95 protein-coding genes and 1 tRNA gene are annotated in these 105,791 nt (G+C 61.2%); 53 read left to right on the forward strand and 43 right to left on the reverse strand.

Translation table 11 applies throughout. The features are described 5' to 3' along the window. Positions 1-413: 413 nt before the first annotated feature. A complete protein-coding gene (gene tyrS, locus AC3WP7_RS09370) occupies positions 414-1,613 on the reverse strand; it encodes a tyrosine--tRNA ligase (protein ID WP_010206932.1) in 1,200 nt (399 codons plus the stop codon). 209 nt (positions 1,614-1,822) lie between these two features. On the opposite strand from tyrS, the gene AC3WP7_RS09375 reads away from it, so the two are divergent. Then, positions 1,823-3,241 (forward strand): peptidoglycan DD-metalloendopeptidase family protein, encoded by a 1,419-nt coding sequence (locus tag AC3WP7_RS09375; protein ID WP_102591862.1) that lies wholly within the window; start codon positions 1,823-1,825, stop codon positions 3,239-3,241. A 2-nt stretch (positions 3,242-3,243) separates the two neighbouring features. Further along, complete coding sequence (locus AC3WP7_RS09380) at positions 3,244-4,335, forward strand: anhydro-N-acetylmuramic acid kinase (protein ID WP_102591861.1); 1,092 nt, start codon at positions 3,244-3,246, stop codon at positions 4,333-4,335. Positions 4,336-4,402: 67 nt separating this feature from the next. Here AC3WP7_RS09380 and erpA read toward each other — a convergent pair whose 3' ends face one another. Both erpA and argC read right to left on the reverse strand, forming a co-directional pair. Beyond that, positions 4,403-4,753 (reverse strand): iron-sulfur cluster insertion protein ErpA, encoded by a 351-nt coding sequence (gene erpA, locus AC3WP7_RS09385; RefSeq protein WP_003176443.1) that lies wholly within the window; start codon positions 4,751-4,753, stop codon positions 4,403-4,405. Between the two features lie 165 nt (positions 4,754-4,918). After that, complete coding sequence (gene argC / locus AC3WP7_RS09390; protein ID WP_003210935.1) at positions 4,919-5,953, reverse strand: N-acetyl-gamma-glutamyl-phosphate reductase; 1,035 nt, start codon at positions 5,951-5,953, stop codon at positions 4,919-4,921. Positions 5,954-6,089: 136 nt separating this feature from the next. Between argC and hemJ the strand changes: the two genes are divergently transcribed. The 6 genes from hemJ (at position 6,090) to coq7 (ending at position 10,538) form a co-directional block, all read left to right on the forward strand. Further along, positions 6,090-6,518, forward strand: a complete 429-nt coding sequence (gene hemJ, locus AC3WP7_RS09395) for a protoporphyrinogen oxidase HemJ (RefSeq protein WP_071490210.1) — start codon at positions 6,090-6,092, stop codon at positions 6,516-6,518. A 24-nt stretch (positions 6,519-6,542) separates the two neighbouring features. Further along, positions 6,543-7,505: an NAD(P)H-dependent flavin oxidoreductase gene (locus AC3WP7_RS09400; protein ID WP_093527348.1), complete on the forward strand. Its 963-nt coding sequence runs from the start codon at positions 6,543-6,545 to the stop codon at positions 7,503-7,505. 69 nt (positions 7,506-7,574) lie between these two features. Continuing rightward, positions 7,575-8,537, forward strand: coding sequence for a DUF805 domain-containing protein (locus AC3WP7_RS09405; protein ID WP_092242347.1), 963 nt, complete (start codon positions 7,575-7,577; stop codon positions 8,535-8,537). A gap of 63 nt (positions 8,538-8,600) precedes the next feature. Next, entirely contained in the window at positions 8,601-9,389 is a 789-nt protein-coding gene (locus AC3WP7_RS09410) for an SDR family NAD(P)-dependent oxidoreductase (RefSeq protein ID WP_102591860.1), read from the forward strand. 46 nt (positions 9,390-9,435) lie between these two features. Further along, complete coding sequence (locus tag AC3WP7_RS09415; protein ID WP_010206940.1) at positions 9,436-9,774, forward strand: histidine triad nucleotide-binding protein; 339 nt, start codon at positions 9,436-9,438, stop codon at positions 9,772-9,774. A 116-nt stretch (positions 9,775-9,890) separates the two neighbouring features. Next, positions 9,891-10,538, forward strand: coding sequence for a 2-polyprenyl-3-methyl-6-methoxy-1,4-benzoquinone monooxygenase (gene coq7, locus AC3WP7_RS09420; protein WP_015886151.1), 648 nt, complete (start codon positions 9,891-9,893; stop codon positions 10,536-10,538). 55 nt (positions 10,539-10,593) lie between these two features. On the opposite strand, the gene AC3WP7_RS09425 is transcribed toward coq7, so the two are convergent. Next, complete coding sequence (locus tag AC3WP7_RS09425; RefSeq protein ID WP_005792019.1) at positions 10,594-11,016, reverse strand: OsmC family protein; 423 nt, start codon at positions 11,014-11,016, stop codon at positions 10,594-10,596. A 247-nt stretch (positions 11,017-11,263) separates the two neighbouring features. On the opposite strand from AC3WP7_RS09425, the gene crp reads away from it, so the two are divergent. Then, positions 11,264-11,908, forward strand: a complete 645-nt coding sequence (crp, locus tag AC3WP7_RS09430) for a cAMP-activated global transcriptional regulator CRP (RefSeq protein WP_071490216.1) — start codon at positions 11,264-11,266, stop codon at positions 11,906-11,908. Here crp and AC3WP7_RS09435 read toward each other — a convergent pair. The 14 genes from AC3WP7_RS09435 to AC3WP7_RS09500 form a co-directional block, all read right to left on the reverse strand. Continuing rightward, positions 11,905-12,603 (reverse strand): lipoate--protein ligase family protein, encoded by a 699-nt coding sequence (locus tag AC3WP7_RS09435; protein WP_170856046.1) that lies wholly within the window; start codon positions 12,601-12,603, stop codon positions 11,905-11,907. The two genes, crp and AC3WP7_RS09435, sit on opposite strands and share 4 nt — an antisense overlap. Beyond that, positions 12,603-13,439 (reverse strand): indole-3-glycerol phosphate synthase TrpC, encoded by an 837-nt coding sequence (trpC, locus tag AC3WP7_RS09440; RefSeq protein ID WP_071490218.1) that lies wholly within the window; start codon positions 13,437-13,439, stop codon positions 12,603-12,605. Before trpC ends, AC3WP7_RS09435 begins: the two co-directional genes overlap by 1 nt. After that, complete coding sequence (trpD, locus tag AC3WP7_RS09445) at positions 13,436-14,485, reverse strand: anthranilate phosphoribosyltransferase (protein ID WP_071490219.1); 1,050 nt, start codon at positions 14,483-14,485, stop codon at positions 13,436-13,438. The genes trpC and trpD overlap by 4 nt, the downstream gene beginning before the upstream one ends. Before the next feature lie 9 nt (positions 14,486-14,494). Further along, on the reverse strand, positions 14,495-15,088 hold the full coding sequence (locus tag AC3WP7_RS09450) for an aminodeoxychorismate/anthranilate synthase component II (RefSeq protein WP_071490220.1): 594 nt from the start codon (positions 15,086-15,088) through the stop codon (positions 14,495-14,497). Positions 15,089-15,097: 9 nt separating this feature from the next. After that, a complete protein-coding gene (trpE, locus tag AC3WP7_RS09455; RefSeq protein ID WP_093514178.1) occupies positions 15,098-16,579 on the reverse strand; it encodes an anthranilate synthase component I in 1,482 nt (493 codons plus the stop codon). 70 nt (positions 16,580-16,649) lie between these two features. Then, positions 16,650-17,468, reverse strand: a complete 819-nt coding sequence (locus tag AC3WP7_RS09460) for a phosphoglycolate phosphatase (RefSeq protein WP_102591859.1) — start codon at positions 17,466-17,468, stop codon at positions 16,650-16,652. Then, complete coding sequence (rpe, locus tag AC3WP7_RS09465; RefSeq protein ID WP_071490223.1) at positions 17,465-18,139, reverse strand: ribulose-phosphate 3-epimerase; 675 nt, start codon at positions 18,137-18,139, stop codon at positions 17,465-17,467. The genes AC3WP7_RS09460 and rpe overlap by 4 nt, the downstream gene beginning before the upstream one ends. An 84-nt stretch (positions 18,140-18,223) precedes the next feature. Beyond that, positions 18,224-19,372, reverse strand: coding sequence for an iron-containing alcohol dehydrogenase (locus AC3WP7_RS09470; protein ID WP_071490224.1), 1,149 nt, complete (start codon positions 19,370-19,372; stop codon positions 18,224-18,226). 155 nt (positions 19,373-19,527) lie between these two features. Then, positions 19,528-20,352, reverse strand: a complete 825-nt coding sequence (locus AC3WP7_RS09475) for an ABC transporter permease (RefSeq protein WP_015886162.1) — start codon at positions 20,350-20,352, stop codon at positions 19,528-19,530. 12 nt (positions 20,353-20,364) lie between these two features. Next, complete coding sequence (locus tag AC3WP7_RS09480) at positions 20,365-21,612, reverse strand: ABC transporter permease (RefSeq protein ID WP_071490225.1); 1,248 nt, start codon at positions 21,610-21,612, stop codon at positions 20,365-20,367. Positions 21,613-21,832: 220 nt separating this feature from the next. Further along, positions 21,833-22,873: an ABC transporter substrate-binding protein gene (locus tag AC3WP7_RS09485; RefSeq protein ID WP_071490226.1), complete on the reverse strand. Its 1,041-nt coding sequence runs from the start codon at positions 22,871-22,873 to the stop codon at positions 21,833-21,835. Between the two features lie 43 nt (positions 22,874-22,916). Beyond that, on the reverse strand, positions 22,917-24,029 hold the full coding sequence (locus tag AC3WP7_RS09490; RefSeq protein ID WP_058424775.1) for an ABC transporter ATP-binding protein: 1,113 nt from the start codon (positions 24,027-24,029) through the stop codon (positions 22,917-22,919). Positions 24,030-24,254: 225 nt separating this feature from the next. Further along, entirely contained in the window at positions 24,255-24,884 is a 630-nt protein-coding gene (locus AC3WP7_RS09495) for a response regulator (protein ID WP_071490227.1), read from the reverse strand. Between the two features lie 18 nt (positions 24,885-24,902). Beyond that, positions 24,903-26,897, reverse strand: a complete 1,995-nt coding sequence (locus AC3WP7_RS09500; RefSeq protein ID WP_102591858.1) for a PAS domain-containing sensor histidine kinase — start codon at positions 26,895-26,897, stop codon at positions 24,903-24,905. A gap of 77 nt (positions 26,898-26,974) precedes the next feature. On the opposite strand from AC3WP7_RS09500, the gene AC3WP7_RS09505 reads away from it, so the two are divergent. Continuing rightward, positions 26,975-27,949: an alpha/beta hydrolase family protein gene (locus AC3WP7_RS09505; RefSeq protein WP_102591857.1), complete on the forward strand. Its 975-nt coding sequence runs from the start codon at positions 26,975-26,977 to the stop codon at positions 27,947-27,949. Positions 27,950-27,952: 3 nt separating this feature from the next. Here AC3WP7_RS09505 and AC3WP7_RS09510 read toward each other — a convergent pair whose 3' ends face one another. Genes AC3WP7_RS09510 through AC3WP7_RS09520 form a run of 3 tightly spaced genes read right to left on the reverse strand, consistent with a single transcriptional unit; the run spans position 27,953 to position 30,418 of the window. After that, the gene (locus AC3WP7_RS09510) at positions 27,953-28,720 is read right to left on the reverse strand and encodes a TerB family tellurite resistance protein (RefSeq protein ID WP_102591856.1); all 768 of its coding nucleotides are present in this window, start codon (positions 28,718-28,720) and stop codon (positions 27,953-27,955) included. 1 nt (position 28,721) lies between these two features. Continuing rightward, the gene (gene murU / locus AC3WP7_RS09515) at positions 28,722-29,396 is read right to left on the reverse strand and encodes an N-acetylmuramate alpha-1-phosphate uridylyltransferase MurU (RefSeq protein ID WP_102591855.1); all 675 of its coding nucleotides are present in this window, start codon (positions 29,394-29,396) and stop codon (positions 28,722-28,724) included. Next, on the reverse strand, positions 29,393-30,418 hold the full coding sequence (locus tag AC3WP7_RS09520; protein WP_092242318.1) for an aminoglycoside phosphotransferase family protein: 1,026 nt from the start codon (positions 30,416-30,418) through the stop codon (positions 29,393-29,395). The genes murU and AC3WP7_RS09520 overlap by 4 nt, the downstream gene beginning before the upstream one ends. Before the next feature lie 130 nt (positions 30,419-30,548). On the opposite strand from AC3WP7_RS09520, the gene AC3WP7_RS09525 reads away from it, so the two are divergent. The 11 genes from AC3WP7_RS09525 to AC3WP7_RS09575 all read left to right on the forward strand — a co-directional run bounded on the left by AC3WP7_RS09525 (position 30,549) and on the right by AC3WP7_RS09575 (position 44,591). Next, positions 30,549-33,362 carry an LPS-assembly protein LptD gene (locus tag AC3WP7_RS09525; protein ID WP_093514174.1) on the forward strand — a complete coding sequence of 938 codons (2,814 nt, stop codon included), beginning with the start codon at positions 30,549-30,551 and terminating at the stop codon, positions 33,360-33,362. Further along, a complete protein-coding gene (locus AC3WP7_RS09530; RefSeq protein ID WP_092242312.1) occupies positions 33,337-34,674 on the forward strand; it encodes a peptidylprolyl isomerase in 1,338 nt (445 codons plus the stop codon). The genes AC3WP7_RS09525 and AC3WP7_RS09530 overlap by 26 nt, the downstream gene beginning before the upstream one ends. Next, a complete protein-coding gene (pdxA, locus tag AC3WP7_RS09535) occupies positions 34,671-35,660 on the forward strand; it encodes a 4-hydroxythreonine-4-phosphate dehydrogenase PdxA (RefSeq protein WP_093514173.1) in 990 nt (329 codons plus the stop codon). Before AC3WP7_RS09530 ends, pdxA begins: the two co-directional genes overlap by 4 nt. Continuing rightward, a complete protein-coding gene (gene rsmA, locus AC3WP7_RS09540) occupies positions 35,657-36,469 on the forward strand; it encodes a 16S rRNA (adenine(1518)-N(6)/adenine(1519)-N(6))-dimethyltransferase RsmA (RefSeq protein WP_071490236.1) in 813 nt (270 codons plus the stop codon). Before pdxA ends, rsmA begins: the two co-directional genes overlap by 4 nt. Positions 36,470-36,569: 100 nt before the next feature. Continuing rightward, a complete protein-coding gene (gene apaG, locus AC3WP7_RS09545) occupies positions 36,570-36,950 on the forward strand; it encodes a Co2+/Mg2+ efflux protein ApaG (RefSeq protein ID WP_010206973.1) in 381 nt (126 codons plus the stop codon). After that, complete coding sequence (locus AC3WP7_RS09550; RefSeq protein WP_092242306.1) at positions 36,950-37,801, forward strand: symmetrical bis(5'-nucleosyl)-tetraphosphatase; 852 nt, start codon at positions 36,950-36,952, stop codon at positions 37,799-37,801. Before apaG ends, AC3WP7_RS09550 begins: the two co-directional genes overlap by 1 nt. Before the next feature lie 9 nt (positions 37,802-37,810). Next, a complete protein-coding gene (glpE, locus tag AC3WP7_RS09555) occupies positions 37,811-38,140 on the forward strand; it encodes a thiosulfate sulfurtransferase GlpE (RefSeq protein ID WP_092242303.1) in 330 nt (109 codons plus the stop codon). A gap of 285 nt (positions 38,141-38,425) precedes the next feature. Next, on the forward strand, positions 38,426-40,348 hold the full coding sequence (locus AC3WP7_RS09560) for a PrkA family serine protein kinase (protein WP_071490239.1): 1,923 nt from the start codon (positions 38,426-38,428) through the stop codon (positions 40,346-40,348). 113 nt (positions 40,349-40,461) lie between these two features. Further along, on the forward strand, positions 40,462-41,733 hold the full coding sequence (locus tag AC3WP7_RS09565; protein ID WP_017138057.1) for a YeaH/YhbH family protein: 1,272 nt from the start codon (positions 40,462-40,464) through the stop codon (positions 41,731-41,733). Then, positions 41,730-43,295, forward strand: a complete 1,566-nt coding sequence (locus tag AC3WP7_RS09570; RefSeq protein WP_092242300.1) for a SpoVR family protein — start codon at positions 41,730-41,732, stop codon at positions 43,293-43,295. Before AC3WP7_RS09565 ends, AC3WP7_RS09570 begins: the two co-directional genes overlap by 4 nt. A 63-nt stretch (positions 43,296-43,358) precedes the next feature. Continuing rightward, positions 43,359-44,591, forward strand: a complete 1,233-nt coding sequence (locus AC3WP7_RS09575) for a multifunctional CCA addition/repair protein (protein WP_102591854.1) — start codon at positions 43,359-43,361, stop codon at positions 44,589-44,591. A 72-nt stretch (positions 44,592-44,663) separates the two neighbouring features. Here the strand turns inward: AC3WP7_RS09575 and folK are convergent, their stop codons facing one another. Together folK and folB are read right to left on the reverse strand one after the other, a co-directional pair. After that, entirely contained in the window at positions 44,664-45,182 is a 519-nt protein-coding gene (folK, locus tag AC3WP7_RS09580) for a 2-amino-4-hydroxy-6-hydroxymethyldihydropteridine diphosphokinase (protein WP_071490242.1), read from the reverse strand. Then, the gene (folB, locus tag AC3WP7_RS09585) at positions 45,173-45,526 is read right to left on the reverse strand and encodes a dihydroneopterin aldolase (protein ID WP_071490243.1); all 354 of its coding nucleotides are present in this window, start codon (positions 45,524-45,526) and stop codon (positions 45,173-45,175) included. The genes folK and folB overlap by 10 nt, the downstream gene beginning before the upstream one ends. A gap of 74 nt (positions 45,527-45,600) precedes the next feature. Here folB and plsY point away from each other — a divergent pair, with 74 nt between their 5' ends. Next, positions 45,601-46,170 carry a glycerol-3-phosphate 1-O-acyltransferase PlsY gene (plsY, locus tag AC3WP7_RS09590; protein WP_038843023.1) on the forward strand — a complete coding sequence of 190 codons (570 nt, stop codon included), beginning with the start codon at positions 45,601-45,603 and terminating at the stop codon, positions 46,168-46,170. Between the two features lie 24 nt (positions 46,171-46,194). On the opposite strand, the gene tsaD is transcribed toward plsY, so the two are convergent. Beyond that, positions 46,195-47,220: a tRNA (adenosine(37)-N6)-threonylcarbamoyltransferase complex transferase subunit TsaD gene (gene tsaD, locus AC3WP7_RS09595; protein ID WP_092242291.1), complete on the reverse strand. Its 1,026-nt coding sequence runs from the start codon at positions 47,218-47,220 to the stop codon at positions 46,195-46,197. A gap of 202 nt (positions 47,221-47,422) precedes the next feature. Between tsaD and rpsU the strand changes: the two genes are divergently transcribed. The 5 genes from rpsU (at position 47,423) to AC3WP7_RS09620 (ending at position 55,933) form a co-directional block, all read left to right on the forward strand. Beyond that, a complete protein-coding gene (gene rpsU / locus AC3WP7_RS09600; RefSeq protein ID WP_002551877.1) occupies positions 47,423-47,638 on the forward strand; it encodes a 30S ribosomal protein S21 in 216 nt (71 codons plus the stop codon). Positions 47,639-48,083: 445 nt separating this feature from the next. Beyond that, complete coding sequence (gene dnaG, locus AC3WP7_RS09605) at positions 48,084-50,057, forward strand: DNA primase (protein ID WP_071490245.1); 1,974 nt, start codon at positions 48,084-48,086, stop codon at positions 50,055-50,057. Positions 50,058-50,124: 67 nt separating this feature from the next. Next, on the forward strand, positions 50,125-51,975 hold the full coding sequence (gene rpoD, locus AC3WP7_RS09610; protein ID WP_071490246.1) for an RNA polymerase sigma factor RpoD: 1,851 nt from the start codon (positions 50,125-50,127) through the stop codon (positions 51,973-51,975). Positions 51,976-52,096: 121 nt separating this feature from the next. Continuing rightward, positions 52,097-55,840, forward strand: a complete 3,744-nt coding sequence (locus AC3WP7_RS09615) for an EAL domain-containing protein (RefSeq protein WP_093514170.1) — start codon at positions 52,097-52,099, stop codon at positions 55,838-55,840. Between the two features lie 16 nt (positions 55,841-55,856). Beyond that, positions 55,857-55,933: transfer RNA gene (locus AC3WP7_RS09620), tRNA-Ile, on the forward strand. A 45-nt stretch (positions 55,934-55,978) separates the two neighbouring features. Here AC3WP7_RS09620 and AC3WP7_RS09625 read toward each other — a convergent pair. Beyond that, the gene (locus AC3WP7_RS09625) at positions 55,979-56,404 is read right to left on the reverse strand and encodes a VOC family protein (RefSeq protein ID WP_102591853.1); all 426 of its coding nucleotides are present in this window, start codon (positions 56,402-56,404) and stop codon (positions 55,979-55,981) included. 112 nt (positions 56,405-56,516) lie between these two features. Between AC3WP7_RS09625 and AC3WP7_RS09630 the strand changes: the two genes are divergently transcribed. From AC3WP7_RS09630 to pqqE, 10 genes are all read left to right on the forward strand, one after another. Continuing rightward, a complete protein-coding gene (locus AC3WP7_RS09630) occupies positions 56,517-57,386 on the forward strand; it encodes a LysR family transcriptional regulator (RefSeq protein WP_102591852.1) in 870 nt (289 codons plus the stop codon). Positions 57,387-57,423: 37 nt separating this feature from the next. After that, a complete protein-coding gene (locus AC3WP7_RS09635; protein WP_010206997.1) occupies positions 57,424-57,870 on the forward strand; it encodes an Lrp/AsnC family transcriptional regulator in 447 nt (148 codons plus the stop codon). 167 nt (positions 57,871-58,037) lie between these two features. After that, positions 58,038-59,720: a flavin monoamine oxidase family protein gene (locus AC3WP7_RS09640; protein ID WP_071490480.1), complete on the forward strand. Its 1,683-nt coding sequence runs from the start codon at positions 58,038-58,040 to the stop codon at positions 59,718-59,720. A 10-nt stretch (positions 59,721-59,730) separates the two neighbouring features. Further along, entirely contained in the window at positions 59,731-60,525 is a 795-nt protein-coding gene (locus AC3WP7_RS09645; protein ID WP_102591851.1) for a carbon-nitrogen hydrolase family protein, read from the forward strand. A 48-nt stretch (positions 60,526-60,573) separates the two neighbouring features. Continuing rightward, positions 60,574-62,922: a pyrroloquinoline quinone biosynthesis protein PqqF gene (pqqF, locus tag AC3WP7_RS09650; protein WP_102591850.1), complete on the forward strand. Its 2,349-nt coding sequence runs from the start codon at positions 60,574-60,576 to the stop codon at positions 62,920-62,922. Between the two features lie 159 nt (positions 62,923-63,081). Next, positions 63,082-63,156, forward strand: coding sequence for a pyrroloquinoline quinone precursor peptide PqqA (pqqA, locus tag AC3WP7_RS09655; protein ID WP_003194766.1), 75 nt, complete (start codon positions 63,082-63,084; stop codon positions 63,154-63,156). Positions 63,157-63,222: 66 nt separating this feature from the next. Next, complete coding sequence (gene pqqB / locus AC3WP7_RS09660; RefSeq protein WP_058424746.1) at positions 63,223-64,134, forward strand: pyrroloquinoline quinone biosynthesis protein PqqB; 912 nt, start codon at positions 63,223-63,225, stop codon at positions 64,132-64,134. Positions 64,135-64,145: 11 nt separating this feature from the next. Further along, positions 64,146-64,898, forward strand: coding sequence for a pyrroloquinoline-quinone synthase PqqC (gene pqqC / locus AC3WP7_RS09665; RefSeq protein WP_102591849.1), 753 nt, complete (start codon positions 64,146-64,148; stop codon positions 64,896-64,898). Then, entirely contained in the window at positions 64,895-65,170 is a 276-nt protein-coding gene (gene pqqD / locus AC3WP7_RS09670) for a pyrroloquinoline quinone biosynthesis peptide chaperone PqqD (protein WP_092242265.1), read from the forward strand. The genes pqqC and pqqD overlap by 4 nt, the downstream gene beginning before the upstream one ends. Continuing rightward, entirely contained in the window at positions 65,163-66,293 is a 1,131-nt protein-coding gene (pqqE, locus tag AC3WP7_RS09675) for a pyrroloquinoline quinone biosynthesis protein PqqE (protein WP_102591848.1), read from the forward strand. Before pqqD ends, pqqE begins: the two co-directional genes overlap by 8 nt. 5 nt (positions 66,294-66,298) lie before the next feature. On the opposite strand, the gene AC3WP7_RS09680 is transcribed toward pqqE, so the two are convergent. Together AC3WP7_RS09680 and AC3WP7_RS09685 are read right to left on the reverse strand one after the other, a co-directional pair. Further along, positions 66,299-66,457 carry a YqaE/Pmp3 family membrane protein gene (locus AC3WP7_RS09680; protein ID WP_003228885.1) on the reverse strand — a complete coding sequence of 53 codons (159 nt, stop codon included), beginning with the start codon at positions 66,455-66,457 and terminating at the stop codon, positions 66,299-66,301. A 172-nt stretch (positions 66,458-66,629) separates the two neighbouring features. Beyond that, positions 66,630-67,892, reverse strand: a complete 1,263-nt coding sequence (locus AC3WP7_RS09685; RefSeq protein WP_092242256.1) for an aspartate aminotransferase family protein — start codon at positions 67,890-67,892, stop codon at positions 66,630-66,632. Between the two features lie 209 nt (positions 67,893-68,101). On the opposite strand from AC3WP7_RS09685, the gene AC3WP7_RS09690 reads away from it, so the two are divergent. Then, positions 68,102-69,001 carry a LysR family transcriptional regulator gene (locus AC3WP7_RS09690; RefSeq protein WP_071490257.1) on the forward strand — a complete coding sequence of 300 codons (900 nt, stop codon included), beginning with the start codon at positions 68,102-68,104 and terminating at the stop codon, positions 68,999-69,001. A 226-nt stretch (positions 69,002-69,227) separates the two neighbouring features. On the opposite strand, the gene AC3WP7_RS09695 is transcribed toward AC3WP7_RS09690, so the two are convergent. From AC3WP7_RS09695 to bioB, 10 genes are all read right to left on the reverse strand, one after another. Continuing rightward, positions 69,228-71,006, reverse strand: a complete 1,779-nt coding sequence (locus tag AC3WP7_RS09695) for an acyl-CoA dehydrogenase C-terminal domain-containing protein (RefSeq protein WP_092242250.1) — start codon at positions 71,004-71,006, stop codon at positions 69,228-69,230. A 123-nt stretch (positions 71,007-71,129) separates the two neighbouring features. Next, positions 71,130-72,899, reverse strand: coding sequence for an acyl-CoA dehydrogenase C-terminal domain-containing protein (locus AC3WP7_RS09700; protein ID WP_093514163.1), 1,770 nt, complete (start codon positions 72,897-72,899; stop codon positions 71,130-71,132). A gap of 90 nt (positions 72,900-72,989) precedes the next feature. Next, the gene (locus AC3WP7_RS09705; RefSeq protein WP_071490260.1) at positions 72,990-74,279 is read right to left on the reverse strand and encodes a GGDEF domain-containing protein; all 1,290 of its coding nucleotides are present in this window, start codon (positions 74,277-74,279) and stop codon (positions 72,990-72,992) included. 208 nt (positions 74,280-74,487) lie between these two features. After that, a complete protein-coding gene (locus AC3WP7_RS09710; RefSeq protein WP_071490261.1) occupies positions 74,488-76,293 on the reverse strand; it encodes a phenylacyl-CoA dehydrogenase in 1,806 nt (601 codons plus the stop codon). A gap of 328 nt (positions 76,294-76,621) precedes the next feature. After that, positions 76,622-76,903 carry a hypothetical protein gene (locus tag AC3WP7_RS09715; protein WP_058426691.1) on the reverse strand — a complete coding sequence of 94 codons (282 nt, stop codon included), beginning with the start codon at positions 76,901-76,903 and terminating at the stop codon, positions 76,622-76,624. 106 nt (positions 76,904-77,009) lie between these two features. Beyond that, on the reverse strand, positions 77,010-77,690 hold the full coding sequence (bioD, locus tag AC3WP7_RS09720) for a dethiobiotin synthase (RefSeq protein ID WP_102591847.1): 681 nt from the start codon (positions 77,688-77,690) through the stop codon (positions 77,010-77,012). Beyond that, positions 77,687-78,499, reverse strand: coding sequence for a malonyl-ACP O-methyltransferase BioC (gene bioC, locus AC3WP7_RS09725; protein ID WP_102591846.1), 813 nt, complete (start codon positions 78,497-78,499; stop codon positions 77,687-77,689). The genes bioD and bioC overlap by 4 nt, the downstream gene beginning before the upstream one ends. Beyond that, positions 78,492-79,223 carry an alpha/beta fold hydrolase gene (locus tag AC3WP7_RS09730; protein ID WP_058426688.1) on the reverse strand — a complete coding sequence of 244 codons (732 nt, stop codon included), beginning with the start codon at positions 79,221-79,223 and terminating at the stop codon, positions 78,492-78,494. The genes bioC and AC3WP7_RS09730 overlap by 8 nt, the downstream gene beginning before the upstream one ends. Continuing rightward, positions 79,216-80,397 carry an 8-amino-7-oxononanoate synthase gene (bioF, locus tag AC3WP7_RS09735; protein WP_102591845.1) on the reverse strand — a complete coding sequence of 394 codons (1,182 nt, stop codon included), beginning with the start codon at positions 80,395-80,397 and terminating at the stop codon, positions 79,216-79,218. The genes AC3WP7_RS09730 and bioF overlap by 8 nt, the downstream gene beginning before the upstream one ends. Before the next feature lie 164 nt (positions 80,398-80,561). Then, on the reverse strand, positions 80,562-81,617 hold the full coding sequence (bioB, locus tag AC3WP7_RS09740) for a biotin synthase BioB (protein WP_058426686.1): 1,056 nt from the start codon (positions 81,615-81,617) through the stop codon (positions 80,562-80,564). 92 nt (positions 81,618-81,709) lie between these two features. Here bioB and AC3WP7_RS09745 point away from each other — a divergent pair, with 92 nt between their 5' ends. From AC3WP7_RS09745 to rarD, 5 genes are all read left to right on the forward strand, one after another. Further along, a complete protein-coding gene (locus AC3WP7_RS09745; protein ID WP_093120804.1) occupies positions 81,710-82,447 on the forward strand; it encodes a ComFC family protein in 738 nt (245 codons plus the stop codon). A 58-nt stretch (positions 82,448-82,505) separates the two neighbouring features. Next, positions 82,506-83,270 (forward strand): TOBE domain-containing protein, encoded by a 765-nt coding sequence (locus tag AC3WP7_RS09750; protein WP_092242237.1) that lies wholly within the window; start codon positions 82,506-82,508, stop codon positions 83,268-83,270. Positions 83,271-83,349: 79 nt separating this feature from the next. Further along, the gene (locus AC3WP7_RS09755) at positions 83,350-85,248 is read left to right on the forward strand and encodes a PhoX family protein (RefSeq protein WP_102591844.1); all 1,899 of its coding nucleotides are present in this window, start codon (positions 83,350-83,352) and stop codon (positions 85,246-85,248) included. 184 nt (positions 85,249-85,432) lie between these two features. Continuing rightward, positions 85,433-86,407 (forward strand): serine/threonine protein kinase, encoded by a 975-nt coding sequence (locus AC3WP7_RS09760; protein WP_093514159.1) that lies wholly within the window; start codon positions 85,433-85,435, stop codon positions 86,405-86,407. Positions 86,408-86,589: 182 nt separating this feature from the next. Continuing rightward, positions 86,590-87,474, forward strand: a complete 885-nt coding sequence (gene rarD, locus AC3WP7_RS09765) for an EamA family transporter RarD (RefSeq protein ID WP_092242230.1) — start codon at positions 86,590-86,592, stop codon at positions 87,472-87,474. A gap of 223 nt (positions 87,475-87,697) precedes the next feature. Here the strand turns inward: rarD and AC3WP7_RS09770 are convergent, their stop codons facing one another. Further along, positions 87,698-88,210 carry a glycine cleavage system transcriptional repressor gene (locus tag AC3WP7_RS09770; RefSeq protein WP_092242227.1) on the reverse strand — a complete coding sequence of 171 codons (513 nt, stop codon included), beginning with the start codon at positions 88,208-88,210 and terminating at the stop codon, positions 87,698-87,700. Between the two features lie 266 nt (positions 88,211-88,476). Between AC3WP7_RS09770 and AC3WP7_RS09775 the strand changes: the two genes are divergently transcribed. After that, entirely contained in the window at positions 88,477-90,654 is a 2,178-nt protein-coding gene (locus AC3WP7_RS09775; RefSeq protein ID WP_093120794.1) for a malate synthase G, read from the forward strand. Between the two features lie 149 nt (positions 90,655-90,803). Here the strand turns inward: AC3WP7_RS09775 and AC3WP7_RS09780 are convergent, their stop codons facing one another. Next, positions 90,804-91,250 (reverse strand): response regulator, encoded by a 447-nt coding sequence (locus AC3WP7_RS09780; protein ID WP_058426679.1) that lies wholly within the window; start codon positions 91,248-91,250, stop codon positions 90,804-90,806. Positions 91,251-91,496: 246 nt separating this feature from the next. Between AC3WP7_RS09780 and AC3WP7_RS09785 the strand changes: the two genes are divergently transcribed. The 8 genes from AC3WP7_RS09785 to AC3WP7_RS09820 all read left to right on the forward strand — a co-directional run bounded on the left by AC3WP7_RS09785 (position 91,497) and on the right by AC3WP7_RS09820 (position 100,263). Further along, a complete protein-coding gene (locus AC3WP7_RS09785; RefSeq protein WP_170856044.1) occupies positions 91,497-93,419 on the forward strand; it encodes a putative nucleotidyltransferase substrate binding domain-containing protein in 1,923 nt (640 codons plus the stop codon). Continuing rightward, on the forward strand, positions 93,416-94,123 hold the full coding sequence (locus tag AC3WP7_RS09790) for a 3'-5' exonuclease (protein ID WP_092242222.1): 708 nt from the start codon (positions 93,416-93,418) through the stop codon (positions 94,121-94,123). The genes AC3WP7_RS09785 and AC3WP7_RS09790 overlap by 4 nt, the downstream gene beginning before the upstream one ends. A 133-nt stretch (positions 94,124-94,256) precedes the next feature. Then, a complete protein-coding gene (locus AC3WP7_RS09795; RefSeq protein ID WP_102591843.1) occupies positions 94,257-94,775 on the forward strand; it encodes an RNA polymerase sigma factor in 519 nt (172 codons plus the stop codon). Beyond that, the gene (locus AC3WP7_RS09800; protein WP_092242217.1) at positions 94,772-95,752 is read left to right on the forward strand and encodes a FecR domain-containing protein; all 981 of its coding nucleotides are present in this window, start codon (positions 94,772-94,774) and stop codon (positions 95,750-95,752) included. Before AC3WP7_RS09795 ends, AC3WP7_RS09800 begins: the two co-directional genes overlap by 4 nt. A gap of 86 nt (positions 95,753-95,838) precedes the next feature. Continuing rightward, a complete protein-coding gene (locus AC3WP7_RS09805) occupies positions 95,839-98,268 on the forward strand; it encodes a TonB-dependent siderophore receptor (RefSeq protein WP_093120786.1) in 2,430 nt (809 codons plus the stop codon). A 63-nt stretch (positions 98,269-98,331) separates the two neighbouring features. Next, a complete protein-coding gene (locus tag AC3WP7_RS09810) occupies positions 98,332-99,426 on the forward strand; it encodes a PepSY-associated TM helix domain-containing protein (RefSeq protein WP_102591842.1) in 1,095 nt (364 codons plus the stop codon). Beyond that, complete coding sequence (locus AC3WP7_RS09815) at positions 99,423-99,599, forward strand: hypothetical protein (protein WP_092242210.1); 177 nt, start codon at positions 99,423-99,425, stop codon at positions 99,597-99,599. The genes AC3WP7_RS09810 and AC3WP7_RS09815 overlap by 4 nt, the downstream gene beginning before the upstream one ends. A 34-nt stretch (positions 99,600-99,633) precedes the next feature. Then, positions 99,634-100,263: a glutathione S-transferase family protein gene (locus tag AC3WP7_RS09820; RefSeq protein WP_102591841.1), complete on the forward strand. Its 630-nt coding sequence runs from the start codon at positions 99,634-99,636 to the stop codon at positions 100,261-100,263. A gap of 186 nt (positions 100,264-100,449) precedes the next feature. Here AC3WP7_RS09820 and creD read toward each other — a convergent pair whose 3' ends face one another. From creD to rloA2, 4 genes are read right to left on the reverse strand one after another with little or no spacing between them, the layout of a single operon-like run. Continuing rightward, positions 100,450-101,823, reverse strand: a complete 1,374-nt coding sequence (gene creD, locus AC3WP7_RS09825) for a cell envelope integrity protein CreD (protein WP_093514152.1) — start codon at positions 101,821-101,823, stop codon at positions 100,450-100,452. 52 nt (positions 101,824-101,875) lie between these two features. Continuing rightward, positions 101,876-103,315: a two-component system sensor histidine kinase CreC gene (gene creC / locus AC3WP7_RS09830; RefSeq protein WP_092242201.1), complete on the reverse strand. Its 1,440-nt coding sequence runs from the start codon at positions 103,313-103,315 to the stop codon at positions 101,876-101,878. Beyond that, complete coding sequence (gene creB / locus AC3WP7_RS09835; RefSeq protein ID WP_102591840.1) at positions 103,315-103,983, reverse strand: two-component system response regulator CreB; 669 nt, start codon at positions 103,981-103,983, stop codon at positions 103,315-103,317. The genes creC and creB overlap by 1 nt, the downstream gene beginning before the upstream one ends. Positions 103,984-103,992: 9 nt before the next feature. After that, the gene (rloA2, locus tag AC3WP7_RS09840; protein WP_071494368.1) at positions 103,993-104,493 is read right to left on the reverse strand and encodes a retropepsin-like aspartic peptidase RloA2; all 501 of its coding nucleotides are present in this window, start codon (positions 104,491-104,493) and stop codon (positions 103,993-103,995) included. A gap of 173 nt (positions 104,494-104,666) precedes the next feature. On the opposite strand from rloA2, the gene yihG reads away from it, so the two are divergent. Next, complete coding sequence (gene yihG, locus AC3WP7_RS09845; protein WP_092242195.1) at positions 104,667-105,545, forward strand: 1-acylglycerol-3-phosphate O-acyltransferase, YihG family; 879 nt, start codon at positions 104,667-104,669, stop codon at positions 105,543-105,545. Positions 105,546-105,791: the final 246 nt, after the last annotated feature.

Raw genomic sequence — 105,791 nt, forward strand, 5'->3', positions numbered from 1 at the left:
TTGATTCAGTTGTTAAAGAGCGGTTGGTTAAGATCTTTCGTCTCAACCGAGGCGCGCATTCTACAGCAGCCTCATTTGCTGTCAAGTGATTATTTTCAGAAGTTTTCGAAGATTTCTTCAACAACTTCAACCACTTGCGCTTCCGATCTCTCGTTAGCGGGAGGCGAATTCTACAGCGTTACACGCTGCTGTCAACACCTCTTTTTCTCCGCTTTCGACCGAGAGGATCGAAACGTTAATAGAGCCAGACAACACTGCCCTATCAACTGCTTCTGGGCTTCGATGAACTGAAGCAAGTCGCTGTCGAATTCTGCGTAACTCTTTGTTTACCAAGGAGTTTTCCGTTTCGACTGCGCCGGAAGTGGGGCGAATTATAGACAGATAAAATTCGCCGTCAACACTTAATTTCAGGTTTATTCGGATTTTAGCGTAATGCGCGCAAATGCCTTCTTCCCTGCCTGGCAAACGTGGGTAGCGCCCAGCTCGTATATAAAGGTGCGATCCACAACCTCACCATCTATACGCACCCCACCCGAGCCCAGAAGGTCGCGCGCAACCGCCGAGTTCTTAACCAGGCCAGCCTTATTAAGCACGGCAGCAATCGGCATCGCCTCGGCAGCAGACAGCTCGATCTCCGGCAAATCATCAGGCAACTCGCCATCCTTCATGCGATTACCCGCAGCACGGTGAGCACTGGCCGCAGCCTCCTCACCATGGAAACGCGCAACAATCTCTTCCGCCAGCTTAATCTTCACGTCACGTGGATTAGCGCCTGCCTCTACATCAGCACGCAGCGCATTGATTTCGTCCATCGACCGGAAGCTCAGCAACTCGAAGTAACGCCACATCAAAGCATCAGGAATCGAAACCAGCTTACCGTACATAACGCCCGGCGCCTCCTGGATACCGACATAGTTCCCCAGGGACTTGGACATCTTCTTGACGCCATCCAACCCTTCCAACAACGGCATGGTCAGGATGCACTGGGCTTCCTGCCCATACGCACGCTGGAGCTCACGCCCCATCAACAGGTTGAACTTCTGATCAGTGCCGCCCAGCTCAACGTCCGCACGCAACGCTACCGAGTCATAGCCCTGAACCAACGGGTAGAGGAACTCGTGAATGGCGATCGGCTGATTGGTGGAGTAGCGCTTGTCGAAATCATCACGCTCAAGCATGCGCGCGACAGTGTACTGAGAGGTCAAGCGAATGAAGTCCGCCGGCCCCATCTGATCCATCCAAGTAGAGTTGAACGCCACTTCGGTCTTGGCTGGATCGAGTATCTTGAATACCTGAGTCTTGTAGGTCTCGGCATTATCGAGCACCTGCTCACGGGTCAGCGGCGGACGTGTGGCGCTCTTGCCGCTCGGATCACCGATCATTCCGGTGAAGTCACCTATAAGGAAGATGACCTGGTGCCCCAACTCCTGGAACTGGCGCAGCTTATTAATAAGCACCGTATGCCCCAGGTGCAGATCCGGCGCAGTCGGATCAAAGCCAGCCTTAATACGCAGGGGCTGACCACGCTTGAGCTTTTCGATCAGCTCAGCTTCGACCAACAGTTCTTCCGCACCACGTTTTATCAGCGCTAGCTGCTCTTCAACCGACTTCATAACAGACCCGCAAGGCTCAGATTCAAAAGGGAACCAACCATACAAGATCAGGGACTAATTACAAGTTTTGCCCTGCGAACGGACACCGTTCAGCAAGCCCAGCGTTCGCGAGCTTGCGCCACAGATGATTTGGTTATATTTTATACAGTTATTTCATCTTCATCATGTCATTCATCTTTTCCATTTCATCTTCAAAGTCAAAATTACCTATGACCACTGAACCGTCTAAAGCGCCGCCGCTTTACCCGAAGACCCACCTGCTCGCCGCAAGTGGTATCGCCGCCCTTCTCAGCCTGGCACTCCTGGTATTCCCTTCCAGTGACGTAGAAGCCAAACGAACATCCCTGAGCCTTGACCTGGAAAGTCCAGTTGAACAACTGACACAAGATGAAGACGCTTCCGACGCGCAACAAGCCACAAATACGACCACCGAATCACCGTTCGCCCAGATAGAAAACAGCCCCGAAGACACCCAACAAGCAGCCCAGAGTACAGCTGCGCCTGCTGCCGACACGGCCAAAAACCCTCATCACCGCGAAGTGATCGTGGCCAAGGGCGACACCCTGTCGACTCTATTCGAGAAGGTCGGCCTCCCCGCCGCTACCGTTAATGAAGTGCTGGCGAGCGACAAACAAGCCAAGCAGTTCACCCAGCTCAAGCACGGCCAGAAGCTCGAATTCGAGTTCGCCCCCGATGGCCAACTGAACAACCTGCACAGCAATGTCAGCGACCTCGAAAGCATTACCCTGACAAAGGGCGCCAAAGGCTTTGCCTTCAATCGGATCACTACCAAGCCGGTCATGCGCTCTGCCTATGTACACGGGGTGATCAACAGCTCCTTGTCACAGTCGGCGGCCCGGGCAGGCCTGTCCCACAGCATGACCATGGACATGGCCAGCGTGTTCGGCTACGACATCGACTTCGCCCAGGACATTCGCCAGGGCGACGAATTCGACGTGATCTACGAGCAGAAAGTCGCCAACGGCAAAGTCGTGGGCACCGGCAACATTCTCTCCGCACGCTTCACCAACCGCGGCAAGACCTACACCGCCGTGCGCTACACCAACAAACAAGGTAACAGCAGCTACTACACTGCCGATGGCAATAGCATGCGCAAGGCCTTCATCCGCACCCCAGTGGACTTCGCTCGTATTAGCTCGCGTTTCTCCATGGGTCGCAAGCATCCAATTCTGAACAAAATCCGCGCCCATAAAGGCGTCGACTACGCCGCCCCGCGTGGCACGCCGATCAAGGCAGCCGGCGACGGTAAAGTCCTGCTGGCAGGACGTCGTGGCGGCTATGGCAATACCGTGATCATCCAGCACGGCAATACCTACCGCACCCTGTATGGCCACATGCAAGGCTTTGCCAAGGGCGTGCAAACCGGCGGCACAGTGAAACAAGGCCAGGTGATCGGCTATATCGGTACTACCGGCCTGTCCACCGGCCCACACTTGCACTATGAGTTCCAGGTCAATGGCGTTCACGTCGACCCACTGGGCCAGAAGCTGCCCATGGCCGACCCGATCGCCAAGGCCGAGCGTGCCCGTTTCATGCAACAGAGCCAGCCGTTGATGGCGCGCATGGACCAAGAACGCTCCACCCTGCTGGCTTCGGCGAAGCGTTAAGTATGGCGCTCTATATTGGTGTGATGTCCGGGACCAGCCTTGATGGCCTGGACATCGCCTTGATCGAGCAGTCCCCGGCGATCAAGCTGATCGCTACACACTACATTCCCATGCCCGACACCCTGCGCACTGAGCTGCTCGCTCTTTGCGCCAGCGGGGCAGATGAGATCGCTCGCTCAGCCATCGCCCAGCAGAACTGGGTGAAGCTTGCCGCTCAAGGTATTCACGCTTTACTCGACCAACAAAACCTCAAACCTCAGGACATTCGCGCAATTGGCAGCCATGGCCAGACCATCCGCCATGAACCCGCACGGGGCTTTACCGTACAGATCGGCAACCCGGCCTTGCTCACCGAGCTTACAGGCATCACCGTGGTCAGCGATTTCCGTAGCCGCGACGTCGCCGCCGGCGGTCAGGGCGCCCCGCTGGTCCCTGCGTTCCATGAAGCGCTATTTGGCGAGCACAGCGGTAACCGTGCCGTATTGAATGTGGGAGGTTTCAGCAACCTCAGCCTGATTGAGACCGGCAAACCTGTAGCCGGCTTCGACTGCGGCCCAGGCAATGTCCTGCTGGATGCATGGATTCACCAGCAACGCGGTGAACACTTTGATCGTGATGGCCAGTGGGCGGCCAGCGGCAAGGTCAAGCCAGCTCTACTCAACGCCCTGCTCAGCGACCCTTTCTTCGTGACCACGGGCCCCAAGAGCACCGGCCGCGAAGTATTCAATCTGGAATGGCTGCACCAACACCTGGGTCGCTTACCAACATTCGAGCCTCAGGATGTTCAGGCCACGCTACTTGAGCTGACCGCCCTGACCATCATCGAATCCCTGCAGGCCGCCCAGCCCCAGACCGAAACACTGCTGGTGTGTGGCGGAGGCGCCCGCAATACCGCGCTGATGAAGCGCCTGGCCGCCCTGCTACCATCAACTCAAGTCAGCAGCACCGCCACCTACGGAGTAGACCCCGACTGGGTCGAGGCCATGGCCTTCGCATGGCTGGCCCATTGCTGTCTCGAAGGCATCGCCGCCAACCGCCCAAGCGTCACCGGGGCACGAGGACTTCGGGTACTGGGCGCCATCTACCCGACCTAAAATCTCCGCACAGCAAAACGCCGCTTGGCCTATAACAGCCAAGCGGCGTTTTTGCATCCGTTGCCGATCAGATCGAGAACGAAGACCCGCAACCACAGGTGGTGGTAGCGTTAGGGTTCTTGATCACAAAGCGTGAACCCTCCAGACCTTCCTGGTAATCCACCTCGGCACCGGCCAGGTATTGGAAGCTCATCGGGTCCACAACCAGGCTTACGCCTTCGCGTTCAACGATGGTGTCATCATCGGCTACATCCTCATCGAAGGTAAAACCGTACTGAAACCCTGAACAACCGCCGCCCGTAACGAATACGCGCAGCTTCAAGCGATCATTACCCTCTTCATCGACCAGGCTCTTCACCTTGTGCGCAGCACCGTGGGTGAATTGCAAAGCCGTGGGGGTGAAGGATTCAACGCTCATGCTGATAATCTCCCGGCGTAGCGCCGCCATATGCGTAATGGTCGGCATTATCCGCTTCTCCTAGAAAAGCGGTCAACTATTGTTACGGTATATCAATCTGCGCTGTCGCCATTAAAAACACAAAAGGCCCGATCAACGGGCCTTTTGCTTAGCGACTCAACCGTCTCAAGGCAGCATGCCCGCGTGGGACAGCCCCAACTTCTCATCCAGGCCAAACAGGATGTTCATGTTCTGCACCGCCTGGCCGGACGCGCCCTTGACCAGGTTATCGATCACCGACAACACCACGACCAGGTCACCGTCCTGCGGGCGATGCACAGCAATCCGGCACACATTGGCACCGCGCACGCTGCGGGTTTCCGGGTGGCTGCCGGCCGGCATCACATCGACGAACGGTTCGTTGGCATAACGCTTTTCGAACAGCGCCTGCAGGTCGACCGAGCGATCGACCACGGTGGCGTACAACGTGGAGTGAATACCGCGGATCATTGGGGTCAAGTGCGGGACGAAGGTCAGGCCCACGTCCTTCCCAGCCGCGCGACGCAGCCCCTGGCGAATTTCTGGCAAGTGACGGTGACCTTTCACCGCATAGGCCTTCATGCTTTCCGACGTCTCGGAGTACAGCGAACCAACCGCCGCACCACGACCGGCACCGCTGACGCCCGATTTGCAGTCCGCGATCAAGCGCGAAGCGTCTGCCAGCCCCGCTTCCAGCAAAGGCAGGAAGCCCAACTGTGTAGCCGTCGGATAGCAGCCCGGTACAGCAATCAGGCGCGCTTGCTTGATCTGTTCACGATTCACTTCCGGCAGGCCGTACACCGCCTCTTCCAACAACTGCGGCGCGCCGTGCGGCTGGCCATACCACTTGGCCCACTCATCAGCGTCCTGCAGACGGAAGTCCGCCGACAAGTCGATCACTTTGGTGCCGGCGGCCAACAACTCGCCTGCCAGGGCGTGGGCAACACCGTGCGGGGTGGCGAAGAACACCACGTCGCAGGCGCCCAGGGTCTTGATGTCCGGAACACTGAACGCCAGGCCGTCGTAATGACCGCGCAGGTTCGGGTACATATCGGCCACGGCCAGCCCGGCCTCGGATCGGGAAGTGATGACCACCACCTCAGCTTGCGGATGCTGAGCCAACAGACGCAGCAATTCGACACCGGTGTAACCCGTGCCGCCGACGATACCGACCTTGACCATAAACCTGCCCTCAACGAACCCACTGGAAAGCCGTCGATAATAGGGGTCGTATCGTCCTGCGACAACCGCCAACGTGACGTATGGGCGCATGAGCCACTACTATCCTCAGTTACCGTGAACCTGGGAATAACTAGAAATGCTCTATCTATGGATCAAAGCCTTCCACATCGTCAGCGTCGTCTGCTGGTTTGCCGGGCTGTTCTACCTGCCACGCCTGTTTGTCTACCACGCCCAAAGCGAGGACACCGTCAGCAAAGAGCGTTTCAGCGTCATGGAGCGCAAGTTGTATCGCGGCATCATGGGGCCGGCGATGATCGCCACGTTGATTTTCGGCGGCTGGCTGATCTATCTGAACCCAGGCATCTTTCATTCGGGCGGGTGGATTCACGCCAAGCTGACCCTCGTCGTACTGCTCATTGGCTACCACCATATGTGCGGCGCGCAGGTAAAACGCTTTGCCCGTGGCGAAAACACCCGCAGCCATGTCTTTTATCGCTGGTTCAATGAAGTGCCCGTTCTGATATTGCTGGCTATCGTAATTTTGGTCGTGGTCAAACCGTTCTAACTTCAATTACTTGGGGTACCTCCAATGTCGCTGCCCGCTCTGCTTGAACAGCGTCTGCGCCTGCCCGTCGTGGCGGCGCCGATGTTCCTGATTTCCAACCCGCAACTGGTCCTGGCGTGCTGCCGCAATGGGGTAGTCGGGAGTTTCCCGGCGCTTAACCAACGCGAAAGCAGCGGGTTCAAGGCCTGGCTGGAGGAAATCGAAGCGGGCCTGGCGCTGCTGGACAACCCCGCGCCCTATGCCGTCAACCTGATCGTGCACAACAGCAATCCCCGCCTGGAGGCAGACCTGGCGATCTGCGTTGAGCATAAAGTGCCCATCGTCATTACCAGCCTGGGTGCCGTCAAAGAGCTGGTGGACGCGGTACACAGCTACGGTGGCCTGGTGTTCCACGACGTCACCACCCGCCGCCATGCCGAGAAGGCTGCCGAGGCCGGTGTGGACGGCCTGATCGCCGTAGCCGCCGGCGCCGGTGGCCATGCCGGCACCTGGAGCCCATTCTCGCTGATTGCCGAGATCCGCCAGTTCTTCGACAAAACCCTGCTGCTGGCCGGCTGCCTCAATCACGGGCACGAGATTCTCGCCGCCCAACTGCTCGGTGCAGACCTGGCCTATTTCGGCACGCGCTTTATCGGCACTACCGAAAGCCAGGCACCGGATGCGTATAAAGAGATGCTGCTCACATCGCGCGCCGCCGACATCGTGCACACTCCCGCTGTCTCCGGCGTGCCCGCCAGCTTTATGCGCCAGAGCCTGGAAAACGCCGGTTTCGACCTCGCCGCCCTGCAAGGCAAAGGCGAGGTCAACTTCGGCTCCAAGCTCAAGCCGTTGAGCGACGAGGCCAAAGCCTGGAAGACTGTATGGTCTGCTGGCCAAGGCGTCGGTGAGATTGATGATTTGCCCAGCGTCGATGAACTCGTTGCGCGCCTGGATGCCGAATACCGCAAGGCACGCGAACAGGCGGCACAACTGCGCTGGCCACGTTGACCCAACTGCCAGGCCTGCTGATTAGACGGGCCTGCACTACCTCCCTGAACAAGTGACAAGGAAGCCCGCATGAGCGACAACCGTTTCAAGATTGTGTTTGATGGAGCCTTGCTCCCGGGTGTCGAAAGCACCACGGCCAAACTGAACCTGGCCGAGCTGTTCAAGAGCGAAGTCGAAGCCATCGAAAAGCTCTTTACCGGCCGCCCGGTTGCGCTCAAGCGCGACCTGTCTCGCCCGGATGCGGAAACCTACCTCACCGCGCTGAAAAACGCCGGTGTCGACGCGCGCATTGAGCCCGAACAGCCTGTGGCCTTCAGCCTCGCTGAAACTCACGAGACGGATTCCGGCCCTTCTGGTTTCGCGCGTCCGGATGCCTCGCCTTATGCGCCTCCCCGCGCGGCGGTGGGTGATGACTTGCCCGAGTACGCCACCCTCAAAGTCTTCACTATCCATGGGCGGATCGGCCGCCTGCGCTACCTGGCATGGACCCTGGTGTTGACCCTGGCGATGCTGGTTGCGGGTGGCATCATCAGCACCGTCAGCTTTGCCGTGGCTACCGCCTCGCCGATTGCGGGCACCATCATCGGAGTACTGCTGGGTCTCGCGCTGTTTGTGGCGCTGGTATGGGTCAGTGTGCAAATCGGCGTGCAGCGCCTGCATGACCTGGGCTGGTCGGGCTGGTTGTACCTACTCAACCTGGTGCCATTGGTGAACAGTGTCTTCCCGATCCTGTTGCTGGTACTGCCGGGCAATGCAGGCGCCAACCAGTATGGTGCGCCACCGCCACGTAACTCCACCGCGGTAAAAGTCCTGGCCACGCTGTGGTTGGCGTTTATTCCAGTCATGCTTGCCATCGTGGTGACCTTGGGCATGAACGGTTACCTGGACCAGCTCGAAGCCAACGTGGACAGCAGCTACGAAAGCAGCTCCATCACCTCCGACGAAGACGCCGACCAGGCGGCAACCGTCGAAGAAGACGAAGCGCAGAGTGCTGACGAAGCGGGCGAACCTGTAGACTCTCCAGAACAGTAAAGAAACGCCCCCGGCCTGTGATGCCTCTGTCACAGGCGCGGCGGCGTTGCGATGGAGAAAGGCATGACCCGTTACGCTCTGATCACCGGCGCCTCCAGCGGCATCGGCCTGGCCCTGGCCGAAGCACTCGCCCGTCGCGGCCGCAGCTTGATTCTGGTGGCCCGCCAGCGTGATCAGTTGGAAAGCATTGCAATCGAATTGACCCAACGCTTTGGCGTCGAAGTGCTGTTCCGGGCCTGCGACCTTGGCGAGCCACTGCGCTTGTCCGGGTTCCTGCTGGAGCTTGAAGAAGGCGAGCGGCAGATCGACCTGCTGGTGAACTGCGCCGGCATCGGCACCAGCGGGCCGTTCCTGGCCCAGGACTGGATGACCGAACAGGACCTGATGGAGGTCAACATCCTGGCCCTGACCCGAATGTGCCACGCACTCGGCAATGCCATGGCGCTGCACGGCGGCGGGCAGATTCTCAATGTGGCGTCCATCGCGGCATTCCAGCCCGGCCCGTGGATGAGCAGTTATTACGCCAGCAAGGCCTATGTGCTGCATTTCTCCGAAGGCTTGCGCGAAGAACTGAAAACCTGCGGCATTAAGGTCTCGGTGCTCTGCCCCGGCCCGACACGCACCGCGTTCTTCGGCACAGCGCAGATGGACACCGCCAGGCTCGACCGCAGTCAACAGCTGATGAGCCCCGAAGAAGTGGCGCTCTACACCGTGCGCGCACTGGAAAAGAACAAAGCCATCATCATCCCCGGCCGTCGCAACCGCTGGATCGCCTTCAGCCCGCGTTTCAGCCCACGCTGGCTGACCCGCAAGATCGCCGGCGCTATCAACAAGGCCTATTGCCCACGCTGACGGGCTGGGTACACTCACCTTGCACATTCATAATGGAGAAACAGCTGTGGATACTCTGTTCACCAAGATCATCAACAGAGAAATACCCGCGGACATCATCTACGAAGATGACCAAGTCCTGGCGTTCAAGGACATCCACCCGGCGGCGCCCGTGCATTTCCTGGTCATTCCCAAGAAACACATCCCCACGCTCAATGACCTGACTGAAGAAGATAAAGCCCTGGCCGGTCATATCCTGTTCACCGCCCAGCGCCTGGCTGTAGAACAAGGGTGTGAAGAAGGTTTCCGGGTGGTGATGAACTGCAACCCGAAAGGCGGGCAGACCGTTTATCACATCCATATGCACGTGCTGGGCCAGCGCCAGATGAACTGGCCGCCGGGCTGATCAGCCTTTCAGCAAAGGTCGCAGCCCAGGCTGCGACCCCATGCCCTTGACGCAACGCAAACGCTTGCCCCTCTCTTGCGGTAAACTGGCCGCCGAGATTCTTCCCGGAGGTCAGCATGACTACCCAACGTCACTACTCGCCGATTGACCGTCTGTTGCTGCAAGCCGACATGGCCATGCGTACGCTGCTGCCCTTCAGCGGCCAGCCGTATCGCCCCTCACCCGCCATCGTGCAGCCCGACGCGCAGATGAGCGAGACCGAGACCCGCCACGTCGCCGGCTTGATGCGCATCAACCATACCGGCGAAGTCTGCGCCCAGGCGCTGTACCAGGGCCAGGCGCTGACCGCCAAGCTGCCGCAGGTGCGCGCAGCCATGGAGCATGCCGCCGAGGAAGAAATCGATCACCTGGCCTGGTGCGAGCAACGCATCCGCCAACTGGGCAGTCACCCGAGCGTGTTGAACCCGCTGTTCTACGGTTTATCGTTTGGGATCGGCGCCGCGGCCGGCCTGATCAGCGACAAGGTCAGCCTGGGTTTTGTCGCAGCGACTGAACATCAGGTGTGCAAACACCTGGATGAACATCTGGAACAACTGCCGGCCGAAGACGAAAAGTCCCGTGCCATTCTTGAGCAGATGCGCATTGATGAAGAACATCACGCAGAAAGCGCGCTGGATGCCGGTGGTTTTCGCTTCCCGGCGCCAGTGCGGTTTGGCATGAGCCTATTGGCCAAGGTCATGACTAAAAGCACGTACCGAATCTGAGCCAAAAGAAGGGCGCTATCACAGCGCCCTTTCTTTTTGTCCGCCGATTGAGCGATCAACCCAACTCAATTATCTCGTAATCATGGGTAATGGCCACCCCGGCCGCGCCCAGCATGATCGACGCCGAGCAATACTTCTCCGCCGACAGTTCGATAGCGCGCTTCACCTGCGCCTCTTTCAGCGCCCTGCCCTTTACCACGAAATGCATGTGGATTTTGGTGAATACCTTGGGGTCTTCGGTGGCACGCTCGGCCTCCAGGAAGGCTTCGCAGCTTTCCACGGCCTGGCGGGATTTCTTCAGGATGCTGACCACGTCGAAATTGCTGCAACCGCCTACGCCCAGCAGGAGCATTTCCATCGGGCGTACGCCCAGGTTACGGCCACCGGCTTCCGGCGGGCCATCCATGACCACCACATGGCCACTGCCCGACTCACCGAGGAACATGGCTTCGCCCGCCCATTGGATGCGTGCCTTCATCGCCCAGACTCCACTGCTAAAAAAGGGTCGCCAGCTTAGCACAGGGCCCACCTGCGTCAGCGTTTGCAACAAAAGCGATCAAAAGCAGGCTTTGCGCGGAAAATTGGCTAATCGAGTCAGAATGTGTCTGTTAAGCTGACGCCAAATCGATGGCGTAATGCCACCCTTTATGCAGCGCGTATCAATGCCGATACCCGATGAATACAACAACTCCAACTATTTAGCGCAGTCTTTTCGGGATACAACCATGGTTGCCCTTACTCCCATACCCAAAATCAAGAATCTCGACAAACTGTTGATGCATTGCCAGCGCCGCCGCTACCCGGCCAAGCACAACATCATCTGCGCCGGCGAACGCTCCGAAACCCTGTTCTTCATTATCAAAGGCTCGGTCACCATCCTGATCGAGGATGAAGACGGCCGCGAAATGATCATCGCCTACCTGAACACCGGGGATTTTTTTGGGGAGTTGGGGTTGTTCGAACAAGCCGGCAAGGAACAGGAACGCAGCGCCTGGGTGCGTGCCAAGGTCGAGTGCGAAGTGGCCGAGATCAGCTACGCGAAATTCCGCGAACTGGCCCAACAAGATCCCGACATCCTTTATGTCCTCAGCGGCCAGATTGCGCAACGCCTGCGGGACACCACGCGCAAAGTCGGCGACCTGGCATTCTTCGACGTCACTGGCCGTGTAGCGCGTTGCCTGCTTGACCTGTGCAAGCAACCGGACGCCATGACCCACCCCGATGGCATGCAGATCAAGGTCACGCGCCAGGAAATCGGGCGCATTGTCGGCTGTTCACGGGAGATGGTCGGACGCGTGCTCAAAGACCTGGAAGAACGCAACCTGGTGCACGTCAAAGGCAAGACGATGGTGGTGTTCGGTACCCGTTAAACCGGCAGGAAGCTGGCCAACATCTGGCGGTACAAGGTGTCCAGCCGGCTGATCGCATCGGGCGCCGGGAAGGCTTCGTGCAGGGCGATATGACTGTCGGCACGCACCCGCTGTTCAAGACCGCAGGCTTCATTGAAGCGATTGACCGCCGCGATCAGGTCTTCGCGATCGTTTTCCAGCAACAGCGCACCGTGCACCAGGCCCACCGGGCGCCCCCCGCTTTGGCGCCAGCGCTGGGCAGTGCCAACCATTTTCCGGCCATTGAGATTGACGTTGTAGCGACCGTCGCAAAATGCGCCGTCGATCTCGCCGACAGACGCATCGCCGCCCAACTCGATCAGCAAGTCGCAGATCGGCTGACATAAACGCAGGTAACCGGTTTCGATACGATTCTGGTCGCCCTCACTGCGCGGCGGGGCGTAGACCAGGGCGATGTTGACTGTGGCACTCGACTGCGGCACCGGCTCACCGCCGGTTTCACGCAGCAGCACCGGCCAACCCGCATCGGCTGAAACCTGGCTGGCGGTTTCAAAGGCCGGCAAGCGGCTCAACCGACGCGGCATGACCAAAGCCTGATCGCTGGGTTGCCAGAACAACAACCCATACTCCCGCTCACCTGCGCAAACAGCCGCCAGCAGGTCTTGCTCGGCGGCAAGTCCTGCTTCGACGGTCATCGCCACCGGCTGCGTCATCATCAATCCAGCGTCGAACCGCTGACCGCCATGCCCCGCTCCGGGAAGAACAGGCGCTGCAATTCAGCCCCCGGGTTCTCGGCACGCATGAAGGTCTCGCCCACCAGGAACGAGTACACGCCACTGATCTCCATCAACTCCACGTCGGCACGGTTGACGATGCCACTCTCGGTGATCACCAGACGGTCGCGCGGAATCCGCGGCAACAGGTCGAGAGTGTTTTCCAGGCTGACTTCGAAGGTGTGCAGATTACGGTTGTTGACCCCCACCAGCGGTGTGTCGAGGGTTTTCAAGGCGCGTTCCAGCTCATCGCCGTCATGCACTTCCACCAGCACGTCGAGGCCGACGCTTTTGGCGACGGCAGCCAACTCGGCCATCTTCACGTCATCCAGCGCGGAAACGATCAGCAGCACGCAGTCGGCGCCCAGGGCACGGGCTTCGACGATCTGATACGGGTCGACCATGAAGTCCTTGCGGATCACCGGCAACTTGCACGCGGCGCGGGCCTGCTGCAGGAACAGGTCGGAACCCTGGAAGTAGTCGATATCGGTCAGCACGGACAGGCAAGTCGCCCCTCCCTTCTCATAGCTGACGGCGATTTCCGATGGCACAAAGTGTTCGCGGATCACGCCTTTGCTCGGCGAGGCTTTCTTGACCTCGGCGATCACGGCCGGTTGCTTCTGCTTGGCCTGGGCGATCAGTGCATTGGCGAAACCGCGCGGTGCATCGGCGATCTTTGCCTGGGCTTCCAGCTCGGCCAGGCTCACGCGGGCGCGCCGCTCGGCAACTTCTTCAGCCTTGCGGGCCAGGATTTTTTCCAGAACGGTCGGCACACTCATCCTTCATTCTCCATCTTGAATACTGCGGTGAATGCTCCCAGCTCTTCGAGCTTCTCACGAGCCAGACCGGTGTGCAGCGCATCGTGGGCCAAGGCAACACCCTCCTTAAGACTATAGGCGTGGTCGGCTGCATAAAGTGCCGCGCCAGCATTCAAAACAATCATCTCGGCGGCTTTCTGACCGTTCTCGGTCTTGCGACGGCCCAAGGCATCACGAATCAGTTCCAGGGAGGCCGCCGGGCTTTCCACCGCCAGGCCGTGCAGGCTCTGGCTCTTCATGCCCAGGTCTTCCGGCTCGACCCAATACTCAGTGACCTGGTCATTTTTCAGCTCCGCCACGAAGGTCGGTGCCGCCAGGCTGAATTCGTCCAGGCCGTCCTTGGAATGCACCACCAGCACATGCTTGCTGCCCAGGCGTTGCAGTACTTCGGCCAATGGCCGGCACAGCGCCTGGCTGAACACACCCACCACCTGGTGTTTCACACCGGCCGGATTCGTAAGCGGGCCGAGCATGTTGAACAGGGTACGAAGGCCGAGATCCTTGCGCGGGCCGGCAGCATGCTTCATCGCACCGTGGTGGGATTGGGCAAACATGAACCCAATACCGACGTTGTCGATACAGCGCGCCACTTGGATCGGGGTCAGGTTCAGGTAGATCCCCGCCGCTTCCAGCAAGTCGGCGCTGCCACTCTTGCCGGAGACCGCGCGGTTACCGTGCTTGGCCACAGTGCAACCCGCCGCCGCCACCACAAACGAAGAAGCCGTCGACACGTTGAAGATGTTCGCACCGTCACCGCCGGTGCCGACCACGTCGACCACACCATCGAGGGTCTTGAGCTCGACCTTGTCCGCCAGCTCGCGCATGACCGACACGGCGCCGACGATTTCGTCGATGCTTTCGCTCTTCATGCGCATGGCCATCATGAACGCGCCGATCTGCGCGTCGGTGCATTGACCGGTCATGATCTCGCGCATCACATCGCTCATTTCAGCGGTGCTCAGGTCCAGGTGGCCGACGATACGGCTCAGGGCAGTCTTGATATCCATGGAAAGTCCTTAGCGCGTGCCGCCGCTCTGCTTGAGAAAATTGGCGAACAGCTCGTAGCCCTGCTCGGTCAGGATCGATTCGGGGTGGAATTGCACCCCTTCGATATTCAGTGTCTTGTGGCGCAGGCCCATGATCTCGTCGACCGAGCCGTCCTCCAGTTGGGTCCAGGCGGTCAGTTCCAGGCAATCCGGAAGGGTTTCGCGCTTGACCACCAACGAATGGTAGCGGGTCACGGTCACCGGCAAGTTAAGCCCATGGAACACGCCCTGATCATGATGGAATACCGGACTGGTCTTGCCGTGCATCACCTGGCGTGCACGCACCACGTCACCGCCAAAGGCCTGGCCGATGGACTGGTGGCCCAGGCATACGCCCAGGATCGGCAGCTTGCCGGCGAAATACTGGATCGCCTCCAGGGAAATACCCGCCTCGGTCGGCGTGCACGGGCCTGGCGAAACCACGATGCGCTCCGGGTTCAGGGCGGCGATCTCGGCGACGGTCAGTTCGTCATTGCGCACTACCTTGACCTCGGCACCCAACTCGCCCAGGTACTGCACAACGTTGTAGGTAAAGGAATCGTAGTTATCAATCATCAGCAACATGGGGGAACCTCAGGAATTGGGAGTCTGTTCAGCCAGCGCAACGGCGCGGAACATCGCGCGGCGCTTGTTCAGGGTTTCTTCCCATTCGAGGGCCGGCACCGAGTCGGCGACGATCCCGCCACCGGCCTGCACGTGCAGCTCCCCGTCCTTGATCACGGCGGTGCGGATCGCAATGGCCGTGTCCATGTTGCCGTTCCAGGCGAAATAACCCACGGCACCGCCGTAGACCCCACGCTTGACCGGCTCCAGCTCGTCGATGATTTCCATCGCGCGGATCTTCGGCGCACCCGACAAGGTGCCCGCCGGCAGAATCGCGCGCAACGCATCCATCGCCGTCAGGCCAGCCTTCAGCTCGCCGGTAACGTTGGACACGATATGCATCACGTTGGAATAACGCTCGATCACCATCTTCTCGGTGAGCTTCACCGAACCGATTTCCGACACACGCCCGGTGTCATTACGACCCAGGTCGATGAGCATCAAATGCTCGGCGATTTCCTTGTCGTCGCTCAGCAGGTCTTCTTCCAGCGCCAGGTCAGCTTCTTCGGTTGCACCCCGTGGGCGCGTGCCGGCGATCGGGCGCACGGTGATCAGGTTGTCTTCGACGCGCACCAGCACTTCCGGCGAACTGCCCACCACGTGGAAGTCACCAAAGTTGAAGAAGTACATGTACGGCGTCGGGTTGAAGCAACGCAGCGCCCGGTACAGATCGATCGGCGCGGCCTTGAAGTCGATGGACATACGCTGCGACGGCACCACCTGCATGCAGTCGCCGGCGAGGATGTATTCCTTGATGGTATCGACGGCCCGCTCGTAGTCATCCTGGGTAAAGCTTGAACGAAAGATCGGGTCGGCCGCCGGCGGACGGCTGAGGTCCAGGCCGCGACGCGGGGTGATCGGCTGGCGCAGTTTTTCCAGCAGGGCTTCGAGGCTGGCCCGGCCTTGCTCGAACGCATCGGCCTGGGACGGGTCGGCCAGCACGATCGCGTGCATCTTGCCGGCGAGGTTGTCGAACACCACGACCGCGTCGGAGACCATCAGCAGGATGTCCGGCACGCCCAACGGGTCCGGGTTCGGGCATTGGCCCAGACGTTTTTCCACATAACGCACGCAGTCATAACCGAAGTAACCCACCAGGCCGCCGTTGAAGCGCGGCAGGCCGGCAATGGTCGGCACGTTGTAGCGCGCCTTGAAGGCTTCGACGAACGCCAACGGGTCTTCGACATCATGGTGTTCGATCTCGACGCCATCATGGGTAATGCTCACATGATGGTCATGTACCCGCAGCACCGTGCGGCACGGCAGGCCGATGATCGAGTAACGCCCCCACTTCTCGCCGCCCTGTACGGACTCGAGCAGGTAGGAGTTAGGCTCATCGGCCAGTTTCAGGTAGATCGACAGCGGCGTGTCGAAGTCGGCCAGGGTTTCGCAGGCCAGGGGAATGCGGTTGTAGCCGGCAGCGGCCAAACGCAGGAATTCTTCGCGGGTCATGATATGCCTCGTGGCTTGAGGGTCTAACAGTCAGGTATGCAAACGTGCCGCAGGGCGCGGCCAGGAACAGTCAGGCGCGCCAACGCCAGCGGGCCAGGGCCTTGATGACTTTCATCCAGAGTTTGCGAGTGACCACCACGATGGAATTTCCAGAAGGGGACGGATCGGTGTCGGGCAACGTTATCTCAGCGCCCGCTCCCAAGCAACCGGGGATTAACAGGCGCAGGTCATCAATCACCATCGCCGGCGACTCTTCGGCGATCGGCCGACCATGGTTATAGCCGTAGCTGAGGGCCACGCACTGCACGCCCGCGGCCTTCGCCGCCTGCACATCACTGCGTGAATCGCCGACAAACAACGACTGGGAGGCCGGGATATTGGCCATTTTCATCACGAAAAACAGCGCCGCCGGGTCGGGTTTTTTCTGCGGCAGGGTGTCGCCACCGATGATCCAGCGGAAATACCGACCGATTTTCATCTGGTCCAGCAGCGGCGCGACGAAGCGTTCCGGCTTGTTGGTGATCAGGGCCATTTCCACGCCCTTCTTGCTCAGCCATTTGAGGGTGTCACGTACGCCGGGGTAGACCACGGTCAGTTCATGGCCGTCTTCATAGGCGGCGTTGAACAGCTCCAAGGCGTGTTCAGCCTCGACGTCATCCACGCCTTCGGCATCGATATTATTAGCCAGGGCGCGGCGCACCAGCATCTGCGCACCGTTGCCGACCCACTCACGCACCGACTCGATCCCGGCCGGCTTGCGCCCCAGCTTGAGCAGCATCTCGTCCACCGCCGCTGCCAGGTCGGGTACCGAGTCGATCAAGGTACCGTCCAGATCGAACATCACCAGCCGTGGCAGTTTGCCGGGGAACAGCTGCTCAAAGCCGCTCATGGACGTGCCAGCGCCAGTTCGGCACGCATCTTGTCGATGACTTCCTGATAGTCCGGCGCGTTGAAGATCGCCGAGCCGGCCACGAAGGTGTCGGCGCCCGCGGCGGCGATTTCGCGGATGTTGTTGACGTTGACCCCGCCGTCGATCTCCAGGCGGATGTCGCGACCGGAAGCATCGATCAGCGCGCGAGCTTCACGCAGCTTGTTCAGGGTGCCCGGGATGAACTTCTGGCCGCCAAAGCCTGGGTTGACGCTCATCAGCAGGACCATGTCGACCTTGTCCATCACGTACTCAAGCACACTCAACGGCGTGGCCGGGTTGAACACCAGGCCCGCCTTGCAGCCGCCTTCGCGGATCAGTTGCAGGGTGCGGTCGACGTGCAGCGAGGCTTCCGGGTGGAAGGTGATGTAGGTCGCGCCGGCTTCCACGAAGTCGCCGATGATGCGATCCACCGGGCTGACCATCAGGTGCGCATCGATCGGCGCGGTGATGCCGTACTTGCGCAGCGCCGCACACACCATCGGGCCGATGGTCAGGTTGGGCACGTAGTGGTTGTCCATGACGTCGAAGTGCACGAAATCGGCACCGGCGGCCAACACCTTGTCCACTTCCTCACCCAGGCGGGCGAAATCGGCGGAGAGAATCGATGGAGCAATAACGAAGGGCTGCATGACGCACCTTTTTTGAGCTAAATCACGATGGCGCGCATTGTATACCTCATGCTTTGCCGCGCGCACCGTGACCTGGCTCAACGGCTAGTAAGCCGCCCGGTAGATTTTCTCGATATCGGCGGCGCTGAGCTTGCGCGGATTGTTACGCATCAGCCGCTCAATGCCTGCCGCCTCAACCGCCATCGCCGGGATCGCGTCCTCGGGCACGCCGAAACTGCGCAGGCCTGCCGGAATCTCGACGGCGGCACACAGTCGCGTCATCGCGTCCACTGCCTGATCGGCCGCATCGTTGACGCTCAAGCCGGTGACATTCACGCCCATGGCCTGTGCAATCTCCTGCATGCGCTCCACACAGGCCAATTTGTTCCAGTGCATCACATAGGGCAGCAACAGCGCGTTGCTCACCCCATGGGCAATGTTGAAACGCCCACCCAACGGGTACGCCAACGCATGCACCGCGCCGACCCCGGCGTTACCGAACGCCATGCCGGCCATCAGGCTGGCGGTGGCCATGTCGTCACGTGCCTGCAGGTTGGCCGGGTTGGCGTAGGCCTTGGGCAGCGCCTTGGCAATCAACTTGATCGCGCCGATGGCCAGCGCATCAGTGATCGGCGAGGCATTCAGCGACAAGTAGGACTCGATGGCATGCACCAGCGCATCCACACCACTGGCGGCGGTAACGCTGCGCGGGCAGGTGAGGGTCATTTGCGGGCTGATCAAGGCCACATCCGGCAGAAGGTAGTCGCTGACGATGCCTTTTTTCAGCTGTGCGGCCTTGTCGGAAAGGATCGCCACATTGGTCACCTCCGAACCGGTGCCGGCCGTGGTCGGGATGGCGATCAACGGCGGGCCCTTGCGCGGCACCTGGTCGACGCCAAAGAGGTCCGCCAGCGCACCGTGGTAACCGGCATAGGCGGCTACGCTTTTGGCGATATCGATGGCGCTGCCGCCGCCCAGCCCGATCAGGCCGTCATGCCCGCCCTCGCGGTAAACGCGCATGCAGTCCTCGACGATGGCGATTTCCGGGTCGGGCAGTACGCGGTCGAAAATCTCGTAGGTGCGCTCGCCCAAGTGTTCGAGGGCCAGCGCCACGGTGCCGGACTTGACCAGCGCGGCGTCGGTGACGATCAGCGGGTTGTCCACATCCAGGCGGGTGAGTTCAAAGGCCAGTTGTTCGATGGCGCCAGCGCCGGTCAGCAGTTTGTGGGCGATCTTGAATGAGGAAGTACTCATGTGCGCGGCCTCTTATTAAGTGATGGGCTGGCACAAGAGTAGCTCGGAAACCTGGGTTGCCTAGCATTCAGAGGCTGAATGGTGATTTCCAACACAACACAAAACCATGTGGGAGAGGGCTTGCCCCCTCCCACACTTGAATCTCCAGCAGGCCGTTAGACTGCTGCGGTGCGCAGTTTCTCGCTACGCCCGCGCAGCCATTCCAGAGTCAGCAACAGCAATACCGAGAAGGCAATCAACAAGGTTGCCGCCGCCGCAATCGTCGGGCTGAGGTTCTCACGGATGCCGCTGAACATCTGACGCGGCAGCGTCGCTTGCTCAGGGCCGGCGAGGAACAGCGTCACCACCACTTCATCGAACGACGTGGCGAAAGCAAACAGCGCCCCGGAAATCACCCCCGGCGCAATCAACGGCAAGGTCACTCGGCGAAACGCCGTCAACGGCGAAGCCCCGAGGCTCGCCGCCGCCCGCACCAGGTTATGGTTAAACCCCTGCAACGTGGCCGACACCGTGATGATCACAAACGGCACGCCCAGCACCGCATGCACCACGATCAACGAGAAGAAGCTGTTACCCAGTCCCAGCGGTGCAAAGAACAGGTAGCTGGCCACACCGATGATCACCACCGGCACCACCATCGGTGAAATCACCAGTGCCATCACCAGCGCCTTGCCGGGGAAGTTGCCACGGGTCAGGCCGATGGCCGCCAGGGTGCCGAACACCATGGCCAGCACCGTGGCCGCCGGGGCGACGATGATGCTGTTCTTGAGTGCACGCATCCACTCGGCCGAGGCAAAGAAGTCCTGGTACCAGTGCAGCGAAAAGCCTTGCAACGGGTACACCAGGAAACTGCCGCTGTTGAACGACAGCGGAATGATCACCAGCACCGGCAGGATCAAGAACAACAGGATCAAGCCGCAGAGGATCCGCAAGCTGTAGAACCAGACCCGTTCAACGGGCGACATGTAAGGGCTCAGCATCGCAAGGTCTCCTCAGCTCAGGCGCAGGCGACTGGCGCCCACCAGCCGGTTGTAGATCAGGTACAGCACCACGGTGGCCAGCAGCAGCAAGCCACCCAGTGCCGTCGCCATGCCCCAGTTGATACTGGTGTTGGTGTAGAACGCCACGAAGTAGCTGACCATCTGGTCGTTCGGGCTGCCCAGCAGCGCCGGGGTGATGTAGTAACCAATCGCCAGGATGAACACCAGCAGGCAACCGGCGCCGACGCCGGCATAGGTCTGCGGGAAGTACACGCGCCAGAAGCTGGTGAACGGGTGGCAACCCAGGGAAATCGCCGCACGCATGTAGGTGGGCGAGATGCCCTTCATCACGCTGTAGATCGGCAGGATCATGAATGGCAGCAGGATGTGCACCATCGAGATGTAGACCCCGGTGCGGTTGAACACCAGCTCCAAGGGTTTATCGATCAAGCCCATGCCCATCAAGGCGCTGTTGATCAGGCCGCCGGACTGCAGCAACACGATCCACGCCGCCACCCGCACCAGGATCGAGGTCCAGAACGGCAGCAACACCAGAATCATCAGCAAGTTACTCTTGCGTGCCGGCAGGTTGGCCAGCAGATAGGCCAGGGGATAGGCCAGCAGCAAGCAGATGGCAGTGATTACCAGGCCCATCCAGAAGGTACGGGCGAAGATGTCCAGGTAGATTGCCTGGTCAGGTGTGGCCGGCGCGATTTCGCCGAGGTCGTCGATGCGATGATCGACGGCCGCCAGGAGGTAGAACGGTGTCAGGCTGCTGGTATTGCGCCGGATCGCCTGCCAGTACGCCGGGTCGCCCCAGCGTTCGTCGAGGTTTTCCAACGCTTCTTTATAAGAGCCGGGCGCTTCACTGAACGGCAGCGCCCGCGCGGTTTTGGTCAGCAGGCTACGGTAGCCGGCCAGTTCCATGTTCAAGCGTTTGGACAGATCGCCCAGGGTCTGGTTTTTGCGCGCTTCGCCCAGGTCCTCGCTGAGGGCCTGGTACACCGGTTCACCCGGCAAGCCACGGCCGTCCCAGGCCGTCACCGCGACCACGGTACGCGGCAAGCCGCCCACCACTTCCGGATTGCCGACGCTCTTGAACAGCAAAGCAACGATCGGCACCAGAAACACCAGCAGCAAGAACAGCACCAGCGGCGCAATCAAGGCCTGGGCCTTCCAGCGATTGAGCCGCTCGGCACGCGCCAGGCGCTGCTTGAGGGTGGGGCTGTTGACCTCGTTCGAGGGAACGGCGATGGCCATGGCTGACTCCGGTAAGACTGAAAATGACGACAGTTTCGTGCGATGTACAACAGACCCTGTGGCGAGCGGGCTTGCCCCGCGTTGGGCTACGTAGCAGCCCTATTAAACCCACCGCGCTCTGCCTGATCGAGCGCGGCGCCTGGTTTTAGGGCCGCTACGCAGCCCAACGCGGGGCAAGCCCGCTCGCCACAATCAGCAAACACACAACAACAGTGTTGGGTTACTTGGCCGCCCAGGAATTGAAGCGCTGCTCCAGCTGCTCGCCGTTATCCGCCCAGAAGCTCACATCGATCTGCACCTGGTTGGCGATGTTTTCCGGGGTGGTCGGCATGTCCTTGAGGATGTCCTTGGCCAGCAACGGCACGGCTTGGGTGTTGGCCGGGCCGTAGGCGATGTTTTCCGAGTAGGTCTTCTGCTGCTGAGGCTGTACTGAGAAAGCGATGAATTTCTTCGCCGCTTCGGCACGGTCCTTGGCCAGGCCTTTAGGGATGGCCCAGGCGTCGAAGTCGTAGATGCCGCCGTTCCACACCACTTTGAGGTTGCTTTCTTTCTGTACGGCGGCGATGCGGCCGTTGTAGGCCGAACTCATCACGACGTCACCGGAAGCGAGGTACTGCGGCGGCTGTGCGCCGGCTTCCCACCACTGGATCGACGGCTTGAGTTCATCGAGTTTCTTGAATGCACGGTCCTGGCCATCTTTGCCGGCCAGCACTTTGTACACGTCTTTCGGCGCCACACCGTCGGCCATCAAGGCGAACTCCAGGGTGTACTTGGCGCCTTTACGCAGGCCGCGCTTGCCCGGGAATTTCTTGGTGTCCCAGAAATCTGCCCAACTGGTGGGGGCGGAGGTGAGTTTGTCGGCGTTGTAGGCGAGCACGGTCGACCACACGAAGAAGCCCACGCCACATGGCTGGATCGCGCCCTTCACGTAGTCGGCGGTGTTGCCGAACAGTTTCGGGTCCAGCGGCTCGAACATGTCTTCGTCACAGCCACGGGAGAGTTCCGGCGATTCCACTTCCACCAGGTCCCAGGACACGCTCTTGGTGTCGACCATGGCTTTCACCTTGGCCATTTCACCGTTGTACTCGCCGGCGACGATCTTGCCATTGCCCGCGCTTTCCCAAGGTGCGTAGAACGCCTTGACCTGGGCCGCCTTGTTCGCGCCACCGAAGGACACGACCGTCAGGTCCGGGCCTGCCATGGCCTGGGTTGCGCCGATCAAGCCAATGGCCAGCGCCGAATACTTAAGGGATCTCAACATTGTTGTTCTCTCCACGTGCAGGGTTGGTGAAGCCAGGGGGCGATCAATTCGCCTCTAGAAGTGGGTCGAGTGCGCGAACGTGCTCGACTTGCCAGCCAATCGGTACCACGTCGCCGACCGCCAGGGCTGGGTCCAGCTCGGCAATCGGTTGTTTCACGAAAAAATCGGTCTTGCCGCAGACCTCCAGGCGCACGCGCACGTGGTCGCCCAGGTAGATGAATTCCGCCACCCGCCCCGAGAAACGGTTGACGCAGCTCTCGCTGGAACCATTGAGGCTGACGCGCTCCGGGCGCACCGACAGGGTCACCGGGCCACCGACCTGGCCGACATTCACCGCCAGTGCCTCGACCTTCTCGCCCCGTGCCAGCTCCACCACGCAGCGCTCGCCGGTGTGGCTGTGCAGGCGACCATTGAGGCGGTTGTTCTCACCGATGAAGTTGGCGACAAAGGTGTTCTTCGGTTCTTCGTACAAGGTGCGCGGCGCGGCGATCTGCTGGATCTCGCCTTGATGGAATACCGCCACGCGGTCAGACATGGTCAGCGCTTCGCCCTGGTCATGGGTCACGTACACCACAGTCACGCCGAGGCGCTGGTGCAGGTGCTTGATCTCCATCTGCATGTGTTCGCGCAGTTGCTTGTCGAGGGCGCCGAGGGGTTCGTCCATCAACACCAATTGCGGTTCGAACACCAGCGCCCGGGCCAGCGCCACGCGCTGCTGCTGGCCGCCGGAGAGTTGTGCCGGGTAACGCTGGGCGAAGGCATCGAGCTGGACCATGCTCAACACGCGTTTGACCCGCTCGCTGATATCGGTCTTGCTCAAGCCCCGCACCGACAGCGGGAACGCCAGGTTCTCGGCGACGGTCATGTGAGGGAACAAGGCGTAGTTCTGGAACACCATGCCGATGTCGCGCTTGTGCGGTGGCACGTTGTTGATGGACCGCCCGGCCAGCTGGATTTCGCCGGCGGTCGGCGTCTCGAAGCCGGCGAGCATCATCAGGCTGGTGGTCTTGCCCGAACCGGAAGGCCCGAGCAGGGTGAGAAACTCGCCCTTGCGAATCTCCAGGTTGAGGTCTTTGACGATCAGGTTCTCGCCGTCGTAGCTCTTCTGCACGCCACGAAAGCTGACCAGCACATCATTTGAATCCACCTCGCTCATACCCGCACCTTTTTGTTTTGGACTGCTGTGGAACAAGCGTAGTCCAGGCGCCAGCCCCCGGAAATCGGGGGCCAGGAGAGAATTGCATCGGTCGGATGGAAGGTTGGGGGTAGGGATTGCCCTACAGGGATGGCGCGTACGGGACAGCACAGCCGCAAGGGGCGAGCTGCAAGCGGCAAGAATGGGTTTGACGGTGTTTTGGGAGTGTCGTTATTAGATACGTCGCTAGAGGAGCTTGTGCTCCATGGCGTACTTCACCAGTTCAGCCAGTGAGGTGATATTGAGCTTTTGCATCAACCGCGCCTTGTGCGTGCTGATGGTCTTGCTGCTCAGCGCCAGCTGCTGGGCGATGTCGTTGACGTTGGCACCCTGGGCCAGGCGTTCGAACACCGAGAATTCGCGCTCGGAAAGCAACGAATGCAGCGGTCGGGTATCGGTGAGGCCGACTTCGAAGACCATGCGGTCGGCCAGGTCCGGGTCGATGTAGCGCCCGCCGGCCGCCACCTTGCGGATCGCCGTGAGCAACAGCGCCGGGTCACTGTCCTTGGTGGCATACCCGGCGGCGCCAACCTTCAAGGCGCGGGCGGCCATTTGCGCTTCGTCGTGCATCGACAACACCAGGATGGCCGGCGGATTGTTCAGCGCACGGATGCGCGCAATCGCTTCCAGGCCGTTGACGCCGGGCATCGAGATGTCCAGCAACACCACCTCGCACGGCACGTGACGCAAGGTCTCCAGCAACTGCTCGCCATTGCCGGCCTCACCCACCACCAGCAGGTCCTTGGCCAGGCCGATCAACTGCTTGATGCCTTCACGAACAATGGTGTGGTCTTCGGCTACCAGTACACGGATCACAGGGGCTTCCTCTTGGTGTTATGCATCCAACGGCACCGTGACGCTCAGGGTGGTGCCCTCCCACAACTCGCTGTCCAGACTCAATTGCCCGCCCATGATCAGCACTCGCTCGCGCATGCCTACCAGACCGAATGATACCGGACGGCCCTGGGCCTGGACGAAACCGACGCCGTCATCACTGATGGTCAGCCGCAGATGCGTGCCTTCCACTGCCAGGGTCAGTTCGACAGTATGCGCCTGGGCATGGCGCATCACATTGGTCAGCGCCTCCTGCAGGATGCGGAACAGGCCGATGGCCTTGGCATCGCTCAAGGTCGGCAGGTTATCCGGCACCTGGACCAGGCAAGGGATGTGCGTGCGCGCCTCAAAACGCCGCGCCTGCCATTCGATGGCCGAGGCAATGCCGGCATCCAGAATCGGCGGGCGCAGCGCGGTCGCCACATCGCGTACCAATTGGAATAACTGGGCGATCAGGCGCTTCATGCTGTTCAAGCGCTCGTGCAAACCGGGGTCGAGTTGCGCATAGGCCAGCTCGCACATCGAGGTTTCGAGCTTGAGCACCGTGAGCATCTGCCCGAGTTCGTCGTGCACTTCACGGGCGATACGGGCCTTTTCTTCCTCGCGCACGGTTTCCAGGTGGGCAGAGAGTTCGCGCAGCTGCGCTTCACTTTGCAGCAACGCGGCCAACGTCCGGCGCAATTCGGTGACGTCGTTGAGGTAGACCACTAGGTACTCGGCCTCGGCAAACCGCAGAAAACTCAAGGACACATTGGTCGGCAGGATGCTGCCATCGGCACGTCGGCAATCGGTGGCAAAGTTCTGCGGGCCGTCTTCGCTGGCCCGCGCGCGTTTCCACAGGTTGAGCCAGCGGTCCATATCCAGGCTTGGATCCAGGTCAGCCAATGGCCGCTCGATCAGTGCACCGGGGCTATAGCCGAGCATGCTTTCGGCGGCACGGTTGGCGTAGCGCACATGGCTGTCCCAGTTGACCCACAAGATGCCCACGGTGCTCTGATCGATGGAAAACTGCGTCAGGCGCAAGGCTTCGGCCCCGGCGGCGCGGGCGGCGCTTTCTTCGCGGGCGGCCAATAACCCATGCTCGAGCACCCGTTGCTGGCGGCGCTGCCAGAACACGACAACCAGGCTGGCGAGCAAAAACAGGCCCAGCAACAGGCTGAGGTTTTGCCACAGGCCTGGGGTTTCCGTCAGGCGTGGGTACTTGGGTTGCAGCCAGCGGCTATGCAATTGGTCCAGGTCGCGGGCGGGGATGGCGCGCAAGGCGCTCTCCATGATGCCGGCCAGCTCCGGCCACTCCCGGCGCGTGGCCACCCGCAACAACTGTGGCAGGCCGATATCCCCCACTACCGCCAACCCGGCGAACTCCGCCTCGCCGGACAAGCGACTCAATTGCGCCTCGTCCACCACCGCATAGCGTGCCTGCTGGCTCACCAGTAGCTGCAGGGCCTGGCGCTCCATCGGCACGCCTTGCAGGTTGAGGCCGGGATAGGTGCTGCGCAGGTAGTCCGCCACGGCGCTGGGCATGCGCACGGCAACGCGGGATTGCTCATCGAGTTTCTCCAACTCCACAGCGCCGCCGCCCTCGCGTATGCCGACAATGTGCTGCGGCACACGCATGTAAGGGTCGGTGAACAACCACAGGCGTAAACCGGCCGGGGTTTGTTGCAGGCCGGGGGCGATGTCCACCTCGCCCTCGCGCACAGCGGCTTCCAGTTGCTCCTGGTTGGGGAAGTTGCGCCAGGTCAGCTCGATGTTCAGTGCCTTGGCCAACCACTGCATCAACTCGACGTTCGCCCCGGACAATCGCTGCAAACGCCGGTCGTATTGCGCGTACGGCGCCTGCAATACCAGGCCCACCCGCAGTTCCGGGTGCTGGGCCAGCCACTCGCGTTGCTGCACATTGAGCTGCGCCTGGGGAGTGGCGGGCGCAGGGGCGGCATTTGCGATCAAGGCAAGGCAGCAACAGCCGATAACCAGCAGACAGCGAAAAACCATGATTGACGTCTCACATCACTGACAAATACTGACCAACCCATTAGGCTGCCGGAATCACTTCTGGCCGGGAATTTACGATGCCCTTTGTTCACCGTTCGGCACTGCCAGCATTGTGCCTGTCGCTACTTATTACCAGTGCCTTTTCCGTGCAGGCCGCTGACGCCCCCGCACCGGCCGCCGAAAAACCGGTCGAGCGCCAGCCTTTACCCGAGCGTAGCCAGGAGGAAGCCAGTGCACTGGAGCGCAAAATCCCGCAACAGGAACAGCAACAATTGCAGGCCGGCAGCGATTCATTCCTGGCCCTGTGGAAACCGGCTAACAGCGCCGAGCCCGAAGGTGTGGTGATTATCGTACCGGGCGCCGGCGAAAGTGCTGACTGGCCGCAAGCAATCAGCCCGTTGCGGCACAAATTGCCGGATGCCAATTGGGGCTCCCTCAGCCTGTCGCTGCCGGATGTGAGCGTGGACACGCTGCCACCACGTGTGATGGAAGCGCCCAAGGCTACCGTCGACACCAGCAGCAAGGAAGCGAGCACCGCCGACAAACCTATCGAACAAGCCGCCAGCGCCGAAGCCGAAGGCTCCGACCCGGCCGTGGTGCCTGGCGCCGATGAACAGGACAAGACCGACGCTTCGCGCATTTTCGCGCGCATCGACGCCGCCGTGGCCTTCGCCCAGACCCAGAGCGCACGCAGCGTGGTGCTGCTCGGCCATGGCACCGGCGCCTGGTGGGCCGCACGTTATTTGAGCGAGAAGCAGCCGTCCCAGGTGCAGAAGTTCGTCATGGTCGCGGCGCAGACGCCCACCGGTCGTCACCCGGATGTGCAACAACTGGCCCCCGGCCTGAAGTTGCCGACCGCCGATGTGTTCTATCAAGACAGCGCTCAATCACGCAAAAACGCACTGGCCCGTGCCCAGGCGGCCAAGCGTTTGAAGAATGATGGCTATAAGCAGGTTTCGTTGAAAGCCTTGCCCGGCAACAGTGATGCCGGGCAGGAGCAGTTGTATCGCAGGGTTCGCGGCTGGTTGAGCCCGCAGGCCAGCGTCGACTGAAACCTAGCGGAAATCCCGGCGCTCGCGAATCAACGTATAGGCGTTGTGCAATTCACGGGTACGCTCGGTCGCCTCACGCACCTGCGCGGCGCTGGCACCCGTGCCGGCAATCTTGTCCGGGTGATGGCGACTGAGCAGGCGGCGATAAGCGCGCTTGATCGCCGATGGCTCGGTTGTGGCCGTCACCCCCAGCAAGCGCAACGCCTCCTGATAAGTGACGCCGCGACTGACCAATGGCTTGTGCTCAGGCTTGAAGTCAGCAGCCAATGCCTGGAGCTGTTGCGGCGTCCAGCCTAGCCACTTGCCCCACAGGTCGATCAGGTCGCGCTCGGCGTCATCCGCCTTGCCATCGGCCCACGCCATACGCCAGCACGCGCGCAAGACACCTTCGGCGGCATGGGGCTGCGCCTTGAGCACACGCAAGTAGCTGCGCACCCGGTCAACGCCGGACTTGCCGCGATTGAACGCCGCAATTGCACGGCGCTGGGCCGACTCGGTCATGTCCAGCGAACGCATCTCCTGGCGCGCCTGTTGGATATGCCCATCCACCACGCGCCCATTGCTCTTGGCCAGGCGCCCCAGCAACACAAACAACAATTCATCATTGCGCAACGCCGGGCGCCCACCCAGGCGCTCGCGCAATTGCGCCCAACTGTGCAGTTGCAGGCGGCGATCCAGTGCCTGCCCCAACAGTGCGCCCAACATGGCCCCCGGAATACTGGCAATGGCAAAGCCAGCCCCCGCGCCGATCAGCGTCCCTGGCCACAACATGCTACTGCCCCGCTGTCAGCAGGGTTTCGACCTGCGCCAGGCGCTCCAGCGTGCCGACATCAATCCAGCGTCCCGCCATGTGCTCCCCCGTTACCAGACCTTTGGCCATGGCCGCCCGCAATAGAGGCGCCAACTTGAAGGCACCCGCGCTGCACCCCGCGAACAGCTTGGGGTCGAGCACGGAAATACCACTGAAGGTCAGGTTATCGGCACCGGCCGCCGCATCATGAAGCAAACCTTGATCCAGGTAGAAATCGCCACCCGAGGGGTGATGCGCCGGGTTATCGGCCATCACCAGGTGGGCCAGGCCCTTGAGCGGTTGCTTGAGCCGGGTGAAGTCGTAATCGGTCCAGATGTCGCCGTTGACCACCAGGAACGGTTCGTCGCCCAGCAACGGCAGCGCCTGGAAAATCCCGCCACCGGTTTCCAGCGGTTCGCCTTCGGCTGAGTAACGGATGCGCACGCCAAACTGTGCACCGTCCCCAAGGTAACTCTCGATCTGTTGGCCGAGCCAGGCGTGATTGATCACGATATCGGTGAAGCCCGCCTTGGCCAATGCCTCCAGGTGATACTCGATCAGGCGCTTGCCACCGGCCTGCACCAGCGGCTTGGGCGTATGCAAGGTGAGCGGCCGCATCCGCTCACCTTTGCCGGCCGCCAGGATCATCGCCTTCATACGCTTGCCTCAGTGGGCTGGCGCAGGCTGGCGAGCAATTCACCCAGTTCGCTCAGCTCAGGGCGGTCGGCGAGCACCGCTTCTATATACGCAAAGAAGCGCGGCACATCGGCCAGGTAACGTGGCTTGCCGTCGCGATGGCAGATCCGCGCGAAGATGCCGATGACCTTGAGGTGGCGCTGCACGCCCATCAGGTCGCTGGCACGCAGGAAGTCTTCGAAGTCCGCCTGCACCGGGATGCCCAGTTTCGCGGCACGCTCCCAATAGCCGCGCTGCCAGTCCCGCACGCGGGCCTTGGGCCAACTGAGGAACGCGTCCTTGAACAGGCACGTGATGTCATAGGTGACCGGCCCGTAGACCGCATCCTGGAAATCCAGCACGCCCGGGTTCGGCTCGCTGATCATCAGGTTGCGCGGCATATAGTCGCGGTGCACCAGCACGTTCGGCTGCGCGAGGGCGCTGTCGATCAGGTGGTCACTGACGCGCTGCCAAAGCGCTTGTTGCTGTGTATCCAACTCGATACCCAGGTGCCGGCGGACGTACCACTCGGGAAACAATTCCAGCTCGCGGCGCAGCAAGGCGACGTCATAGCTGGGCAGCGGCGCGTCCATCGGCAACTGCTGGAAAGCCAGCAAGGCGTCGATGGCATCGGCAAACAAATGATCGGCGTTTTTGTCGTCAATCACGTCCAGGTAGGTTTTTCTGCCCAGATCATTGAGCAAAAGAAAGCCTCGGGGCAAATCTTCTGCATAAATTTTTGGAACATTTATGCCCGACTTCGCCAGCAAATGAGCGATATCGACGAAAGGTTTGCAGTTTTCCTGGGGGGGTGGAGCGTCCATTACGACAAAGGTCCGGCCCCCCCCTTCCCAACGGAAGTAGCGCCTGAAACTCGCGTCGCTGCTGGCCGCGGTCAATGTGGCCGGGGGGACGGCGCCCCAGCCTTGAGTGTTGAAAAGGATCGGCAACTGCTCTTCCAGCCAGGCTTCCAGCTGTTGTAAACGTAGATCTTGCTCGGGCATTACAAGGGTCTCCGACGGCGCTAGCCGTCAAGCGGGGCATGCTTTATTATCACGCATCTTTTTCAGACCATCGAGAGGCGTGCGGCCCAAACCGCGGGCAGATGGCACGCAGGAAGCCCGGACTAATAAGATGGCATTGAAATCCCCCGCGTTTCGTAGAAAATTTCCGTTGCTGGTAACCGGCAGTCTGCTGGCCCTGCAACCCTTCGCCACTTCATTCGTGGTCGCCGCGGAACAGTATGACTGCTCAGTCTCTGCTTCGGGTGCCTGGGATTGCGCGCCAAAAACCGCCGCAACCCCACTACCACCACGCCCGGTGCATGACGGTGCAGCCGTCAGCTCCGCCAACAGCACGGCGCAGGCCGATGCTGGCGGCAACGCCGAGGCCGAGCCCAAGACCGCTCTGGTCACCGAAGCCAAGGGCCGTGGCCTGCGTTCGCGCAGCGCCGACTACAGCCACCTGGACTGGGTGCCCCGCGACAAGCTGACCGCAGCACAGCTGGCCGAAACCGGCCCTTACTGCGGCGGTGCGTACATCGAGCCGACGCGTCCTGGCATGAACGACAAGACGAACAAGAGCGATGCGCCCACCTTCATCGGTGCCAAGGCCTCTCGTTACGAGCAGGAACAACAGGTGGCGACACTGGCCGGTGACGTCGTCATGCGCCAGGGCAGCATGCAACTGGAATCCGAGGAAGCCAGCCTGTACCAGGCCGAGAACCGTGGCGAGCTGAACGGCAACGTTCGTTTACGCGACAACGGCGCATTGATCGTGGGCGATCACGCCGAAGTCCAACTGGACACTGGCGCCGCCCAGATCGACAACGCCGAATATGTGATGCACAAATCGCGTATCCGCGGTAACGCGCTGTACGCCAAGCGTGCCGAGAACGCGATCATCCGTCTCAAGGACGGTACGTACACCACCTGCGAGCCAGACAGCAACGCCTGGCAGCTCAAGGGCAACAACATCACGTTGAACCCGGCCACCGGTTTCGGTACGGCCACCAACGCGACGTTGCGGGTCAAGAACATTCCGATCCTGTACACCCCCTACATCTATTTCCCGATCGACGACCGTCGTCAGTCCGGCTTCCTGCCACCGAGCTTCAGCACCGGCAGCGAAACCGGCTTTACCTTGGTCACGCCGTACTACTTCAACCTGGCGCCGAACTACGACGCCACGTTGTACCCGCAGTACATGACCAAGCGTGGCTTGTTGATGGAAGGCGAATTCCGCTACCTCACCAAGTCCAGCGAAGGCCAGTTCGGCGGCGCGTACCTGAACGACGACAGCGACGAGCGGAAAAAGCAGACCGATTACGAAAAAACCCGCTACATGCTCAACTGGCAACACAAGGGCGGGCTGGACTCGCGTGTACTGACCCAGGTCGACTACACCAAGATCAGCGATCCTTACTACTTCCAGGACCTCAAGTCCTATCAGGAAGGCGTCGAGAGCCGCGACTACATCAACCAGCAGGGTTCGGTGACTTATCGCGGCGACAGCTTCCAGGCTCGCTTGAACCTGCAGGCCTACCAGTTGGCAACGATTTCCCAGGTCACTCCGTATGACCGCCTGCCGCAGATCACCTTCAACGGCACGCTGCCGTACCATCCAGGTGGCCTTAACTTCAGCTACGAGACCGAAGCCGTGCGTTTCGATCGCGATCTGGAGAACGGCAACTTTATCAATGAGAACGGTGACTCAGAAGCCCGCCTGGACACCTACGTCCGCGGCCTGACCCGTGCCAACGGCACGCGCCTGAACGTAGCCCCAGCCGTCGAATACCCGATGAACTGGACCTACGGCTTCATCACGCCGAAGCTCAAGTACGTGTACACCAAGTATGACTTGGACCTAGACAACATCGGCAAGAACCAGATCATTGCCGACCAGGCCGCAGCAGCCAGGAACGGTACCCAGTACGCCGGTGGTACGTTCAAAAGCTCCCAGGACCGTGCGGTTCCGATTGCTAGCGTCGACAGCGGCCTGTATTTCGACCGCAACACCAACTGGTTCGGCAAAGAGTATCGCCAGACCCTTGAGCCGCGTGCGTTCTACCTGTACGTACCGAACAAGGACCAGGCTGATATCCCGGTCTTCGACACCAGCGAGTACTCGTTCAGCTACGCGTCGCTGTTCCGCGATAACCGCTTCAGCGGCACCGACCGCATCGGCGACGAAAACAAGCTGTCCCTGGGCTTGACCAGCCGCTGGATCGAAGAGAACGGCTTCGAGCGTCAGCGCGTATCCGTCGGCCAGGCCGTGTACTTCAAGGACCGTGAAGTTCAACTTCCGGGTATCCTGGCGGCGGACCGTGCCGACGCACAGTCCGACGTTTCGCCGGTTGCCCTGGACTACGAGTTCCGCTTCAACCGTGACTGGCGCGCCACTGCCGACTACAACTGGGACACCGAGGAACACAGCCCTCGTTCCGGTAGCGCGATGCTGCACTACCAGCCGGAAGACAACCCGAACAAGATCATCAACGTCGGTTATCGCTATCGCAATGACCAGGTCGTCTACAACCAGCTGACCGGCAAATGGCAGTTCGGTGGTGACTACGGGCAGCCAGGTGATCCGAACTTCGTGAAGGATTACTACAAGATCCAGCAACACGACTTCTCGATGATGTGGCCGATCATTCCACAATGGAACCTGATCACCCGCTGGCAGTACGACTACGCCCGCAACCGTACCCTGGAAGCCTTCGGTGGTTTCGAGTACGACAACTGCTGCTGGAAACTGCGCGTCATCAACCGTTACTGGGTTTCCAACGACGAATACAGCCAGATCGCCCCGCTTAACGAAAAGGGTGACCACGGGCTCTTCTTCCAGATCGTCCTCAAAGGACTCGGCGGCCTGACCGGCGCCAAGGTAGAGAGCTTCCTCGACAAAGGCATTGAAGGTTATCGTGAACGTGAAGACCAAGCTTTCTGATTGTCTGCGCCCGCTAGTGCTGGGCGCGCTGTTCCTGGGTGCCGCATCGGTACACGCTGCGGTTCAAGAACTGGATAAGGTCGTGGCCATCGTCGATAACGACGTGATCATGCAGAGCCAACTGGACCAGCGCGTCAAGGAAGTCCAGCAGACCATCGCCAAGCGTGGCGGTGGCGTGCCGCCGACCAGCGTCCTGGACCAGCAGGTGCTGGAGCGCCTGATCGTCGAGAACCTGCAACTGCAGATCGGCGATCGTTCCGGCATCCGTATTTCGGACGAAGAACTGAACCAGGCAGTCGGCACCATTGCCCAGCGCAACAACATGAGCATCGATCAATTCCGCGCGGCCCTGGCCCACGATGGCCTTTCGTATGACGACGCCCGTGACCAGATCCGCCGTGAAATGATCATCAGCCGTGTGCGTCAGCGCCGTGTTGCCGAGCGGGTCCAGGTATCCGAGCAGGAAGTGAAGAACTTCCTGGCGTCGGACCTTGGCAAGATGCAACTCTCCGAAGAACTGCACCTGGCCAATATCCTGATCCCGACACCGGACAGCGCCAACTCCGAGCAGCTCAATGCCGCCGCCGCCAAGACCCAGGCTATCTATGATCGCCTCAAGGCCGGTGCTGATTTCGCCCAGATGGCCATTGCCCAATCCGGTAGCGACAACGCCCTCGAGGGCGGCGACATGGGCTGGCGTAAAGCCGCTCAGTTGCCACCTCCGTTCGACCGTGAACTGAGCGCCATGGCCGTGGGTGATATCACCAAACCAGCCCGCACCCCAGGTGGTTTCATCATCCTGAAGTTGCTGGAGCGTCGCGGTGGCGAGACCTCGCTTAAAGACGAAGTGCATGTTCGTCATATCCTGGTCAAACCAAGCGAAATCCGCACCGAAGCGCAAACCAAGGAACTGGCCCAGAAGATCTACGACCGCATCGAAAGCGGTGAAGACTTTGCCACCCTTGCCAAGAGTTTCTCGGAAGACCCGGGCTCTGCCCTCAACGGCGGCGACCTGAACTGGATCGACCCGAAAGCCCTGGTGCCGGAGTTCCAGCAGGTGATGGCCGATACGCCGCAGGGCGTGTTGTCCAAGCCGTTCAAGACCCAATATGGCTGGCATGTGCTGGAAGTCCTTGGCCGTCGCGCCACCGACAACACCAGCCAGGCCCGCGAGCAACAAGCGCTGAACGTACTGCGTAACCGCAAATACGATGAAGAACTGCAAACCTGGCTGCGTCAGATCCGTGACGAAGCCTACGTTGAAATCAAGCTACCAGGCGCCCAGACAGGCACCGACCAGGCAGTGCAGTGAAACCCCAGCGTTTCGCGGTGACACCCGGCGAGCCGGCCGGCATTGGTCCTGACCTGTGCCTGCTGCTCGCCTCGCAACCCCAGCCACACCCCCTGATCGCCATTACCAGCCGTGACCTGCTCCTTGAGCGGGCCACGCAGCTGGGTGTGACGGTCACTTTGCTGGATGTGGCACCGGGCAACTGGCCCGAACTGCCCGCCCCCGCCGGCAGCCTGTATGTGTGGGACACCCCACTGCAGGCCAAAGTCGTTGCCGGGCAACTGGACAAGGCCAACGCAGCGTTCGTGCTCGAAACCCTGACCCGCGCCGGGCAAGGCTGCATCGATGGCGACTTCGCCGGCATGATCACCGCCCCCGTGCACAAGGGCGTGATCAACGAATCCGGCATCGCCTTTTCCGGCCACACCGAATTCCTTGCCGAACTGACCCACACTGAGCAAGTGGTGATGATGCTGGCCACGCGCGGCCTGCGGGTCGCCCTGGTGACCACGCACCTGCCACTGCGCGACATTGCCGATGCCATCACCGTCGAGCGACTGGAGCGCGTGACACGCATCCTGCACGCCGACCTGCAACAGAAATTCGGCATCGCCCAACCGCGCATCCTGGTCTGTGGGCTTAACCCCCACGCCGGTGAAGGCGGCCACTTGGGCCACGAAGAAATCGACATCATCGAACCCACCCTGGAGCGTCTGCGCCAAGAAGGCATGGACCTGCACGGCCCGCTGCCTGCGGACACTCTGTTTACCCCCAAATATCTGGAGCACTGCGATGCAGTGCTGGCGATGTACCACGACCAGGGACTGCCGGTGCTTAAATACAAAGGCTTCGGCGCCGCCGTCAACGTGACATTGGGCCTGCCGATCATCCGCACCTCCGTCGACCATGGCACCGCCCTGGACCTGGCGGGCAGCGGCAGGATCGATACCGGTAGCCTGCACGTGGCCCTGGAAACCGCCTATCAGATGGCCGAGACCCGTATATGACTGAGCATTACCAACACCGGGCGCGCAAGCGCTTCGGGCAAAACTTCCTGCACGACGCTGGCGTGATCGACCGCATCCTGCGCTCCATCCATGCCAAGCCCGAAGACCGTCTGCTGGAAATCGGCCCGGGCCAGGGCGCGCTGACTCAAGGCCTGCTGGCCAGCGGCGGCCAATTGGATGTGGTGGAGCTGGACAAGGACCTGATCCCGATTCTCAACCAGCAGTTCGCCGGCAAGCCCAACTTCAACCTGCATCAGGGCGATGCGCTGAAGTTCGACTTCAACACTCTCAACGCCGCACCCAACAGCCTGCGCGTGGTGGGTAACCTGCCGTATAACATCTCTACGCCGCTGATTTTCCACCTGCTGAACAACGCCGGGATCATCCGCGACATGCACTTCATGCTGCAAAAGGAAGTGGTCGAACGCCTCGCGGCAGGCCCTGGCGGTGGTGATTGGGGCCGCCTGTCGATCATGGTTCAGTACCACTGCCGCGTCGAACACCTGTTCAACGTCGGTCCGGGTGCCTTCAACCCGCCGCCGAAGGTCGATTCGGCGATTGTGCGCCTGGTGCCCCACGCGGTACTGCCGCACCCGGCCAAAGACCATCGCCTGCTGGAACGCGTCGTACGCGAAGCGTTCAACCAGCGCCGCAAGACCCTGCGCAACACGCTCAAGGCCTTGCTCAGCAACGCCGAGATCGAAGCTGCCGGCGTCGATGGCAGCCTGCGTCCCGAGCAACTGGACCTGGCCGCGTTCGTACGCCTGGCCGACCAGTTGGCCATCCAGCCTGCGCCCGCAGCGCAATAGAGCATCCCGGGGATAGGCCAGACAGCATGTCTGGCCTAGTGCCCACCTCTTGGCCTAGACTGACCCGCATCTGCTGTCCTCTGCTTTTAAGGCCTCTTGCATGTCCGATCCTCGCTACCAGATCGACGTCAGCGTCGTCACCCGCTTCCTGGCGGACCAATCGCAACCTGAACAGAACCGCTTCGCCTTTGCCTACACCATCACGGTGAAAAACAACGGGCTGGTACCGGCCAAGTTGCTGTCACGCCACTGGGTGATCACCGACGGTGACGGCCAGGTCGAAGAAGTGCGCGGCGCAGGCGTGGTCGGCCAGCAGCCGCTGATCGACAGCGGCGCCAGCCACACCTACAGCAGCGGCACGGTGATGACCTCCAAGGTCGGCACCATGCAAGGCTCGTATCAAATGAAGGCCACCGACGGCCAACTGTTCGACGCCATCATCGCGCCGTTCCGTCTTGCCGTGCCGGGAGCCCTGCACTGATGACGACGTATGCGGTCGGCGACCTGCAAGGTTGCCTGGAGCCGCTCAAGTGCCTGCTTGAGCGCGTAGCCTTCGATACGGCAAGTGACCGCCTGTGGTTGGTCGGTGACCTGGTCAATCGCGGCCCGCAGTCCCTGGAGACGCTGCGCTACTTATATAGCCTGCGCGATTCCCTGGTGTGCGTATTGGGCAACCACGACCTGCACCTGCTGGCGGCCGGCAACAACATCGAGCGCCTGAAAAAGGGCGATACCTTGCGGGAAATCCTCGAAGCGCCCGATCGCGCCGCGTTGCTCGACTGGTTGCGCCGCCAGAAAATCATGCATTACGACGAAGGCCGTAACGTGGCCCTGGTCCATGCAGGCATCCCGCCCCAATGGTCATTGAAGAAAGCACTCAAGTGCGCCGCTGAAGTCGAGAGCGCCCTGACCGATGACAATCTGTACACCGCCTACCTCGACGGGATGTACGGCAACGAGCCGGTGAAGTGGGACAACGACCTGACCGGCGTCGCACGCCTGCGGGTCATCACCAACTACTTCACGCGCATGCGCTTCTGCACCGCCGAGGGCAAGCTGGATCTCAAGAGCAAGGAAGGCGCCGACACCGCGCTTCCCGGCTATAAGCCTTGGTTCGCCCACAAAGAACGCAAGACCCGTGACACCAGGATCATTTTCGGTCACTGGGCTGCACTTGAAGGCAAGTGCGATGAGCCTGGCGTATTCGCCCTCGACACCGGTTGCGTGTGGGGCGGCGCCATGACGCTGATGAACGTCGACACCGGCGAGCGTTATAGCTGCCAGTGCGAATCCCCCCCGCCCGTTACATTGCCGGCTACCGCCAGGCCCTAGGAGCCATCCATGAGCGAATTCAAACGTATCCCTCCCGAACAAGCCCAGGCCCTGCGCGAGCAAGGTGCCGTGGTGGTCGATATCCGCGACCAGCCGACCTACAACGCCGCGCACATCACCGGTGCCAGGCACCTGGACAACGTCAACATCGCCGACTTCATCCGCGCCGCCGACCTTGACGCACCGGTAATCGTGGCCTGCTACCACGGCAACTCCAGCCAGAGCGCGGCGGCCTACCTGATCAGCCAGGGCTTCTCCGACGTTTACAGCCTGGACGGCGGCTTTGAGCTGTGGCGTACGACCTATCCTGCGGAAATTTCCTCGGGCGATTCGCAATAATTTTTTTCACACCCCGCTACCCCGCGTGACGCTTGGGCTTGCGCCGTTTCTGACGAACGGCGCAGCCAAACTAATTGCGCATCGCGCCTTGACCTCTCCGATTCCGAACTATCCTTAAGCGCAGGCCATCCGAATCAGGGGAGAGCCGGTACACCGGCGTGCGGGTCATCGGTAGCGTTTCAGGGTGTTCTGGGGGGAAAACAGCCATTGGCGTCTGCCAATGTCTGCCAGCATCGACTGATTGATCCGGCGTCGGCTCCACGTATCGAGCGAGGTGACGACGTCATGAGTATTTTTAGCCACTTCAAAAACCGCTTCGAATCCACACAGCAGGAAGAACTCACGCTGCAAGAGTATCTCGAGCTGTGCAAACAGGATCGCAGCACCTATGCGTCTGCCGCCGAACGTTTGCTGCTGGCGATAGGCGAGCCGCAACTGATAGACACCTCGAACAATTCGCGGCTGTCGCGAATATTCTCCAACAAGGTGATCCGTCGCTACCCGGCCTTTGAAGACTTCCATGGGATGGAAGAATGCATCGACCAGATCGTCTCCTACTTCCGCCATGCCGCCCAAGGCCTGGAAGAGAAGAAACAGATCCTCTACCTGCTCGGCCCCGTCGGCGGCGGCAAGTCGTCCCTGGCCGAGAAGCTCAAACAACTGATCGAGAAGGTGCCCTTCTACGCCATCAAGGGCTCGCCGGTCTTCGAGTCGCCCCTGGGCCTGTTCAACGCCACGGAAGATGGCGCGATCCTCGAAGAAGACTTCGGCATCCCGCGCCGCTACCTCAACACCATCATGTCGCCCTGGGCCACCAAGCGGCTGGCCGAGTTCGGCGGTGACATCAGCCAGTTCCGCGTGGTCAAGCTCTACCCGTCCATCCTCAACCAGATCGGCGTGGCCAAGACCGAACCGGGCGATGAGAACAACCAGGACATCTCGGCCCTCGTGGGTAAGGTCGATATCCGCAAACTCGAGGAATTCCCGCAGAACGACGCCGACGCCTACAGCTATTCCGGCGCACTGTGCCGGGCCAACCAGGGCCTGATGGAGTTCGTGGAGATGTTCAAGGCACCGATCAAGGTGCTGCACCCACTGCTTACCGCCACCCAGGAAGGCAACTACAACAGTACCGAAGGCCTCGGTGCGATTCCGTTTACCGGGATCCTGCTGGCCCACTCCAACGAATCGGAGTGGCACACCTTCCGCAACAACAAGAACAACGAAGCCTTCATCGACCGGATCTATATCGTCAAGGTGCCTTACTGCCTGCGGGTCAGCGATGAAATCAAGATCTACGACAAGCTGCTGTTCAACAGCTCCCTGTCCAAGGCGCATTGCGCACCCGACACCTTGAAGATGCTTGCCCAGTTCACCGTGCTGTCACGCCTCAAGGAGCCGGAAAACTCGAATATTTACTCGAAGATGCGCGTGTACGACGGCGAAAACCTCAAGGATACCGACCCCAAGGCCAAATCGATCCAGGAATACCGCGATACCGCCGGCGTGGATGAGGGCATGAACGGCCTGTCGACGCGCTTTGCGTTCAAGATCCTGTCCAAGGTCTTCAACTTCGACCCTCACGAAATTGCCGCCAACCCGGTGCACTTGCTCTATGTGCTGGAACAGCAGATCGAACAGGAGCAATTCCAGGCGGAAACCCGCGAACGCTACCTGCGCTTCCTCAAGGAATACCTGGCGCCGCGCTACATCGAGTTCATCGGCAAGGAAATCCAGACTGCGTACCTGGAGTCCTACAGCGAGTACGGCCAGAACATCTTCGACCGCTACGTGCTGTACGCCGACTTCTGGATCCAGGACCAGGAATACCGCGACCCGGAAACCGGCGAGATCCTCAACCGCGTCGCCCTCAACGAGGAACTGGAAAAGATCGAAAAACCCGCCGGCATCAGCAATCCGAAGGATTTCCGCAACGAAATTGTCAACTTCGTGCTGCGCGCCCGCGCCAACAACAATGGCAAGAACCCGACCTGGCTCAGCTACGAGAAGCTGCGGGTGGTCATCGAGAAGAAAATGTTCTCCAACACCGAGGACTTGCTGCCGGTCATCAGCTTCAACGCCAAGGCCAGCAAGGAGGATCAGCAAAAACACAACGACTTCGTCACACGAATGGTCGAGCGCGGCTACACCGACAAACAGGTACGGCTGCTGTCCGAGTGGTACCTGCGGGTGCGCAAATCGCAGTAAGGCAGCGACAGGCGTGCGCTGCCGGGCTTCTGGCCTGGCAGCCGACCGCTTGTCTCTAAGCTTCCAGCTCGCGGCTTGAAGCTTGTAACGTGAAGCTGCCCGGAGGGCTCCCCATGAGCTATGTGATCGACCGACGCCTCAATGGCAAGAACAAGAGCACGGTAAACCGCCAGCGTTTCCTGCGGCGTTACCGTGATCACATCAAAAAGGCCGTCGAAGAGGCCGTCAGTCGCCGCTCCATCACGGACATGGAGCATGGCGAACAAATCAGCATTCCCGGACGGGACATTGACGAACCGGTGCTGCACCACGGCCGGGGCGGTAAACAGACCGTCGTGCACCCCGGCAACAAGGAGTTCACCACCGGCGAGCATATCCAGCGTCCCCAAGGGGGTGGCGGCGGCAAAGGTCCGGGCAAGGCGGGCAACTCCGGCGAAGGCATGGACGAGTTCGTGTTCCAGATCACCCAGGAAGAATTCCTCGAATTCATGTTCGAGGACCTGGAACTGCCCAACCTGGTCAAGCGCAACCTGACCGGTACCGACACCTTCAAGACCGTACGCGCGGGTATCAGCAACGAGGGCAACCCCTCGCGCATCAACATCATCCGCACCCTGCGCTCGGCCCATGCCCGGCGTATCGCACTGTCGGGCAGCAGCCGCGCCAAACTGAAGGAGGCCAAGGAAGAGTTGGCGCGCTTGAAGCGTGAAGAACCGGACAACTTCGGCGATATCCAGCAAATAGAAGCAGAAATCGAGAAACTCAGCGCGCGCATTCACCGCGTGCCGTTCCTCGATACCTTTGACTTGAAATACAACCTGCTGGTCAAGCAACCCAACCCCAGCTCCAAGGCCGTGATGTTCTGCCTGATGGACGTGTCCGGCTCCATGACCCAGGCCACCAAGGACATCGCCAAGCGCTTCTTCATCCTGCTGTATCTGTTCCTCAAGCGGAACTACGACAAGATCGACGTGGTATTCATCCGCCACCACACCAGCGCCCGGGAAGTCGACGAAGAGGAGTTCTTTTACTCACGGGAAACCGGCGGCACCATCGTCTCCAGCGCCTTGAAGCTGATGCAGGAGATCATGGCCGAGCGCTACCCGGCCAATGAGTGGAACATCTACGCCGCGCAAGCCTCGGACGGTGACAACTGGAACGACGATTCACCCATCTGCCGCGACATCCTGATCAACCAGATCATGCCGTTCGTGCAGTACTACACGTATGTCGAAATTACCCCCCGTGAGCATCAGGCGCTGTGGTTCGAATACGAGCGCATCGGCGAAGCCTTCGCCGACACGTTCGCCCAGCAGCAACTGGTCTCGGCCGGCGATATCTACCCGGTCTTCCGTGAACTCTTCCAGCGCAGGTTAGTGACATGACCGCCAAAAAAGAGCAAAAACGCCAACCCATCTCCACGGGGTCAGAGTGGACCTTCGAACTGATCCAGGCCTATGACCGGGAAATCAGCCGTATCGCCGCGGGGTATGCCCTGGACACCTACCCCAACCAGATCGAAGTGATTACCGCCGAACAGATGATGGATGCCTACGCCTCGGTGGGCATGCCGCTGGGCTATCACCATTGGTCCTACGGCAAGCACTTCCTCAGCACCGAAAAGTCCTACACCCGCGGCCAGATGGGCCTGGCCTACGAGATCGTGATCAACTCCGACCCGTGCATCGCCTACCTGATGGAAGAAAACACCATCTGCATGCAGGCACTGGTGGTGGCCCACGCCTGCTACGGGCATAACAGCTTCTTCAAGGGCAACTACCTGTTCCGCACCTGGACCGACGCCAGTTCGATCATCGATTACCTGGTGTTTGCCAAGCAGTACATCATGCAGTGCGAGGAGCGCCACGGCATCGATGCGGTAGAGGACCTGCTCGACTCCTGCCACGCGCTGATGAACTACGGTGTCGACCGCTACAAGCGCCCCTACCCGATTTCCGCCGAGGAAGAACGCCTGCGCCAGAAGGAGCGCGAAGAACACCTGCAGAAGCAGATCAATGACCTGTGGCGCACCATTCCCAAAAAGACAGGAAAAAACAGCGACAAGGATAATGTACGCTTCCCCGCCGAACCTCAGGAAAACATCCTGTACTTCCTGGAAAAACACGCGCCGTTGCTGGAGCCCTGGCAGCGGGAAATCGTGCGTATTGTGCGCAAGATCGCGCAGTATTTTTATCCACAGCGCCAGACCCAGGTGATGAACGAAGGCTGGGCCACGTTCTGGCACTACACACTGATGAATGACCTGTACGACGAAGGCCTGGTCACCGACGGCTTCATGATGGAATTCCTCACCTCCCACACCAGCGTGGTCTTCCAACCCGGCTTCGACAGCCCTTACTACAATGGCATCAACCCTTATGCGCTGGGCTTTGCGATGTACCGCGATATCCGCCGCATGTGCGAGCACCCCACCGAAGAAGACCGCCGCTGGTTCCCGGAAATCGCCGGCAGCGACTGGCTCTCCACCATCAAGTTCGCCATGAGCAGCTTCAAGGACGAGAGTTTTATCCTGCAGTACCTGTCACCTCAGGTGATCCGCGACCTCAAGCTGTTCAGCATCCTCGACGACGACCTCAAGGATGACCTGGTGGTGCCGGCCATCCACGATGAGCCTGGCTATCGCACCATCCGTGAAACCCTGGCGGCGCAGTACAACTTGGGCAACCGCGAGCCCAACGTGCAGATCTACAGTATCGACGTGCGCGGCGACCGCTCGCTGACCCTGCGGCACCAGCAGCACGATCGCAAACCTTTGGGGGAATCCACCGAGGAAGTACTCAAGCATCTGCATCGGCTGTGGGGCTTCGATATTCACCTGGAAACCCTGCAAGGCGATCAGGTGATGAAGACCCACCATGTGCCACCGCGCAGCGATCACAACGACAACGACTACGGTCGCCTGGACCTGGCTGTCGTTCATCTCTGAAACAGCAAAGCCTCCATTGGTCAGGCACAGGCGGTATCCTGTGCCGCTAACGGAGGCTTTTTCATGAAAACCTATAAAGTCGGCGGTGCGGTACGGGATCGCCTCTTGGGCATCCCGGTCACCGATATTGACCGCGTCGTGGTGGGCGCGACTGCCGAAGAGATGCTCGCCAAGGGCTATAAGCCGGTGGGCGCAGACTTCCCAGTGTTCCTCGATCCAACGAACGGCGACGAGTACGCCCTCGCCCGCACCGAACGCAAGAGTGGCCGGGGTTACGGCGGCTTTGTGTTTCACGCGAGCCCCGAAGTGACGCTGGAAGAAGACCTGATCCGTCGCGACCTGACCATCAACGCCATGGCGCAAGACGATGACGGTAACTTGATCGACCCTTATCACGGCCAACGCGATCTTCAAGCGCGCATTCTGCGCCACGTTTCCCCGGCGTTCGCCGAAGATCCCCTGCGCGTACTGCGAGTGGCACGATTTGCTGCACGTTATGCGCCCCTGGGGTTCACCGTCGCGCCGGAAACACTGGAGCTGATGCGCCAACTCAGCGAATCCGGCGAACTGGAAGCCCTGACGCCGGAGCGCAGCTGGAAAGAAATCTCCCGGGCGCTGATGGAAGATCAACCTCAGGTGTTTATTCAGGTGCTGCGTGACTGCCAGGCCCTGAAAACCTTGATGCCCGAAGTCGATGCACTGTTCGGCGTGCCACAACCCGAAGCCCATCACCCGGAAATCGACACCGGCGTGCACACCCTCAGCGTGCTAGAACAAGCCGCCTTGCATCAACAGCCACTGACTGTGCGCTGGGCCTGCATGCTCCACGACCTGGGCAAGGGTACGACGCCTGTGGATAAGTTGCCGCAGCACATCGCCCACGAACACCGGGGCTTGAAGCTGATCAAGGCGGTCAACGAACGCTTCAAGGTGCCGAGGGATTGCCAGGAATTAGCACTGCTGGTGGGCCAATATCACACCCACGGCCATCGCGCTCTGGAGCTGAAGGCCTCGACATTGCTGGAGTTGCTGCAAAGCTTCGACGTGTACCGGCGGCCACAGCGCTTTGAAGAGTTCGTGGTCGCCTGCGAGATGGACGCCCGAGGCCGCAAGGGCCTGGAGCAAAGAGGTTATCCACAGGCGGATTATTTGCGCGGAGCGGCAAAAGCAGCTCGCGAGGTTGCGGTGGCCCCCTTGCTGGAGAAAGGCTTCAAAGGCCCGGAGCTGGGTGAGGCGCTCAAGCGCGAACGGCTCAAGGCACTAAAAACCTACAAGGAACAACACGCACTCATTTAGGCGCGAGCTTGCTCGCGAAGACCGTCAACGATAACGCAGCGCTCTCCGGTTTTTCGCGAGCAAGCCCGGCTCCTACAGGAGAGCGCCCGGCGTCAGTTGTCGGCCCTGCCATTCAAACGCGACAGGCGCCAGCACTTGGTCGATCTGCGTATCGCGCCACAAATCGGCCAGCGTCTTGCCCACCTCAGGATGCACGCGTTCCGGCGCCATCAGCGATAGCGGCCACAACACAAAGGCGTTTTTCAGGATTTCCGCACGCGGCAAAACCAAACCATCGAAATTGCCCACCAGATCGCCATACAACAACACGTCGATATCCAACGGCAGCCCTTTGCGGTCCGGCGCATAACGACCGTTGTCGGCCTCGATGAATTTCAACCGGCGGTCCAGTTCCATCAACGGCAGATCGGTATACGCCGACACCACCAGATTGAAGAACGGCCCACTCTTGATGCCCACCGGCTGGCTTTCGAACACCGCCGAGCAACGCATATCGGTCAAGAAACTCGCCAGCGCATCCAAGCCGGCGCACAGGTGAGACTCGCGCTCGATATTGCTGCCTAGGCCAAGGTAAACCTGAGTTAGCGACATCCGCGCTCGATCTCCACGCCCACGCCTTTGGCAGCCGGCACGGCACCAGGCTTGGTCAGCTTGAGGTGCAGCCAGGGAATCTGGAATTCATTCATCAACACTTGCGCGAGGCGTTCGGCAAAGGTTTCCACCAGTTGGTACTGGGATTGCTCGGCAAAGGCCTGGATGCGCGCGGACACGCTGGCGTAATCCAGCGCAAGGGTCAGGTCGTCACCGGCCGCGGCCGGGCGGTTGTCCCAGGCAAAGCTCAGGTCCAGGCGCAGGCATTGGCGGATTCCGCGCTCCCAGTCGTAGGCCCCGATGACGGTGTCGACTTCCAGGCCTTCGATAAACACTCTGTCCAAGCACTCTTCTCCGCAGCACGACAAGGGCGCGATGCCCCGTTAGAATCAGGGCGTCCTCGCCCGGAATAGTTAGCATGTTTTGGTCACTGGCGATCTTCGCCTACCTGCTCGGCTCGCTGTCCTTCGCCATTTTGCTCAGCCGCCTGACGGGAAACCCCGATCCGCGAATGAGTGGCTCAGGCAATGCCGGCGCCACCAATATGTTGCGCCTGGCCGGCAAGAAACTCGCCGTACTGACGCTACTGGGCGACCTGTGCAAGGGCTTGTTGCCCGTGCTGATCGCCAGCCTAGCCGGCCTGCCCCTGCAACAACAGGCCTGGATCGGCGTCTGCGCGGTCCTGGGCCATCTGTTTCCCCTGTACTTCCGCTTTCGTGGCGGCAAAGGCGTCGCCACGGCGGCCGGCATGTTGCTGGGGATCTACCCACCGGCAGCGTTACTGGCTGTACTCGCCTGGCTGTTGACGTTCTACCTGACCCGCACCAGCTCACTCGCCGCACTGATCGCCACCCCGCTCACCCTGCCGCTACTGGCCTGGCAAGAACCGGCGGCGCTGCTGCCGATGAGCGTGCTGACACTGCTGATCGTCTGGCGCCACCGTGGCAATTTACGCGACCTGTTTGCCGGGCGCGAACGGCATTTTTAAATACCGTCAATTCGGGTTGCGGTGTTACAGCGGCGACAACTGCTCCATCGGCCAGCGCGCCTGCACGCTGATCGCCAAGCTTTCATGCTGCCCGGCCTGCAGGCGCTGGCAACCGGCGTAGGCGATCATCGCGCCGTTGTCGGTGCAGAACTCCGGACGTGCGTAGAACACATCGCCCTTCATATCGCTGAGCATTTTTTCCAGCGAAGTGCGCAAAGCCTTGTTGGCACTGACGCCGCCGGCGATCACCAGGCGCTTCATGCCCGCCTGTTTCAGGGCGCGCTTGCACTTGATGGTCAAAGTCTCCACCACGGCCTGCTGGAACGCCAGCGCGATGTCGCAACGGGCTTGCTCACTGTCGTCCCCGGCGCTGACGCTCTGCTGCCAAGTGTTCAGCGCGGAGGTTTTCAAGCCGCTGAAGCTGAACATCAGGCCTGGGCGATCACACATCGGACGCGGGAAGGTGTAGCGGCCGGCCACGCCTTTTTCAGCGAGGCGTGCGATTTCCGGGCCACCCGGATAATTGAGGCCCATCATCTTCGCGGTCTTGTCGAACGCTTCACCGGCGGCGTCATCCAGGGATTCACCCAGAAGGGTGTATTGGCCGATGCCATCCACCTGAACCAACTGCGTATGGCCGCCCGAAACCAACAAAGCGACGAACGGGAACTGTGGCGGGGTTTTCTCCAGCATCGGAGCCAACAAATGGCCTTCCATATGGTGTACGCCGAGCGCCGGAATGCCCCAGGCAAACGCCAGCGCCTGAGCGCAAGAGGCCCCAACCAGCAGGGCCCCGACCAATCCGGGGCCGGCCGTGTAGGCGATAGCGTCGATCTCGGTCGGCACGCAGCCGGCCTCGTCCAGCACCTGGCGGATCAGGGGCAGCATGCGCTTGACGTGATCACGGCTGGCCAGCTCCGGCACCACGCCGCCATAGGCACGGTGCAGGTCGATCTGGCTGAACAGCGCATCGGCCAGGAGCCCGCGTTCACTGTCGTAAAGTGCGACACCGGTTTCGTCGCAGGAGGTTTCAAGTCCCAGTACTAGCATGGGTTTGCGCCTTGTAGAGGCTGAATTCGAAGGCGCGCATAATAGTCGCCACTCCCCCTCCCGACTAGCGGTTTTCGATCAGAGGCTTTGCATTCCGGGCAATGAGGGGTTAACATCCGCAACCCTTAAAAACCGACGACCTCAGCCGCGAATTTTTTGCGACGAGAACGTTGATCCCGGTAATGAAAGAAGGTAGCTCTGGATGCCAGCCGTCAAAGTTAAAGAGAACGAACCCTTCGACGTAGCTCTGCGTCGTTTCAAGCGCTCCTGCGAAAAAGCCGGTGTACTGGCTGAAGTTCGTAGCCGCGAATTTTACGAGAAGCCAACTTCTGAGCGTAAGCGTAAAGCAGCAGCCGCTGTTAAGCGTCACGCCAAGAAAGTTCAGCGCGAACAGCGCCGCGCCGTTCGTCTGTACTAATACACAGACGTTCGTAGCAAGCTTCTGCCAAGCCCGGCCCTCAGCCGGGCTAATGGCATTTGCGGATATCGCTTGATGCTTCACCGTTGACGCCGCACATGCGACCGAGACAACTGCTTCACACGTCAGGACTGGCTCTTTTGCCAGCGGTGCACGTCTCTTCTGACGAGCCTATCAAGGCTACTGACGAGCACACTCATTCTGTAAACAGCCGACCAACCGTGTCGACTGCGCCCAACGAGGCGTTTCCGAGGCCCGTCACCGGCCAAGACCGGGCGCCGGGGCAACATTTCCACACCGAAGACTGATCAGAAACTAACGTCAGTGAATATTCGGCAGATACACTTCCGTACACCCCATGCAGTCGCTGGATGCTCGAGCACTCGATACGCGCGCTTGAACACCTCACGGGCCCTCATTTACACGCAGTGATGACGAGAACGCCATGGCCGGGCTGATTCCCCAGAGCTTTATTGACGACCTTCTGAACCGCACCGACATCGTCGATGTGGTCAGCTCGCGCGTGCAAATGAAGAAGGCCGGCAAGAACTACACCGCCTGCTGCCCGTTCCATAAGGAAAAGACTCCGTCGTTCAGCGTCAGCCCGGACAAGCAGTTCTACTACTGCTTTGGCTGCGGCGCGGGCGGCAATGCCCTCGGCTTCATCATGGACCACGACAACCTGGACTTCCCCCAGGCCGTCGAGGAACTGGCAAAAGCCGCCGGCATGGAAATCCCTCGCGAAGAAAGCGGCCGCCCGCACAAACCGCGGCAACCCACCGATTCGCCGCTGTACCCGCTGCTGACCGCCGCTGCCGACTTCTACCGTCAGGCGCTTAAAAGCCATCCGCAGCGCAAGGCCGCCGTCGACTACCTCAAGGGACGCGGCCTCACCGGCGAAATCGCCCGCGACTTCGGCCTGGGGTTCGCCCCGCCCGGCTGGGACAACCTGTACAAGCACCTGAGCAGTGACACCCTCCAGCAAAAGGCCATGATCGACGCCGGCCTGCTGGTGGAGAACGCCGAGACTGGCAAACGCTATGACCGCTTCCGCGACCGCGTGATGTTCCCGATCCGCGACAGCCGGGGCCGCATCATCGCCTTTGGTGGCCGGGTGCTGGGAGACGACAAGCCCAAGTACCTGAACTCCCCGGAAACCCCGGTGTTCCACAAAGGCCAGGAACTCTACGGCCTGTTCGAGGCGCGCAAGAACAACCGCAACCTCGACGAGATCATCGTGGTTGAAGGCTATATGGACGTAATTGCGCTCGCCCAACAAGGCTTGCGCAACGCGGTCGCCACCCTGGGCACCGCCACCAGCGAAGAACACATGAAACGCCTGTTTCGCGTGGTGCCCAGCGTGCTGTTCTGCTTCGACGGCGACCAGGCTGGCCGCAATGCCGCATGGCGCGCGCTCGAAGCCACGCTGTCGAGCCTGCAGGATGGACGCCGTGCGCGCTTCCTGTTCCTGCCCGAAGGCGAAGATCCGGACACCCTGGTGCGCTCCGAAGGCACCGACGCATTTCGCGCGCGCATCAATCAACATGCGCAGCCGTTGGCCGACTACTTCTTCCAGCAACTGACCGAAGAAGCAGACCCACGTTCCCTCGAAGGCAAGGCCCACATGGCTACCCTCGCGGCACCGTTGATCGATAAGGTCCCAGGCGCCAACCTGAAGTCCCTGATGCGCATGCGCCTGCTGGAAATCACCGGGCTCAGTGGCGAAGCCGTCAGCCAGCTGGTGCATAACGCACCGCATGACGCAGCGCCACCGGCCTACGACCCAGGCATGGATTACGACGCCATGCCGGACTACTCCGACTTCCACCAACCCCAGGAGGCCTACGCGCCCCAACAGGAATGGACGCCGAAGAAACCCGGTGCCGGCGGCAAGAAATGGGACAAGAAACCCTGGAGCAAGAACGGCAAGCGCGGTGACGGCGATGAGGCCTACGCCCCGCGCACCCCGGTTGCCGTGGAAGCGCCGACGCTGATTGCCCTGCGCACGCTCATCCACCACCCGCATCTGGCGGAGAAGGTCGAGAGCGCCGATCACTTTGCCAACGAGAGCAACACCTACGCCCAGGTACTGATCGCCCTGATCGAGGCGGTACAGAAAAATCCTAAGCTAAACTCAATTCAATTGATGGCTCGCTGGCATGGCACCGAACAAGGCCGCTTGCTCAAAGCGCTCGCGGAAAAGGAGTGGCTAATTGACGGCGACAACCTTGAACAACAGTTTTTAGACACCATTACTAGGTTATCTGCGGGTCAGCACACGCAGACCCTCGATGAACTCATCAAGAGAGCAAGGCAGCCGGGATTGTCGGCTGAAGAGCAAATTCAGATAGCAAAACAGATGCGCGACCTCTTAAAACAGAATGTTTCCGCATCAAACCCGACCTCAGCTGGCGTGTGAGGTCATAGCTCGGGTATAATCCTCGGCTTGTTTTTTGCCCGCCAAGACCTTCAGTGGATAGGGTGTTATGTCCGGAAAAGCGCAACAGCAGTCACGTATCAAAGAGTTGATCGTTCTCGGTCGTGAGCAGGGTTACCTGACTTACGCGGAGGTCAACGACCACCTGCCTGAGGATATTTCAGATCCAGAGCAGGTGGAAGACATCATCCGCATGATTAACGACATGGGGATCAACGTATTCGAAGCTGCGCCAGATAAGGATTCCCTTATGCTGGCGGACGCCGATACCGACGAGGCTGCCGCAGAAGAAGCGGCCGCCGCGCTGGCTGCTGTGGAGACCGATATCGGTCGTACCACCGACCCTGTGCGCATGTATATGCGTGAAATGGGGACCGTCGAGCTGCTGACACGCGAAGGCGAAATCGAAATCGCCAAGCGTATCGAAGAGGGTATCCGTGAAGTGATGGGCGCAATCGCGCACTTCCCAGGCACGGTTGACCACATTCTCTCCGAGTACACCCGCGTCACCACCGAAGGTGGTCGCCTGTCCGACGTCCTGAGCGGTTATATCGACCCGGATGACGGCATTGCGCCGCCTGCCGCCGAAGTACCGCCGCCTGTCGATGCCAAGGCTGCGAAAGCGGACGACGACTCCGAAGACGACGACGCTGAAGCCAGCGGCGACGATGAAGACGAAGTCGAAAGCGGTCCGGACCCGATCATCGCTGCCCAGCGTTTCGGTGCGGTTTCCGATCAAATGGAAATCACCCGCAAGGCCCTGAAAAAGCACGGTCGCGCCAACAAGCAGGCAATTGCCGAGCTGGTGGCCCTGGCAGAGCTGTTCATGCCGATCAAGCTGGTGCCGAAGCAATTCGAAGGCCTGGTTGAGCGTGTTCGCAGTGCCCTGGAGCGTCTGCGTGCCCAAGAACGCGCAATCATGCAACTGTGCGTGCGTGATGCCCGCATGCCGCGTGCCGACTTCCTGCGCCAGTTCCCGGGCAACGAAGTAGACGAAAGCTGGACCGACGCACTGGCCAAAGGCAAGGCGAAATACGCTGAAGCCATTGGTCGCCTGCAGCCGGACATCATCCGTTGCCAGCAGAAGCTGACTGCGCTTGAGACCGAAACCGGTCTGACGATCGCCGAGATCAAGGACATCAACCGTCGCATGTCGATCGGCGAGGCCAAGGCCCGCCGCGCGAAGAAAGAGATGGTTGAAGCCAACCTGCGTCTGGTGATCTCCATCGCCAAGAAGTACACCAACCGTGGCCTGCAATTCCTCGACCTGATCCAGGAAGGCAACATCGGCTTGATGAAGGCTGTGGACAAGTTCGAATACCGTCGCGGCTACAAGTTCTCGACTTATGCCACCTGGTGGATCCGTCAGGCGATCACTCGCTCGATTGCCGACCAGGCCCGCACCATCCGTATTCCGGTGCACATGATCGAGACGATCAACAAGCTCAACCGTATTTCCCGGCAAATGTTGCAGGAAATGGGTCGCGAACCGACCCCGGAAGAGCTGGGCGAACGCATGGAAATGCCTGAGGATAAAATCCGCAAGGTATTGAAGATCGCTAAAGAGCCGATCTCCATGGAAACCCCGATCGGTGATGACGAAGACTCCCACTTGGGTGACTTCATCGAAGACTCGACCATGCAGTCGCCAATCGATGTCGCCACCGTTGAGAGTCTTAAAGAAGCGACTCGCGACGTACTGTCCGGCCTCACTGCCCGTGAAGCCAAGGTACTGCGCATGCGTTTCGGCATCGACATGAATACCGACCACACCCTTGAGGAAGTCGGTAAGCAGTTTGACGTGACCCGCGAGCGGATCCGTCAGATCGAAGCCAAGGCGCTGCGCAAGTTGCGCCACCCGACGCGAAGCGAGCATCTGCGCTCCTTCCTCGACGAGTGACACCAGAACCCCCGGCCCAGGCCGGGGGTTTTGTTTTGTATAGATAAAATCCCTCGCAACGCCCCTCCCCCGCAATGCCCGTCTACACTCGAAACATTCCCCGTGCCATAACGAGACCGTTATGCCCAGATTGCCGACTGTGTTACTGCTGTCGCTGCTGACCTGGACCGCAACGGCTGGCGCGTTGACTCTCACTGATGATGAGCGTGGCTGGTTGGCGGACCATCAGGAGCTACGCCTGGGGGTGGACGCGTCATGGCCACCCTTTGAGTACCGTGACGAAGAAGGTCGCTACCAAGGTTTGGCGGCGGATTACGTGCGCCTGATCCAGGATCGCCTGGGCATACGGGTCAAGCTGATCGAACCGGTGAACTGGAGCGCGGTACTGGAGCTGGCCCGCAACAACCAGCTCGACCTGCTGCCCGGCATCATGTCCACACCCGAACGCCAAGGCTACATGGCGTTCACTCGCCCGTACCTCGACTTCCCCATCGTCATCCTGGCCCACGAAGGCGGGGCCAAACCGCGCAATCTGAAGGATCTCTACGGGCTGAAGATTGCCGTGGTGGAAAACTACGCGCCCCATGAACTGCTACGCACGCACCATCCCGACCTCAACCTGGTGGCCATGCCGAATGTGAGTTCGACGCTGCAAGCCTTGGCCACGGACGAAGTGGATGCGGTCGTCGGCGACCTCGCCTCAAGCGTCTGGAGCCTGCGCCAACTCAAGCTCGACGGTTTGTACGTCAGCGGCGAAACGCCTTACCGCTATCAGTTGGCGATGGGCGTACCACGCGACAACAAAATGCTGGTGGGCATCCTCGACAAGGTACTGGCCGACCTTAGCCCGCAGGAAACCGACGCGATCCAGCAACATTGGGTCGGCAGCTTTACCGACCATCGCACCTTCTGGACCGACTTGCTGACTTACGGCCTGCCCGCCGTGTTGCTGCTGAGCACCGTACTGGCCGTGGTAATCCGGATCAATCGCCGGCTCAGTTCGGAAATCTCCCGCCGCGTAGCCCTCGAACAGGAACTGCGCAGCAGCGAGTACCACTATCGCGGCCTGGTGGAGAGCTTGTCCGCGATTGCCTGGGAAGCCAGCGTCACCGACTTCACCTACAGCTATGTATCACCCCACGCTGAGGAACTGTTGGGTTACCCACGGGCCCACTGGCTGATTCCGGGCTTCTGGCGCAACATCATTCACCCCGCCGACCTGATTCGCACCGAATCCTACTGCCAACGCGAAACCCGCGCCAACCGTGACCACAGCGTTGATTACCGGGTCATCACCGCCGACAACCGTTGCTTGTGGGTGCGTGACATCGTCAGCCTGATCGAGCACGGCCATGAGCCCGTGCTGCGCGGCTTGATGATCGACATCAGTGAGGCAAAGCGCACCGAAGAGGCCCTGCAACTGTCTGAGCAGAAGTTCGCCTCGGTGTTCCAGCAATGCCCGGACATCCTGGTGATTGCACGGCTGTCCGACGGCTGCCTGCTGGAGGTGAACAAAGCGTTCGAGGACCAGGTCGGGCTGACAGCCGAACAGGTCGTGGGTAAAACCGCTACCGAGCTGAACATCTGGGGCATCCAGGGCGCAGGCCCCGATCTGCTGCAGCGGTTGCAGACCACCAGCATCCGCAACCTGGAAATGCCCTTTCTGCGCAGCAATGGCCAAGCCTTCACCGGGCTGATTTCCGCCGAGCCGTTTCAACTCGACACTACAGAGGCCATCGTGGTGGTGGTGCGCGACATCACCCAACTCAAGGAAACCCAGCAACAGCTGCAAACCTCCGAGGAGAAATTCGCCAAGGCCTTCCACGCCTCCCCCGACGGCTTGCTGTTGAGCCGCCAGCGCGATGGCCTGCTGATAGAAGTGAACGATGGTTTCAGCCGGATCACAGGTTTCAACAGCGCCGCCTCCGTCGATCAGTCCACCTTGGACCTGGGCATCTGGGTCGACCTCAACGAACGCAAACACATGCTCGAACTGATGCAGCGCGATGGCTTTGTGCGCGACTTCATCTGCCACATACGCCGCAGCGATGGTCAGATTCGCCTGTGCGAGCTATCCAGCCGCCCACTGCCGATTGGCGATGACGACTGCATGCTGACCATCGCCCGAGACATCACCGAACGCCAACTGATGCAGGAAAAACTGCAACAAGCTGCCACCGTGTTCGAGAGCACAGCCGAAGGTGTGTTGATCACCGACACCCGGCAGAACATCAGCGCCGTCAACCGTGCCTTCAGTGAAATCACCGGCTACAGCGAGGCCGAAGCCCTCGGCAATACCCCGCGCCTACTCGCTTCCGGGCTGCATGACAGCGCGTTTTATGCGGCGATGTGGCATCAATTGACCGCCCAGGGGCATTGGCAAGGCGAGATTTCCAACCGTCGCAAGAACGGCGAGTTGTACCCCAGTTGGCTGACCATCAGTGCCGTGCGCAACCGCGACCAGTTGATCACGCACTTCGTCGCGGTGTTCGCCGACATCTCCAGCCTCAAACTGGCCCAGGCTCGTCTCGACTACCAGGCGCATCACGACCCATTGACCGGCCTGCCCAACCGCACGCTGTTCGAAAGCCGACTGCAGGCCGCCCTCAACGGTCACCAGGAAACCGGCAAACAGGGCGCCGTGCTGTTTCTTGACCTGGACCGCTTCAAACACATCAACGACAGCCTCGGCCACCCGATCGGCGACCTGCTGCTCAAAGACATCGCCGTCCGCCTCAAGGAGCAACTGCGCGACATCGACACCGTGGCACGCTTGGGCGGCGACGAATTCATCATCCTGCTCCCAGGCCTGCAACACGCGAGTGACGCCGAATACCTGGCGAATAAGCTGTTGGCCTGCTTTACACCGCCGTTCCAGGCCGGCGAGCACGAGTTCTTTATCAGCGCCAGCATCGGCACCAGCCTGTACCCGCAGGACGGCACCGACGTCGCCACCCTGGTCAAGAATGCCGACGCCGCGATGTATCGCTCCAAGGCCAAGGGGCGCAACCGGGTCGAAAGCTACACCCGCGACCTCACCGCCCAGGCCAACGAGCGCGTGGCGCTGGAACATGAACTGCGCCGCGCCATCGAGCGCAACGAACTGACCCTGTACTACCAGCCGAAACGGAGCCTGATCACCCAGGAACTGATCGGTGCCGAAGCATTGATCCGCTGGCATCACCCCACGTTTGGCGACGTACCGCCCGAACACTTCATCGCCCTCGCCGAAGAGAACGGCATGATCCTGCAGATCGGTGATTGGGTGCTGGAACAGGCCTGCCGACAACTGCACACCTGGCAAGGCACCTTCGACGAGTTCGGCCCACTGTCGGTGAACCTGGCCGGCGCCCAACTGCGTCACCCCGGCTTGCTGGCGCGCATCGAACAGCTATTGCGCGACTACCGACTCGACCCGGGCTGCCTGCAACTGGAGATCACCGAAAACTTCATCATGAGCCAGGCCGAAGAAGCGCTGGAGGTGCTGCACCAACTCAAAGACCTCGGCGTACAACTGGCAATCGATGACTTCGGTACCGGCTACTCCTCCCTCAGCTACCTCAAGCGCCTGCCCCTGGATTACCTGAAGATCGACCAATCCTTCGTCCGCGGCCTGCCCGACGACCCCCACGACGCCGCCATCGTGCGCGCCATCATCGCCCTGGGCCACAGCATGCAATTCACCATCATCGCCGAAGGCGTGGAGAACCCCGCACAGCAGGCCTTCCTCGCTGCGGAAGGCTGCGAACAGATGCAAGGCTACATCGTCAGCCTGCCGCTACCGCCGGAGCTTTTTGCTGCTACGTTTCTTCGTATAAGCATTGAGGATTTTTCGGATGGCACAGCGGGGAAACCATCGTTATAATCCGCGACCTGTTACAGGGCCTATAGCTCAGTTGGTCAGAGCAGAGGACTCATAATCCTTTGGTCCACGGTTCAAGTCCGTGTGGGCCCACCAAACAAGAAAGCCGCGCATTGCGCGGCTTTCGTGTGTCTGGCCGCCTCACTTCGCAAACAACTGCCCCATATCCTTGAACGCCTTGAACTCCAGCGCGTTCCCACACGGATCAAACAGAAACAACGTCGACTGCTCCCCCACCTGCCCCTTGAACCGAATATGTGGTTCCAGCACAAACCGAGTTTCCCTGGCCTGCAGCCGCTGCGCCAAGGCGTGCCAATCTTCCCAGCCCAGCACCACGCCAAAATGCGGCACGGGTACGTTGTGGCCGTCGACTGCGTTGGTGTGGGCTAACTCCTGGGAGGCGGTTTTCGGGTGTTCGTGAATGACCAACTGATGCCCGAAGAAGTTGAAATCTACCCAGTGTTCGCTGGAACGCCCCTCTTCAAGGCCAAAGACTTCACCGTAGAAATGCCGCGCAGCGGCGAGGTCGTATACCGGAATTGCCAGGTGAAAAGGTGCGAGTGTCATCAGGTCAAACCTCTGTGGGCATTAAGTCCCACGAGTTTAGCCTTGCTCCTGACGATGAAAAGACGATAGTTTTTGCGCCGAGCTCAAATTATTTCGATCAATCGAGACGCCCATGCTGCGCGAATTGAAGACCTTTATTGCGGTAACCCGTCACGGCACGTTTGCGGCGGCGGGCATGCATATCGGGCTGACGCAGTCGGCGGTCAGTGCGCAGATTCGTCAATTGGAGCAGGCGCTTGGCGTGCAGTTGTTCGATCGTACCGGGCGCCAGGCCACGTTGAATGCAGCCGGTTTGCGTGCCTTGCCGTTGGCCAGGGAGATACTGGAAACCTTCAACCGCATGGCCGTACCCGTGGATGCCAACGAGTACCGGGGCGAACTGAAAGTGGGTGCCATCACCACCGCGCAGACCGGCCTGCTACCCCAGGCGCTGGTGCGTTTGCGTCAGGCGGCACCGACGGTGGAGTGCAAGTTGATACCGGGCGTGTCCCTGGAGTTGTTGAGCCGGGTGGACGCCGGTGAGCTGGACTCGGCGATCATCATCCGCCCGCCCTTCGACCTGCCCAAGGAACTGCACGTGCAGGTGCTGCGCAAGGAGCCGTTCGCGCTGATCGTGCCTCACACGTTGGCAGGTGATAACCCGTTGCAGTTGCTGGCGACGCAGCCCCATGTGCGCTATGACCGCACTTCATTTGGCGGTCGCCTGGTCAGCCGATTCCTGAAGGAACATAAACTTGACGTGCAGGTAGCATTGGAGCTGGATGAGCTGGAGGCCATCGTCAAGATGGTCGAATGCGGCCTGGGCGTATCGCTGATTCCTCAGGCCGGGTTGTGGCTGGAACGCTCGCCCAACGTGCGAATCATCCCATTGGGCAGCCGGACCTTTTACCGCGAAATCATCCTGCTGAGCCGCTACAGTCAACGCCAGCTGCCCGTACCGCAACTGTTTACCCGCTGCCTGCTCGCCAGCGCCAACCTGTAAGATGCCAACCCATTGCCCCCGTACCGGAGCCCTCGCCTTGCCTGCCCTAGATGAAATCGACCGCCAACTGATCGCCGCCCTGCAGATCAACGCCCGCGAAAGCGTGGCCATGCTCGCCCGGCAGTTGGGCATCGCGCGCACCACAGTGACGTCACGCCTGGCACGCCTGGAGAAAACCCAGGTGATCACCGGTTATGGCGTGCGCCTCGGGCAGCGGGTGGTCGATGGTGGTTTGCAGGCTTATGTGGGCATCACCGTACAGGCACGCTCGGGCAAAGAAGTGTTGCGCCGGTTGAGTGCCATGGCCCAGGTGCAGCAGTTGTGCGCGGTGAGTGGAGAGTTTGATTACGTGGCTTGGCTGCGCACGGATTCGCCCGAACAGTTGGACCAATTGCTGGACCAGATCGGCAGTGTGGACGGGGTGGAGAAAACCACTACGTCGATCATCCTGAGTAACAAATTGGATCGCGGTCAGCCAATCTGATCAACAGGTTCGTCATTTCGACTAAAAACAGATCAATTCGACGACACATTGCGTCTTATTAACGAACGCTACGCTCCCTAAACTGGCTGCCATCTTTTCCTATACTCAGCGGGTCACGCCCGCCAGGTCGCCAGTAAGGGTCAGCCATGAGCATTCCGTCCAGCACCATCAGCAAGACCAATCGCCACCCCGCCGACGGCAAGAAACCCATCACCATCTTTGGCCCGGACTTTCCGTTCGCCTTCGATGACTGGATCGAACACCCCGCAGGCCTGGGCAGCATCCCCGCCGCCCACCACGGCGCCGAAGTGGCGATCGTCGGCGCCGGCATCGCGGGTCTGGTGGCCGCCTACGAACTGATGAAGCTGGGCCTCAAGCCGGTGGTGTACGAAGCCTCGAAAATGGGCGGCCGCCTGCGCTCCCAGGCCTTTGAAGGCGCCGAAGGTATCATCGCCGAGTTGGGCGGCATGCGCTTTCCGGTGTCGTCGACGGCGTTCTACCACTATGTGGACAAGCTCGGCCTGGAAACCAAACCTTTCCCCAACCCGCTGACCCCGGCCTCCGGCAGCACGGTCATCGACCTTGAAGGCCAGACCCACTACGCGCAAAAGCTCTCCGACTTGCCGGTACTGTTCCAGGAAGTCGCGGACGCCTGGGCCGATGCGCTGGAAGCCGGTTCGCAGTTCGGTGATATTCAGCAGGCCATCCGCGACCGCGACGTGCCGCGCCTCAAGGAACTGTGGAACAAGCTGGTGCCGCTGTGGGACGACCGCACCTTCTACGACTTCGTCGCCACCTCCAAGGCGTTCGCCAAGTTGTCGTTCCTGCACCGTGAAGTCTTCGGCCAGGTGGGTTTCGGCACCGGCGGCTGGGACTCTGACTTCCCCAATTCGATGCTGGAAATCTTCCGCGTGGTGATGACCAACTGCGACGACCACCAACACCTGGTGGTCGGCGGCGTAGCCCAGGTGCCGATGGGCATCTGGCGCCATGTACCGGAGCGCTGCGCGCACTGGCCGGCCGGCACCAGCCTGAGTTCACTGCATCGCGGCGCGCCACGCGCGGGCGTCAAACGTATCGCCCATGCCGCCGATGGCCGTTTTGCCGTCACCGACAACTATGGCGACACCCGCGAATACGCCGCCGTGCTGACCACCTGCCAGAGCTGGCTGCTGACCACCCAGATCGAATGCGACGAAAGCCTGTTCTCGCAAAAAATGTGGATGGCCCTGGACCGCACACGCTACATGCAATCATCGAAAACCTTTGTGATGGTCGACCGCCCGTTCTGGAAGGACAAAGACCCGGAAACCGGCCGTGACCTGATGAGCATGACCCTCACCGACCGCCTGACCCGTGGCACCTACCTGTTCGATAACGGCGACGACAAGCCGGGGGTGATCTGCCTGTCGTACTCGTGGATGAGCGACGCCCTGAAAATGCTGCCGCAGCCCATCGACAAGCGGGTGAAACTTGCCCTCGACGCGCTGAAAAAGATCTACCCGAAAGTCGATATCAAAGCACGCATTATCGGCGATCCAATCACCGTGTCCTGGGAAGCCGACCCGCACTTCCTCGGGGCCTTCAAGGGCGCGTTGCCGGGTCACTATCGCTATAACCAGCGCATGTATGCACACTTCATGCAGAAGGACATGCCCGCCGAGCAACGTGGGATTTTTATCGCTGGTGATGATGTGTCCTGGACGCCGGCCTGGGTGGAGGGCGCGGTGCAAACCTCACTGAACGCGGTGTGGGGCATCATGACCCACTTCGGCGGCAGCACTCACCCCGAGAACCCGGGGCCGGGTGATGTGTTCGATGAAATCGGGCCGATTGCCCTGGCGGATTAAGGAGTTGAACATGCGCGTCGCCCTGTACCAATGCCCGCCGCTGCCGCTGGATGTGGCCGGCAACCTCAAGCGCTTGCACCAACTGGCGCACGAGGCGTCAGGTGCCGATGTGCTGGTGCTGCCGGAGATGTTCCTGAGCGGCTACAACATCGGTGCCGAGGCCGTTGGCGCCTTGGCCGAGACGCAGGACGGGCCGTCGGCGCAGGCCATTGCCGAACTGGCCAAAAGCGCCGGGCTGGCGATTCTGTACGGCTACCCTGAGCGGGCCGCAGATGGCCAGATCTACAACGCCGTACAGTTGATCGACGCCCAAGGCCAGCGCCTGTGCAACTACCGCAAGACCCATCTGTTTGGTGATCTGGACCATTCGATGTTCAGCGCCGGTGAGGATGATTTCCCACTGGTAGAACTCAACGGCTGGAAGCTCGGTTTCCTGATCTGCTATGACCTGGAGTTCCCGGAAAACACCCGGCGCCTGGCCCTGGCTGGCGCTGAGCTGATCCTGGTGCCCACTGCCAACATGGTGCCGTTCGATTTTGTCGCCGATGTCACCGTGCGGGCGCGAGCCTTTGAAAACCAGTGTTATGTGGCCTACGCCAATTACTGCGGGCATGAAGGCGAGATCCAGTACTGCGGGCAGAGCAGCATTGCCGCGCCGAATGGCCAGCGTATTGCCCAGGCCGGCCTGGACGAAGCGCTGATCGTCGGGGAGTTGGAGCGCCAATCGCTCCTCGACGCCCGCAGTGCCAATCACTACCTGCAAGATCGCCGCCCCGAGTTGTACGGCGCGCTGCACAAGCCCTGATCCAGCCGGTTTGCTAGCATAGGCACATTCTCTGTTTCGGAAGTGCCCATGCCTGCGCCGGCCCACCCTCATTACCTTCACCTGACCCTGGCCAATGGCTTGCGGGTTTCCTTGCATCACGCCCCACGGTTAAAGCGTTGCGCGGCCGTGCTGAGGGTGGCGGCCGGCAGCCACGACGTGCCACTGGCATGGCCGGGACTGGCGCATTTCCTGGAGCATTTGCTGTTCCTCGGGACCGAGCGTTTTCCCACAAGCGAAGGGTTGATGGCCTACGTGCAACGCCATGGAGGCCAGGTCAATGCAAGCACCCGTGAGCGCACTACGGACTTTTTCTTTGAACTGCCGGCGGCCACGTTTGCCGGGGGCCTGGAGCGCTTGGCCGACATGCTGACCCATCCGCGCCTGGCGCTGGAGGACCAACTGCGTGAGCGCGAGGTGCTGCACGCGGAGTTTATCGCCTGGTCCCAGGATGCAACGGCACAACAGCAAGTGGCACTACTGGAAGGCCTGGCGTCGGATCATCCGCTGCGGGGTTTCCATGCGGGCAACCGCGACAGCCTGCCAGTAGAGCATGAGACATTTCAGCAAGCCTTACGGGAATTTCATACGCAGTTCTATCAGAGTGGGCAGATGACCTTGAGCCTGGCCGGCCCACAATCGCTGGAGGCACTGGAAGGCTTGGCACAGCGGTTCAGTGAGCACCTGATCTCAGGACCTCTGCGTGTGCAATCCGCCCCCCCGGCCTTGATGCCGGGGCAAGCCCAGCGCTATCGGCACATCGCCAATGATCACCTGCATCAGGTCATCACGTGCAATGCACCCCGGGAAGCACTGGCATTCCTCTGCACCTGGCTTAACGCTTCGGCACCCGGTGGCTTGCTGGCGGAGCTGAAAGCGCAGCAACTGGCGAGCGCACTGCAGGCGTCGGTGCTGTATCACTTCGCTGGGCAAGCGGTGCTGGCTATCGACTTTACACTCAGTGGTCCCGCTGAATCGGCGACACACGTCGAGGCGTTGCTGTACGACTGGCTGGCCTTTTTCGCACATAGCGACTGGACGGCGTTGCGCGAAGAATTCGCACTGCTGGCCGTTCGCCAACAACAGACCCAAGGCGCTCTGGCCTTGGCCCGAAACGACAACCAAGGCCTGTCGGAACTGGATGTCGCCGCCCTCAAGGCCATGCTGGATTCGCTGCACCTGCCGCCCTCCACACTCACTTGGCAGTTGCCGCCGAACAACCCCTTCCTGCGTCCGCCGGTCAAGGAAGAACGCGCCGGCCTGATCCGCGGCCAGACCAGCGCCCACCGAGGCTTGCGCACGTTTGCCCAGGATCGCTCCAGAGGGCGTCGTGATGCATCGGCGTTGACCTTCAGCCAGGCATTGGCGGACGACAGCAACGAAGGGGCATTGTATCTGCAATGGCAATCAGCTCCGCCACACCCGGAAAACGCTTTGCAATCGTTGCGCGACAATGCACGCCAGGCGGGTGTCGACGTGTCGTTCGAAAACCTGGGCAGTCACTGGCTGGTGAAAATGGTCGGGCTACAGGAGCCGATCCCAGCAGTTCTGGAAGTGCTGGCACAACGCCTGGGCGATCCGCAAGAGGCACAAGCCGCCGCGCCGCCCATGATCGCCATCCGCGAATTGCTCAAGACGCTGCCCGCTTGCTGCACCTCGACCACGTCCGAACCAGCCTCGTGGGACTCCGCACGTTGGCACGGCCTGGGGCTGGGTTTCTCTACCCCCCATGAAGCCTTGATCAAAACTGCTGCGGCCCGCCTGCCGGGGCAACCCGCGAGCCTCAATCACGTCGCGCCATCCCTGAGCGGCCAACGTATCTGGCATGAGGTGGAAACCGACTCAAACGAAGCCGCGTTGCTGCTGTTTTGTCCAACGCCAAGCCAATCCTTGGCGGACGAAGCCGCATGGCGACTACTCGGCCATCTGCTCCAGGCGCCGTTCTACCAACGCCTGCGGGTAGAGCTGCAAATCGGCTACGCCGTGTTCAGCGGCATCCGACAGATAAACGGCCAGACCGGCCTGCTGTTCGGTGTGCAATCCCCTGGCCTGTCCCTGTCGGGCATCGCCGATCACCTGAACACCTTCCTCAAGCAACTGCCGGCGCTGATCGACCGCAGCGACGACCTGGGCAACCTGGCGTTGGCCGAGCAGTTCTGCGCACGGACGCTACCCAACGCCCAAGCCGCCGAACTGCTGTGGCATGCCCATCTGGCGGGCCATCCGTCGGACTACCTGGTTCAACTTCAAGCCCGGATCCAAACCTGTACCCGCGAAGCATTGCAGCATGCCGCGCAACAATTAAACGACGCCGCAGGCGGCTGGCGCTGCATCGCCAACGGCCCGCGCATCTCGACTGCGTGGCAAGCGGCAGGGTGATCATTGCCGCCCCTGCAAAAGGCTTTCTCCCTCAAGACAGCGCTAACTTGAAAAGAATTGAGTAATATTCCCACGCACACATCTGAACATCTCCGACTGGAGGTGGACTATATGTATTACTTGGTAGTAAACGTCCCATCCCTTCGTAGGAGTAAGAATATGACCTGGTCCAAACCTGCTTACACTGATCTGCGCATCGGTTTCGAAGTCACCATGTACTTCGCCAGCCGTTAATCCGCTGGGTAATACAACGCCTCGGTTCGCCCGGGGCGTTTTTGTTTTGAGCTTGATGGAGCTGCCATGTTTGTCCAGATTCTAGGTTCCGCCGCTGGCGGTGGTTTCCCGCAGTGGAACTGCAACTGCGTGAACTGCGCGGGTTTCCGTGACGGCAGCCTGCGGGCCCAGGCGCGTACCCAGTCGTCCATCGCGATCTCCGACGATGGCGTGAATTGGGTGCTGTGCAATGCCTCGCCGGATATCCGCGCGCAACTCCAGGGCTTTGCACCGATGCAACCCGGCCGCGCCCTGCGCGATACCGGCATCAGCGCGATCATCCTGATGGACAGCCAGATCGACCACACCACCGGCCTGCTGAGCCTGCGCGAAGGCTGCCCGCATCAGGTGTGGTGCACCGACATGGTCCATGAAGACCTCAGCACCGGTTTCCCGCTGTTCAGCATGCTCACCCACTGGAACGGCGGCCTGGCCTGGAACCGCATCGAGCTGGACGCCAGCTTCACCATCCCGGCCTGCCCCAATCTGCGCTTCACCCCGCTGCCCCTGCGCAGCGCAGCCCCACCCTACTCGCCACACCGCTTCGACCCGCACCCCGGCGACAACATCGGCCTGATCGTCGAAGACCTGCGCACCGGCGGCAAGCTGTTCTACGCCCCGGGCCTGGGCAAGGTCGACGCGCCATTGCTGGAGATCATGGCCGGCAGCGACTGTCTTCTGGTGGACGGCACCATGTGGGATGACGATGAAATGCAGCGCCGTGGCGTTGGCACCCGCACCGGCCGCGAGATGGGCCACCTGGCGCAAAACGGCCCCGGCGGCATGCTTGAAGTGCTGGAACAGTTGCCCGAGCAGCGCAAGGTGCTTATCCACATCAACAACACCAACCCGATCCTCGATGAAGACTCCCCCGAGCGAGCGGAGCTGGTGCGGCGCAATGTCGAAGTGGCTTACGACGGCATGAGCATTGAATTGTAGGAGCTGACGAGATGACTGACACGCCATTGACCACCGCCGAATTCGAAGCCGCCCTGCGGGCCAAGGGCGCCTTCTACCATATCCATCACCCGTATCACGTGGCGATGTACGAAGGCCGCGCCACCCGCGAGCAGATCCAGGGCTGGGTCGCCAACCGTTTCTATTATCAGGTGAATATCCCGCTCAAAGACGCCGCGATCCTGGCCAACTGCCCGGACCGTGAGATCCGTCGCGAGTGGATCCAGCGCCTGCTCGACCACGATGGCGCCCCCGGTGAGGACGGCGGCATCGAAGCCTGGCTGCGCCTGGGCCAGGCGGTGGGCCTCGACCCCGACCAACTACGCTCGCAGGAGTTGGTACTGCCTGGCGTACGATTCGCGGTAGACGCCTACGTCAACTTCGCCCATCGCGCCAGTTGGCAGGAAGCCGCGAGCAGCTCGCTGACCGAGCTGTTCGCGCCGCAGATCCACCAGTCGCGCCTCGATAGCTGGCCGCAGCATTACCCCTGGATCAACCCGGCCGGCTATGAATATTTCCGCACCCGCCTGGGCCAGGCCCGCCGCGATGTGGAACACGGGTTGGCAATTACCCTGCAGCACTACACCACTCGTGAAGGCCAGGAGCGCATGCTGGAGATTCTCCAGTTCAAACTCGACATCCTGTGGAGCATGCTCGATGCCATGAGCATGGCCTATGAACTCAAGCGCCCGCCATATCACAGCGTGACCGAGCAGCGGGTGTGGCATAAAGGGATCACCCTATGAGCTTTGACCGCAGCAAGAAACCGACCTGGCGCCCAGGCTACCGTTACCAGTATGAGCCGGCGCAAAAAGGCCACGTGTTGCTCTACCCCGAAGGCATGATCAAGCTCAACGACAGCGCCGCATTGATCGGTGGCTTGATCGACGGCGAGCGCGACGTAGCGGCCATCATCGCCGAGCTGGAGAAACAATTTCCTGGTGTGCCTGAGCTCGGTGAAGACATCGAGCAATTCATGGAGGTCGCCCGTGCTGAGCACTGGATCACCCTTGCCTGAAAAGCCGGCCATCGGCCTGCCGCTGTGGTTGCTGGCCGAGCTGACCTACCGCTGCCCGTTGCAGTGCCCGTACTGCTCCAACCCATTGGACTTTGCCGAGCAGGGCAAGGAGCTGACGACCGAGCAGTGGTTCAAGGTGTTTCGCGAAGCCCGCGAGATGGGGGCCGCGCAGCTGGGGTTTTCCGGCGGTGAACCGCTGGTGCGCCAGGACCTGGCCGAGCTGATCGCTGAAGCGCGCAAACTGGGGTTCTACACCAACCTGATCACCTCGGGCATCGGCCTCACCGAGCAGAAGATCAGCGACTTCAAGAAAGCCGGCCTGGACCATATCCAGATCAGCTTCCAGGCCAGCGACGAACAGGTGAACAACCTGCTGGCCGGCTCGAAAAAAGCCTTCGCACAGAAGCTGGAAATGGCCAGGGCCGTGAAGGCCCACGGCTACCCGATGGTGCTGAACTTCGTGACCCATCGGCACAATATCGACAAGATCGACCGCATCATCGAACTGTGCATTGCGCTGGAGGCCGACTTCGTGGAGCTCGCCACCTGCCAGTTCTACGGCTGGGCACAGCTCAATCGGGTGGGGTTGTTGCCGACCCGGGAGCAGCTGGTGCGCGCCGAACGCATCACCAACGAATATCGCGACCGGCTGGAAGCGGAAGGTCACCCGTGCAAGCTGATCTTCGTCACACCGGACTACTACGAAGAGCGCCCGAAGGCCTGCATGAACGGCTGGGGCAGTATCTTCCTGACCGTGACACCCGACGGTACCGCCCTGCCGTGTCACGGTGCCCGACAAATGCCGGTGCAATTTCCCAATGTGCGCGACCACAGCATGCAGCACATCTGGTACGACTCGTTCGGCTTCAACCGCTTTCGTGGCTACGACTGGATGCCCGAGCCGTGCCGTTCGTGCGATGAAAAAGAAAAGGACTTCGGCGGCTGCCGTTGCCAGGCCTTCATGCTGACGAGGGACGCGAGCAATGCCGACCCGGTCTGCAGCAAGTCCGAGCAGCACGGCATCATCCTGCAAGCGCGGGAAGAGGCCGAGCACGCCACCCAGACCATCGAGCAACTGGCCTTTCGCAATGAGCGCAACTCACGGCTCATCGCCAAAGGCTGACGGCCTCAGCGCTTGGCGATGATGTACACCGCGTGCACGATGCCCGGGATGTAGCCGCACAGGGTCAGCAGGATATTCAGCCAGAACGCGCCGCCGAAACCCACTTGCAGGAACACACCCAGTGGCGGCAACAGAATGGCGATGATGATACGAATGAAATCCATGGGATCAGCTCCAGAAAATCGGCTCGTGTGAGCCGTGTAGCTAATCGACCTTGGGCGTTCGTGAGGGTTCAGTGGGATCTGGCGTTGGGCCATCCAGGCAAAAAAACGCCCCCAGCCAAAAGAATCAGGCCGGAGGCGTCGCGTAGACCGCGAGACGGTTCAGGAATAGGGGTTAAACAGCGATGCCCTTGCGGCATTGCAGTTGTGCGGTGCGCACGCGGGAGAAGGCACGGGCCAGGCGCAGGAGCATTTCGTCGATGTTGCTTTTGCTCACCGTGAGGGCCGGGGTGAAGCGCAGGCAGCCGGGCTGTGGGGCGTTGAGGATCAGGCCTTCGTGCAGGGCCGCTTTTACCACCGCATCCGCAGAATCATCCGACAGCGCCAGGCCCCACATCAGGCCGTGGCCGCGCAGCGGGCCGTGGTCGTAGCGATAGGCCAGGCGGGCAAGGCCTTCGCCGAGGTAAAGGCCGGACTCACGCACCTGTTCCAGAAAGCCGTGCTCCAGCACCGTATCGAATACCGCCAGCCCGGCCGATGCCATCAGCGCATTGCCGTGATGGGTGCCTTCCAGCTCGCCCACTTCAAAACAGCAGGCTTTACCACGCGCCAGCAGCGCCGCAAGGGGCACACCGCCGCCCAGGCCTTTGCCCAGGGTGATGATGTCCGCACGTACGCCGTATTGCTGTTCGGCGAGTAAGGTGCCGCAGCGGCCTATGCCGGTTTGCACCTCGTCGAGTATCAGCAGGATCCCCAGTTCACGGCACAGCCGCTCGACCCCTTTGAGATAGTGCTCCGTCGCGGGGATCACTCCGGCCGCGCCCTGGATCGGCTCCAGCAGGATGGCGACGGTTTGCGCGTCGACCGCGGCATGCAGGGCCGGCAGGTCGTTGAAGGGCACATGGCTGAAGCCCGGCAGTTGCGGTTCGAAGCGATTGGTACTCTCGCCCGCCGACGCCGACATCGCCGCAAAACTGCGACCATGGCAACCACCGCTCGCGCTGATGATGCGGTAAGCGCCACCACGATGCAGTTGGCCCCATTTGCGCGCCAACTTGATCGCGGCTTCAACGGCTTCCGCGCCGCTGTTGAGCAGGTAGGCCTGGTCACTGCCGGTGCGATGGCACAGGCGCTCGGCAAGGTTGAGTTGAGCGCGGTTATGCAAGCCGTTGCCTGGGTTGATCAGCGCCTGAGTCTGGTCGGCCAGCGCCTTGATCAACACCTGTGGGCTGTGGCCGAGGCTGTTGGCTGCGTTGCCCTGGCTGAAATCCAGGTAGGCCCGGTCGTCACTGTCCCAGAGCCAGGAACCCTGGCCGCGCACGAACACTTGCGGCGGCCGTGCGACGGAGGGCATCAGGGATTCGTTGGGAGGATTATCGCTGGGCGTCTCCAGAACTAAATCGTCCAGGCTCGGCGCGGGGCGACGGAATAGATTCATGGCTCGCCCCCAATAGCAACTGGGCCTTGGTCGGTGCGAGGTGCCAACATTGCCTTGAGGTTTTTTGCCTTGCCTATGTAAACGCCATCAATATAAACGCTGTTCATTGCCCGATCTGGCCCTGTAAGCCCTGCGAATAGGCGCTAGACTAGGCGTCTCGGGGGCCAGCGGCCATTTCGATTTTCCAGCTTTTTCGATAAGTAAACCTTATGGATTTCAAGCAACTGCGTTATTTCGTCGCGGTGTATGAGGAGGGCCATGTAGGCCGTGCTGCGGAGCGTCTGTCGATCTCCCAGCCGGCGCTGTCCCAGCAGATTCGCCAGTTGGAGCAGAACCTGGATGTGAGCCTGTTCGAACGCAGCAGCAAGCGCCTGCTACCGACACTGGCGGCGCATACGCTGTACAACCACGCCTTGCCGCTGATTGATGGCATGCAACAGGCAGTTGAGGCCCTGCGCAACTTCAAGGGCCAGGCGATGCGCACGCTGGCCATCGGCGTGCTGCAAACCGTGCACACCAGCCTGGTCCCGCAGATGCTCGAGCGCGTGCGCAAGGCCCAGCCGCATTTGGTGGTGCAGATCTACGAATTGACCGGGCTCGAAATTGAGCGGCGGCTACTCAACGGCTCGCTGGATATCGGCATCAGTTACCTGCCGCCACGCCAGCCGGGGTTGCACGGCGTGTTGCTGTACGAAGATGAGTTGAAGGTGGTCATCCCCGAAGACCATCCCTTGCGGGAATTCAAGAAAGTCTCACTGAAGCAGGCCGCGGAGTTGCCGATGTTGCTGTTGGGGGAAGAGTTTCAGGTGCGGCAGATCTGGCAGGGCCAGCTGTCCAACCTCGGGCGACGCCCGCAGGTCCAGGCGGAACTCAACACCATGGTGGGGATCCTCGACAGCCTGCCTCACACAAAACTGGCGACGGTGCTGCCGGGGCGCTCCCAGGATGAACACAACAGCCAGGCGCTGCTTTGGAAGCCCTTGAGTGAGCCCAGGGTGCCGCTGAAAGTCGGTCTGGTGTGCCGCGATGTGCAGCGCCAGCAGGCGACGGTGGCGTTGCTGCGCACCTTGCTGGAAGACGTGATGAATGCCCCGCAGGCGCCTGCCTGACTTTTTCGCGGGCAAAAGAAAACCCCGCCGAAGCGGGGCTTTGCAGACTGTTTCCCTGACATCCATTTCACTCCGCCGTCCTGGCAGAATCCTACGTGTCCGTGTTGTTGCTTTGCGCTTCCTGCGCGACGTCCATGTGAAGTAGATTATCCGTGGATCCAATATGGCGATAGAGGACGAATAGCAGCACGTCATGTAAGAGAATGCTTACACGTCCTCCAAGCCCTTAGAACAAGGCTTCATCCAGCAAAAACAGTGATTCGCTACCGGCTTTTACCGACGCACTCAGCGAGTGGATGCGTGGCAACAGGCGCGCAAAGTAGAAACGCGCAGTCCCCAGTTTGCTGGCGTAGAAGTCTTCTTGCGACTCCTTGCCCAACGCGGCCTTGGCCATGCGAGCCCACATATAGGCATACGCCATGTAGCCAAAGGCATGCAGGTACTCCACCGACGCCGCGCCGATTTCATTGGGGTTGGCCTTGGCGCGGTCCAGCACCCAGGCGGTCAGCTCATCCAGGTTATCCACCGCCGCGCCCAACGGCTTGGTGAATTCGGCCAGCTCGGCACCCGCCGAGGCAATGAACGCGCGGATCTCATCGGCAAACAGGGTGTAGAACGCCCCGCCACTGCCGACGATCTTGCGCCCCATCAGGTCCAGGGCCTGGATGCCGTTGGTGCCTTCGTAGATCTGCGTGATGCGCACATCGCGCACCAGTTGCTCCTGGCCCCACTCACGAATGTAACCGTGGCCGCCAAATACCTGTTGGCCCAGCACAGTGGTTTCCAGGCCCAGGTCGCTCAGGAACGCCTTGGCCACCGGCGTCAGCAGTGCCACCAGGTTATCCGCACGCTCGCGGGCAGCGGCGTCGTCGCTGAACTTGGCGATGTCCAGTTGCGTCGCCACGTAGGTGGAGAACGCACGGCCACCTTCGTTGGCGGCCTTCATGGTGAGCAGCATGCGCCGTACGTCCGGGTGCACGATGATCGGGTCGGCCATTTTGTCTTTGGCCTGCGCGCCGGTCGGTGCACGGCTTTGCAGGCGGTCGCGGGCGTACTCGATAGCGTTCTGATAGGAACGCTCGCCGGACGCCAGGCCCTGGATACCGACACCCAGGCGCTCGTAGTTCATCATGGTGAACATCGCCGCCAGACCACGGTTCGGCTCGCCCACCAGGTAACCCACGGCCTCGTCGAAATTCATCACGCAGGTCGCCGACGCCTGGATCCCCATCTTGTGCTCGATGGAACCACAGCTCACGGCATTGCGTGCGCCCAGGCTGCCGTCGGTGTTCACCATGAACTTCGGCACCAGGAACAGCGAAATCCCCTTGGGCCCCGCCGGCGCGTCCGGCAGCTTGGCCAGTACCAGGTGGATGATGTTATCGGTGAGGTCGTGTTCACCGCCGGTGATGAAGATCTTGGTGCCGCTGACTGTGTAGGAGCCGTCCGCCTGCGGCTCAGCCTTGGTGCGGATCATCCCCAGGTCGGTCCCGGCGTGGGCCTCGGTCAGGCACATGGAACCGGCCCACTCACCGGAATACATCTTCGGCAGATAAGCAGCCTTGAGCGCTTCGCTGGCGTGGGTGTTGATCGACACGCAGGCGCCGGAGGTCAGCATCGGGTACAGGCCGAACGCCAGGCTCGACGAGTTGATCATCTCTTCGACCTGGGCCGACACGGCCTTGGGCATGCCCATGCCGCCGAACGCAGGGTCGCCGCCTACACCCACCCAACCGCCTTCAGCGTAGGTTTTGTAGGCTTGCGGAAAACCGTCCGGCGTAAATACCGCTGTGTTATCCCAACGGCAACCTTGTTCATCGCCACCACGGCTGAGCGGGGCGATGGATTTGGCGGTGACCTTGCCGGCTTCTTCGAGGATTGCCTCTACGGTTTCGGCGTCAACGGTGTCTGCCAATGCCGGCAACTGGGCCCAAGTGGTGGCGACCTCAAAGACTTCGTTGAGGACGAAGCGCATATCACGCAGCGGCGCTTTGTAATCAGCCATGGCAAACCTCGTGAGAACGTGAAAAGTAATTCGGGAAGAGTCGGTTTTACAGGCTCAGAGTGTACCCGAACAACTTTTCAGACACATAGGGTCCACTTGTGACTGATTGGTATTTTTAAGTCATCACCACGCAAACGCCTCCGCAGGCAGACTCATCAGGCATTCGCTGCCCGCTTCCACGGCCGCGCGATGGGTAGCCGTACGCGGCAGTAGACGCTTGAAGTAGAACTCGCACGTGGCCAACTTGGCCTTGGCAAAATCGCCATCTGGCTGTTCAAGGGCAGCGATCGCCATGCGCAGCCACAGGTACGCGAGCACCACGTAACCGCTGTACATCAAGTAATCCACCGCCGCCGCGCCCACTTCATCGGGGTTCTTCATCGCGGCCATGCCGACCTTCGTGGTCAGCTCACCCCACTCCCCGTTCAACTGATTGAGTTGCGCCACATAGCCCTTGAGCTGAGGGTGCTCGGCATTCGCGGCACAGAACTTATGCACGATTTTGGTAAACCCACGCAGCAACTTGCCCTGGCTGCCCAGCACCTTGCGCCCCAGCAGGTCGAGGGCCTGGATGCCGTTGGTGCCTTCATAGATCGGCGCAATCCGCGCATCGCGGGCCAGTTGTTCCATGCCCCATTCGCGGATGTAACCGTGGCCACCGAAGATCTGCATGCCGTGGTTGGTCACCTCAAGGCCAGTGTCGGTCATAAAGGCTTTGCAGATGGGCGTGAGGAACGCCAGCAGGTCTTCGGCCTCCTGACGCTGCGCCGCGTCCTTGCTCAGGTGCGCGGTGTCGAGCAATTGTGCGGTGAAGTAGGTCAGCGCACGGTTGCCTTCGTTGAAGGCCTTCATGGTCAGCAGCATGCGGCGCACATCAGGGTGCACGATGATCGGGTCGGCGGCTTTGTCCGGGGCCTTGGCGCCAGTCAGCGAGCGCATTTGCAGACGGTCGTTGGCGTATTTGATCGCGCCCTGGAAGCTCGCTTCGCCGTTGCACAGGCCCTGCATGCCGGTGCCCAGGCGCGCATGGTTCATCATGGTGAACATACAGTTGAGGCCCTTGTTCGGCTCACCGATCAGGAAACCCTTGGCCCCATCGAAGTTCAACACACAGGTAGCGGACGCCTTGATGCCCATCTTGTGTTCGATGGAACCGCAGTGCACCGCATTGCGCTCGCCTGTGTCGGCATGGAACTTGGGCACGATGAACAGCGAGATGCCCTTGGTGCCCGCCGGCGCATCCGGCAGCTTGGCCAGCACCAGGTGAATGATATTGGCGCTCATGTCGTGCTCGCCGGCCGAGATGAAGATCTTGCTGCCGGTGACCGCATAGCTGCCGTCCGCCTGGGGCACGGCACGGGTCTTGATCAGGCCCAGGTCGGTGCCGCAGTGGGCTTCGGTGAGGCACATGGTGCCGGTCCATTCGCCCGCAGTGAGTTTGGTCAGGAACGTGTCTTTCTGCTCGGCGGTGCCGTGGGCGTGGATCGCCGACATCGCGCCGTGGGTCAGCCCCGGGTACATGCCCCAGGAGGTGTTGCTGGAGCCGATCATCTCGCTCAGCACCAGGCCGAGCGACTGCGGCAAGCCCTGGCCACCGTAGGCCGGGTCCGCTGCCACGCCGTGCCAGCCGCCCTCAACGTACTGGGCGAAGGCTTCCTTGAAGCCCTTGGGCGTGGTGACCACGCCATTGTCGAAATGGCAGCCTTCTTCGTCGCCACTGCGGTTGAGTGGCGCGAGCACGTTCTCGCAGAATTTTGCGCCTTCTTCGAGGATCGCAGCGACCATGTCCGGGCTGGCATCGGTGGCGCCCAATGCGGCGTAGTGGCCGTGGAAATCAAACACGTTGTCGATCAGAAAGCGCATGTCGCGAAGGGGAGCTTTGTACTCAGGCATGGCAATGTCTCCGTCAGCAGATGGTTTCAACCTACCGCCGGCCAACGCCCGGAACAATCACTGTAGAACCGCTGAATACACCGCCATCACTCAACCGGCAGCGCTCTCCATGCGCACCGCGCCACGCCGGGTCTGCCCGGACGCTACCACGCAGTTGCGCCCCGCGCCCTTGGCGGCGTACAGCGCCTGGTCGGCGGACTTGAGCACTTCCTCGGGCGTGCGCTGCTCGGCCTGGCGTTCGGCCACGCCGATGCTGATGGTCACTGAGACACTGGAGGCGCCGCTGCCTGAACGGCGCTGGCGACCCTGCTGATCGTCCTGGGGGCGGTCCGAATGACGCAGCTTGATGTCGTAGTCGGCGATGATCTCGCGGATCTCCTCCAGGTGCGGCATGCATTCATCCAGGGTCTTGCCGGCGAACACCACGGCGAATTCTTCACCGCCGTAGCGGTACGCGCGCCCGCCACCGTTGACCTTTGACAGCTTGCTCGCCACCAGCCGCAATACCTGGTCGCCCACGTCATGACCATGGGTATCGTTGAAGCGCTTGAAGTGGTCGACGTCGCTCATCGCCAGCACATAGTTGCGCCCCAGCCGCTGCATGCGCTCGTTCAGCGCACGACGCCCCGGCAGGCCGGTCAGCTCATCGCGGAAGGCCATTTGATAAGCCTCGTGGGCCACACCGGCGGCGATCATCAGCATCACCTGGCTGCACATGATATTCAGGGTGAAGGGCAGGATGAACGTCTGCGGCAACATCCAGAACAGGCCGAGCAACCCCACCAGTTGCGCCGCATGCAGCGGGCGCGGCTGGTACCAGTATTGCGCTGCCAGGGTCAGGAAGCCGATCAGGAACATCGGGTAAGACAACTGGATCAGGCTCATCCAAGTACCATGCAGCGCCGGCCAGCGGATCTCCGCCAGCCAGTTCAGCACCGCCTGGGGATAACTCTGCTCCAGCGCCAGCGCTACGCTGCCGACCGCCAGCAACACCGCGCCACGGGCAACGAAGTCACGAAACAGGTGGGTCTTCTCCTGCCACAGAGCGTAGATGCTGAACAACAACGGCAGCAGCAGGCAGCACAGGTGAAACACCACCGCGGCGTCTTCGCGCACGCGGCCATTGTCGCGGTAGAAGTCGGTCTGGGTATCGAGCAGGAAGTAGACGATGTACACCGTGATCATCAGGAACAGTTCACGCTGGCGGCGGTACACCGCGCAGTACGAACCACCGAGCAGCAGCACCAGGGTCGGCAACACATTGAACAGCGAGGTGAAGAAGACGTTGAGGTCCTTGACGTACGCAGCCGAGAGCCCGGCCAGCAAGAGCAGCAACGAAGGGAGAAAGTGACTGAAACGTACAGCGGACACGCGTGACAAGGGTAAAACTCCGACCCGCAAAAAATGATGGCACTGTGCCTTTATGCAGACAGTTAAACACAACCCGTCGAACATGTATCACATTGCCATCACTGTAACGGCAGCCGACAGTAATCCCTGAGTGCTGCGCTGTGGTTTTTTATCGGGTACAAAAAAACCGCCGCTCCCGCAAGGGAGCGGCGGCTCTGCAAGTGAACCCCGGTAAGGCTTAGTAAGCCAGGCCGAAGTCTTCTTCTTTCATGTCCATGAGGTTGTTGGCGCCCGACAGCATGGTGGCCACGTGCGTACGGGTACGCGGCAGGATGCGCTGGAAGTAGAAGCGCGCGGTCTGCAGCTTGGCGGTGTAGAACGCTTCTTCGGTGGTGCCGGCAGCCAGTTTCTCGGCCGCCAGGCGCGCCATGTCGGCCCAGAAGTAAGCCAGGCAGGCGTAACCGGAGTACATCAGGTAGTCCACCGAGGCGGCACCCACTTCTTCACGGTCTTTCATCGCGGCCATGCCGACCTTCATGGTCAACTCGCCCCACTCTTTGTTCAGCGCAGCCAGCGGTGCAACGAATTCTTTGACCGCTTCGTTGCCTTCGTTGGCCTGGCAGAACTTGTGCACGATCTTGGTGAAGCCCTTGAGCGCTTCGCCTTGGGTCATCAGCACTTTACGGCCCAGCAGGTCGAGGGCCTGGATGCCGGTGGTGCCTTCGTACAGCATCGAAATGCGGCTGTCGCGAACGTTCTGCTCCATGCCCCACTCGGCGATGAAACCGTGGCCGCCGTAGATCTGCACACCGTGGTTGGCCGATTCAAAGCCGACTTCGGTCATGAAGGCCTTGGCGATCGGGGTCATGAAGGCCAGCAGGCCGTCCGCCTGTTTCTTGGCTTCGTCGTCGGTGCCGTATTTGACGATGTCCACTTGCTTGGCAGTGAAGTACACCATCGCACGGTTGCCTTCGGCGAAGGCCTTCATGGTCAGCAGCATGCGGCGCACGTCAGGGTGCACGATGATCGGGTCGGCAGCTTTGTCCGGTGCTTTCGGGCCGGTCAGGGAGCGCATTTGCAGACGGTCGCGGGCATATTTCAGGCCGCCCTGGAAACCGATCTCGGCATGGGACAGGCCTTGCAGCGCGGTACCCAGGCGAGCGGTGTTCATGAAGGTGAACATGCAGTTCAGGCCTTTGTTCGCCGGGCCGATCAGGAAACCGGTGGCCGCGTCGAAGTTCATCACGCAGGTGGCGTTGCCGTGGATGCCCATCTTGTGTTCCAGGGAACCACAGCTCACGGCGTTGCGCGCGCCAATCGAGCCATCGGCGTTGGGCAGGAACTTCGGCACGATAAACAGCGAGATGCCTTTGGTGCCGGCCGGTGCGTCCGGCAGGCGGGCCAGTACGATATGGACGATGTTGTCGGCCATGTCGTGTTCACCGGCCGAGATGAAGATCTTGGTGCCGGAGACCTTATAGGAACCATCAGCCTGAGGTTCGGCCTTGGTGCGCAGCATGCCCAGGTCGGTGCCGCAGTGTGGCTCGGTCAGGCACATGGTGCCGGTCCATTCGCCCGACACCAGTTTGGTCAGGTAGGCCTCTTGCTGCTCGGGGGTGCCGTGCTCGGAGATGGTGTTCATCGCACCGTGGGACAGGCCCGGGTACATGCCCCACGACCAGTTGGCGGTGCCGACCATTTCGCTCACGGCCAGGCCCAGGGATTCCGGCAGGCCTTGGCCGCCGTGCGCCACGTCGTGGGCCAGGCTTGGCCAGCCGCCTTCGACGAATTGTTTGTAGGCTTCTTTGAAACCGGTAGGGGTTTTGACGCCCGACTCACTCCAGGTGCAGCCTTCGATGTCGCCCACGCGGTTCAGCGGTGCCAGCACTTGCTCACAGAACTTGGCGCCTTCTTCAAGGATGGCGTCAACCATGTCCGGGGTAGCGTCCTGGCAAGCCGGCAGGCTCTGATAGTGCGCTTCATAGCCAAGCAGTTCGTCACGAACGAAGCGAATATCACGCAAGGGGGCCTTGTAGTCAGGCATAGCGATAAACCTCTGCTGATGTATCTGGAATGAACAACCGCGTGGAAGTGTTGGGGCGGTCAAACAGGTGTTTGAAACATACGTTTACCACTTGGGGATGTCAAGCGTCGTCCGGATGCCGTTTGTCATGACGCGAATCAATGGCGCGCACTGCAACGCTTGCGGCAAGACGCCACATGACTGCGGGAGTGTAGAAGTTCAGAAGGACGGCACAGTAAAAATGTGGGAGGGAGCTTGCCCCCGATAGCGCCATGTCAGCCATACACACATTGGCTGATCCATCACTATCGGGGGCAAGCCCCCTCCCATATTTTTTAGCGCCAGCAGATCAGGCGTAGGTATCGATCAAGGTGCCGAGCATTTCATCCGAAGCCTTGGCGACTTTGGCGCCGAGCTCCACTTGGAATTTGCCCTGGGCCATTTCAACCATATTGCTGGCCGAGTTGGACGGCTGGGCGCGGTCGTTGGCTTGCAGACGGTCGCTTTGCGCATCCGATGGCTGGGTAGTCGCGGCGCTGGCAATTCTGCCGGCGGCCTGATCGACACGGTTCTGTCCGGACTGAATACTGCTCAGGCCCGAATAAAACGCGCTGCTTCCAGAGATTTCCATGGCGTAAGCCTGCCTTTAGAGAATCGTGAAGTTGAATTGAAGCAGATATCCCGTCAAAGGGCTCGTCAAAAACACTAATGGCATAATGCCTTGTCGATAGCCAAAATCAGTCAAGCAGGTCCAACTGTAAGTACTCGGCAACCGCTTCAGCCCCGGCGTGCTTGAGTTTCGGCACACGCCCCAGGCATGGCGCAGGCAGGCGCTCGGCCACGGTGGCGAGGTTTTCTTCCAGACGGGAGGTCTTGGGCTCGATGATATTGGCCACCCACCCGGCCAACTGCAGGCCGTCCCGGGCGATGGCTTCGGCGGTCAGCAAGGCATGGCTGATGCAACCCAGGCGCACGCCCACCACCAGGATCACCGGCAACTTCAGCGCCATGGCCAGGTCCGACAGGTTCGCCTGATCGGCCAATGGCACCCGCCAGCCGCCGGCGCCTTCGATCAGGGTGAAATCCGCTTGCCGTGCCAGGATCTGCTGCATGGGCTTCAACAACGATTGCACGGTGAGCGAGAAACCCGCCTCCCGCGCCGCCAGGTGGGGAGCGATGGCCGGTTCGAAGGCCACCGGGTTGACCTCGGCATAACTCAACGGCAACGAGCATTCGGCCAGCAACGCCAGTGCATCGGCGTTGCGCAAGCCCTTGGGCGTGACCTGGCAACCGGAGGCCACCGGCTTGCCAGCCGCGGTGCTTCTACCGGCTTGCCGCGCCGCGTGCAACAGGCCGGCGGCGATGGTGGTCTTGCCGACATCGGTGTCGGTGCCGGTGATGAAGTAAGCGGCGCTCATAGAGGTTTCTCCAGTACGGCATACACCACTTGGTAAGTCGCCGGCAGGCCTTGGGCCTGGCGGAACCGCTCATACGCGTGCACCAGTGCAACAATCCGCGCGCGCCCCGTCAACCCACCGGGGCGACCTGGGTTGAGGTTATGCGCGCCCAGGGCCTTCAACTCGTGGGTCAGGCTGCGTACATCCGGGTAATGCAACACATGAGGACGGCGCTCCACGCTCACCACCCGCAGGCCGCTGGCCGCACACAAGTGTTGATACGCCTCGAAGGTGCGGAAGCGATTGACGTGCACCAGGCCATCCGCCGCACGCCAGCTTTCGCGCAGTTCTTCCAGGGTGCCCACGCAGAGACTGGCGAAGGCCAGCACTCCGCCCGGTTGCAACACCCGATAGGCTTCGCTGAGCACCGCCTCGAAATTCGCACACCACTGCACCGCGAGGGAAGAAAACAGCAGCTGCACGCTCTCAGCTTTGAGCGGCAAGCGTTCGGCGTCGCCGGCGATGAAGTGCTCGGCGCCACCCAGGGGGCGTGCGTGGTTGAGCATGCCTTCGGCGATATCCAGCGCGATGCCTTCGCTGGCGGGCCACTGTTCACCCAGCACGCGACTGAAATAACCGGTGCCGCAGCCCATGTCCAACCAGCGTTGCGGCGCGGTATTGGCCGGCAGGCGCGCCAGCAATTGGCTGCCCACCGCCCGCTGCAACTCGGCAACACTGTCGTAACTGGCGGCGGCACGGGAAAAGGACGCCGCCACCTGGCGCTTGTCCGGCAACGCGCCCGGCAGCGGGGCGTGGGATAAATCAGTCATCGACGCACTCATGCAAAAAAGCCTGGATGGCCCCCGCTACACCGTGAGGGTCTTCCAGAAGAAACGCGTGGCCGGCCTGTTCAATCAGGCCGATTTCAACATCCGGCAGCAGGGCCAGCAGGTCGCTGGCGGCTTCGGCGGGTACCAACCCGTCCAGGCCGGCGAACAGGTGCAACTGCGGGCCGCGATAGGCCAATAAGGCTTCACGGGTATCCAACTGGGCGAGTAGCTCAAGGCCGGGCATCAACACACTGGACGGCGTGTTCGGCGCGCCACTGACCAGCAGCCGCGACAGTCCGCGCGGGTCTTCGGCGCCCTTGGCGCACAACAGGCCGAAGCGCTTGAGGGTGACCTGGGAGTCGGCATGGCAGCCCGCGAGGAACGCGTCGAAGGTCTCGGCGGGCATCGCGCTTGGCCAGCCAGCGTGGGCGACGAAACACGGGTTACTCGCCAGAGTCAGCAGGCCGCAGCAACGTTCGCCACGCCGCGCCGCCAGTTCCGAAGCCAGCATGCCGCCCAGGGACCAGCCGCCCAGCCAGGCGTTGTCTGGCAGCGTGGCGTCGAGTTCGTCGAGCCACTCATTCAGGTCGCTGGAATCCAGTGCGGGCAACGGTTCGATCTGCACCTGCAGGTGCTCGTCCAAACCTTGCAAGGCGGCGGCCAACGGCTCCAGCGGCGATACACCGAGGCCCCAGCCGGGCAGCAATATCAGTCGATCACGCATGGTTGGGCCCCGAACTGCCTGACAAGCGGAAACACGCTTCCAATGCGTTTAACAATAGCTGCACCTGCGCCGCGCTGTGGGCCGCCGTCAATGTCACGCGCAGACGCGCACTGCCGGCGGGCACGGTCGGTGGGCGAATAGCTGTGACCATCAGGCCGCGCTCACGCAGCATCTGCGACAGCCGCATGGCCTTGGCGCTGTCGCCGATCAGGATGGGTTGGATCGGCGTGAAGCTGTCCATCAGGTCCAGCCCAAGCTGCTCGGCGCCCTGGCGGAACTGGCTGATCAGGCGGTTGAGGTGCTCGCGCCGCCAATGCTCAGTGCGCAACAGTTCCAGGCTTTTCAAGGTGGCGCAGGCCAGGGCGGGCGGTTGGCTGGTGGTGTAGATGTACGGGCGGGCGAACTGGATCAGGCTTTCGATCAGCTCTTCACTGCCGGCCACAAACGCCCCGGCCGTGCCGAACGCCTTGCCGAGGGTGCCGACCAGCACCGGCACGTCCTCCTGGCTCAGGCCGAAATGCTCGACGATGCCGCCGCCGTTGGCGCCCAGGGGGCCAAAACCATGGGCGTCATCCACCATCAACCAGGCGCCTTTGGCCTTGGTTTCGCAGGCCAGCGCGGGCAGGTCGGCCAGGTCGCCGTCCATGCTGAACACACCATCGGTGACCACCAGGGTATTGCCGGTAGCTTTCTCCAGGCGCTTGGCCAGGCTCTGCGCATCGTTATGCAGGTAACGCTTGAAACGCGCCCCCGAGAGCAAGCCCGCGTCCAGCAGCGACGCATGGTTGAGACGGTCTTCCAGCACCGTATCGCCCTGCCCCACCAACGCCGTGACCGCGCCGAGGTTGGCCATGTAACCGGTGGTAAACAGCAGCGCACGCGGGCGACCGGTGAGGTCGGCCAGGGCTTCTTCCAGTTCATGGTGCGGCGTGGCATGCCCGACCACCAGGTGCGAAGCGCCGCCGCCCACACCCCAACGGGAGGCACCGGCGCGCCAGGCCTCGATCACTTGCGGGTGATTGGCCAGGCCCAGGTAATCGTTATTGCAGAACGCCAGCAGCGGCTGGCCGTCCACCACCACTTCCGGGCCTTGGGGGCTGTCGAGTAGCGGGCGTTGGCGGTAAAGGTGTTCGGCACGACGGGCAGCGAGGCGCGCGGCGAGATCGAAAGACATGCTGGCCTCGGTTTAACGGTAAAAATGTGGCGGGGATCTAATGTGGGAGGGGGCTTGCCCCCGATTGCAATCGGTCAGTTGATGCAGGTGTCGACTGACCCATCGCTATCGGGGGCAAGCCCCCTCCCACACAAGCCGTTTCCCACAGCTGTATGGCGTTTAAATCAAACGACAGCGTTGTAGAACTGCTCGCTGCTCTTCTGCTCCACCAACGCCTGCTCGATTGCCGCCTGATGCACTTCATCGGCATGTTCTTCACGGGCTTCCGGCAGGATGCCCAGGCGCGCGAACAGTTGCATGTCCTTGTCAGCCTGCGGGTTGGCGGTGGTCAGCAACTTGTCGCCGTAGAAGATGGAGTTGGCACCGGCAAAGAACGCCAACGCCTGCATCTGCTCGTTCATCGCCTCACGGCCGGCCGACAGGCGCACGTGGGACTTCGGCATCAGGATGCGCGCCACGGCGAGCATGCGGATGAAGTCGAATGGGTCGATGTCTTCGGCGTTTTCCAGCGGTGTCCCCGCCACCTTCACCAGCATGTTGATCGGCACCGACTCCGGATGCTCCGGCAGGTTGGCCAGCTGGATCAGCAAATTGGCGCGGTCGTCGAGGGACTCGCCCATGCCGAGGATGCCGCCGGAGCAGATCTTCATCCCCGAATCACGCACATAGGCCAGGGTTTGCAGACGCTCGCTGTAGGTGCGGGTGGTGATGATGCTGCCGTAGAACTCCGGCGAGGTGTCGAGGTTGTGGTTGTAGTAGTCCAGGCCGGCCTGGGCCAGGGCTTCGGTCTGGTCCTGGTCAAGGCGGCCGAGGGTCATGCAGGTTTCCAGGCCCATGGCCTTCACGCCTTTGACCATTTGCAACACGTAGGGCATGTCTTTGGCCGACGGGTGTTTCCAGGCGGCGCCCATGCAGAAGCGGGTCGAGCCGATGGCTTTGGCGCGGGCCGCCTCTTCGAGGACCTTCTGCACCTCCATCAGCTTTTCTTTTTCCAGGCCGGTGTTGTAGTGGCCCGACTGCGGACAATATTTGCAATCTTCCGGGCAGGCGCCGGTCTTGATCGAGAGCAGCGTCGACACTTGCACACGGTTGGCGTCGAAATGCGCGCGGTGCACGGTCTGCGCCTGGAACAGCAGGTCATTGAACGGCTGCACGAACAGCGCCTTGACTTCGGCGAGGGACCAATCGTGACGCAAGGTGGCGGTGGTGCTGGCGCTCATGGGCGATTCCTTGATTATGCTTTGGCAAGCGCTGCGGGAAGGGCAATACCCACAGGCACGACACGGATGCTCGGCATATTTAAGGAAGATTCATGCACTGTCAACCAAGATACAAACACCAGGTTTACATCTGGTTAAATAACATACAAACCTGTTTAATCTGTGATGAAGCGACACCTTCCGCCCATTGTGTGTGCAACGTCTGCGAAACCGAGCTGCCCTGGCTCATGGAGCACTGCGATGTGTGTGCCCTGCCCTTGCCGATGGAGGGTTTGATCTGCGGGCAATGCCAAAGAAATCCCCCCGCGTTTAAACAGGTCATCGCCCCCTGGTCCTACCGCTTTCCCATCGACAGCCTGATCAGCCGCTTCAAGCATCAGGCACGCTGGCCCCTCGGGCAGATGCTGGCGTGGCTCCTGGCGCAGCACCTGCAACATCGCTTTGACAATACCGAACTCGTACGCCCCGAGTGCCTGCTACCGGTGCCCATGGCGCGCAAGCGCCTGCGCGAACGCGGCTACAACCAGGCGTTGATGCTGGCGCGCTGGCTCGGCAGCGACTTGAACATCCCCCACGATGAACAGCTGTTGTTACGCCCCCATGAAACCGTGGCCCAACAAGCCCTTGACGCCAAGACCCGTCAACGCAACCTGCTCGGCGCCTTCGCCCTGGCGCCCGACGCCCAGGTGCAGGGCCGGCATTTCGCCCTGGTCGACGACGTGCTGACGACCGGCGCCACGGCCCACAGCCTGGCGCGGTTATTGATGAACGCCGGTGCGAAGCAGGTCGATGTGTATTGCCTGGCCCGCACGCCCAAACCGGGCAGTTGACTTGACTCCGGCGCACCTTGCCCGCAACGTTCGGCTCATCCCAGCCAAGCGTATCCCCATGTCTCTGCCAGCCTCCCTCAGCCAACACATCATTCGCCGCCCCCAGCGCATTGCCTTGCTGGCGCATATCGCCGAGCAGGGTTCCATCACCCGCGCGGCCAAAAGCGCAGGCTTGAGTTACAAGGCGGCGTGGGATGCCATCGACGAGTTGAACAACCTGGCACAAAAGCCGTTGGTAGAACGCAGCGTGGGCGGCAAGGGCGGCGGCGGTGCCAAGCTGACGACCGAAGGTGAGCGCGTGTTGCGTCTGTACCAGCGTCTGCAAGTGCTGCAAGCCGAGGTGCTGGGCTCCGATGAAGCCGCCAGCGACTTCAACCTGCTCGGCCGCTTGATGCTGCGCACCAGCGCGCGCAACCAATTGCATGGCCAGGTCATCGCCATCGAGCAGCAGGGCCGTAACGATCTGATCCGCCTGCAACTGGCCGGCGGCCTGAGCCTGGACGCGCAGATCACCCACGACAGCACGCAGCGCCTGGAGCTGGAAACCGGTGTGGAAGTGGTCGCATTGATCAAGGCCGGATGGCTGGAACTGCTCCCATCCAAGCAATCCGCAACACCTGGACACAATTGCATGAGCGGCACCGTCGACGCCATTCTCGACGCCGACGACGGCCCAGGCGAAGTGCGCATCGCCCTGCCCAATGGCCAGGTTTTATGCGCCCTGGCGCGGCCCGACGCACTCAAGGACGTGGGCGCCGTCGTAGGTAAAACCATCACCGTGCAGTTCGCGCCGAGCAATGTGCTGCTCGGTACGCCGGTGTAGTCGCAGCCCGTCTTCAAACTGCAACCATTTCGTCACGCCCGCTCCTTATGGTGTCTGCAAAAACCGCAGGGAGCCTGAGATGAGCCTATTAGAAGAAAACCAAGCCACCGACCTTGAACAGATGGTCGGCCTCACCCGCCGCCGCTTTATCGGCGCTGGCGCCCTGTGCGGTGCCGCAATGTTCCTCGGTGGCAACCTGCTGAGCCGCAGCGCCCTGGCCGTCAACGCCGCCAGCGCCAGCCCACTGCTGGGCTTTACCAGCATCGCCGCCGCCACCAGTGACACCATCACCTTGCCGCCAGGCTACAGCGCCTCGGTGCTGATCAGTTGGGGCCAACCGCTGAGCAAGAACGCACCCGCCTTCGACCCGTCCGGCAACGGCACGGCCAAGGCCCAGGAGCAGCAGTTCGGGGACAACAACGACGGCATGAGCCTGTTCGCCTTCCCGGGCGACGACAAGCGTGCGCTGATGGCGATCAACAACGAATACACCAATTACCGCTACCTCTTCGCCCACGGCGGCGCGCCGCAATCGGCCGAAGACGTGCGCAAGGCCCAGGCCAGCGAAGGCGTGTCGGTGATCGAAGTGCGGCGCAAGGGCGACACCTGGCAGTTCGTGCAGGACTCGCGCTACAACCGGCGCATCCACGGCAACTCGCCGATCAACCTCAGCGGCCCCGCCGCTGGCCACGCCTGGCTGAAAACCAGCGCCGACAAAACCGGCAAGAAAGCCCTCGGCACCTTCCAGAACTGCGCCAACGGCAAGACGCCGTGGGGTACTTACCTGACGTGCGAAGAGAACTTTACCGACTGCTTTGGCAGCAGCAACCCGCAACAAACCTTCGACGCCGGGCAGAAACGCTACGGCGTGGTGGCCGCCAGCAAAGACATCAACTGGCACCCGCACGACCCGCGCTTCGACATCGCCAAGAACCCCAACGAACTCAACCGCCACGGTTGGGTGGTGGAAATCGACCCGTTCGATCCCAAGTCCACGCCGGTCAAGCGCACGGCCCTGGGCCGCTTCAAGCACGAAAACGCCGCCCTGGCCGAAACCCGTGACGGCCGCGCCGTGGTGTACATGGGCGACGACGAACGCGGCGAGTTCATCTACAAGTTCGTCAGCCGCGACCCGATCAACCACCACAACCCCAAGGCCAACAAAGACCTGCTCGACCACGGCACCTTGTACGTGGCGATCTTCGACGCGGGCGACGGCAACGCCGATCACCCCAAGGGCAAGGGCCAATGGGTCGAACTCACCCACGGCAAGAACGGCATCGACGCCAGCACCGGTTTCGCCAGCCAGGCCGAAGTGCTGATCCACGCGCGCCTGGCCGCCAGCGTGGTGAAGGCCACGCGCATGGACCGCCCGGAATGGATCGTGGTCAGCCCCACCGATGGCCAGGTCTATTGCACCCTCACCAACAACGCCAAGCGCGGTGAAGACGGCCAGCCGGTGGGCGGCCCCAACCCGCGTGAAAAAAACGTCTACGGCCAGATCCTGCGCTGGAAGGCCGACGCGGATAACCACGGTTCCACTGAATTCAGCTGGGACTTGTTTGTGGTGGCCGGCAACCCGGGCGTGCACGCTGGCACGCCAAAGGGTGGCTCGTCGAATATCAACCCGCAGAACATGTTCAACAGCCCGGACGGCCTGGGTTTCGACAAGGCTGGACGCCTGTGGATTCTCACCGATGGCGACTACAGCAACGCGGGTGACTTCGCGGGCATGGGCAATAACCAGATGCTCTGCGCCGACCCCTCCACCGGGGAAATCCGCCGTTTCATGGTCGGACCGGTAGCGTGTGAAGTGACGGGCATCAGCTTCTCGCCGGATCAGAAGACGTTGTTTGTGGGGATTCAGCACCCAGGCGAAACCGGCGGTTCGACCTGGCCGGAGCATCTGCCGAATGGCAAGCCGCGCTCGTCAGTGATGGCAATTCGGCGGGATGACGGCGGTATCGTCGGCGCCTGACAAAGCCTCATCGGGGGCAAGTCCCCTCCCACACTGACTGTGTTCACAAGTCAAAATATGTGAATGCAGTCAATGTGGGAGGGGGCTTGCCCCCGATAGCAATGGCACAGCCACCCCCTATCTCAGCCCCGGTGCGTTACCATACCCGGCCGGACGCGGCGCCCTGCTGCGCGCAGGAGTTCGCATGGCCCACCCGTTTGAAACACTCACCCCCGACCTGGTCCTCGACGCTGTCGAAAGCATCGGTTTCCTCAGCGACGCTCGCGTTCTGGCGCTCAACAGCTACGAAAACCGCGTCTACCAAGTGGGCATCGAAGACTCAGAGCCGCTGATCGCCAAGTTCTATCGCCCGCAGCGCTGGACCAACGCGGCGATCCTCGAAGAACACCGCTTCACCTTCGAACTGGCCGAATGCGAAGTGCCGGTGGTCGCGCCACTGATCCACAACGGCGAGAGCCTGTTCGAACATGCCGGTTTCCGCTTCACCCTGTTCCCGCGCCGTGGCGGCCGTGCGCCAGAGCCAGGCAATCTCGATCAACTCTATCGCCTCGGGCAACTGCTCGGTCGTTTGCATGCGGTGGGCTCGACCCGCCCGTTCGAACACCGTGAAGCCCTGGGCGTGAAGAATTTCGGGCACGACTCCCTCACCACCCTGCTCGAAGGCAATTTCATCCCCAAGAGCCTGTTGCCGGCCTACGAGTCCGTGGCCCGCGACCTGCTCAAGCGTGTGGAAGAGGTGTACAAGGCCACGCCGCACAAGAACATCCGCATGCACGGCGATTGCCACCCCGGTAACATGATGTGCCGCGACGAGATGTTCCACATCGTCGACCTGGATGACTGCCGCATGGGCCCGGCGGTGCAGGACCTGTGGATGATGCTCGCCGGCGATCGCCAGGAATGTCTGGGGCAACTGTCGGAATTGATGGACGGCTATCAGGAGTTCCACGACTTCGACCCGCGTGAACTGGCGCTGATCGAACCCCTGCGCGCCTTGCGCCTGATGCATTACAGCGCCTGGCTGGCACGCCGCTGGGATGATCCGGCGTTCCCCCATAGCTTTCCGTGGTTTGGCAGTGAGCGTTACTGGGGCGATCAGGTGTTGGCCTTGCGCGAGCAATTGGCGGCCCTCAACGAAGAACCCCTGAAACTCTTCTGACCTGTCGAGTTAAATGTGGGAGGGGGCTTGCCCCCGATTGCAGTCTGCCAGTTGATGCATCTGTGACTGACACACAGCAATCGGGGGCAAGCCCCCTCCCACCCAAAGCAAAGCAGATCACATTGCCCGCCAAATGTACTTACAATCACGCCTTTGTTAGCTGCCTAAGCAAGGATTCTGCAATGCAAGCCGCCAACCCCCGCAAGGGGTACATCCTGGGCCTGAGCGCCTATGTCATCTGGGGCCTGTTCCCGCTCTACTTCAAAGCCATCGCCAGCGTGCCCGCCGCAGAGATCATCGTGCACCGCGTGCTGTGGTCGGCGCTGTTCGGCGGTTTGCTGTTGATGGTGTGGAAACATCCCGGCTGGTTCCGCGAACTGCGCGACAACCCCAAGCGCCTGGCGATCCTGGCACTCAGTGGTTCGTTGATCGCGGGTAACTGGCTGACCTACGTGTGGTCGGTCAACACCGGGCGCATGCTGGAGGCGAGCCTGGGTTACTACATCAACCCGTTGGTGAATGTGGTACTGGGCATGTTGATCCTGGGTGAACGCCTGCGCCGTTTGCAGTGGGTCGCCGTTGGGCTGGCTGCGGTGGGTGTGGCGCAGCAGGTGTGGCAAGTGGGCAGCCTGCCGTGGGTATCGCTGGTACTGGCGTTGACCTTTGGTTTCTACGGGCTGATTCGCAAGCAGGCACCGGTGAAAGCCCTGCCGGGGCTGGTGGTGGAAACCTGGATGCTGGTGCCGATTGCGGTTGCATGGCTGCTGTTCAACCCGACCGCCCACAGTGCGCAGATGGAATTCTGGGGCACCTCCGAAGCCTGGTGGCTGGTCGCCGCCGGCCCGGTGACACTGATCCCGCTGGTGTGTTTCAACGCCGCCGCACGGCATTTGCCCTATACCGCCCTGGGCTTTTTGCAGTACGTCGCGCCGACCCTGGTATTGCTGGAAGCCGTGCTGCTGTTCGGCGAGCATCTGGCACCAAGCACTTTGACCGCCTTCGCGTTCATCTGGGCGGGCCTGGTGGTGTACAGCATGGACATCTGGCTCAGCGCACGCAAACGCTGATCAAATAACGTACAAACCTCTGCAAGCCATAATCTACGTGGCTTGCAGACATCCACCCCAAGGTTATCCACAACCTGATCCCCGCCATTTGTGCACAAGCCCTTGAAACTGCTCGTTTTTTGCTCAAGTAGCGAAGAACCCCGCACGGCGTGGCCTGGCGCCGGGTCTCTACAGGTTATCCACAGGCCCATGCAAGATTTCCATGCATAACCCTGTGGGCCGATTATTCCTCGTGATGCAGTTCCACCATCAGATCGTCCGCCAGGGTTTCCAGGGTCAACTGCAAGGCATCTAGGGATAACGCTGCCGGCACCTGCAGCAGCGCTTCAGCAGTAAACAACGGATCACCGCTCATGGGCGCCGGGCGCACGTCCGTGCTCAGGCTCTCCAGGTTCACGCCCTGCTTGCTCAGCAGCGCCGTAATCTCGCGCACAATACCCGCACGGTCATTGCCCACCAGCGTCATCATGATCGACTTGGAGGCCGAGGCCTGCCCGCTGCTGCCTTCGCCCACCAGCACGCGAATGCCATGTGTGGATAAGTCCTCCAGCGCGCCGACCAGCGCCTGACGGTTCTCTGTTGGAACGCTGACCCGCAGGATCCCGGCAAATTGCCCGGCCATGTGCGCCATGCGGCTTTCCAGCCAGTTGCCACCGTGGGTGGCAATATTCTGCGCGATGCGTTCAACCAGGCCGGGTTTGTCGGCGGCGATAATTGTGAGTACAAGATGGTCCATGGCGAAGCCCTCTGAATTCAATCTACAAGGTGGACTCGGAAGCCCTCGAAAACAAATCGTGTACCATTTTTATATTTATCTGGAACAATCCAATAGTTTTTTGAGAACATCCGGTTCTCCGCTGTGACCGTACGACCAAAGTGGGTCGCTAAACGACGTATTTAGTCTAATTTTCACAACCGCAAGTCATCATGTAGTATGCCCAACCGTGCACTACATAATGAAAATCTGAAAAAGCGCATAAGCTCCGCAGAGTGAGGCAAGCAATGACTGAACACGTTCAAGTCGGTGGCCTGCAGGTCGCCAAAGTCCTGTTCGACTTCGTGAACAACGAAGCCATTCCCGGTACCGGCATCACTGCCGACCAGTTCTGGGCCGGTGCCGACAAGGTCATCCACGACCTGGCACCGAAGAACAAAGCCCTACTCGCCAAACGCGACGATTTCCAAGCGCGGATCGATACCTGGCACCAGACTCACGCAGGTAAGGCGCACGACCCGGTGGCTTACAAAGCCTTCCTGCAAGACATTGGATACCTGCTGCCAGAAGCCGCGGATTTCCAGGCCACGACCCAAAACGTCGATGACGAGATCGCCCGCATGGCCGGCCCGCAGCTGGTGGTGCCCGTGATGAACGCGCGCTTTGCCCTCAACGCCTCGAATGCGCGTTGGGGCTCGTTGTATGACGCCCTGTACGGCACCGACGCCATCAGCGAAGCCGACGGCGCCGAGAAGGGCCAGGGCTACAACAAAGTCCGTGGCGACAAAGTGATCGCCTTCGCCCGCGCCTTCCTTGATGAAGCCGCACCGCTCAGCGCCGGCAGCCATGTGGATTCGACCGGCTACAAGATCGTCGATGGCACGCTGATCGTCAGCCTCAAGGGCGGCAGCAACAGCGGCCTGCGCGACGACGCACAACTGATCGGCTTCCAGGGTGACAGCGCCCAGCCGATTGCGATCCTGTTGAAACACAACGGCCTGCACTTCGAAATCCAGATCGACGCCAACACCCCGGTCGGCCAGACCGACGCCGCCGGCGTCAAAGACGTGCTGGTGGAAGCCGCGCTGACCACCATCATGGACTGCGAAGACTCCGTCGCCGCTGTGGATGCCGACGATAAAGTGGTGATCTACCGCAACTGGCTCGGCCTGATGAAGGGCGACCTGGCCGAAGAAGTGTCCAAGGGCGGCAAGACCTTCACCCGGACCATGAACGCCGACCGCGTGTACACCGGCGTAAATGGCCAGGACGTGACGCTGCATGGCCGTTCGCTGCTGTTCGTACGCAACGTGGGTCATCTGATGACCATCGACGCGATCCTCGACAAAGACGGCAACGAAGTGCCGGAAGGCATTCTCGACGGGCTGATCACCAGCCTGGCCGCGATCCACAGCCTCAACGGCAACAGCAGCCGCAAGAACAGCCGCACCGGTTCCGTGTACATCGTGAAACCAAAGATGCACGGCCCGGAAGAAGCCGCGTTCACCAACGAGCTGTTCGGCCGTATCGAAGACGTGCTGAAGCTGCCACGCAATACGCTGAAAGTCGGGATCATGGACGAGGAACGCCGCACCACGGTCAACCTCAAGGCCTGCATCAAGGCCGCCAGCGAGCGCGTGGTGTTTATCAACACCGGCTTCCTCGACCGTACCGGCGACGAGATCCACACCTCCATGGAAGCCGGCGCGATGGTGCGCAAGGCGGCGATGAAGGCGGAAAAATGGATCGGCGCCTACGAAAACTGGAACGTCGATATTGGTTTGAGCACCGGGCTGCAAGGCCGTGCGCAGATCGGTAAAGGCATGTGGGCGATGCCCGACCTGATGGCGGCGATGCTCGAACAGAAAATCGCCCACCCACTGGCCGGCGCCAATACCGCGTGGGTGCCATCGCCTACGGCGGCGGCGCTGCACGTGTTGCACTACCACAAGGTCGACGTGTTCGCCCGCCAGGCCGAGCTGGCCAAGCGCGAGCGCGCGTCGGTGGACGACATCCTGACCATTCCCCTGGCCAGCAACACCGATTGGTCTGACGAAGAGATCCGCAACGAGCTGGACAACAACGCCCAGGGCATCCTGGGTTATGTCGTCCGCTGGATCGACCAGGGCGTCGGCTGCTCGAAAGTGCCGGACATCAACGATGTGGGCCTGATGGAAGACCGCGCCACCCTGCGTATCTCCAGCCAGCACATCGCCAACTGGCTGCGCCACGGCATCGTCGACGAAGCCCAGGTGATGGAAAGCCTCAAGCGCATGGCGCCGGTGGTGGACCGTCAGAATGCCGGGGACAAGTTGTATCGTCCGCTGGCGCCGGATTTCGACAGCAACATCGCGTTCCAGGCAGCGGTGGAGTTGGTGATTGAAGGGACCAAGCAGCCGAACGGGTACACCGAGCCGGTGTTGCACCGTCGGCGTCGGGAGTTCAAGGCTAAAAACGGCCTGTAAATCAAAAAGCCCTGATCGAGAGATCGGGGCTTTTTCTTTAGGGTTGTGGTGGCTGAACTGGCGCTATCGGGGGCAAGCCCCCTCCCACAACTAATAGAACATGTGGGAGGGGGCTTGCCCCCGATGAGGCCGTTATAGACACCGCAGAATCAGGACGCCATCCCCAACTCCCGCTTCACCATCTTTGCCAATTTCACGCTATCAATCGGCTTGAGCAAAAAGTCCACTACGCTCAAGTGCATCGCATCGATCACGTCCGGCGCTTCGGCGTCCCCCGACATGATGATGATCGGCAACGCCGCCCGGGTGGATTCACGCACTTGTCGGATCAGTTCCAGGCCATTGCTGGGCGCCATGCGCAGGTCGGTGATCAACAAACCGATAGAGCTGCTGGACTTCAACAAATCCCACGCCGCCTCACCACTGTCAGCGGTCATGCAGCGAATACCGTCCAGCCCCAGGATTTCCGCCAGCAGTTCACGCGCGTCCTTGTCATCGTCAACAATCAACACGCGTTGTGGCGGTAAATCAGGCTCCAGCATCACGGCGCTCAGCGCCTCACGCTCGGCATCGCTCAAAATATCGTGGTCGGACATACGGTTCTCAGCAATTCTCATCTAGCTCCCAGCACACTCGTCAGACATCTGCGGAAGGGCGATCAATGTGCACTTCGTCGGAAAGTTTGACTAGTGGGTGTTCTACGGGGTTTGGACCATAGTCATGTAAGGTTTTTCCCTAGTTCTATGGTGTTTTCAGCGACCTAGACTTACGTCCAATGGGCACCCGCTGCGCAGGAGTCGACCATGAGGGACGATAACGACAAAAAAACTGCGGTCACTGTTATGAGTAAAGCTGATGCCTACGCCCAGGCGGGGAAAACTGCTGTACTGCAAAATATCCACGGCACCCTGCAATTCCTGCAACGTTTCCCGCCGTTCAACCAGATGGAAAACGCGCACCTGGCGTTTTTGGTGGAACAGTGCCAGTTACGCTTCTACAGCCCCGGCGACAGCATCCTCAAACCGTCGGGCGGCCCGGTAGAGCATTTTTATATCGTCAAGCAGGGTCGCGTCGTGGGCGAGCGGCCGGACAGCGCCGAAACCACTTTTGAAATCACCACGGGCGAATGCTTCCCCCTGGCAGCCCTGCTCGGCGAACGGGCCACCCGCACCGAGCACAAGGCCGCCGAAGACACCTTCTGCCTGCAACTGAACAAACCGGCGTTTATCAAGCTGTTCGCGCTGTCCAGCCCGTTTCGCGACTTTGCCCTGCGCGGCGTCAGCAGCCTGTTGGACCAGGTCAACCAGCAAGTGCAGCAAAAGGCGGTGGAAACCCTCGGCACTCAATACTCCCTGAACACTCGCCTGGGTGAATTGGCCATGCGCCACCCGGTAACGTGCAGCCCCACCACACCGCTGCGCGAGGCCGTTACGCTGATGCATGAGCAGCAGGTGGGCAGTATCGTGATCGTCGATGAACACAAAGCGCCCCTGGGGATTTTCACCCTGCGCGACCTGCGCCAGGTGGTGGCCGATGGCACCAGCGATTTCAGCCGGGCCATTGAAGGCCATATGACCCAAGCACCGTTTTTCCTGACCCCGGACCACAGCGCCTTCGACGCGGCCATCGCCATGACCGAGCGGCATATCGCCCATGTGTGCCTGGTCAAGGAGCAGCGCCTGTGCGGCGTGGTGTCCGAACGCGACCTGTTTTCCCTGCAACGGGTGGACCTGGTGCACCTGGCGCGCACCATCCGCAACGCACCGCGGGTAGACAACCTGGTGGCGATTCGCGGCGAAATCGGCCAATTGGTGGAGCGCATGCTGGCACATGGTGCGTCGTCCACCCAGATCACCCACATCATTACGCTGCTCAACGACCACACCGTGTGCCGGGTGATCGAATTGACCCTGGCCGAGAAAGGCGACCCCGGCGTGCCATTCAGCTGGCTGTGCTTTGGCAGCGAAGGCCGGCGCGAGCAGACGCTGTATACCGACCAGGACAACGGCATCCTGTTCGATGCCAAGGACGCCGCCGAAGCGGCCGAGATGCGTGGCCGGCTGCTGCCGCTGGCGCAGCAGATCAACCAGAGCCTGGCGCTCTGCGGTTTCAGCTTGTGCAAGGGCAATATCATGGCCGGCAACCCGGAGTTGTGCCTGTCGCGGGCTGAGTGGGCGCGCCGTTTCGCAGCGTTTATCCGCGAGGCCACGCCGGAGAATCTGCTGGGTTCCAGTATCTATTTCGATCTGCGGGTGGTGTGGGGCGACGAGCGTGGCTGCGAGCAACTGCGCCAGGGCATTCTGGATCAGGTCGCGGACAACCGGTTGTTCCAACGCATGCTGGCCGAGAACGCGTTGCGCCAGCGCCCACCTGTAGGACGCTTCCGCGAGTTTGTGCTGACCCGTAAAGGGGGGGAGAAAGCCACCCTCGACCTCAAGGTGCAGGGCCTTACGCCATTTGTGGACGGCGCGCGCCTGCTGGCCCTGGCCAATGGCATCCACGCCAACAACACCCTGGAGCGCCTGCGCCAACTGGTGGTCAAGGAAGTGATCGAGCCCCTGGACGGCGCCGCCTACGAAGAGGCCTACCACTTTATCCAGCAAACCCGCATGCAGCAGCACCAGTTGCAGACCCGCGAGAACCAGCCGTATTCCAACCGCGTCGACCCCGACAGCCTCAACCATCTGGACCGGCGCATCCTGCGGGAATCTCTGCGCCAGGCCCAACGCCTGCAAAGCAGCCTGACGTTGCGGTATCAGCTGTGAGCTTGTTCAACTGGCTGCGTACGAAAAAACCGGGGCTCGACAGCACGCAACAACAGCGTCTGGAGCGACTGTGCAAGCCTTCGCCTCTAGGCAACGAACCTTTGCGCAGCCAGCGCTGGGTGGTGGTGGACCTGGAAACCAGTGGCCTGAACCTCAATCGCGACCAGGTGCTGTCCATCGGCGCGGTGGTGATCGAGGACGGAGCGGTGGACTTCTCCCAGATGTTCGAACGCACCCTGCAACGCGCCGAGACCAGACTCAGCCCCAGCGTACTGATCCACGGCCTCGGCCCCAGTGCCATTGCCGCCGGCAGCGACCCGGCCGAGGCACTGCTGGATTTCATGGAGTTCGTCGGCGACAGCCCTTTGCTGGCCTTCCATGCGCCATTCGATCAACACATGCTGTGCCGGGCGCTCAAGGACAGCCTGGGTTACCGCCTGGCCCACCCGTTCCTGGACGTGGCCGACATCGCCCCTTTGCTGTGCCCCGACGCGCATATCCGCGAGGCCGGGCTGGACGACTGGATCAACCATTTCAATCTGCACGTGGGCGAGCGCCATCACGCCAGCGCCGACGCCCTGGCCACGGCGGAGCTGATGCTGATCCTGTTCAGCCGCGCACGGGCGCAGCACATCGACACGCCACAGGCGCTGCTAGAGCGTTTGAGCCAATGGAAACGGCGTAAACACGCGCCCTCTTTCTAAGGCCGCCGATCCTTGTGGTGAGCAGGCTTGCCCCGGTACAAACCGACAGACGCCAATTGCGCCCACCCCACGGCTCTGACACAATCGCGAATAATTCTCGTTAGTTTAAACATCGCGTTTACCAGGTGATGCCTTGTCGTCGATCCAGAACCCACGCAGTGAGCTTGTTGGTGCGTTGTATCGCGACCATCGTGGCTGGCTGCTGGCCTGGCTTCGACGCAACGTCGCCTGCCCGAGCCGTGCCGAGGATTTGAGCCAGGACACCTTCATGCGCCTGCTCGGTCGTGATGAGCTGCGCGAACCCCGCGAGCCACGGGCCTTTCTGGTGGCGATCGCCAAGGGCCTGTTGTTCGACTACTTCCGCCGCGCCGCCCTGGAGCAGGCGTATCTCACCGAACTGATGCTGATCCCGGAAAGCGAACATCCCTCGCCGGAAGAACAGCAACTGATCCTCGAAGACCTCAAGGCCATCGACCGTCTGCTCGGCAAGCTGTCGAGCAAGGCCCGCGCCGCCTTCCTCTATAACCGCCTCGACGGCCTGGGCCACGCGGAAATCGCCCAGCGCCTGGGCGTATCGGTACCCCGGGTGCGCCAGTACCTGGCCCAGGGCATTCGCCAGTGCTACATCGCGCTGTATGGCGAGCCGCTGTGACGGTGATCAGTTCCAAACCCGTGTCGGCCCGCGTGCTGGATGCGGCGATTGCCTGGCAGCTGTCCCTTGATTCAGGCGACGGCAGCGCCATTGAGCGCGAAGAGTTCGATAAATGGCTGGCCAGCGATGAAGAGCACGCCCGCGCCTGGCACCAACTGGGCATGCTCGACCAGCGTTTCAGCATGGCCTCGGGCCCGGCGCGGGTGGCGTTGTTGCAATCGCGCGAAGGCATTCGCCAACGCGTGCGCAAGCTGGGCAGTGGGCTGGCGAGCATTGCACTGGTGATCGGCCTGGCGTTGTTTGCCGGCGAGCGCTATGTGCCGATCCACTATTGGCTGGCCGACCAACGTACCGCCACGGGTGAACAGCGCACGCTGAAGCTGGCGGACGGTACGCTGATCAACCTCAATACCCACAGCGCCATCGACGTGCGTTTTGATGAAAAACGTCGCCTGATCGTATTGCAGGAAGGCGAGATCCTGGTCGAGACCGGCCATAACGATGCCCGCCCGTTCTATGTGCAAACCCGCGACGGCAGCCTGCGGGCGTTGGGCACGCGGTTCATCGTCAAGCGCGAAGACGACGCCACGCGCTTGAGCGTGCTGCAATCGGCGGTGGCCGCCCAGCCCGAGGCGCTGCATCAGGAGCAAATCTTCAAGGCCGGCCAGCAAGTGCTGATGCGCAGCGACGGCCTCGGCCCACTGCTGGCCGTTACCCCCGCCACCGACGCCTGGACCCGCGGCATGCTGGTGGTGGACAACGCCCGCCTGGGCGATGTGATCGAGGAATTGAGCCGCTACCGCACCGGTTACCTGGGTGTGGATAAAAACGTGGCCGACCTGCGCATCACTGGCAGCTTCCCATTGCGCGACACCACGCTGGCGCTTAATGCGCTGCTGCCGACCCTGCCGGTGCAGATCGAGCAGCACACGCCGTGGTGGGTGACGGTGACTGGCAAGGCACCTGCCGCCAAATAAAAAAATATTTCCCCCCGCCCTATCACTTTCTGATTCTCGTTCGGCACATAGGCAATTGCGAATTACTTCCATTCAGGAGCCGCCCTATGTCCCGCACGCTAGACACCTTGTTGCGCCCCAGCCTGTTAGCCGTGGCCATTGCCCTCGGCGCCCCGCTGGCCAGCACGTCGCTGATCGCCGCCGAACAGGCGTCCAGCGTGCGCGCCTACAACCTGCCGGCGGCGCCACTGGCCAGCACCCTGAACCAGATTGCCAGCCAGGGCGGCCTGGCACTGACCCTCAGCCCGGCACTGGCATCAGGCAAGACCTCGGCGCCGGTCCAGGGCCAGTTCGACGCACCCGGCGCGCTGCGTGAGGCGTTGCGAGGGACGGGACTGCAGTTGGAACAAAGCAGTGCGGGAACCTACACCCTGGTGGCAATTCCGGAAGGCGTCGTAGCGTTGCCGACCACCAATATCACCGGCCAGGACAGCTATGAAAGCGCCTGGGGCCCGGTCGACGGCTACCTGGCCAAGCGCACTGCCGCCGGCACCAAGACCGACACCGCGTTGGTCGAGGCGCCGCGTTCGATCTCGGTTGCCACGCGCCAGCAGATGCAGGACCGCAACGTGCAGAACCTGGACGATGCGGTCAAATACATGCCCGGCATCGTGTCCGCCAGCTACGGCAGCGACACCCGCTACGACTGGATGCGCGTGCGCGGCTTCGAACCAACCCAGTTCCTCGACGGCCTGCCGCTGCCACGCGGGGTGTACGCCAACCCGAAAGCCGAAACCTGGAACCTCGACCGCCTCGCCCTGCTGCGCGGCCCGGCCTCGTCGATCTACGGCCAGACCCCGCCGGGCGGTTTGCTGGACATGGTCAGCCGCCGCCCCAGTGCTGAATCGAGCAATGCCGTACAGGTGCAATACGGCAGCGACAACTACCGCCAGATCAACTTCGCCAGCACCGGCAAGATCGATGACGAAGGCCAGTTCCTCTATGGCCTCAGCGGCGTGGTGCGGGATGCCGGCACCCAGGTCGACCACATCGATAACAAGCGCTACAACATTGCGCCCAGCCTGACCTGGAACATCGACCCGGACACCAAGCTGACCTTCCTGTCGCAGTTCACTCGTGACGATACGGGGGCCACCAGTCAGTTCCTGCCTATCGTGGGCACCAAGATCAAATCGCCATTGGGCGATGTGTCCCACCACAAGAACCTGGGCGACCCGGACTACGAGTTTTACGACCGCACCTATTACGCGTTGGGCTATGCGTTCGAGCACCGCTTCAACGACACCTGGCAGTTCAAACAGAACCTGCGCTACACCAAGTCGGAGCTGTCGTTCCAGCAACTGACCGTGGGCGCTTATGCCTATTACCCGGTTGACGCTGCCGGTAACATTGGCCGCACCTCGACCAACGTCGACGAGAACATCGGCCAGTTCGCAGTCGACAACAACTTCCAGGCAGACTTCGCCACCGGCGATGTCACGCATACCCTGCTGCTGGGCCTGGATCACCAGCGTACCGATACGTCATACCTGTCGATCTACGGCGGAGCAGGCACCGTCAACATCTTCAATCCTGTAAACACCACGCCGGTCGTACGTCCTCCACGCTCCGATGCGTATTACGATTACAACCAGAAAACCATCCAGACCGGCCTCTACGTACAAGACCAGATGGCCTTGGACAATTGGCGCCTGACCCTGGGCGGTCGTGAAGACTGGGTCCATCAGGGCACGACCTACTTCAATAAGAACGACGTCACCAACACCGACCGCAGCAAGAACTTCAGTGGCAACGCAGCGTTGAGCTATGTGTTCGACTCGGGCTTTGTGCCGTACTTGTCCTACGCTGAATCTTTCCAGCCAGCGAGCAACGCCAGCGTAGACCCACTCAAATCGTACAAGCCAACCGAAGGCAAGCAGTGGGAACTCGGGATCAAGTACCAGCCACCCGGTTCCAACACCCTGTTGAGTGCGGCGGTGTATGACCTGACCCAGAAAAACGTGCTGGTCACCAGCACAGGTGCAGGCGGCCAGGCGGTCACCGACCAGACCGGCGAAGTGAAAGTCAAAGGCCTGGAGTTGGAAGCCGTGTCTGACGTGACCGAAAACCTCAAGGTGATCGCCGCCTACACACTGGCCAAATCCGAAGTCCAAAAAGGCGACTTCAAAGGTAACCGCCTGCAACTGATGCCAAATCAGCAAGCGTCGCTCTGGACCGACTACACCTGGCACACCGGTGTACTGGACGGCTTCGGTATCGGCTTCGGCGCGCGCTACACCGGCAACACCTACGGCGACCAGGGCAACACCTGGCTCGGCAAAGCCAACGCCTACACCGTTTTCGACGGTGCGGTGCATTACGACTTGGGTCGCCTGGACAACAGCCTCAAAGGCGCCTCGGTCAAACTCAATGCCACTAACCTGTTCAACAAGGACTACATCTCCACCTGTGACGGTTCCTACTGCTACTTCGGCGACCAACGCAGCGTCGTCGCCAGTGCCACCTACCAGTGGTAATCGGCTGAGTTAACCACCGGGCCGCCCCAATGGGCGGCTTTGGTGTGTCTGAAGGTTGAAAACATGAAAAGCAAAACCATCCGCCGCTGGTCCTTCATCCACACCTGGACCAGCCTGATCTGCACGGTATTCCTGCTGCTGCTCGCGTTCACCGGCCTGCCGCTGGTGTTTCACCACGAGATCGACCACCTGCTGGGCAACGAGCCCGAGCTGGCGCAGATGCCCGCCGACACGCCGCAGCTCAACCTGGAGCAACTGGTCAGCGCCGCGCAGGCCCATCGCCCCGGCGACGCCATGCAGTACCTGGCCTGGGACGAAGACGACAAGAACGGCGTGATCGCGATCATGGCCGCCACCGCCGGCACCGAACCCAACTCGTCGCACACCTTCCTGCTCGACGCGCGCACCGGCCAAGCCATGGAAACCCCGGCGGCCAACGGCGGGTTCACGATGTTCCTGCTGCGCTTGCATGTGGATATGTTCGCTGGCCTGCCGGGCAAGTTGCTGCTGGCGTTCATGGGGGTTCTGTTTGTGCTGGCGATCATCTCCGGCACGGTGCTGTACCTGCCGTTCATGCGCCGCCTGAAGTTCGCCACCGTACGCCAGGACAAGTCCACCCGCCTGCGCTGGCTCGACCTGCACAACCTGATCGGCGTGGTCACCCTGACCTGGGCGCTGGTGGTGGGCGTGACCGGCGTGATCAGCGCCTGCGCCGACCTGATCATCGCCGCCTGGCGCCAGGACAGCCTCAGCGCCATGATCGAACCCTACAAAAACGCCCCGCCCCTGACCCAACGCGCACCGGCCACCGAACTGCTGGCGATTGCCGCCAAGGCCGCCCCCGGCATGGAGCCGGACTTCATCGCCTTCCCCGGCACACGCTTTTCCAGCGAACACCATTACGCGGTGTTCATGAAAGGCAGCACCCACCTCACCTCGCATTTGCTCACGCCGGTACTGATCGACGCCAGCACCCTGGCTGTCACCGCCGTCGCCGAACGGCCTTGGTACATGGACGCCATGGGCATGTCCCAGCCGCTGCACTTTGGCGATTACGGCGGCATGCCGATGAAGATCCTGTGGGCGGTGTTGGATGGGCTGACCATCATCGTGCTGGTGAGCGGGATCTACCTGTGGATCGTAAGGCGCCGAACATGAAGCCACGTCAGTCGAGTTTCTGGAAGGTCTTCGGGATCCCTCTGGGGATCGGCCTGCTCAGCGCCGCCGGGTTGTTTGCGGCGCTGCTCGGGGATGGGCTGTGGGATTCGCTCAGTTGGCTCGGGCTGGGCATCCCCGCTGCAATTGGTACTTGGGCCTTGATCAAACGGTGAGATAGATTAGCGCAGCCCATTCAGAGGAATGCCCATGTCCGCTCCCAGCATGACCTTGTTCCACAACCCCGCGTCACCGTTCGTTCGTAAGGTTCGCGTGCTGCTGGCTGAAACCGGCCAGCAGGATCGCGTCGCCCTGTACGGCTGCATGCCGACCCCGGTCAACCCGGATGCGCAGGTGGTAGAAGGCAACCCCGTGGGCAAGATCCCGGCCCTGCGCCTGGCCGACGGTTCAGTACTGCACGACAGCCGGGTGATCCTCGATTACTTCGACCACCAGCACGTCGGCACCCCGCTGATCCCCCGCGACGGCTCGGCCCGCTGGCGCCGCCTGACCCTGGCCTCGATGGCCGATGGCATCATGGATGCCGCCGTGCTGGTGCGCTACGAAACCGCCCTGCGCCCGGCAGAAAAACACTGGGACCAGTGGCTCAACGAACAGCGCAACAAGATCCGTCGCACCCTCGCCGAGCTGGAAGCCGACGCGATTGCCGAGCTGACCAGCCACTTCGATATCGCCGCCATCAGCGTGGCTTGTGCCCTGGGTTACCTCGATTTCCGCCACCCGGACATGCACTGGCGCTCAGATAGCCCCAAGTTGGCCGCCTGGTACGCCGAGGTCAGCCAGCGGCCTTCGATGCTGCAGACCCAGCCGCCGACCTGATATTCACACCGACCCCATGTGGGAGCGGGCTTGCCCGCGATCGCGGTATGTCATTCAGCACAGCTGTTTCTGAACCACCGCTATCGCGGGCAAGCCCACTCCCACATTGAACGGCGGTGGTATTGAGGAATGTAGCGATCCTTGCGGCTAATTGCGCCCCCACTTGCTGATCCTCGCGTAACCCGATCATTGCACCGCCTCCAGGTCAAACATCAACGGCTCGGCCGCCTTGCGCTTGCCCACGCCATACCAGTCCAACTTGCGCGTCAACACCATCACCGTGCCCAGCAGGCCGAACAGCAGCAACGAACCCATCAGCAACGCGTAGTCCTCGGCACTCAATAACCCGTACAGCAAGCCATACAACGCCGCCAACCCCGCCGAGAAGCCCAGCCCGTGCGCCACGCTGCGCAGCACATGGCACACATAGAAGCCGATCAACAGCACACAGGCACTGGCCGAGGTCAGGTAGGCCAGGGCAAAGCCTATGTGCTCGGACAACGACAACAACAGCAGGTAGAAGAACGCCAGCGCAAAGCCCACCAACGCGTACTGCACCGGGTGCACCGCCAGGCTCTTGAGCACTTCGAACAGGAAGAAGCCGGCAAAGGTCAGGGCGATGAACAGCAGCGCATATTTGATCGCACGGTCGCTCTTGAGGTACTGGTCCACCGGATCGATGAAGTTCACGCCGAAGCTGCGGTTGTTGAAGTCATTGCAGCCCTGCCCGTCCAGGCAGGTTTGCAGAGCCTGTTCGAGGTTGGTGGAGAAGAATGAGGTCTGCCAGTTGGCGGTAAACCCCTTATCGGTGACCTCACGTTGCGCCGGCAGGAAGTTGCCGATAAAGCTGGGGTGCGGCCAGTTGGAGGTGAGTGATACCTGGCTGGTCTTGCCCACCGGCACCACTTGCAATTGCTCGGTGCCCTGCAGGCGCAGGTCGAAGGCAAAGTCCATGACACTGGGCTTTTTGCTGTCCTGCTCCGGCAGCGTCACGTGCACGCCTTCACCCAGCCAGTCCACCTGGGAGCCCGGTTCGAACTCCAGCTGCTGGCTGCCCAGCTCCAGCTTCAACGCATTTTCGATGCCGCGAATATCGCTGATGCCCACTGCGAGAAACGCCGGTTCAAAGCGGTAATCGGCGAAGTCTTCGGTGATACCCAACTGCGCGGGCAATTCGAAACGTCCGCTGATACGGTTGTCGGCGTGGAACAGCCGCGCCTGGTAGATGCCCCGTGCGCGCAGTTCGGTCTGCACCTTGCCGTCGAGTTCAAAACGGTCCGGCAGGAAATACAGCCGGCCGCGCTCTTCACGGATGACTTCGTAGCGTTTGTTGAGTTTTTCGTTGAGCTTCCACTCGCGGACGGTCTTGCGATACGGCACCACCATCACCGGGCCGGTGAGGCGCTGGGCGTAGCTGGAGCTGCGGGCGATGTCCATCAGGACGCCATCGCGCAGTTGCTGGCGGTCGCTGATGATGCCGTTGATCATCAGCAACGGAATCAGCAACAGCAGGATCAGCAGCGCAATCGCGCCAAGTTTGAAAAGCAGGCTGCGGTTCATGGGTCTCTCCCTGTTTGGATGGAGGAGAGTCTGGGCAGCCTGTGTGGGAGATTTATGTGGGCAATGTGGAGACTGTGTGGAGATGCAGCACCACTTGCACGCCGCCTTGCACGTTGCCGATCTGCAACGCGCCGCCGTGCAGCTTCATCACTTCCTCGACAAAGTTGAGGCCCAGGCCGGTGCTTTTGCGGCCACTGGCCGGGCGTGGCAGCGAGTAGAACCGTTCGCTCAGGCGCGGCAGGGCGTAGTCGGGAATCGGCGCAGCCTGGTTGAACAGGCTCACCTGTACGTCGTTGTGCCGGGTCTGCGCGCTGAATTTCAAGGTGCCGCCAGGCGGTGTGAAATCCAGGGCGTTATCCAGCAAGTTGCCCAGGGCCTGGCGCAGCAGAAAGGGTTCGCCGTACACCTTCACATCCGCCGCAATCGCCTGATCGACGTGCAACCCGGCGCCTTCGATCCGCGCACATTGCGCCTTGAGCACATCATCGACCATGGCTGCCAGCGGGATGCTCACCTGCTCTTCCAGGCCCTGGCGTTGCTCGACCTGCGCCAGGTTCAGCAGGCGTTCGATCAACTGCTGCAGGCGCGCGCTTTCACTGTCGATATTGCCGACGAAACGCTGCTGTTGCTCACGGGTCATGTCGCCCTGCAACAGCTCTGCCGCGCCGCGTATCGCGGCCAGCGGGCTCTTCAATTCGTGGGTCAGGGTGTGCACGTAGTGTTCGACGTAAGCCTTGCCTTCCAGTTGCGTGCGCATGTGCTCGACAGCGGTGGACAACTGCTTGAGTTCACCGCCACGGTAATGCGGCAGCTCGGCGCGCCGGCCCTCGCTGACCGCCTCGGCGTAGGCCGTCAAACGACGCAGCGCAACGCTCAGCCACCACGACAGCAGCGCGCCGAGCAACAGGCCGAGAATCACCAGGCCCGCGCCGTACCACAGCAGGCGCCGCTCGGTGCGGTCGACGTAGGGCTGCAACGAGCTGTTCGGCTTGGCCACGGTGACCACGCCAATGATCTGCCCGTTGTCACGGATCGGTGCACCCACGTGCATCACCGAGGAAGTGGGGTCATCCAGCTCGCTGCGAGTGGAACGCGCACCGTACTCGCCACGCAGGGTCAGGTACACGTCGTTCCACTTGGAATAGTCCTGCCCCACTGCTTCACCCGTGGAGTCGAGCAGCACGGTGCCCTTGGCGTCGGTCACGTAGATGCGGTGGTTGACCTGGTTCTTCGGCAATCCCCAGATGGTCGCGCCCGGCTGGCGATTGCCGTAGGCCTTGAGCAGTTCGGGCCAGTGGCTTTGGCCGAGGGTGCCGTTCTTCACGTCGTCGCGCAGGATTTCGGCCAGCAGGTTGGCGGTGTCCACCAGGGTTTCTTCGGTGGACTGGCGCACGCCAGGGCGGATTTCCTTCATCACGGTGCTGAGCACGAAGTAGCCGGTCAGGCCGATAAACAGCGCGTATACCAGGAAGATCCGCAGCCCCAGGCGCATCAGCTGTTGCCCGGGCTGTAGCTGTAGCCGAGGCCGCGGTGGGTCTGGATCGGCTCGGCGTCCGCAGCCACGCTGCGTAACTTGCCGCGCAGGCTTTTGATATGGCTGTCGATGTTGCGTTCGTAACCGGCATCCGCCGCCACGCCGACCGCGTCCAACAGCTGCTCGCGGCTGAATACACGTTCAGGCTGTTCCAGCAGGCTTTGCAGCAGGCGGAATTCGTGACGCGTGAGGCTCAATGGCTGGCCGCGATACATGATCTGCATGCGCTCCAGGTCTACCTGGAACACCACCGGCGCAGCTCCTGGGCCAATGCGCTTGAGGATCGCCCTGACCCGCGCCGTCACTTCCCGAGGACTGAAGGGCTTGACCACATAATCGTCGGCGCCGATTTCCAGCCCCACCACCCGATCGATCTCGCCATCCCGCGCGCTGAGGAACATCACCGGCACTTCGCTGAACCGGCGCAGTTGCTTGCAGGTTTCAAACCCGGTGATGTCCGGCAGGCCGATGTCGAGGATGATCAGGTCGGCCGGGGTCTGGCGTTGATGCTCCAACGCCGCCTGGCCAAGTGTCAGCCAGGTGGTGGTGAAGCCCTCGCCTTGCAGGGCGAATATCAGCGTGTCGGCTATCGCCGCTTCGTCTTCGACAATCAGGATGTGGGGCATGGTGGTCGGTCAGCAGTCCGGTTTGTCAGCAGTGTAGCGACGCGCCGGGTTGACCGCAGCGCCGAACTCGCGCAGAGCCTTGGCGCCGATCAGCAGCGGATAGTTGAAGCTGCTGCGGTCGGTGAGGTTGACCTCAACGGTGCGCTTGACGTCGCCCAGGCACATTTCCAGGTCGATCACCGGGCGCTTGGCCACGGTGGCTTCGTCCTTGTCCTCGTCTTCGTCGGCGCGGCTCTTGATCTTGCTGATGCGCGAGACTTTGTGTTCGTAGACCTTATCGGACGCGTCCTTGCCGCCGAGGCGGAAACGCACCCAATCGTCACCGTCACGGGTGAAGGTCTGGATGTCGCGGGCCGACAGCGAGGCGGTCAGCGCGCCAGTGTCCATCTTGGCCTTGAAGGTTTCGCCGATCTCCGGCAACTGGATGTATTCGTAGCGACCGTAGAGGGTCGGCTCGGCGGCCATGACCGGCAGGGCAACCAGGGCGAGGGAGGCAAGAAACAGTTTCACGAAGTGATGTCCTCGGAAAGAAGTAGGCGGATTCTAGACCGCAAAAGCGCCGGTTAGTTAGCTAACTCCACCATACCCGGCACATTGTGAAACATTCGTACGGTGATTTGCGATTTGGCCTCTAGACTCACCTTGCTTATGATGGCCCGCCCACAAGATTCCAAGAGTTACTTATGCGCCGCCTGCTCACCGGCTGTTTCGTCACCCTGCTGCTCTTGCTCAACACCCTCGTGCTGTTCGGCCCGTTGATGGTGTTTGCCCTGCTCAAGCTGGTAGCCCCGGGGCGCTTGCGTGACTACATGTCATGGGCGGTGATGTGGATCGCCGAGACCTGGGCCGAGATCGACAAGCTGATTTTCTCGCTGTGCATCCCGACCCAGTGGGACATTCGCGGCGGCGACGATCTGCGGGGTGACACCAGTTACCTGGTGATCAGCAACCACCAATCCTGGGTTGACATCCCGGCCTTGATCCAGGCCCTCAACCGGCGTACGCCGTTCTTCAAATTCTTCCTGAAAAAAGAGCTGATCTGGGTGCCCTTCCTGGGCCTGGCCTGGTGGGCGCTGGATTACCCGTTCATGAAGCGCTACACCAAGGCATTCCTGGCCAAGCATCCGGAACTGGCGGGGCAGGATCTGAAGATCACCAAAGAGGCCTGTGAGCTGTTCAAGCGCCAGCCGGTGACGGTGGTCAATTATCTGGAAGGTACGCGGTTCAGCGAGGCCAAGCGCAAACAGCAGGGCTCACCTTTCACCCGCTTGCTCAAGCCCAAGGCAGGCGGTGTGGCATTCGTGCTGGCGGCGATGGGTGAACAACTGGATGCTGTGCTCGATGTGACGGTGGTCTACCCGCAAGATAGGATTCCAGGGTTCTGGGATTTGATTTGCGGATCGGTACCGAAGGTGATCATCGATATCCGCACCCGTGAGCTGGACCCGGCGCTGTGGCAAGGAGATTACGAGAATGATCCGGCATTTCGCCAGACCGTCCAGGACTGGGTCAACCAGCTCTGGGGCGAGAAGGATCAGCGCATTCAAAACCTTCTCAAATGAAAGTGTCAAAGACAGTAGGGCTGTTAAACCCTACTGTTTCAAAACTAAAGTTCAAGCCTGCGAGTTTATGCTATTGCAAAAAGTATCTCGTCATTGCTCAGGGCTGTTAGCAAAAAACGAATTGCTAAGAAGAGGCTTCAAACCCGAGCGCAAGTTTTCCGCTGCCTGCGAGATGTCGTCTACAGCAGCCCTAGCTTCCAGCAACGCCTTGTCTGCAGGCCGCTCTTTGGGCGGGGTGATTTCTTT

Source organism: Pseudomonas sp. FW305-3-2-15-C-LB1 (genome assembly GCF_058787615.1).

Bases quoted from the DNA above. Each gene is read 5' to 3' on its own strand.
- rarD (WP_092242230.1), top strand. From the start codon at position 86,590: ATGCAAGCCGCCAACCCCCGCAAGGGGTACATCCTGGGCCTGAGCGCC.
- AC3WP7_RS09480 (WP_071490225.1), bottom strand. From the start codon at position 21,612: ATGGCCATCGCCGTTCCCTCGAACGAGGTCAACAGCCCCACCCTCAAG.
- tyrS (WP_010206932.1), bottom strand. From the start codon at position 1,613: ATGAAGTCGGTTGAAGAGCAGCTAGCGCTGATAAAACGTGGTGCGGAA.
- AC3WP7_RS09435 (WP_170856046.1), bottom strand. From the start codon at position 12,603: ATGATGACGCAGCCGGTGGCGATGACCGTCGAAGCAGGACTTGCCGCC.
- AC3WP7_RS09625 (WP_102591853.1), bottom strand. From the start codon at position 56,404: ATGACACTCGCACCTTTTCACCTGGCAATTCCGGTATACGACCTCGCC.
- bioF (WP_102591845.1), bottom strand. From the start codon at position 80,397: ATGTCTTTCGATCTCGCCGCGCGCCTCGCTGCCCGTCGTGCCGAACAC.
- AC3WP7_RS09460 (WP_102591859.1), bottom strand. From the start codon at position 17,468: ATGAGCGGCTTTGAGCAGCTGTTCCCCGGCAAACTGCCACGGCTGGTG.
- AC3WP7_RS09745 (WP_093120804.1), top strand. From the start codon at position 81,710: ATGCACTGTCAACCAAGATACAAACACCAGGTTTACATCTGGTTAAAT.
- AC3WP7_RS09750 (WP_092242237.1), top strand. From the start codon at position 82,506: ATGTCTCTGCCAGCCTCCCTCAGCCAACACATCATTCGCCGCCCCCAG.
- glpE (WP_092242303.1), top strand. From the start codon at position 37,811: ATGAGCGAATTCAAACGTATCCCTCCCGAACAAGCCCAGGCCCTGCGC.
- AC3WP7_RS09375 (WP_102591862.1), top strand. From the start codon at position 1,823: ATGACCACTGAACCGTCTAAAGCGCCGCCGCTTTACCCGAAGACCCAC.
- bioD (WP_102591847.1), bottom strand. From the start codon at position 77,690: ATGAGCGCCGCTTACTTCATCACCGGCACCGACACCGATGTCGGCAAG.
- AC3WP7_RS09485 (WP_071490226.1), bottom strand. From the start codon at position 22,873: ATGTTGAGATCCCTTAAGTATTCGGCGCTGGCCATTGGCTTGATCGGC.
- trpC (WP_071490218.1), bottom strand. From the start codon at position 13,439: ATGAGTGTGCCGACCGTTCTGGAAAAAATCCTGGCCCGCAAGGCTGAA.
- AC3WP7_RS09685 (WP_092242256.1), bottom strand. From the start codon at position 67,892: ATGAATCTATTCCGTCGCCCCGCGCCGAGCCTGGACGATTTAGTTCTG.
- AC3WP7_RS09400 (WP_093527348.1), top strand. From the start codon at position 6,543: ATGTCGCTGCCCGCTCTGCTTGAACAGCGTCTGCGCCTGCCCGTCGTG.
- AC3WP7_RS09715 (WP_058426691.1), bottom strand. From the start codon at position 76,903: ATGGAAATCTCTGGAAGCAGCGCGTTTTATTCGGGCCTGAGCAGTATT.
- AC3WP7_RS09695 (WP_092242250.1), bottom strand. From the start codon at position 71,006: ATGGCTGATTACAAAGCGCCGCTGCGTGATATGCGCTTCGTCCTCAAC.
- AC3WP7_RS09690 (WP_071490257.1), top strand. From the start codon at position 68,102: ATGGATTTCAAGCAACTGCGTTATTTCGTCGCGGTGTATGAGGAGGGC.
- AC3WP7_RS09755 (WP_102591844.1), top strand. From the start codon at position 83,350: ATGAGCCTATTAGAAGAAAACCAAGCCACCGACCTTGAACAGATGGTC.
- AC3WP7_RS09410 (WP_102591860.1), top strand. From the start codon at position 8,601: ATGACCCGTTACGCTCTGATCACCGGCGCCTCCAGCGGCATCGGCCTG.
- AC3WP7_RS09730 (WP_058426688.1), bottom strand. From the start codon at position 79,223: ATGCGTGATCGACTGATATTGCTGCCCGGCTGGGGCCTCGGTGTATCG.
- crp (WP_071490216.1), top strand. From the start codon at position 11,264: ATGGTTGCCCTTACTCCCATACCCAAAATCAAGAATCTCGACAAACTG.
- dnaG (WP_071490245.1), top strand. From the start codon at position 48,084: ATGGCCGGGCTGATTCCCCAGAGCTTTATTGACGACCTTCTGAACCGC.
- AC3WP7_RS09680 (WP_003228885.1), bottom strand. From the start codon at position 66,457: ATGGATTTCATTCGTATCATCATCGCCATTCTGTTGCCGCCACTGGGT.
- AC3WP7_RS09575 (WP_102591854.1), top strand. From the start codon at position 43,359: ATGAAAACCTATAAAGTCGGCGGTGCGGTACGGGATCGCCTCTTGGGC.
- trpD (WP_071490219.1), bottom strand. From the start codon at position 14,485: ATGGATATCAAGACTGCCCTGAGCCGTATCGTCGGCCACCTGGACCTG.
- AC3WP7_RS09810 (WP_102591842.1), top strand. From the start codon at position 98,332: ATGAAAAGCAAAACCATCCGCCGCTGGTCCTTCATCCACACCTGGACC.
- folK (WP_071490242.1), bottom strand. From the start codon at position 45,182: ATGTCGCTAACTCAGGTTTACCTTGGCCTAGGCAGCAATATCGAGCGC.
- argC (WP_003210935.1), bottom strand. From the start codon at position 5,953: ATGGTCAAGGTCGGTATCGTCGGCGGCACGGGTTACACCGGTGTCGAA.
- yihG (WP_092242195.1), top strand. From the start codon at position 104,667: ATGCGCCGCCTGCTCACCGGCTGTTTCGTCACCCTGCTGCTCTTGCTC.
- murU (WP_102591855.1), bottom strand. From the start codon at position 29,396: ATGAAGGCGATGATCCTGGCGGCCGGCAAAGGTGAGCGGATGCGGCCG.
- AC3WP7_RS09820 (WP_102591841.1), top strand. From the start codon at position 99,634: ATGTCCGCTCCCAGCATGACCTTGTTCCACAACCCCGCGTCACCGTTC.
- rpe (WP_071490223.1), bottom strand. From the start codon at position 18,139: ATGCAGCCCTTCGTTATTGCTCCATCGATTCTCTCCGCCGATTTCGCC.
- AC3WP7_RS09380 (WP_102591861.1), top strand. From the start codon at position 3,244: ATGGCGCTCTATATTGGTGTGATGTCCGGGACCAGCCTTGATGGCCTG.
- AC3WP7_RS09550 (WP_092242306.1), top strand. From the start codon at position 36,950: ATGACGACGTATGCGGTCGGCGACCTGCAAGGTTGCCTGGAGCCGCTC.
- AC3WP7_RS09490 (WP_058424775.1), bottom strand. From the start codon at position 24,029: ATGAGCGAGGTGGATTCAAATGATGTGCTGGTCAGCTTTCGTGGCGTG.
- AC3WP7_RS09700 (WP_093514163.1), bottom strand. From the start codon at position 72,899: ATGCCTGAGTACAAAGCTCCCCTTCGCGACATGCGCTTTCTGATCGAC.
- AC3WP7_RS09785 (WP_170856044.1), top strand. From the start codon at position 91,497: ATGAGTAAAGCTGATGCCTACGCCCAGGCGGGGAAAACTGCTGTACTG.
- AC3WP7_RS09570 (WP_092242300.1), top strand. From the start codon at position 41,730: ATGACCGCCAAAAAAGAGCAAAAACGCCAACCCATCTCCACGGGGTCA.
- creB (WP_102591840.1), bottom strand. From the start codon at position 103,983: ATGCCCCACATCCTGATTGTCGAAGACGAAGCGGCGATAGCCGACACG.
- AC3WP7_RS09560 (WP_071490239.1), top strand. From the start codon at position 38,426: ATGAGTATTTTTAGCCACTTCAAAAACCGCTTCGAATCCACACAGCAG.
- AC3WP7_RS09760 (WP_093514159.1), top strand. From the start codon at position 85,433: ATGGCCCACCCGTTTGAAACACTCACCCCCGACCTGGTCCTCGACGCT.
- bioB (WP_058426686.1), bottom strand. From the start codon at position 81,617: ATGAGCGCCAGCACCACCGCCACCTTGCGTCACGATTGGTCCCTCGCC.
- AC3WP7_RS09405 (WP_092242347.1), top strand. From the start codon at position 7,575: ATGAGCGACAACCGTTTCAAGATTGTGTTTGATGGAGCCTTGCTCCCG.
- AC3WP7_RS09780 (WP_058426679.1), bottom strand. From the start codon at position 91,250: ATGTCCGACCACGATATTTTGAGCGATGCCGAGCGTGAGGCGCTGAGC.
- AC3WP7_RS09630 (WP_102591852.1), top strand. From the start codon at position 56,517: ATGCTGCGCGAATTGAAGACCTTTATTGCGGTAACCCGTCACGGCACG.
- trpE (WP_093514178.1), bottom strand. From the start codon at position 16,579: ATGACCCGCGAAGAATTCCTGCGTTTGGCCGCTGCCGGCTACAACCGC.
- AC3WP7_RS09565 (WP_017138057.1), top strand. From the start codon at position 40,462: ATGAGCTATGTGATCGACCGACGCCTCAATGGCAAGAACAAGAGCACG.
- AC3WP7_RS09615 (WP_093514170.1), top strand. From the start codon at position 52,097: ATGCCCAGATTGCCGACTGTGTTACTGCTGTCGCTGCTGACCTGGACC.
- AC3WP7_RS09770 (WP_092242227.1), bottom strand. From the start codon at position 88,210: ATGGACCATCTTGTACTCACAATTATCGCCGCCGACAAACCCGGCCTG.
- AC3WP7_RS09475 (WP_015886162.1), bottom strand. From the start codon at position 20,352: ATGCTGAGCCCTTACATGTCGCCCGTTGAACGGGTCTGGTTCTACAGC.
- hemJ (WP_071490210.1), top strand. From the start codon at position 6,090: ATGCTCTATCTATGGATCAAAGCCTTCCACATCGTCAGCGTCGTCTGC.
- coq7 (WP_015886151.1), top strand. From the start codon at position 9,891: ATGACTACCCAACGTCACTACTCGCCGATTGACCGTCTGTTGCTGCAA.
- AC3WP7_RS09425 (WP_005792019.1), bottom strand. From the start codon at position 11,016: ATGAAGGCACGCATCCAATGGGCGGGCGAAGCCATGTTCCTCGGTGAG.
- pqqD (WP_092242265.1), top strand. From the start codon at position 64,895: ATGAGCTTTGACCGCAGCAAGAAACCGACCTGGCGCCCAGGCTACCGT.
- AC3WP7_RS09775 (WP_093120794.1), top strand. From the start codon at position 88,477: ATGACTGAACACGTTCAAGTCGGTGGCCTGCAGGTCGCCAAAGTCCTG.
- tsaD (WP_092242291.1), bottom strand. From the start codon at position 47,220: ATGCTAGTACTGGGACTTGAAACCTCCTGCGACGAAACCGGTGTCGCA.
- AC3WP7_RS09805 (WP_093120786.1), top strand. From the start codon at position 95,839: ATGTCCCGCACGCTAGACACCTTGTTGCGCCCCAGCCTGTTAGCCGTG.
- pqqB (WP_058424746.1), top strand. From the start codon at position 63,223: ATGTTTGTCCAGATTCTAGGTTCCGCCGCTGGCGGTGGTTTCCCGCAG.
- AC3WP7_RS09815 (WP_092242210.1), top strand. From the start codon at position 99,423: ATGAAGCCACGTCAGTCGAGTTTCTGGAAGGTCTTCGGGATCCCTCTG.
- creC (WP_092242201.1), bottom strand. From the start codon at position 103,315: ATGCGCCTGGGGCTGCGGATCTTCCTGGTATACGCGCTGTTTATCGGC.
- AC3WP7_RS09500 (WP_102591858.1), bottom strand. From the start codon at position 26,897: ATGGTTTTTCGCTGTCTGCTGGTTATCGGCTGTTGCTGCCTTGCCTTG.
- creD (WP_093514152.1), bottom strand. From the start codon at position 101,823: ATGAACCGCAGCCTGCTTTTCAAACTTGGCGCGATTGCGCTGCTGATC.
- AC3WP7_RS09520 (WP_092242318.1), bottom strand. From the start codon at position 30,418: ATGCCCGAGCAAGATCTACGTTTACAACAGCTGGAAGCCTGGCTGGAA.
- rsmA (WP_071490236.1), top strand. From the start codon at position 35,657: ATGACTGAGCATTACCAACACCGGGCGCGCAAGCGCTTCGGGCAAAAC.
- rpsU (WP_002551877.1), top strand. From the start codon at position 47,423: ATGCCAGCCGTCAAAGTTAAAGAGAACGAACCCTTCGACGTAGCTCTG.
- plsY (WP_038843023.1), top strand. From the start codon at position 45,601: ATGTTTTGGTCACTGGCGATCTTCGCCTACCTGCTCGGCTCGCTGTCC.
- AC3WP7_RS09645 (WP_102591851.1), top strand. From the start codon at position 59,731: ATGCGCGTCGCCCTGTACCAATGCCCGCCGCTGCCGCTGGATGTGGCC.
- rpoD (WP_071490246.1), top strand. From the start codon at position 50,125: ATGTCCGGAAAAGCGCAACAGCAGTCACGTATCAAAGAGTTGATCGTT.
- erpA (WP_003176443.1), bottom strand. From the start codon at position 4,753: ATGAGCGTTGAATCCTTCACCCCCACGGCTTTGCAATTCACCCACGGT.
- pqqF (WP_102591850.1), top strand. From the start codon at position 60,574: ATGCCTGCGCCGGCCCACCCTCATTACCTTCACCTGACCCTGGCCAAT.
- AC3WP7_RS09470 (WP_071490224.1), bottom strand. From the start codon at position 19,372: ATGAGTACTTCCTCATTCAAGATCGCCCACAAACTGCTGACCGGCGCT.
- apaG (WP_010206973.1), top strand. From the start codon at position 36,570: ATGTCCGATCCTCGCTACCAGATCGACGTCAGCGTCGTCACCCGCTTC.
- AC3WP7_RS09510 (WP_102591856.1), bottom strand. From the start codon at position 28,720: ATGTTGTGGCCAGGGACGCTGATCGGCGCGGGGGCTGGCTTTGCCATT.
- AC3WP7_RS09450 (WP_071490220.1), bottom strand. From the start codon at position 15,088: ATGTTGCTGATGATTGATAACTACGATTCCTTTACCTACAACGTTGTG.
- bioC (WP_102591846.1), bottom strand. From the start codon at position 78,499: ATGACTGATTTATCCCACGCCCCGCTGCCGGGCGCGTTGCCGGACAAG.
- AC3WP7_RS09710 (WP_071490261.1), bottom strand. From the start codon at position 76,293: ATGCCTGACTACAAGGCCCCCTTGCGTGATATTCGCTTCGTTCGTGAC.
- pqqC (WP_102591849.1), top strand. From the start codon at position 64,146: ATGACTGACACGCCATTGACCACCGCCGAATTCGAAGCCGCCCTGCGG.
- AC3WP7_RS09505 (WP_102591857.1), top strand. From the start codon at position 26,975: ATGCCCTTTGTTCACCGTTCGGCACTGCCAGCATTGTGCCTGTCGCTA.
- AC3WP7_RS09525 (WP_093514174.1), top strand. From the start codon at position 30,549: ATGGCATTGAAATCCCCCGCGTTTCGTAGAAAATTTCCGTTGCTGGTA.